105 protein-coding genes, 2 tRNA genes, 5 pseudogenes and 1 riboswitch (2 of these 113 running past the window's edge) are annotated in these 113,904 nt (G+C 62.5%); of the genes and pseudogenes, 63 read left to right on the forward strand and 49 right to left on the reverse strand.

The genetic code is table 11. The annotated features are described in order from the left end of the window. Both EKO19_RS07255 and EKO19_RS07260 read left to right on the forward strand, forming a co-directional pair. Nucleotides 1-120: the end of a BON domain-containing protein gene (locus tag EKO19_RS07255; protein WP_129775668.1), read on the forward strand. It extends 273 nt beyond the left edge of the window; the window shows 120 of its 393 coding nt (coding positions 274-393); its start codon lies beyond the left edge, outside the window; it ends in the stop codon at nt 118-120. 44 nt (nt 121-164) lie between these two features. Next, nucleotides 165-677, forward strand: a pseudogene (locus EKO19_RS07260) (DUF3341 domain-containing protein); the annotation flags it as partial. Nucleotides 678-932: 255 nt separating this feature from the next. Here the strand turns inward: EKO19_RS07260 and EKO19_RS39765 are convergent. Continuing rightward, a pseudogene (locus EKO19_RS39765) lies at nt 933-1,077 on the reverse strand (BON domain-containing protein); the annotation flags it as partial. Nucleotides 1,078-1,273: 196 nt separating this feature from the next. On the opposite strand from EKO19_RS39765, the gene EKO19_RS07270 reads away from it, so the two are divergent. Then, nucleotides 1,274-2,332 carry a fatty acid desaturase gene (locus EKO19_RS07270; RefSeq protein WP_129775669.1) on the forward strand — a complete coding sequence of 353 codons (1,059 nt, stop codon included), beginning with the start codon at nt 1,274-1,276 and terminating at the stop codon, nt 2,330-2,332. A gap of 1 nt (nt 2,333) precedes the next feature. Here the strand turns inward: EKO19_RS07270 and EKO19_RS07275 are convergent, their stop codons facing one another. From EKO19_RS07275 to EKO19_RS07290, 4 genes and pseudogenes are all read right to left on the reverse strand, one after another. Beyond that, nucleotides 2,334-3,056, reverse strand: coding sequence for a Crp/Fnr family transcriptional regulator (locus EKO19_RS07275; protein WP_129775670.1), 723 nt, complete (start codon nt 3,054-3,056; stop codon nt 2,334-2,336). Nucleotides 3,057-3,179: 123 nt separating this feature from the next. Further along, nucleotides 3,180-3,728, reverse strand: coding sequence for a hypothetical protein (locus EKO19_RS07280; RefSeq protein ID WP_129775671.1), 549 nt, complete (start codon nt 3,726-3,728; stop codon nt 3,180-3,182). A gap of 157 nt (nt 3,729-3,885) precedes the next feature. Further along, a pseudogene (locus EKO19_RS39770) lies at nt 3,886-4,083 on the reverse strand (Na+/H+ antiporter NhaA); the annotation flags it as partial. A gap of 192 nt (nt 4,084-4,275) precedes the next feature. Next, nucleotides 4,276-5,055, reverse strand: coding sequence for a Crp/Fnr family transcriptional regulator (locus EKO19_RS07290; RefSeq protein ID WP_129775672.1), 780 nt, complete (start codon nt 5,053-5,055; stop codon nt 4,276-4,278). A 337-nt stretch (nt 5,056-5,392) separates the two neighbouring features. Between EKO19_RS07290 and EKO19_RS38190 the strand changes: the two genes are divergently transcribed. The 8 genes and pseudogenes from EKO19_RS38190 to EKO19_RS07330 all read left to right on the forward strand — a co-directional run bounded on the left by EKO19_RS38190 (nt 5,393) and on the right by EKO19_RS07330 (nt 10,632). Further along, entirely contained in the window at nt 5,393-5,743 is a 351-nt protein-coding gene (locus EKO19_RS38190; RefSeq protein WP_157995154.1) for a DUF4398 domain-containing protein, read from the forward strand. Nucleotides 5,744-5,776: 33 nt separating this feature from the next. Continuing rightward, complete coding sequence (locus EKO19_RS07300; RefSeq protein WP_157995155.1) at nt 5,777-6,589, forward strand: OmpA family protein; 813 nt, start codon at nt 5,777-5,779, stop codon at nt 6,587-6,589. Between the two features lie 66 nt (nt 6,590-6,655). Then, the gene (locus tag EKO19_RS07305; RefSeq protein WP_175596977.1) at nt 6,656-7,978 is read left to right on the forward strand and encodes a sensor histidine kinase; all 1,323 of its coding nucleotides are present in this window, start codon (nt 6,656-6,658) and stop codon (nt 7,976-7,978) included. 41 nt (nt 7,979-8,019) lie between these two features. Then, nucleotides 8,020-8,328 (forward strand): annotated as a pseudogene (locus EKO19_RS07310) (SDR family NAD(P)-dependent oxidoreductase); the annotation flags it as partial. Between the two features lie 14 nt (nt 8,329-8,342). Then, a pseudogene (locus EKO19_RS07315) lies at nt 8,343-8,621 on the forward strand (class I SAM-dependent methyltransferase); the annotation flags it as partial. 125 nt (nt 8,622-8,746) lie between these two features. Then, on the forward strand, nt 8,747-9,505 hold the full coding sequence (locus EKO19_RS07320; RefSeq protein ID WP_157995156.1) for a HipA domain-containing protein: 759 nt from the start codon (nt 8,747-8,749) through the stop codon (nt 9,503-9,505). 313 nt (nt 9,506-9,818) lie between these two features. Next, a complete protein-coding gene (locus EKO19_RS07325) occupies nt 9,819-10,193 on the forward strand; it encodes a site-specific integrase (protein ID WP_129775676.1) in 375 nt (124 codons plus the stop codon). Nucleotides 10,194-10,410: 217 nt separating this feature from the next. After that, the gene (locus EKO19_RS07330; protein WP_129775677.1) at nt 10,411-10,632 is read left to right on the forward strand and encodes a hypothetical protein; all 222 of its coding nucleotides are present in this window, start codon (nt 10,411-10,413) and stop codon (nt 10,630-10,632) included. Nucleotides 10,633-10,884: 252 nt separating this feature from the next. Here EKO19_RS07330 and EKO19_RS07335 read toward each other — a convergent pair. The 4 genes from EKO19_RS07335 to EKO19_RS07350 form a co-directional block, all read right to left on the reverse strand. Then, a tRNA-Gln gene (locus EKO19_RS07335) sits at nt 10,885-10,959 on the reverse strand. Nucleotides 10,960-10,997: 38 nt separating this feature from the next. Next, entirely contained in the window at nt 10,998-11,873 is an 876-nt protein-coding gene (ispE, locus tag EKO19_RS07340; RefSeq protein WP_129775678.1) for a 4-(cytidine 5'-diphospho)-2-C-methyl-D-erythritol kinase, read from the reverse strand. Between the two features lie 124 nt (nt 11,874-11,997). Beyond that, on the reverse strand, nt 11,998-12,669 hold the full coding sequence (lolB, locus tag EKO19_RS07345; RefSeq protein WP_246038858.1) for a lipoprotein insertase outer membrane protein LolB: 672 nt from the start codon (nt 12,667-12,669) through the stop codon (nt 11,998-12,000). Between the two features lie 2 nt (nt 12,670-12,671). Then, entirely contained in the window at nt 12,672-14,312 is a 1,641-nt protein-coding gene (locus EKO19_RS07350) for a tetratricopeptide repeat protein (protein ID WP_175596978.1), read from the reverse strand. A gap of 162 nt (nt 14,313-14,474) precedes the next feature. Here EKO19_RS07350 and hemA point away from each other — a divergent pair, with 162 nt between their 5' ends. The 4 genes from hemA to EKO19_RS07370 are packed head-to-tail and all read left to right on the forward strand — an operon-like array spanning nt 14,475 to nt 18,624. After that, nucleotides 14,475-15,800, forward strand: coding sequence for a glutamyl-tRNA reductase (gene hemA, locus EKO19_RS07355; protein WP_129775681.1), 1,326 nt, complete (start codon nt 14,475-14,477; stop codon nt 15,798-15,800). Further along, nucleotides 15,800-16,882: a peptide chain release factor 1 gene (gene prfA / locus EKO19_RS07360; RefSeq protein WP_129775682.1), complete on the forward strand. Its 1,083-nt coding sequence runs from the start codon at nt 15,800-15,802 to the stop codon at nt 16,880-16,882. Before hemA ends, prfA begins: the two co-directional genes overlap by 1 nt. Before the next feature lie 18 nt (nt 16,883-16,900). Next, nucleotides 16,901-17,635: an RDD family protein gene (locus EKO19_RS07365; protein WP_129775683.1), complete on the forward strand. Its 735-nt coding sequence runs from the start codon at nt 16,901-16,903 to the stop codon at nt 17,633-17,635. Further along, nucleotides 17,632-18,624, forward strand: coding sequence for a stage II sporulation protein M (locus tag EKO19_RS07370; protein WP_129775684.1), 993 nt, complete (start codon nt 17,632-17,634; stop codon nt 18,622-18,624). The genes EKO19_RS07365 and EKO19_RS07370 overlap by 4 nt, the downstream gene beginning before the upstream one ends. Here EKO19_RS07370 and EKO19_RS07375 read toward each other — a convergent pair. From EKO19_RS07375 to EKO19_RS07395, 5 genes are read right to left on the reverse strand one after another with little or no spacing between them, the layout of a single operon-like run. Further along, nucleotides 18,602-19,900, reverse strand: a complete 1,299-nt coding sequence (locus EKO19_RS07375; RefSeq protein WP_129775685.1) for a DUF58 domain-containing protein — start codon at nt 19,898-19,900, stop codon at nt 18,602-18,604. The genes EKO19_RS07370 and EKO19_RS07375 overlap by 23 nt on opposite strands. A gap of 3 nt (nt 19,901-19,903) precedes the next feature. Then, a complete protein-coding gene (locus tag EKO19_RS07380) occupies nt 19,904-20,842 on the reverse strand; it encodes an AAA family ATPase (RefSeq protein ID WP_129775686.1) in 939 nt (312 codons plus the stop codon). Nucleotides 20,843-20,850: 8 nt separating this feature from the next. After that, nucleotides 20,851-22,167: a DUF4350 domain-containing protein gene (locus EKO19_RS07385; protein WP_129775687.1), complete on the reverse strand. Its 1,317-nt coding sequence runs from the start codon at nt 22,165-22,167 to the stop codon at nt 20,851-20,853. Continuing rightward, nucleotides 22,164-23,081, reverse strand: a complete 918-nt coding sequence (locus EKO19_RS07390) for a DUF4129 domain-containing protein (RefSeq protein WP_129775688.1) — start codon at nt 23,079-23,081, stop codon at nt 22,164-22,166. The genes EKO19_RS07385 and EKO19_RS07390 overlap by 4 nt, the downstream gene beginning before the upstream one ends. Before the next feature lie 3 nt (nt 23,082-23,084). Next, the gene (locus EKO19_RS07395; RefSeq protein ID WP_129775689.1) at nt 23,085-23,888 is read right to left on the reverse strand and encodes a hypothetical protein; all 804 of its coding nucleotides are present in this window, start codon (nt 23,886-23,888) and stop codon (nt 23,085-23,087) included. 218 nt (nt 23,889-24,106) lie between these two features. Here EKO19_RS07395 and EKO19_RS07400 point away from each other — a divergent pair, with 218 nt between their 5' ends. Together EKO19_RS07400 and EKO19_RS07405 are read left to right on the forward strand one after the other, a co-directional pair. Beyond that, on the forward strand, nt 24,107-24,970 hold the full coding sequence (locus EKO19_RS07400) for an SPFH domain-containing protein (protein WP_129775690.1): 864 nt from the start codon (nt 24,107-24,109) through the stop codon (nt 24,968-24,970). Between the two features lie 9 nt (nt 24,971-24,979). Beyond that, nucleotides 24,980-25,180: a type II toxin-antitoxin system antitoxin gene (locus EKO19_RS07405; RefSeq protein ID WP_129775691.1), complete on the forward strand. Its 201-nt coding sequence runs from the start codon at nt 24,980-24,982 to the stop codon at nt 25,178-25,180. Here EKO19_RS07405 and EKO19_RS07410 read toward each other — a convergent pair. Then, nucleotides 25,177-26,340, reverse strand: a complete 1,164-nt coding sequence (locus tag EKO19_RS07410) for a trans-sulfuration enzyme family protein (RefSeq protein WP_129775692.1) — start codon at nt 26,338-26,340, stop codon at nt 25,177-25,179. The two genes, EKO19_RS07405 and EKO19_RS07410, sit on opposite strands and share 4 nt — an antisense overlap. 18 nt (nt 26,341-26,358) lie before the next feature. Continuing rightward, complete coding sequence (locus EKO19_RS07415) at nt 26,359-27,723, reverse strand: pyridoxal-phosphate dependent enzyme (RefSeq protein ID WP_129775693.1); 1,365 nt, start codon at nt 27,721-27,723, stop codon at nt 26,359-26,361. Nucleotides 27,724-27,780: 57 nt separating this feature from the next. Between EKO19_RS07415 and prmC the strand changes: the two genes are divergently transcribed. Then, nucleotides 27,781-28,653: a peptide chain release factor N(5)-glutamine methyltransferase gene (gene prmC / locus EKO19_RS07420; RefSeq protein ID WP_129775694.1), complete on the forward strand. Its 873-nt coding sequence runs from the start codon at nt 27,781-27,783 to the stop codon at nt 28,651-28,653. Nucleotides 28,654-28,659: 6 nt separating this feature from the next. Beyond that, entirely contained in the window at nt 28,660-29,157 is a 498-nt protein-coding gene (locus tag EKO19_RS07425) for a peptidylprolyl isomerase (RefSeq protein ID WP_129775695.1), read from the forward strand. A gap of 139 nt (nt 29,158-29,296) precedes the next feature. Here the strand turns inward: EKO19_RS07425 and EKO19_RS07430 are convergent, their stop codons facing one another. Continuing rightward, entirely contained in the window at nt 29,297-30,061 is a 765-nt protein-coding gene (locus EKO19_RS07430) for an outer membrane beta-barrel protein (RefSeq protein WP_129775696.1), read from the reverse strand. A gap of 193 nt (nt 30,062-30,254) precedes the next feature. Here EKO19_RS07430 and mtgA point away from each other — a divergent pair, with 193 nt between their 5' ends. Next, complete coding sequence (gene mtgA, locus EKO19_RS07435; RefSeq protein WP_129775697.1) at nt 30,255-30,947, forward strand: monofunctional biosynthetic peptidoglycan transglycosylase; 693 nt, start codon at nt 30,255-30,257, stop codon at nt 30,945-30,947. A 3-nt stretch (nt 30,948-30,950) separates the two neighbouring features. Here mtgA and EKO19_RS07440 read toward each other — a convergent pair whose 3' ends face one another. Genes EKO19_RS07440 through hppD form a run of 3 tightly spaced genes read right to left on the reverse strand, consistent with a single transcriptional unit; the run spans nt 30,951 to nt 34,190 of the window. Next, nucleotides 30,951-31,934: a fumarylacetoacetate hydrolase family protein gene (locus tag EKO19_RS07440; protein ID WP_129775698.1), complete on the reverse strand. Its 984-nt coding sequence runs from the start codon at nt 31,932-31,934 to the stop codon at nt 30,951-30,953. A gap of 48 nt (nt 31,935-31,982) precedes the next feature. Next, nucleotides 31,983-33,110: a homogentisate 1,2-dioxygenase gene (locus EKO19_RS07445; protein WP_129775699.1), complete on the reverse strand. Its 1,128-nt coding sequence runs from the start codon at nt 33,108-33,110 to the stop codon at nt 31,983-31,985. A gap of 18 nt (nt 33,111-33,128) precedes the next feature. After that, nucleotides 33,129-34,190 carry a 4-hydroxyphenylpyruvate dioxygenase gene (hppD, locus tag EKO19_RS07450; RefSeq protein ID WP_129775700.1) on the reverse strand — a complete coding sequence of 354 codons (1,062 nt, stop codon included), beginning with the start codon at nt 34,188-34,190 and terminating at the stop codon, nt 33,129-33,131. 80 nt (nt 34,191-34,270) lie between these two features. On the opposite strand from hppD, the gene EKO19_RS07455 reads away from it, so the two are divergent. The 15 genes from EKO19_RS07455 (at nt 34,271) to EKO19_RS07525 (ending at nt 54,353) form a co-directional block, all read left to right on the forward strand. Then, nucleotides 34,271-34,774 (forward strand): MarR family winged helix-turn-helix transcriptional regulator, encoded by a 504-nt coding sequence (locus tag EKO19_RS07455; protein ID WP_129775701.1) that lies wholly within the window; start codon nt 34,271-34,273, stop codon nt 34,772-34,774. A 133-nt stretch (nt 34,775-34,907) separates the two neighbouring features. Then, nucleotides 34,908-35,993 carry a pyruvate dehydrogenase (acetyl-transferring) E1 component subunit alpha gene (gene pdhA / locus EKO19_RS07460; RefSeq protein WP_129775702.1) on the forward strand — a complete coding sequence of 362 codons (1,086 nt, stop codon included), beginning with the start codon at nt 34,908-34,910 and terminating at the stop codon, nt 35,991-35,993. Between the two features lie 9 nt (nt 35,994-36,002). Then, entirely contained in the window at nt 36,003-36,980 is a 978-nt protein-coding gene (locus tag EKO19_RS07465; protein WP_129775703.1) for an alpha-ketoacid dehydrogenase subunit beta, read from the forward strand. A gap of 11 nt (nt 36,981-36,991) precedes the next feature. After that, nucleotides 36,992-38,254 carry a dihydrolipoamide acetyltransferase family protein gene (locus EKO19_RS07470; RefSeq protein ID WP_129775704.1) on the forward strand — a complete coding sequence of 421 codons (1,263 nt, stop codon included), beginning with the start codon at nt 36,992-36,994 and terminating at the stop codon, nt 38,252-38,254. 148 nt (nt 38,255-38,402) lie between these two features. Further along, on the forward strand, nt 38,403-43,235 hold the full coding sequence (locus EKO19_RS07475) for an NAD-glutamate dehydrogenase (RefSeq protein ID WP_129775705.1): 4,833 nt from the start codon (nt 38,403-38,405) through the stop codon (nt 43,233-43,235). A gap of 195 nt (nt 43,236-43,430) precedes the next feature. Further along, complete coding sequence (gene gpmA / locus EKO19_RS07480) at nt 43,431-44,192, forward strand: 2,3-diphosphoglycerate-dependent phosphoglycerate mutase (RefSeq protein WP_129775706.1); 762 nt, start codon at nt 43,431-43,433, stop codon at nt 44,190-44,192. A gap of 501 nt (nt 44,193-44,693) precedes the next feature. Beyond that, a complete protein-coding gene (locus EKO19_RS07485) occupies nt 44,694-45,041 on the forward strand; it encodes a hypothetical protein (RefSeq protein WP_129775707.1) in 348 nt (115 codons plus the stop codon). Nucleotides 45,042-45,076: 35 nt separating this feature from the next. Then, a complete protein-coding gene (locus EKO19_RS07490; RefSeq protein ID WP_129775708.1) occupies nt 45,077-46,510 on the forward strand; it encodes an undecaprenyl-phosphate glucose phosphotransferase in 1,434 nt (477 codons plus the stop codon). Next, the gene (gene epsE, locus EKO19_RS07495) at nt 46,500-47,312 is read left to right on the forward strand and encodes a polysaccharide export protein EpsE (protein ID WP_217705168.1); all 813 of its coding nucleotides are present in this window, start codon (nt 46,500-46,502) and stop codon (nt 47,310-47,312) included. The genes EKO19_RS07490 and epsE overlap by 11 nt, the downstream gene beginning before the upstream one ends. A gap of 37 nt (nt 47,313-47,349) precedes the next feature. Beyond that, nucleotides 47,350-48,777, forward strand: a complete 1,428-nt coding sequence (gene epsF, locus EKO19_RS07500; RefSeq protein ID WP_281281043.1) for a chain length determinant protein EpsF — start codon at nt 47,350-47,352, stop codon at nt 48,775-48,777. Nucleotides 48,778-48,802: 25 nt separating this feature from the next. After that, nucleotides 48,803-49,678, forward strand: a complete 876-nt coding sequence (locus tag EKO19_RS07505) for a polysaccharide biosynthesis tyrosine autokinase (protein ID WP_129775710.1) — start codon at nt 48,803-48,805, stop codon at nt 49,676-49,678. Next, complete coding sequence (locus tag EKO19_RS07510) at nt 49,671-50,951, forward strand: hypothetical protein (protein WP_129775711.1); 1,281 nt, start codon at nt 49,671-49,673, stop codon at nt 50,949-50,951. Before EKO19_RS07505 ends, EKO19_RS07510 begins: the two co-directional genes overlap by 8 nt. A gap of 9 nt (nt 50,952-50,960) precedes the next feature. After that, nucleotides 50,961-52,121: a glycosyltransferase gene (locus EKO19_RS07515; RefSeq protein WP_157995158.1), complete on the forward strand. Its 1,161-nt coding sequence runs from the start codon at nt 50,961-50,963 to the stop codon at nt 52,119-52,121. Nucleotides 52,122-52,156: 35 nt separating this feature from the next. After that, on the forward strand, nt 52,157-53,359 hold the full coding sequence (locus EKO19_RS07520) for a glycosyltransferase (protein WP_175596979.1): 1,203 nt from the start codon (nt 52,157-52,159) through the stop codon (nt 53,357-53,359). Between the two features lie 13 nt (nt 53,360-53,372). Beyond that, nucleotides 53,373-54,353: a phosphoribosyltransferase family protein gene (locus tag EKO19_RS07525; protein ID WP_129775714.1), complete on the forward strand. Its 981-nt coding sequence runs from the start codon at nt 53,373-53,375 to the stop codon at nt 54,351-54,353. Between the two features lie 81 nt (nt 54,354-54,434). On the opposite strand, the gene EKO19_RS07530 is transcribed toward EKO19_RS07525, so the two are convergent. After that, on the reverse strand, nt 54,435-55,346 hold the full coding sequence (locus EKO19_RS07530) for a glycoside hydrolase family 16 protein (protein WP_129775715.1): 912 nt from the start codon (nt 55,344-55,346) through the stop codon (nt 54,435-54,437). A 68-nt stretch (nt 55,347-55,414) separates the two neighbouring features. Between EKO19_RS07530 and EKO19_RS07535 the strand changes: the two genes are divergently transcribed. From EKO19_RS07535 to EKO19_RS07565, 7 genes are all read left to right on the forward strand, one after another. Next, nucleotides 55,415-56,278: a glycosyltransferase family protein gene (locus EKO19_RS07535; RefSeq protein ID WP_129775716.1), complete on the forward strand. Its 864-nt coding sequence runs from the start codon at nt 55,415-55,417 to the stop codon at nt 56,276-56,278. A gap of 3 nt (nt 56,279-56,281) precedes the next feature. Further along, entirely contained in the window at nt 56,282-57,190 is a 909-nt protein-coding gene (locus EKO19_RS07540; protein WP_129775717.1) for a glycosyltransferase family 2 protein, read from the forward strand. Continuing rightward, nucleotides 57,190-57,942 carry a GDSL-type esterase/lipase family protein gene (locus EKO19_RS07545; RefSeq protein WP_129775718.1) on the forward strand — a complete coding sequence of 251 codons (753 nt, stop codon included), beginning with the start codon at nt 57,190-57,192 and terminating at the stop codon, nt 57,940-57,942. Before EKO19_RS07540 ends, EKO19_RS07545 begins: the two co-directional genes overlap by 1 nt. 2 nt (nt 57,943-57,944) lie before the next feature. After that, nucleotides 57,945-59,153, forward strand: coding sequence for an acyltransferase family protein (locus EKO19_RS07550; RefSeq protein WP_129775719.1), 1,209 nt, complete (start codon nt 57,945-57,947; stop codon nt 59,151-59,153). Further along, entirely contained in the window at nt 59,153-60,592 is a 1,440-nt protein-coding gene (locus EKO19_RS07555) for a lipopolysaccharide biosynthesis protein (protein WP_129775720.1), read from the forward strand. Before EKO19_RS07550 ends, EKO19_RS07555 begins: the two co-directional genes overlap by 1 nt. 118 nt (nt 60,593-60,710) lie before the next feature. Next, the gene (locus EKO19_RS07560; RefSeq protein ID WP_129775721.1) at nt 60,711-61,949 is read left to right on the forward strand and encodes an outer membrane beta-barrel protein; all 1,239 of its coding nucleotides are present in this window, start codon (nt 60,711-60,713) and stop codon (nt 61,947-61,949) included. A 124-nt stretch (nt 61,950-62,073) separates the two neighbouring features. Beyond that, nucleotides 62,074-63,675, forward strand: coding sequence for a M81 family metallopeptidase (locus tag EKO19_RS07565; protein WP_129775722.1), 1,602 nt, complete (start codon nt 62,074-62,076; stop codon nt 63,673-63,675). Between the two features lie 2 nt (nt 63,676-63,677). Here the strand turns inward: EKO19_RS07565 and EKO19_RS07570 are convergent, their stop codons facing one another. After that, nucleotides 63,678-64,196: a lipocalin/fatty acid-binding family protein gene (locus tag EKO19_RS07570; protein WP_129775723.1), complete on the reverse strand. Its 519-nt coding sequence runs from the start codon at nt 64,194-64,196 to the stop codon at nt 63,678-63,680. 81 nt (nt 64,197-64,277) lie between these two features. Continuing rightward, a complete protein-coding gene (locus EKO19_RS07575) occupies nt 64,278-64,730 on the reverse strand; it encodes a cupin domain-containing protein (protein ID WP_129775724.1) in 453 nt (150 codons plus the stop codon). 87 nt (nt 64,731-64,817) lie between these two features. Here EKO19_RS07575 and EKO19_RS07580 point away from each other — a divergent pair, with 87 nt between their 5' ends. From EKO19_RS07580 to EKO19_RS07590, 3 genes are all read left to right on the forward strand, one after another. Then, entirely contained in the window at nt 64,818-65,225 is a 408-nt protein-coding gene (locus EKO19_RS07580) for a GFA family protein (RefSeq protein ID WP_129775725.1), read from the forward strand. Between the two features lie 73 nt (nt 65,226-65,298). Then, nucleotides 65,299-65,949 carry a glutathione S-transferase family protein gene (locus EKO19_RS07585; protein WP_129775726.1) on the forward strand — a complete coding sequence of 217 codons (651 nt, stop codon included), beginning with the start codon at nt 65,299-65,301 and terminating at the stop codon, nt 65,947-65,949. Between the two features lies 1 nt (nt 65,950). Next, nucleotides 65,951-66,595, forward strand: a complete 645-nt coding sequence (locus tag EKO19_RS07590; protein ID WP_129775727.1) for a glutathione S-transferase family protein — start codon at nt 65,951-65,953, stop codon at nt 66,593-66,595. Between the two features lie 145 nt (nt 66,596-66,740). Here EKO19_RS07590 and EKO19_RS07595 read toward each other — a convergent pair whose 3' ends face one another. Continuing rightward, nucleotides 66,741-67,103 (reverse strand): hypothetical protein, encoded by a 363-nt coding sequence (locus EKO19_RS07595; RefSeq protein ID WP_129775728.1) that lies wholly within the window; start codon nt 67,101-67,103, stop codon nt 66,741-66,743. A 115-nt stretch (nt 67,104-67,218) separates the two neighbouring features. Further along, nucleotides 67,219-67,866, reverse strand: coding sequence for a YdeI/OmpD-associated family protein (locus tag EKO19_RS07600; RefSeq protein WP_129775729.1), 648 nt, complete (start codon nt 67,864-67,866; stop codon nt 67,219-67,221). A gap of 84 nt (nt 67,867-67,950) precedes the next feature. Between EKO19_RS07600 and EKO19_RS07605 the strand changes: the two genes are divergently transcribed. After that, entirely contained in the window at nt 67,951-68,625 is a 675-nt protein-coding gene (locus tag EKO19_RS07605; protein ID WP_129775730.1) for a cyclase family protein, read from the forward strand. On the opposite strand, the gene EKO19_RS07610 is transcribed toward EKO19_RS07605, so the two are convergent. From EKO19_RS07610 to EKO19_RS07620, 3 genes are all read right to left on the reverse strand, one after another. Continuing rightward, a complete protein-coding gene (locus EKO19_RS07610) occupies nt 68,618-69,526 on the reverse strand; it encodes a hypothetical protein (protein ID WP_129775731.1) in 909 nt (302 codons plus the stop codon). The two genes, EKO19_RS07605 and EKO19_RS07610, sit on opposite strands and share 8 nt — an antisense overlap. A gap of 68 nt (nt 69,527-69,594) precedes the next feature. Further along, on the reverse strand, nt 69,595-70,314 hold the full coding sequence (locus tag EKO19_RS07615) for a prolyl hydroxylase family protein (protein ID WP_217705169.1): 720 nt from the start codon (nt 70,312-70,314) through the stop codon (nt 69,595-69,597). A gap of 33 nt (nt 70,315-70,347) precedes the next feature. Beyond that, a complete protein-coding gene (locus EKO19_RS07620) occupies nt 70,348-71,076 on the reverse strand; it encodes a DUF3025 domain-containing protein (protein WP_129775732.1) in 729 nt (242 codons plus the stop codon). 106 nt (nt 71,077-71,182) lie between these two features. On the opposite strand from EKO19_RS07620, the gene EKO19_RS07625 reads away from it, so the two are divergent. Then, on the forward strand, nt 71,183-71,332 hold the full coding sequence (locus tag EKO19_RS07625) for a hypothetical protein (RefSeq protein WP_129775733.1): 150 nt from the start codon (nt 71,183-71,185) through the stop codon (nt 71,330-71,332). A 206-nt stretch (nt 71,333-71,538) separates the two neighbouring features. Continuing rightward, nucleotides 71,539-73,125, forward strand: coding sequence for an HDOD domain-containing protein (locus EKO19_RS07630; RefSeq protein WP_129775734.1), 1,587 nt, complete (start codon nt 71,539-71,541; stop codon nt 73,123-73,125). 2 nt (nt 73,126-73,127) lie between these two features. Here the strand turns inward: EKO19_RS07630 and EKO19_RS07635 are convergent, their stop codons facing one another. From EKO19_RS07635 to EKO19_RS07650, 4 genes are read right to left on the reverse strand one after another with little or no spacing between them, the layout of a single operon-like run. Continuing rightward, complete coding sequence (locus EKO19_RS07635) at nt 73,128-73,940, reverse strand: phosphotransferase (RefSeq protein ID WP_129775735.1); 813 nt, start codon at nt 73,938-73,940, stop codon at nt 73,128-73,130. Nucleotides 73,941-73,946: 6 nt separating this feature from the next. After that, the gene (pnuC, locus tag EKO19_RS07640; RefSeq protein ID WP_129775736.1) at nt 73,947-74,597 is read right to left on the reverse strand and encodes a nicotinamide riboside transporter PnuC; all 651 of its coding nucleotides are present in this window, start codon (nt 74,595-74,597) and stop codon (nt 73,947-73,949) included. A 17-nt stretch (nt 74,598-74,614) separates the two neighbouring features. Further along, nucleotides 74,615-74,869: a YkoF family thiamine/hydroxymethylpyrimidine-binding protein gene (locus EKO19_RS07645; protein ID WP_217705170.1), complete on the reverse strand. Its 255-nt coding sequence runs from the start codon at nt 74,867-74,869 to the stop codon at nt 74,615-74,617. Then, nucleotides 74,866-77,034: a TonB-dependent receptor gene (locus tag EKO19_RS07650; RefSeq protein ID WP_129775737.1), complete on the reverse strand. Its 2,169-nt coding sequence runs from the start codon at nt 77,032-77,034 to the stop codon at nt 74,866-74,868. The genes EKO19_RS07645 and EKO19_RS07650 overlap by 4 nt, the downstream gene beginning before the upstream one ends. Before the next feature lie 70 nt (nt 77,035-77,104). After that, nucleotides 77,105-77,232, reverse strand: a riboswitch (TPP riboswitch). A 97-nt stretch (nt 77,233-77,329) separates the two neighbouring features. Here EKO19_RS07650 and EKO19_RS07655 point away from each other — a divergent pair. Further along, nucleotides 77,330-78,235: a PhzF family phenazine biosynthesis isomerase gene (locus EKO19_RS07655; RefSeq protein ID WP_157995159.1), complete on the forward strand. Its 906-nt coding sequence runs from the start codon at nt 77,330-77,332 to the stop codon at nt 78,233-78,235. A 316-nt stretch (nt 78,236-78,551) separates the two neighbouring features. After that, complete coding sequence (fusA, locus tag EKO19_RS07660; protein ID WP_129775739.1) at nt 78,552-80,708, forward strand: elongation factor G; 2,157 nt, start codon at nt 78,552-78,554, stop codon at nt 80,706-80,708. 165 nt (nt 80,709-80,873) lie between these two features. Here the strand turns inward: fusA and EKO19_RS07665 are convergent, their stop codons facing one another. The 3 genes from EKO19_RS07665 to EKO19_RS07675 all read right to left on the reverse strand — a co-directional run bounded on the left by EKO19_RS07665 (nt 80,874) and on the right by EKO19_RS07675 (nt 84,510). Next, entirely contained in the window at nt 80,874-81,896 is a 1,023-nt protein-coding gene (locus tag EKO19_RS07665) for a serine hydrolase domain-containing protein (protein ID WP_157995160.1), read from the reverse strand. A 149-nt stretch (nt 81,897-82,045) separates the two neighbouring features. Beyond that, nucleotides 82,046-83,686, reverse strand: a complete 1,641-nt coding sequence (locus EKO19_RS07670; protein ID WP_129775741.1) for an ATP-binding cassette domain-containing protein — start codon at nt 83,684-83,686, stop codon at nt 82,046-82,048. After that, nucleotides 83,650-84,510: an MBL fold metallo-hydrolase gene (locus EKO19_RS07675; RefSeq protein WP_129775742.1), complete on the reverse strand. Its 861-nt coding sequence runs from the start codon at nt 84,508-84,510 to the stop codon at nt 83,650-83,652. The genes EKO19_RS07670 and EKO19_RS07675 overlap by 37 nt, the downstream gene beginning before the upstream one ends. 144 nt (nt 84,511-84,654) lie before the next feature. Here EKO19_RS07675 and EKO19_RS07680 point away from each other — a divergent pair, with 144 nt between their 5' ends. Continuing rightward, nucleotides 84,655-84,906, forward strand: coding sequence for a hypothetical protein (locus EKO19_RS07680; protein WP_129775743.1), 252 nt, complete (start codon nt 84,655-84,657; stop codon nt 84,904-84,906). Beyond that, nucleotides 84,884-85,375, forward strand: a complete 492-nt coding sequence (locus EKO19_RS07685; RefSeq protein ID WP_129775744.1) for a PIN domain-containing protein — start codon at nt 84,884-84,886, stop codon at nt 85,373-85,375. Before EKO19_RS07680 ends, EKO19_RS07685 begins: the two co-directional genes overlap by 23 nt. On the opposite strand, the gene EKO19_RS07690 is transcribed toward EKO19_RS07685, so the two are convergent. From EKO19_RS07690 to EKO19_RS07700, 3 genes are read right to left on the reverse strand one after another with little or no spacing between them, the layout of a single operon-like run. After that, entirely contained in the window at nt 85,281-86,207 is a 927-nt protein-coding gene (locus tag EKO19_RS07690; RefSeq protein WP_129775745.1) for a transglutaminase family protein, read from the reverse strand. The genes EKO19_RS07685 and EKO19_RS07690 overlap by 95 nt on opposite strands. Further along, on the reverse strand, nt 86,204-88,621 hold the full coding sequence (locus EKO19_RS07695) for a circularly permuted type 2 ATP-grasp protein (RefSeq protein WP_129775746.1): 2,418 nt from the start codon (nt 88,619-88,621) through the stop codon (nt 86,204-86,206). Before EKO19_RS07695 ends, EKO19_RS07690 begins: the two co-directional genes overlap by 4 nt. Before the next feature lie 29 nt (nt 88,622-88,650). Further along, complete coding sequence (locus EKO19_RS07700) at nt 88,651-92,028, reverse strand: transglutaminase family protein (RefSeq protein WP_129775747.1); 3,378 nt, start codon at nt 92,026-92,028, stop codon at nt 88,651-88,653. A gap of 179 nt (nt 92,029-92,207) precedes the next feature. Between EKO19_RS07700 and EKO19_RS07705 the strand changes: the two genes are divergently transcribed. The 7 genes from EKO19_RS07705 to EKO19_RS07730 all read left to right on the forward strand — a co-directional run bounded on the left by EKO19_RS07705 (nt 92,208) and on the right by EKO19_RS07730 (nt 99,972). Beyond that, nucleotides 92,208-93,284, forward strand: a complete 1,077-nt coding sequence (locus EKO19_RS07705; RefSeq protein ID WP_157995161.1) for an HDOD domain-containing protein — start codon at nt 92,208-92,210, stop codon at nt 93,282-93,284. Nucleotides 93,285-93,348: 64 nt separating this feature from the next. Next, a complete protein-coding gene (locus tag EKO19_RS38195; protein ID WP_157995162.1) occupies nt 93,349-93,510 on the forward strand; it encodes a hypothetical protein in 162 nt (53 codons plus the stop codon). 25 nt (nt 93,511-93,535) lie between these two features. Further along, nucleotides 93,536-93,889, forward strand: a complete 354-nt coding sequence (locus EKO19_RS07710; protein WP_129775749.1) for a DUF1840 domain-containing protein — start codon at nt 93,536-93,538, stop codon at nt 93,887-93,889. Nucleotides 93,890-93,954: 65 nt separating this feature from the next. Beyond that, complete coding sequence (locus tag EKO19_RS07715; protein ID WP_129775750.1) at nt 93,955-94,677, forward strand: YebC/PmpR family DNA-binding transcriptional regulator; 723 nt, start codon at nt 93,955-93,957, stop codon at nt 94,675-94,677. 222 nt (nt 94,678-94,899) lie between these two features. Then, nucleotides 94,900-98,061: a DEAD/DEAH box helicase gene (locus tag EKO19_RS07720; RefSeq protein ID WP_175596980.1), complete on the forward strand. Its 3,162-nt coding sequence runs from the start codon at nt 94,900-94,902 to the stop codon at nt 98,059-98,061. After that, nucleotides 98,058-99,299 carry a hypothetical protein gene (locus EKO19_RS07725; RefSeq protein WP_129775752.1) on the forward strand — a complete coding sequence of 414 codons (1,242 nt, stop codon included), beginning with the start codon at nt 98,058-98,060 and terminating at the stop codon, nt 99,297-99,299. Before EKO19_RS07720 ends, EKO19_RS07725 begins: the two co-directional genes overlap by 4 nt. Nucleotides 99,300-99,459: 160 nt before the next feature. Next, nucleotides 99,460-99,972 carry a hypothetical protein gene (locus EKO19_RS07730; RefSeq protein WP_407676641.1) on the forward strand — a complete coding sequence of 171 codons (513 nt, stop codon included), beginning with the start codon at nt 99,460-99,462 and terminating at the stop codon, nt 99,970-99,972. 9 nt (nt 99,973-99,981) lie between these two features. On the opposite strand, the gene EKO19_RS07735 is transcribed toward EKO19_RS07730, so the two are convergent. Next, nucleotides 99,982-101,826 (reverse strand): serine/threonine-protein kinase, encoded by a 1,845-nt coding sequence (locus EKO19_RS07735; RefSeq protein WP_129775754.1) that lies wholly within the window; start codon nt 101,824-101,826, stop codon nt 99,982-99,984. Nucleotides 101,827-101,981: 155 nt separating this feature from the next. Here EKO19_RS07735 and EKO19_RS07740 point away from each other — a divergent pair, with 155 nt between their 5' ends. Beyond that, entirely contained in the window at nt 101,982-102,524 is a 543-nt protein-coding gene (locus EKO19_RS07740; RefSeq protein WP_129775755.1) for a hypothetical protein, read from the forward strand. 51 nt (nt 102,525-102,575) lie between these two features. On the opposite strand, the gene EKO19_RS07745 is transcribed toward EKO19_RS07740, so the two are convergent. From EKO19_RS07745 to EKO19_RS07760, 4 genes are all read right to left on the reverse strand, one after another. Continuing rightward, a complete protein-coding gene (locus tag EKO19_RS07745; RefSeq protein WP_129775756.1) occupies nt 102,576-103,028 on the reverse strand; it encodes a hypothetical protein in 453 nt (150 codons plus the stop codon). Continuing rightward, nucleotides 102,964-103,626, reverse strand: a complete 663-nt coding sequence (locus EKO19_RS07750) for a MarR family transcriptional regulator (RefSeq protein ID WP_129775757.1) — start codon at nt 103,624-103,626, stop codon at nt 102,964-102,966. Before EKO19_RS07750 ends, EKO19_RS07745 begins: the two co-directional genes overlap by 65 nt. Nucleotides 103,627-103,804: 178 nt before the next feature. After that, nucleotides 103,805-103,881: transfer RNA gene (locus EKO19_RS07755), tRNA-Arg, on the reverse strand. A 56-nt stretch (nt 103,882-103,937) separates the two neighbouring features. Beyond that, entirely contained in the window at nt 103,938-104,489 is a 552-nt protein-coding gene (locus EKO19_RS07760; protein ID WP_129775758.1) for a 3'-5' exonuclease family protein, read from the reverse strand. Nucleotides 104,490-104,596: 107 nt separating this feature from the next. Here EKO19_RS07760 and EKO19_RS07765 point away from each other — a divergent pair, with 107 nt between their 5' ends. Continuing rightward, nucleotides 104,597-106,831, forward strand: a complete 2,235-nt coding sequence (locus tag EKO19_RS07765; RefSeq protein WP_129775759.1) for a DUF5916 domain-containing protein — start codon at nt 104,597-104,599, stop codon at nt 106,829-106,831. A 6-nt stretch (nt 106,832-106,837) separates the two neighbouring features. On the opposite strand, the gene EKO19_RS07770 is transcribed toward EKO19_RS07765, so the two are convergent. The 6 genes from EKO19_RS07770 to EKO19_RS07795 form a co-directional block, all read right to left on the reverse strand. Continuing rightward, on the reverse strand, nt 106,838-108,487 hold the full coding sequence (locus tag EKO19_RS07770; RefSeq protein ID WP_217705214.1) for an L-lactate permease: 1,650 nt from the start codon (nt 108,485-108,487) through the stop codon (nt 106,838-106,840). A gap of 14 nt (nt 108,488-108,501) precedes the next feature. Then, the gene (locus tag EKO19_RS07775; protein WP_129775761.1) at nt 108,502-109,365 is read right to left on the reverse strand and encodes a phosphatase PAP2 family protein; all 864 of its coding nucleotides are present in this window, start codon (nt 109,363-109,365) and stop codon (nt 108,502-108,504) included. 68 nt (nt 109,366-109,433) lie between these two features. Next, nucleotides 109,434-110,072, reverse strand: a complete 639-nt coding sequence (locus EKO19_RS07780) for a DUF2799 domain-containing protein (RefSeq protein ID WP_129775762.1) — start codon at nt 110,070-110,072, stop codon at nt 109,434-109,436. Nucleotides 110,073-110,209: 137 nt separating this feature from the next. After that, nucleotides 110,210-110,653, reverse strand: a complete 444-nt coding sequence (locus EKO19_RS07785; RefSeq protein WP_129775763.1) for an SRPBCC family protein — start codon at nt 110,651-110,653, stop codon at nt 110,210-110,212. A gap of 105 nt (nt 110,654-110,758) precedes the next feature. Next, nucleotides 110,759-112,066: a M56 family metallopeptidase gene (locus EKO19_RS07790; RefSeq protein WP_129775764.1), complete on the reverse strand. Its 1,308-nt coding sequence runs from the start codon at nt 112,064-112,066 to the stop codon at nt 110,759-110,761. Beyond that, nucleotides 112,063-112,449 carry a BlaI/MecI/CopY family transcriptional regulator gene (locus EKO19_RS07795; RefSeq protein ID WP_129775765.1) on the reverse strand — a complete coding sequence of 129 codons (387 nt, stop codon included), beginning with the start codon at nt 112,447-112,449 and terminating at the stop codon, nt 112,063-112,065. The genes EKO19_RS07790 and EKO19_RS07795 overlap by 4 nt, the downstream gene beginning before the upstream one ends. A 130-nt stretch (nt 112,450-112,579) precedes the next feature. On the opposite strand from EKO19_RS07795, the gene EKO19_RS07800 reads away from it, so the two are divergent. After that, nucleotides 112,580-113,326 (forward strand): MotA/TolQ/ExbB proton channel family protein, encoded by a 747-nt coding sequence (locus EKO19_RS07800; RefSeq protein WP_217705171.1) that lies wholly within the window; start codon nt 112,580-112,582, stop codon nt 113,324-113,326. 42 nt (nt 113,327-113,368) lie between these two features. Then, nucleotides 113,369-113,904 carry the 5' portion of a hypothetical protein gene (locus tag EKO19_RS07805; RefSeq protein WP_129775766.1) on the forward strand. 58 nt of this gene lie beyond the right edge of the window, so 536 of the gene's 594 nt are visible here — the first part of the coding sequence; it begins with the start codon at nt 113,369-113,371; the stop codon falls past the right edge of the window.

A 113,904-nucleotide genomic window follows, 5' to 3' on the forward strand; every position in this document is an offset into this window, starting at 1 on the left:
GATGTCGTAACGCTGCGCGGCCCGGTGGAAAGCGCCGACGAGAAGAAGCGCGTCGAGGCGCTGGCGGTGAAAGTAGCGACAGGCAAGCAGGTGCGCAACGAAATTTCCGTTGCTCGCTGAGCCGAAGCTGCCACCTGAATTTTCTCAATTATCGAGGATCATGTATGAAGAACGCAGTCTATGGCATTGCCAACACCCCGCAGCAGGCCGAATCCATTGTCACCCGGCTTCAGTCGCTGGGTATTCAGACTTCCGACGTCTCGGTTCTTTTCCCGGACAAAGCAGGCACGCGAGACTTTGCCCATGAAAAGAACACCAAAGCTCCCGAAGGCGCGACCACCGGCGGACTCGCCGGCATGGGCGTCGGCGGTGCCTTGGGCCTGCTCGCGGGCATCGGCGCGCTAGCCATTCCCGGCGTCGGTCCTCTGATAGCGGCCGGTCCCATCATGGCAGCCCTCAGCGGCGCAGCCGTTGGCGGAGCAACGGGCGGCCTCATCGGCGCCCTGGTCGGACTGGGCATTCCGGAATTGGAGGCCAAGCAATACGAAGGGAAGGTTCGAGCAGGCAACATTCTGATTTCGGTGCACACGGAGAATAGCGAGCAGCGTTCGCGCGTCAGGCAGGCGCTCGAGGAAGCCGGTGCTACGGACGTAAGCTCCACAAGTGAAGCCAGCGTCCCCAAGGACTCGAGCAAAAAATCGCGCGTCTCTGAAAGAGTCGTCAAGCCGGAGTTCAAAGGCGAGGTGACGCGGGGAGCCAGCGACACGAGCGATATCCGTGCTGACGAAGTGGATGGCGCGCGCGAGCCTGCAACTGGCGACCGCTCGGCTATTCCGACGAGCCCGACTCGACGCCCGCTGTAACACAGCAGCGTAACCAGGTCGGAGCGCCAGCGGCGGCGCTCCGACTGCAAGTTAAAATGGATGTTCCGATTACTTGAGTTGCATGCCGTTCTTGACGGAGGTCACGCCGTTGACGTTGCGCCACTTTGATTGCTGCGTCCATATCCTCGCGTGAGCTCACGAAGCCGCTCAGTTGCACCACACCCTTGAACGTTTCGACGTTGATCTCGGCAACGCGCTGATCACCAAACCAATGCCGCTATCGAGGCTGTACGAGGTACTGGCAGCGTATTTCAACGCGCAGCGTACGCAGTGAGAGCCATTTCAGCGTCGGGTGCTTGAACAATCCGGCATATGTGCGCCACCGCACCGAGGCAGCGGGGGCATCGGCCCATCCTCGATAGCGACGCAACCAACGTTGACCTATCTGTATGGGATCTCTGCGAGAGCCGCCAGTATCCACCGCCGACTTGAAAGACGTGCTCGTGGCACATCAGAACGCCTCCACGAAGCGCGCGCTATGGCAGGTCGCGAACACCTTCCTGCCGTACTTTCTTTTGTGGCTGGCGATGTACTGGGCACTGGAGGTGTCGCTGTGGCTTACCGTGCCGCTCGCCGTCCTCTCCGGTGTGTTGCTGGTGCGCATTTTCATCATTTTCCATGACTGCACACACGGTTCCTACTTTCGTTCCCGGCGCGCGAACGACATTGTCGGTTTCATCGCCGGCGCCTTGACCTTCAGTCCGTACCAGCACTGGCGCTGGGAGCATTCCATACATCACGGCAGTTCCGGGAATCTCGACCGGCGCGGGACCGGCGACATCTGGACCATGACGGTCGAGGAGTATCTGGGCGCGTCGCGTCAGCAACGTATTCTGTATGGGCTGGCGCGCAATCCACTGGTGCTGTTCGTATTCGCGCCGCTGTTCGTCTTCGTGATCAAGCAGCGCTTTGCGTCCGGGAATGCGCAACGGCGACAACGCCACTCGGTGTGGTGGCTGAACGTGACGCTGCTGATCAGCACAACACTACTCAGCTCGATATTCGGCCTGGCCGGGTACCTGCTCATTCAATCGATCGCCATGACGGTGGCGGGCGCGACCGGCCTGTGGCTCTTCTATGTCCAGCATCAGTTCCAAGGCGTCTACTGGGAACGCAACGATAAGTGGGACTACACGGCGGCCGCGCTGCGCGGCAGCTCCTACTACAAGCTGCCGAAGGTGCTGCAATGGATCTCCGGGAACATCGGCTTTCATCATATCCACCATCTCAGTCCGCGCATTCCCAATTACAACTTGCAGAAGTGTCATGAGAGCGACCCGCGATTCGCAGCGGTCACGTCGCTGTCGCTGCTGTCGAGCCTGCAGTCGCTGAAATTCCGCTTTTGGGACGAGCAGACGAAGGAGCTCGTCGGCTATGCGCACATTCGCAAGCTGCAAGCAGACCGGCGCGCGGACGGCCAGCCGGGCGACGCACGTCCAGCCACTTGAATCAATAATACTGAGTAATGGCCGGCAGCAGCCGGTCGAATTCCTTCTTGACCACGGCATAGCATTCGCAGGTCCGTGCCTCCAGGCCCGCGCGATCGAGCACCTTGATACGGCCACGGCTGTATTTGATCAGTCCGGCGCTTTGCAGATGACCTGCTGCCTCCGTCACGCCTTCACGACGCACGCCCAACATATTGGCGATCAATTCCTGGGTCATCACCAGCTCGTTGCCGACCAGACGATCCAGGCTCAGCAACAGCCAGCGGCACAGTTGCTGGTCGACCGAGTGATGTCGATTGCACACCGCGGTTTGCGCCATTTGTGTCAGCAGCGCCTGCGTGTACCTCAGCAGCACATGCTGCATGGGTCCACCGAGTGTGAATTCTTCCTTGAGAAACTTGCCTTGCCATCGATAGGCGTAGCCGGCACTCTGCACCACCGCCCGGCTCGGAGTGGTTTCGCCGCCCATGAAGAGCGACACGCCGATGATCCCTTCGTTGCCGACCACGGCAATTTCCACTGAGGAACCGTCCGCCAACGTATAAAGGAGCGAAACGATCGCAGTGGTGGGAAAGTACACGGCCCGCTGATGGCTGCCGGATTCATACAAGGCTTCTCCCAGCGGCAACTCCACCAGTTTCAGCCTTTTGCTCACGCGCTCCAGATCCTCCGCCGGCAACGCAGCCAGAAGATAATTCTGACGAGGATCGTGAGCTGCCGTCATCGAGAGGGCCCGAGCATAGTTGAGTTCCGCGCCACCCGTTTATGTTCGGTATCGTACACAACTTCACGTCGGCGCAGCAGCGAATTGCGAGGCGAGGCGTAAGTTGCAACTTACAAGTGCAATTTATGTTGGCGCGCTCGCCACATAGCTGAATCCCTGCACTCGCCCGTCTCGAAGCACCACCGGCTCGATGTCGAAAGTTCCCCAGTACGGGCTTGCTCCGTCAGGCCGGCGTCGCCAGGCTTGCCGCGCGATGCGGCCATCGATCACCGCCGCACGCAAATCGCGATAGGGTTGTCGTCTTGCAACTTCCTCGGAGACGTAGAACAGGGACATATGGCGATCCACGACTTCCTCGGAGGCGTAATCGCGTCCATTCGGGCTGCCGTACCAGCACACCACGATTCCCGTCTCGTCCAGCATGGCCAGCGAGCTCGATTGCGCACGCGCGGTCATCGCCGTGTGCAGCCGTGCGCCGCGTTTCAACAACGCTCGTCGTCGCCACAATCGAATCCTCTCGGAGCGGCGGTCAGCGGGCCTGGCCAGATCCCACTTCGATATCGACAACGATGACCAACCCGCCTGCGAGTCACCGTTGCCCTCCGCACGGGCCGACATCAGATCGGGCTGCACATCTGTAGCGATTGGGACAATGTCCCGATTGAATTTCATATGCTCCTCCTGCCGCGTACTGTGCGCTGGCGACCTCTCTCGATCAGTGCGCTGGCGAACATTGCACATTGACGGCCCGGTTGCGGTACATGCTGTGCTCAGCATCGCGAATGATGAACGTCTTGCGATTCCCGTGCGAACCGCCAGCCAACAAAAGGTCAGCATCCGGATGGGCGATCACCTGATCGAGTATCGCGTACAGCCGCTCATCGCTCACCCATCTGCGGGCGGGTGTCAGTAGCCCGAGAATGACTCCCGCAATCGTGGCATGAATGCCCGAGGCATCGATGGCGAGCCACAGGAGCATACCATCGCAAAATATGCCGAGGCCGCTTCGCTCATTGAGTTCCCTCAGAACCTCATCGAAGCGCTCGAACGGCACTACGCCGGCCAACTCCTGCGGCACGATCGCCAAGCACGCATCACCCGAGTCGATGTCCAAGTCGGTGGATGCATCCGACGTCGATCCGCCGAACTTGAGAAAATGAAGGCGGCGGTCTCGGCACTCATCCGGACATGGGCCGCCAGGTCCGCACGGTCGCACGCCTCAGCCGGTAAGCTTATGCGCCGTCCGCCGTGTCGAGGCCTGGTCGAGGCGACGAGGCCTCGACACGGCCAATGGGCCCAAAGCGAGCTCATACATGTCGTTTGATCCTCGATAACATGCGCACGATGCCAGCTCGAGCGCAGGCCCGTCCAGGATAGTGATGGCGCCACGTCGGTAGTCGATCAAACCTTCCTCTCGCAGCGAGTTTGCGGCATTCGTAACCCCCACCCGCCGCACGCCGAGCATGTGTGCCAGGAACTCCTGCGTGACATGAAACTGATTGCCGCGCACCTGATCGCGGTTCAGCAGCAACCGCCGCGCCAGACGAGCTCGCACTTGGTGATAGTGCGAACAGGCCGTCGTCTGTGCCAATTGTCCCATCAACACGTACACGTAGCAGTTCAGCAACCGGCGCAAGGCGATGTTCCTCCGCAAATGCCGCTGAAACACGGCGGCACCGAGCCGCCACGCCGTCCCGGACCGCTGGACTATCGCATGCTGCGCGGAAGTATTGACGCCCAGGATGAGCGACGAGCCCAGCATGCCCTCGTGACCGACACTACCGACTTCCAGGCGCGATCCATCACGCAGCGTGGTTACCAAGGAGATGATGCCGTCGGTCGGGAAATACACATGCGTCATCAACTCGCCCGACCCGCAGATCGCCTCGGCTGAACGCAGCTCGACCCGCTCGAAGTCCGCGACCAAGCGCTGCCGGTCCGGCCCGGCCAATGTCGCCAGCAGACGGTTCTCGCCCGCATTTTGTTTCAAAGAAACCAATGAACTCTCGCGACAGGGCAAGAAGATGTTTCAGCCTCGCGCCGAGGCTACGCGCACCGAAGCCATCGCGATGTACGTTAGCGCACACTCGATGGATTGTTCCACGCCCGCTCGGCGATGCGCCATCGCGCGTATCCACCTATGTGCGCCAACGCACCGAGATCCCAAGAGCGGCGGCGCAATCTCACCGGCAGTAGATGAGCTGCCGACTCGGCAGGCCTCGACCACAACGGAGATAATCTCAATGCGCCTCTCCTCGGCTGCTGTAGCAAATGTTTACTCGCGATTGGTTGTTGCAACACATGTCCACCGAAAGAGTGCAGCGCTGGCCCTTGGCGTGAGCCTGCTCGCGACGCTCGGGGCGTGCACCAACACGTCGGCGCTCACGAAGGAGCGAGTTGCCCAAAGCGACGCATCGGTGCAGCAGGCACAACAGACCGTGGGCCGGTCGGAAGCCGGCGCGATAGAACTGCAGCAGGCCAGAGACAAACTGAGCGTAGCCCAGGCTGCGCTCGCCAAAGACCAGCCGCAGGAGGCGGAGCACTCGGCCGCGCAGGCGCACCTGTACGCCGAGCTTGCGATAGCGAAATCGCAGAGCGCCAGCGCGCGCAAGGCCGCTGACGAAGTGCTCGCCAGCGTCGAGATCTTGCGCACCGAAGCCGAGCGCACCTCGCCGACGCAACGCTGATCCATCCCCAATCATATGCATGAGGTTACGGACATGAAGTTCAACAAGCGCATCGTGCTGAGCATCGCGGTAGCCGCCATACTGAGCGCGTGCAGCGCCACCCCCGAGCACAACGAAACGCTGGAACGAGCGCGGACGCTGGTGCCGGAAATCGAACGATCGCCGCGCGCGGGAGTAGCGGCAGCCGATATCGCCAACGCCCGGGCTTCACTGGATGCGGCGAATCGTCTCGCCGAATCCAAGAGCAGAAAAAACGATATGGAGTTCGAAGCCACGAACGCCGTGCTCAGCTCACAAATCGCCAACGAGAAGATTCTGACCGCGCAGGCCAACGAGCAAGTCGCCGCTGGCACCGCTCAGCGCCAGGCGGTTCTGACTCAGGCGCGCGAACGCGACGCGCAGCGCAGTGCCGATCATGCCAAGTCTCTCGAGGCGGAGCTGGCGGATATGAAACTGCAGAGGACCGACAGAGGCCTGGTCCTGACTCTTGGCGATGTGCTGTTCGACACCGCGCAAGCGACGTTGAAGCCGAGCGCCGACGCGCCTCTCGATCGGCTTGCCACGGCCTTGAAAGAGCAACCCGATCGCAAAGTGCTCATCGAAGGCCACACCGACAACGTGGGCTCGGACCAGAACAACATGGGCCTGTCGGAACGTCGAGCTCAGTCCGTGCAGATGGGCCTGACTCAGCGCGGCGTGGATCGCAGTCAGATCACTGCGATAGGCAAAGGTGAGAACTTCCCCATCGCCAGCAATGACAGCGCCGCAGGCCGCCAGTCGAACCGTCGGGTCGAACTGATTTTCACCGACGGCGCCGCGCATGTCGCTGCGGAATCAGGCCGGTGACCGCCCTGCTGGCAGGAGGACGCTGCCGCCTTCGCAATGGACTGTTCGCACGCCGGAGCACTATCCATGATCGACACGAGCACTACGAAACGATGGAGTCGACACCCCGACTATTACATCCCGGCACATACGTTACCGCAGCGGACGTCCCCTCCGAATCTGCGCGCCGAGGCCGCGGCGATCTGCGAGTTGTCGCAAGCCCTTGCCGAAGACCCAAGCGCAGCCGTCCGATACCTGCTGGACTGCGCGCAAGATCTTTGCGGCGCAGGCAGCGCCGGGTTGAGCCTCGTCCATCTGAGTCAAACCGGTGAGGCAACCATACGCTGGGAAGCCGTCAGTGGCGTGTTATCCGCGCACGAGACTACCGCCCTGCCACGAGACAGCAGTCCTTGCGGCCTCTGTTTGGATATTGGAATCGCCATTGTTGTCTCACGGCCTCAGCGCATGTTCGACCAGCTGGCCGATAGCCCACCGCCCATTGCCGAAGTCCTGACCATTCCACTGTACGACGGCGCACGAAAGCCGCTGGGCACGCTCTGGGTGGCACATCACGACAGCCAGGCGCACTTCGACCGCGACAACGTGCGTATCGCAGAACAACTGGCGGCACAACTGGCACTGGCACTGAAGCTGCAGGAGCAAGCCAGCGACCACGCCAACGCGCTGGCCGTGTTCGAGTCGCACCAACGGGCTCAGCAAAATATGCTCACCTACGATCTGTATGAAGAGCGCTCGCTATTCGAGCAGGCGGAAGTCGAGAATCGGCAAACACTGAGGTTCAAAGACGCGCTGATCGCGGAAGTGCATCACCGCGCCAAGAACACGCTGCAGATAGCTTCCAACCTGCTGACCATGCAGGCACGAGCAAGCTCATCGACGCAGGTGCGCGACGCTTTGCTGGATAGCGCAGCCCGCCTGCATGTCCTGGCAAAGGTTCACGAGTTGCTGTACGCGAGCGCCAACAGCACGCAGCGCGTACTCATGCCACAGCTCTTGCAGTCACTCGGGAGCGCGTTTCGGGAATCGTTCGGTCGCGCGCACCCGCACGTGACGTTGGACATCGAATGCGATCGAATGGAGCTGTCCGCCCAGATCGCGGTCCCGCTGGCACTGCTCGTGAACGAAGCTGTAACCAACGCATACAAACATGCGTTTACAGACGAATCCCCGGGCATGATTGCCGTGGCGCTACACCGCACGCGCGAGAACGCCTTGTCGCTTCGCATCGAAGACACTGGCAACGGCTTTACTTCGCCCAAAAACGGCGATGAAGGCCTGGGACTGACGCTGATCCGAACCTTCGCGACTCAACTGTGCGGAACGCTCGTTGTGACACATAGAGACGCCGGCACGGGCACGCTGGTCGCGCTCACGATCGGCGATCACTGACGATCACTCGTCGCGGCTCAGCTTGAAATCGCCTGACGATTGGATTTCCGGGTTACAGCGTGTATGCGGCGAGCAAGGCGACGTTGCACGCATTCGCACGCGGGTGGCTCAACGAGCTCAAGGGCAGGAACATCCGGGTGAACGTGCTGCACCCAGGGCCGATCGCCACACCGATGCAGGACCAGGTTCTCACCGAGGAGGCAAGGCAGATGTTCGAATCGCTGATCCCGCGGGGAAAGATGGGTCGTCCCGAGGAAATTGCGGCGGCCGCGCTGTTTCTTGCTTCAGACGATTCGAGCTTCGTGAATGGAGTGGAGTTGTCGGTCGACGGCGGCTTCTCGGCCATCTGATGCAGGAGGGTCCGATGTACGACTCCACCAGGCTTGTTGAGTTGAGCCGATTCGCACGAGTTCATGCGGGCTCGACTGTGATGGATGTATGGCCTGGCAGTGGCGACTGGACCCGCCTGTTTTCCGACATCGTCGCTCCCGAGGGACGCGTCTACAGCTTCGTGCCGGCCGAGCTCGCCCATTTCAAGAGCGATCCGGTCGGCCAGATGCGGGCGCTGGCAAAGGAGCCGGAGCGAGCGAATGTGCAGGTTGTTTCAGCGGACCTCGTGGCGCTGCCGGAGAGTTTGCAAACGCCCGCAGAGCTGCGACACCTCTCGGCATCGGGACTTTCTGCTTGCAACGGAGCATCTGAGAACAGTACTTCCTACGCGAAGGTCAGCTGTACCACCCGGTTGGCAACACGCCCTCGACCTGGCTTTTGAAGCCAGATCATGAGGACAAAGACAACTGGCCGAGTTCGGTCGCCAATGAATACTTCACGATGCGGCTCGCCGCGCATCTGGGGCTGCCCGTGCCCGAAGTTGCGATCCGCTTCGTTCCCGATCCCGTGTATCTCATCCAACGATTCGATCGAGTCCACGACACCGAGCCGGTACAGCGCCTGCACGCCATCGATGCCTGTCAACTGCTAGGCCTCGACCGCCAATTCAAATATCAGCAGGCGGGCGTCGATGCGCTCATCGCCTGCGTCGACCAGTGTGGGAATCCGGCCCGTAGCCGTATCAACATCTTGCAGTGGGCGCTCTTCAACCTGCTCACCGGGAATGCCGATGCGCACCTGAAGAATCTGTCCTTCCTTGTGAGACCCTCCGGGATTGAGCTGGCACCATTCTACGATCTCGTATCCACCGAGAGCTATCGCACCTCCGCCGACAACGATCCACGTTGGCCCCATCGCGAACTCACCATGCGCATCGGCAACGCCTCAACCTTTGCCGAGGTGAGTGCCGAGAACTTCTTCACATTCGCAGATCAGCTCCGCGTGAATCGACGCGCCAGTACGAGACTGCTCGATGACTTCACCCGCACTATCGACGGGGCTGCCACCGAGCTCTACCGGGCGCATGAAGCTCTGCCAGTACCGCAGAATCAGCGCGCAGGTCAGCTTCGCGCACTGCGAACGATCCACATCGTAGTCATTCGAGAGATGATCGATCGATTGCGGCCAAAGCTGTGAGTAGTGCCGCCGGTCAGCAGGTTGGCATGCGTAGCAAGTGGTTCACTGGCGGAGTCGTTGCGGCGCCTCGCGGCAGAATCCAATTCGATTTTGTTCTGGACGGCATCCGCTACCGTCGATCAAACGGCCGCCCTCGGAAACCAACCTTCGACGAGCACCTCGTCCAATGCGAAGCACGTCTGGGGCGAGGCGCAGGGAAACTACGATGAGTTTCGGTTCTTCACGGGACTGCGGCACTCGGAGGAAATTGCCCTCGTGCTCTCCGATGTCGACCTCGTCAACGGTGTTATCAGCGTCAACCAGGCTCGAGTCCATGGCATCGATCGATGCCAGACCAAGACCGGCGAAGATCGACGCGTCGAACTCTGCCCCCCGAGCGCTTGCTGTTTTGACAAGACAGCTTCGCCTGCGAGCCGCTAGGCAGATCGCCCACGACCATGTCTTCTTCCAGGATTGCGGTGAGCCCATTCGCGATCTGCTCTGTCCCGCCATCCGGTCGCGCAAGAGCCTGCGCTCGCTGAAGCTGCGTCATCGCCGGCCCGACGTGGCACGCCACACGTCCGTGAGCTGGCACCTCATGCTCGGCAAGAATCTTCTGTGGGTGGCCAGGCAGCATGGGCACAGTATCGTGACGACACTGCGCAACTACTCGGGTCTTTCGCAAGCGTTTCTTCAAATCCGTAATTGATTTTGATGAGAACCGGGCCGTTATAATTATTTTTAGGCCATAATAATCGAACTTGTCGCCCTCCAGGGGATTCCCATGGCGTCCAATTCGATCGGATACGGATGGCTCGTCGACCGCTATGGCTTGAGCGTTACGCAACCATGCCTGGCGTTATCCCGATCTCACACGGCAGGTTACGTTTATTTCGAGCTCGCTCGAAGAAACGATCGAACGTGAAATGTACGCCGAAGCCTTGTATCTGCAGCAGCACGGACGGGCACGTGCGCGCCTGAAGACAATCATCGAGGGGCCGGACGGCACACTCGAGCGCATCATCCGATCCATTCGAGAATCTCGGGGAACGGTCAGCGGGAAATTGCGCGCCGAATATCCGATCCTCCAGCGCGAAGAGATCGCTCAGGATGTCGTTACCGCGATTCGCGAGGAGTTTCCGTGGTAGACGGATTGAGCGCCGCTTGCGGCAGAACTGCGAAATGACGGCCATAGCTCCAGCCTGCAAGGTGAACTCCGCAACCGTTCGACCGACCGCCCTTCTACGAACGAAACCGCATCGACATCCCAAGATCTGGCAGTGATTCAGCCAGTACCGATAACGATAAAGGGGCCGGAGGAGCTGTCCTTCGCGATCGACGACGCGAGGATACGAATCCCAAGTGTTGGTTCGATTAGGGGAAGTCGACTTCGGGAAGGTTGGCTGGGGTGGAAGGATTCGAACCTCCGGATGGCGGGATCAAAACCCGCTGCCTTACCACTTGGCGACACCCCAACAGCTGTAAACCTGACTCGATCTCGAGTCGGCGGGATTCAGGCCGATTCGTGCGCCAGCCGGTCCAGCAGCGGCGAACGGTTCAGGCCACGGACAACATAACCGGTCCAGCGCGCAGGTACGCGCGCCAATACGCTCCGCGCCGTCGCCTCGTCAGGCATCGCGACGAACACGCAGGCGCCCGTCCCGGTCAGCCTTGCCTCCCCAAAATCATCAAGCCAATCAAGCGCTTCGGCGATCTCACCACTGCGCTTGCGGACCACCGGGGCACAGTCGTTGTGACCACCGCCCGCAAAGAAGGCGCGTATTGTCGTGACGGGGGAATTACGTGTCAATTCAGGGTCCTGAAAGACCGCCGCCGTGCTCACTCCCGTCTGGGGTTTGAGCACCAGAAATACCTGCTCCGGGAAGTCGCAGGGCGTGAGTCGTTCGCCGACACCCTCGGCCCAGGCCGAATGGCCGCGCACGAAAATGGGCACGTCGGCGCCCAGCTCCAGGCCCAGCGCCGCCAGCTGTTCGATCTTCAAATCCAGGCGCCACAGGTCGTTGAGCGCGACCAGCACGGTAGCCGCATCCGAGCTGCCGCCGCCCAGGCCGCCCTGGACGGGAATGCGTTTTTTGATTTCGATGCCCACGCCGTCGAAGACTTCGTATCTGGTTGCCAGCAGACGGGCCGCGCGCACGACAAGGTCTTCTTCGGCGGGGATGTCCGCGTTATCGCCGACGCGTTCGATGACGCCCGCCGGGCGCCGATAGAACTGCAGCTCGTCGCACAGATCGATGAGTTGCATGGCGCTTTGTAACAAGTGATAGCCGTCGTCGCGCTGGCCGACGATGTGCAGGCACAGGTTGAGTTTGGCCGGTGCCGGCCAGGGCTCCGGCAGCCCCAAGAATTCATCGCGAGCCGTAGTCATGTCTTTGTCTTTATCCGGCCGGGTGAGATCTTCGGCACTAGCGCGGCCGCCATGTTACAGCACGCGTTGTGCTCGCAGGGACGCGTCGGCGCGAGGCCGTCATGGCCGCGGCATACGCCGCTTGTCATCGTCCCAATTGCCAGCGATCTACGACGATGCGCACGCGCGCATCGCCGCTGGTGGCGGTGATACGCATGGGGACCCGGGCGCCGGGTTCGGTGGAAAAACGCTGATAGTCGATGCGCCAGCCGGCCTGTTCGAGCGTGGTCACGCCGTTCTGGTTTTCTTCGTGCCATTGATGCTCGCCGGGCGCGGCGATGCCGAGCATCCAGTAACGCAGGTTGCCGGCGGGGACGGAGGTGCCGAGGCGGTTCTGGAGCTCGTCCCAGGCGGCGTCGGATTCCAATTTGAGTCCGTCGCTGGTTTGCAGAACCAGATTGGGATTGCCACCGGCGCCGCGCATTTCCAGATGCACGCCGCCGATGCCGATCGGGCCCCGGATGTCGACGTTGGAAACATCGCCGCGCTGGCTCCATTCGAAGCTGCCCGAGCCGCCGTTGTCCGGACCGGAGACGCCGAGCCTTCCTCGTGCTTGCCAACGATCCAAGTCTTTCAGGTCAGCGGGAATCGCCGTGCCCGGAGCGGGCCCTGTGGGCGTGGTGGCACAACCAGCAGCGAGTAAAAAAATGGCGGCCAACGCTGGCCAGGAAAAGTGGCGAAGGCGAATAACGCTGGCCTCAGCGGGTTGCCGCCGCGAAGCGGCGGCGAAAGAAAAGAGCCGCGGCATCGTCGCCACGCTCAATTCAGCTTCTGCAGCCGCTGTTTGATCTCGTTATTTTCCGGGTAACGCTCGCTGGCGCGCTTCCACACATCGCGGGCATCGTCCTTGCGATCCAGGGCGAGCAACACTTCGCCGAGGTGCAGATCCACTTCGGGGTCGTTGATCCGGCGCTTGGCGTGTTCGAGGTAACCGAGCGCGTCCTGGGAGCGGCCGACCCGGTGCAGGGCCCAGCCCATGCTGTCGAGGACCGCGCCGCTGTCCGGCGTCTCGGTGAGCGCCTGTTCGATCAGATCCAGGCCTTCCTTGTGATGACGCGTGCGATCGACCAGCGTGTAGCCGAGCGCATTGGTCGCGGACGGATCGTTCGGGCGGTCGGCCACGAGGTGGCGCAGATCCGCGATCGCTTCATCCACCTTGTCCGCCGATTCGAGCTGGAAGATGCGCGCGAAGCGCAGCTCCACCGCATCGGGATAAGCCTTCAGCGCCGTATCCAGCAAGGCGAGTGCGCCAGCGCTATCGCCGTTGGCACTCAACAGAGAAGCACGAGCGGTAATCGTCTCGATCCGGTACTGCGGGCGCGTGGCGCCGAACTCTTCGAGGTGCTTCAAGCCGGCATCCAGGCCTTCCTGCTTCACCTTGAGACGGGCCAGACGCGTCTGCGCGGCCATCGCGAATTCACCGCCGGTGACGCGTGCGTAGATCTGAGCGGCGTCATCCCAGGCTTCGCGCCCTTCGGCGATGGCGCCGAGATAGAACAGCGACTCGTAAACGAACCGGCCGCTCGACACCAGATTGCTGAAACGTTGCGCGGCCGAGTCGCGGTTGCCGAGCTGGAAGTCGATATCGGCGAGTGCGCGTTCCACGACGGTGCCGGTGGATTCGCTGTTGGCGAGCGCGCTCAATTCCTTGCGCCCCTGCTCTTCCTTGCCCGCCTGCATCAGCATCAGCGCATATTCGAGCCGGTTCGAGTCCTGATTGTCCTGATCGATGACCTGCTTGGCGGTGGCGAGCGCGCCATCGGCATCGCCAGTCAACATTTGCAGCCGGGCCAGCAACAGACCGGCCGGCGACCAGTACGGCCCCAACTCGCGGGCCTTGCGCGCGTGTTCCATGGCCAGCGCCAGGTTGTCCGACTGGGACGCCGCCTGCGCCAGCGCGTAATGCGCTTCTGTCACATCGGGATACTTCACGACCAGCTGGCGAAGCACGGCGGTGGCGCCGCTCGGCGTGCCCTCGTCCGCCAGTTGAGGCAGCAGCGCCAGGAAACCGGCCTGCGGATTGATGAACGCGGTGTCGAGCAGGATGCCCAGGTGCTCGGCGGCCGTGTTGATCCTATATAGATGTAGGGCGGCGAACGCGGCGAAGCGCCGGGCCTCCTCGTTGGTGTGGTTCAGCTCCAGCCAGCGCTCGGCGGAAGCCTGTACCACGGTCCATTGGCGATGCTCATGGGCGACGCGCGTGGCCTGTTCAGCCAGCTCCTCGTCATTGGAAGCCTGGGCGGCGCGGAGATACGCCTTGGAGGCTTCCAGGTATTGCCCCCGTTGCAAGGCCATTTCGGCGCCCAATACCAGTGCATTGGGATCCGCCGGCAAATTCTCGGCAGCCGCCTCGCGCTGGGTGGCGGGGGTGGTGCAGGCTGCCAGCACGGCAGTGACCATTAACGCCGCGAGACGCGGGGCCAAGCCTAATGGACGAGGAAGTGGGCTCATTGTCGGATGACTATATCAGCTGGTTCAAAACTCGGGTTCGGGCTTACCGCCTCGCTTGTCATTAGTGGGCCCTTCCCCGACAATCCGCACCCGTCGCGACTGCGCCCCGGCATGCCACTCGTCGTCATAGGAATCAATCACCGCACCGCGCCCGTCGAAATCCGCGAGAAGATGGTCTTTGCGGGCGAGGAGCTGCCCGAGGCCTTGCGGGAACTGGCGGGCCAGCCGGGCGTGCGCGAAGCGTTGATCGTGTCCACCTGTAACCGTACCGAACTCTATTGTTTCGCGGACGGCGCGACCGGCGGGGAATCCACCGACCCTGGGCCTAACGGGCCAGCACACGTGTCGGATCCATCGCTGCCCCTCTCCAACTGGCTCGCGCACTGGCACGACCTGGCCACGCATCGTCTGGACATCAATCAGACCCTGTATCGCAAGCACGGCACGGCGGCAGTCCAGCACTTGTTCGCGGTCGCCTGCGGCCTGGATTCCCTGGTGATCGGCGAGCCGCAGATTCTGGGTCAGCTCAAGGACGCCTATCGGGCCGCGCTTGACCAGAAAGTCACCGGTCCCTATTTGAACCGGGTGATGCAGACGGCGTTCTCGGTCGCCAAGCGGGTGCGCACGCAGACTCGTATCGGCGCCAATGCGGTCTCGGTCGCGTATGCCGCGGTCTCGCTCGCGCGCACCGTGTTCGAAAAATTCTCCGGCCACACCGCCTTGCTGGTCGGAGCCGGCGAGACGATCGCGCTGGCCGCGCGTCACCTGCACGCGAACGGCCTGGGCCGGATGATCGTTGCCAATCGCAGTGTCGGCCGCGCCCAGGAACTGGCCGCCGAGTTCAAAGGCTTCGCGATCGGCATCGACGACATCGCGAGCCACCTGCCCGAAGCGGACATCGTGATCACCTCGACCGCCAGCCCGACGCCCGTGATCACGTATCAAGCGGTGCAAGCGGCGGTCAAAGCGCGCAAGCGCAAGCCGATCTTCATGGTCGACATCGCCGTGCCGCGCGACATCGAAGCCGAGGTGTCGAAGATCGAGGACGTGTATCTGTTCACCATCGACGATCTGCAGAACGTGGTGAACGAAAACCTGGCGTCGCGCCGGGAAGCGGCGCGCGATGCGAGTGAAATGCTGGCAACCGAAGTCTCGATGTTCGAGCAGCAGCTCAAGACGTTGAGTGCGGTGCCGACCATCCGGCAACTGCGCGACGATGCCGAAGCGATGCGCTCGCAGACCGCCGAACAGGCGCGGCGTATGCTGGCGGCCGGGCGCGATCCCAAGGAAGTGGTGGATTTCCTGGCCTCGACGCTCACCAATCGCCTGTTGCATGGCCCGAGCCAGCGGCTGCGAGAAGCCGCCGAACGAGGCGAAGTGGAGTTGCTGGAGGCCGCGCGCATTCTGTTTGCCGCCGACTCTCCCGATCAAACGTGATGAAAGATTCGATACGCATCAAGCTGGAAAGACTGGCCGAGCGCCACGAGGAAGTCAGCGGCCTGCTGGCCGACCCGGGCGTGATCGGCGATACCAACAAGTTTCGCGATCTGTCGGTGGAATATTCCAAGCTCGACCCGGTGGTCGCGCGTTACAAGGCCTATCTCGGCACGCTTGCCGAGCGTGCCTCGGCGCGCGAGATGGCCGAAGGCAATGACCCCGAGATGCGCGAGCTCGGCCAGGAAGAGCTGGCCAGCCTCAATGCGCGCATCGAGCTCGAGGAGGAAGCGCTCGCCAGGGAGCTCATTCCCAAGGACGAGCGCGACGAAAGCAACATCTATCTCGAAGTGCGCGCCGGCACCGGCGGCGACGAGGCCGCGATCTTCGCCGGCGACTTGTTTCGTATGTATTCGCGCTACGCCAGCCAGCACGGCTGGAATGTCGAAGTGCTGTCGGAGAGTGCCGGCGAGCACGGCGGCTACAAGGAAGTCATCAGTCGCGTGGTCGGCCGCGGCGCATTCTCACATTTGAAATTCGAGTCCGGCACCCATCGCGTGCAGCGCGTGCCGGCCACCGAAGCTCAGGGACGCATTCATACATCGGCGGTTACGGTCGCCATCCTGCCGGAGCTGGATGATATCGAGCCCATCGAGCTCAACCCGGCGGAGCTGCGCATCGACACCTTCCGCGCCTCGGGCGCCGGCGGTCAGCACGTCAACAAGACCGACTCCGCGATTCGCGTCACGCACCTGCCCTCCGGCATCGTGGTGGAATGTCAGGATGAACGCTCGCAGCACAAGAACCGCTCGCGCGCGCTGTCCTTGCTCAAGGCCAAGCTCAAGGCCGCCGAGCAGGAGAAGCGCGATCAGGCGGAGGCCAGCTCACGCAAGTTGCAGGTGGGCTCGGGCGATCGTTCCGAACGGATCCGGACTTATAACTTTCCCCAGGGCCGCGTGACCGACCATCGCATCAACCTGACGCTGTACAAGCTCGCCGACGTCATCAACGGCGATCTGGGCGGATTGATCCAGCCCTTGCAGCAGGAATATCAGGCCGAGCAGCTGGCGCGTATCGTGGAGTAACGGGAACAAGGAACAGCCATGGCCGCGCCTCAGGTCACCCTGCAGAGCATTACCGGCGTCGATATCGAGCTGCGCATCGCCGGCGTCGGCAGCCGCAGCTATGCCTTCGTGATCGACTGGCACATCCGCGCGATGCTCGCGTTCTCCTGGTGGGCGGTAGGCACCGCGCTGTCCTTCGGCGGGTTCACATCGCTGTTCAACGATGACGCCGCGCCCTCCAGCTACTATCTCTGGGTGGTCATGCCGACCGCCGTCATTTATTTCTTTTATCACCCGGTCCTCGAAGTGCTCATGCGCGGCAGCACGCCGGGCAAGCGCATGGCCGGCGTGCGCATCGTCACGCGCACCGGCGACATTCCCAACGCCGGCGCTTTGATGATCCGGAATCTGTTTCGTCTGATCGATGCGTTGCCCTTCGCGTATCTGGTCGGGCTGATCGCAACCATGTTCACCGCGCAGCACGTGCGCATCGGCGACATCGCCGCCGGCACGCTGCTGATCCTCGACGGCAAGGAACACGATGTTTCGTTGGCTCGGCTCGCGCCGGCGAACAGCTCGCTCGATCCCCGCGCCGCGGACTTGATTCACGAACTGCTGGAACGCTGGTGGGAGCTCGAATACCCGACGCGCCGCGAGCTGGCGCGCTCGCTGGTTGCTCGCACCGATAAATCGCTGTCGCCCGAGCAGGTCGGCCAGCTCGATGCCAATGAGCTGAGGGCTCGACTGGAAGCGCTGGTGAACCCGACCTCATGAGTGCCGAGGCCGGCATGCAGGCGTGGCTCGCGTCGCGCGTCGAGACCTGGCGGCAACTCGCGCCCCAGCTCGAAGCGCTCGAAAAGAGTCGCAATCACTCCGCCGCCGAAGCGCAGCAGGCCATCGAGTTGTATCGCGCGCTCGGCCGGGATCTGTCGATCGCCCGTCGCATCCTGCCAGCGAGCCGCGTGACCAAGGCGCTGGAACACAGCTACGCCAAACTTCACTCCATCATCTATCGCAAGCCGCACGACTGGCGGGCCCGCCTGCTCAGCTTGTTCCGGGACGAGATTCCCGAAGTCGTACACGAGCTGCGCGGCGCGATTCTCTGGGTGACGCTGCTGTTCGCGCTCAGCGCCGGCGCGGGCTGGTGGCTGGTCTCCGCGCATCCGGAGTTGATCTCGCTGCTCGCCGACGAAGAGACCATCAACAACGTGGAGCGCGGCAAGCTGTGGACCGAGGGCATTCTCAATGTCACGCCCTCTTCCGTGCTGTCGATCGGCATCCTGTCCAACAACATCGCCGTGACGCTGATGGCGTTCTGCGTCGGCATCTTCTTCGGGCTCGGCACGTTTTATCTGATCGCCACCAACGGGCTGATGCTCGGCGCCATGTTCGCCTTCACTCATCAGCATGGCCTGGCCGGCGAGCTGTTGAAGTTCGTCACCGCGCATGGCGTGGTCGAACTGTCGGTGATCTGCGTTGCCGGCGCGGCCGGCACGATGCTCGGTGAATCCTTGATCCGTCCGACGCATCCGACGCGTCGCGAATCGTTTCAGCACGCGGCCACCAAAGTCTCGCGATTGCTGGTGCTGTGCGCGCTGCTATTGGTGGGCTGCGGATTCATCGAGGGCTATCTGTCGCCCGATCCGCAGTTCCCCATGATCAGCCGCGTCATCGTCGGCTTCGGCTACGGCGTCGTGATGGTCGCGGCGATGACCGGTCACTTGTTCGGCCGCAAGCGCGTCAGACCCGACGTCGATGCCTGAACTCGAGGTACGCGTCGAACACGGCGCGTTCCATGTGTTCGGGACGCGTGACCAGGGCCGGCGCTCCCAGCGCGCGCAGCGCTCGAACGTTGCGCTCCAGTCGCGATAGATATTCCTGAGCGGCCAGCGCCTCATAAGGATCGAGCCAGGAACGCGCCGGCGCATCGCGCATCGCCTCCGCTTCGGGGCTGGAGATACCGGCGATCAGCGGCAAATGTTTCGGTAACAACAGGCGCGCCGCCGATGCGAGCTGGCCGGCCACGGTGGCATCGTCCACATCGGTCAACATCACGATCAGACTGCGATGGCGCACGAGCGTGCGGATGCGCAGCGCCGCGTTCAACGGATTCGACTCGGCCAGCTTCGGCGTCGCCGCCGCCAGCATCTGACGAATGCGCAATACGCTGCCGATGCCACGGCCCGGCGCGAGCGTGGCGAGCGGTTGATCGGCGAACAACATGACGCCGACCCTGTCGTCCTGCGCGACCGCATGCTCGGCGAAGCGGGCAGCGAGATTGATGTAATGACCGAGACGATCCAGGTCCCCGGCGCGCAATGCGCTGGTCCGTCCCGCGTCGATGGCGATGACGATATCGAGGTGCTGATCTTCGGTGTAGTCGCGACTGATCAACCGGCCTCGTCGCGCCGTCGCCTTCCAGTCGATGGCGTTCTGCGGATCGCCGACGCGATACTCGCGAAGCTGCAGAATCTCCGCGCCCGCGCCTTGATTGAAGTGAGCCCGCATGCCGCCGCCGAGGGCACTGATGCGTCCGGCCGAATCACGCAACAGCTCCGGCATCACTTTGAACGAATATTCCGGCTCGAGCCGACGCGACCACCACGCCAGTCCCAGCGGACCGCCGATGCGAGCTTGCATCCCCGGCCACACGTTTTGGCCGAGACGTCGAGGCGTTGCGCGCAACTCTATTGCTGCCGCCTCGCCGGAGGGCACGGACAGCATTTGAATCTCGTTGTTGATCTCGACTGCTTCGGGCGCAGCCGGCGCGACCTGGACTTCCAGCGCGCGTCCGAGTGCGTGACGAAACAACAGCTGCAGCGGCATCGAGCGACCCAATATTCCCTGGACCGGCGCGTCGACCGTCACGTTGGTTCGCGCACGCGTGACCATCAAACCTTCGTAGGCCAGCCCGAGCAGCAACAGCGCGAGCGGCAGCAGCCACAGCCGCTGCAGATCCGCCGCACCGCTCCACATGCCAAGAATGGCCACGAGCGCGGTGAGCACCGCGAACACGAGGCCATTGAGACGAAGATGCATGACTCAGCGAGGGACCGGCGTGCGATCCAGCAACTGCTGCGTGATGGTCTGCTCGGTCACGCCTTCGAGCAGCGCTTCGGGCGCCAGCATCAGGCGATGGGGAATAACGAGCGGCGCGACTTGTTTCACATCATCCGGCGTCACGAACTCCGCACCACGCATGCCCGCAGCGATTCGCGCCGCACGCACCAGTGCCAATACACCGCGAGTGGACAGACCAAGACTGACATGAGCATGCGAACGCGAAGCCGACGCCAGATCGATCACGTAACCCGACAACTCCGGCGCAACGTGGACTTGCTCGACGGCCTGACGAACCGCGGTCAGATCGATCGGCGGCAACTGTTGCGCCTCGACGCGAGCATGCGCGTCCGTGCTGCCGTAGCGAGCGATGATCGCCAACTCGTCTTCGCGAGATGGATAAGTGAGATCGACCCGTAGCATGAAACGATCGAGCTGCGATTCGGGCAGCGGAAACGTGCCTTCGAACTCGCGCGGATTCTGAGTCGCAACGACCAGGAAATTGTCCGGCAGCGGATAATTCTGGCGATCCACGGTCACCTGCCGCTCCTCCATCGCTTCGAGCAGCGCCGACTGAGTCTTCGGGCCGGCGCGATTGATCTCATCGACCAGCAGCACATCGGCGAACACCGGGCCGGGACGGAACACGAACTGCCGCTGCTCGGCGTCGAACGCGTGCACACCGGTGATATCGGCGGGCATCAGATCGGATGTGCCTTGCACTCGCTTGAACACGCCACGCAACGAGCCGGCCAGCGATTTGCTAAGCAATGTCTTACCCAGACCGGGCGCGCCCTGCAACAGCACGTGGCCGCGAGCGACGACAGCAATCGCCAGCGCCTGAATGACCGGCTGCAAGCCGAGCACCACCGCGCCCAATTCCTGTTGCAAACGTTGTTCGAAATCCACGAGGGCGTTCATTCTGTTCCCTATTCTAGAGCTGTCCGCAATCGTATCAGCAGGTTATGCAACTGAGACAGATTGACGCGCTTGCCTTGCTCGACCTTGGCGTGCAGAGCTTGCAGACGTTCGACGTCCCGCTCCGACACCATCGTCTGCGCACCCAGCCAGTCCCACATCGGCGCCGTGCCCGCGGGCAGACCGTGGCGTTTACGCGCATCGTTGAAGAAATTCGAGATCATTTGCTGAGCGACGGTGGCGGGCCGCATCACGCGCGCCATGAATCCGCCCGTGGCGCGCACGAATCCCGTGATATCCACCGGATTCCAGCTGGACTGCGACGGACGCAGGCGCTGCGAACCGAGCACGAACAGCAACCACAGGCCCAGCAGCCACCACAAGGTCGCATGCAGCCGCGAGTCGCCGAAGAAAGCATCGGGATCGTAGAAAGCCACCAGGCCTTGATGGGCATCGTCGAGGATGACTTTGCCAGCGCCACGCAACGACCACCGCACGATGTTTGCAACCAGATGCGCGTTGTCGCTCTCGCCCAGCAATCTGTTGCCGAGAATGCTGCCATAGGCACTGACGATGATCTGCCCCCTGCCCTCGGACAGCAGCCACAGCACCGGCACGCCCGACTCCGGATCGTGCGCCAGCTCCAGCACACTGGTGCCTTTCGCCCAACCTTCCCATTTCGCGGTGGGAAAATCGGACAGCGCGCTCACCTTGTTCACCCCTTCGAGCAGCGGATGCGTGCCCGCGGGAAGCATCTGCAGAGGCAGCGGCTCGGCAAGTTTGGTTTGCGCGGCGATCATTTGCATCGGCGTCGGCTGCTTCTCCTCGCTTTCCTCGTCATCTTCGCTTTCTTCGTCGCTGGCCTCATCACCCTCGTGCTTCTGTCCGAAGTACAGGCGAGTGATCGACTGCAGATTCAACAGAAACTGACTGTCGCCGCGAGGATCCATAGACCAGTCCGGTGTATCGGACAGACCGGCGACGATCAGCAGCGTATTGCCCCGCTGCACCCAGCGACGCAACGGCGGCATTTCGGAATCGCGCAGCGGATACAGATGCGGCATGGCGGTGATCAGTAGATTGCCGGTGTGCGATTCCAGCCCGGCGAGATCGCTCAGCTTGGTGAAGCGGTCGCGCAGCGACAGCACCGGCACACGTTCCGACTCCAGCCAGCGCGTGAGACCGAGATAGCCGTTCGGGCCAGCTTCGATGCTGATCGGACGCGTTGCCTGTTGCTCCTGCGGACCGGACGGCTTCGGCGCCATCACCACATAGAACGCGACGAACGCGCCGATGGCGAGCGCCAATGTGAGCAAGCGATCTCTCATGTCGCCGCCGCCTTCAATTGCGCGTCCAGGCTGTGGCCGACGCGCAGCGCTTCATCCAGGTCATCGCTCGCGACCTCCCGGCCGCCAAAGACTTCGCGCTCGGCGAGCTGCGCGATCTTTTGGAAAGACTCACGCTGCGTGGAATCGTCGAAGCGCGCGCGTTTCGTCAACTCGCGATGAGTCAGACTCTGCGCGCCATTCAAACGTCCGGTCTTGACCAGCGTTGCAATCAACATTCTCAGCAACGCGGACGGTCGCTCGCCACTGAGCGCCAGATCCAATCTGGCGGCGCCCGCCGCGCCCGGAAGATCGGCCGCAGCCGCTTCCGCTGCGCCCCTGCGGCCGCGGACCGCCAGACGCACCTCATTGATGACAATCCCCAGCGTGAGCAATACCACCAGAGTGATCGAGCCGTAGACCACGATCCATATCACCACTTCCGGCAACGGATGCTCGTCCAGCCAGCGACTCAGCCAGGACTCGGTATTGGCGTCGGGTTGGATCTGTTTCTTTTCGAAGAGCTGGTGCAGCCATCGCTTGAGCCGCTCGTACCAGGACAGCGACTGCTCCGCCACCGGCGGCTGACGCAACGATTCGAGCAGCGGATCGAGACTCTCGGTGCCGATGGCTTCGCGCTCGGGCTCGTTCTCATAGCGACTGACGAGCGCGCGCAAGCTATCCAGGCCATCGCGATTCAACACACTGAGCTGATTCTCGGACACCAGATCCGTGAGCCCGAGTTCTTCGAGCGCCACCCGGAGGTCGGGGCAGGTCTCCTCGATGTCCTCCAGACCGATGACGTCAGGTTCGAGCGAACGAACGCATTCCTCGAGCACTTGCCGAGCCGGACCCTCGCTTTGCGCGAAGGCCGCCGGCACGGCAAGCAACCACAGGACGAGAAACGCCAGGCGCACGAATCAGGCAGCGCTCAATGCATTCACGCGCGCGGCGAGATCGCCGCCTTCTTTGCGCAACTTCAGATCCCAGTAGAGCGCGATCATCACCGCGCTGGTGAATGGAGAAATCAGCACGTTGACGACTGCATTCAACACCAGCTGCACGACCATCCCGGCCACCAGCGAGTCCGCGGCCATGCCGGCGAACGGCGTGATGATCGCGACGACGAAGCCCACCGCGATGAAGAGCACGACCAGCAGGATCGCGGTCACCGTGAAGACGGCACAGGTGCGCCACCAGTTGCCCCACACCAGTTTGTGACTGCCGATCACCGCCTCGATGGGGCCTTTGGTTTCGAACACCACCAGCGCCATGTACATGATCAAGCTCAGCATCAGGATCAGGCCGGGCACGATCAGCAGAATGGAGCCTACGGTGATCGCGATACCGTACACGATGGTCGCGCCGATCAGCGGCAGCAGGCGAAGCAACGCCACGCGAAACGCCTCGCCGGTGCTCATCGGCTCATCGCTGCCGATCGAGCGCTGCTTCAACAACATCGCGCTCGCCCCCCACATCGAGGGCACGACGGAGATCACCACCATCACGACCATGGTGCGGAAGAAAGAAAAATCGCCCGCGGCGATCGCCTGCGGGTCCAGGGTCGACATGCCGACGAACAGAAAATACAGCCCCGGCAGCAGGCTCATGACCGCGATCAGCAGCGAGATGGGCCACACCGCGCCGAGCGACTCTTTGTACAACTGGAACGCCGTGTCCAGAACGCCGCCGATGCCCTGCGGCTGGGTGGGCTGAATGGCCATTGCACAAATCTCCCTGGTGTTGGTCTCGATGGATCGCGAGATACGGCGCCCGCTGAGGCGCATCGGCGGCGCAGATCATCGCGGCGCCCCGGGCCAATGGCAAATATCCCTTTCGCAAAACCAGGGGCTTAGCCTCATCGGCCGGGCCATTCTGGCACAGTGATATCAGTTTGATATCTACCCATGGTAGGGTCTCTCTGAAAAATCAGGAGAAGGCCATGAAAGAGCGACAAGTATTGACCCTGCCCGGCGTGCCCATGGTGTTGATCCTCTTGGTGTTATTGGCGGTCTGCGGCTGGTGGCTGTGGCACTCGGTGAGCGCCTTCGTCTCGCCCGTGCCGCCGATGGTGGGTGGGGCTCTGGTGGCCTTTTGCGGGATGGGGTTCTTCATCGTCCAGCCCAATCAGGCGGCGGTGATGCAGTTCTTTGGCAAGTACGTCGGCTCGGAGCGTGCCAGCGGCCTGCGCTGGGCCAATCCGTTCTATTCCAAGAAGACCGTGACTCTGCGCGTGCGCAATTTCGAGTCCAGCAAGTTGAAGGTCAACGATCTGGAAGGCTCGCCGATCGAGATCGCCGCGGTAGTGGTCTGGCAGGTGCACGATGCCGCCGAGGCCGTGTTCAACGTCGACGATTACGAAAACTTCGTGCAGGTGCAGAGCGAGGCGGCGCTGCGCCAGATGGCGACCTCGTATCCCTACGATCTGCACGAGGAGCACAAGGTCGCGCTTCGTTCGCACGCCACCGAAATCAACGAACATCTGCGCAACGAAATCCAGGATCGGCTGGCGCAAGCGGGACTGACGGTAATCGAGGCTCGCGTCAGCCATCTCGCCTACGCACCCGAAATCGCGCAGGCCATGCTTCAGCGTCAGCAGGCCGCCGCGATCATCGCCGCTCGGACGCGCATCGTCGAAGGCGCGGTGACCATGGTGCACATGGCGCTCGAACAGCTGGCGAGGAAAGATGTGGTCCACCTCGACGAAGAGCGCAAGGCGGCCATGGTGTCGAACCTGCTGGTGGTGTTATGCGGTGAGCGCGGCACGCAGCCCGTGGTCAACGCCGGCACGTTGTATAACGGCTGAGCCAATCCGTTGGCCGAGAAAAAAGCTTATCCGCTGCGCATCAGCAGCGACGTACTCGACGCCGTGCAACGCTGGGCGGCGGATGAGCTGCGCAGCGTGAACGCGCAGATCGAGTACGTCCTGCGCGATGCGCTTCGCAAGGCGGGACGAATCAATTCCTCCTCGCCCCCGCCGCCCGTCGAGGGCGGCCAGGACACGGAAGGCTCTTAACTGGCGAGCGCCTGCTCCAGATCCGCGAGCAGATCTTCGACATCTTCGATCCCCACCGACAGCCGGATCAACGAGTCGTCGATGCCGAGCTCGCGACGCTTCTCGACTGGAATCGAGGCATGGGTCATCAGGCCGGGATGATCGACCAGGCTTTCCACGCCGCCCAGACTTTCCGCGATCGTGAAGACCCGGCAGCGCTCCAGGAAATGTTTGGCCTCGCCCAGCCCGCCCTTGACGAAGAACGTGACGATGCCGCTGAAACCATTCTGCATCTGACGTTTGGCCAGCTCATGCTGAGGATGGCTGGCCAGCCCCGGATACAACACCTTCGCGACGTGCGAATGTTTCTCCAGCCAGCCGGCGATTCGTAACGCGCTCTCGCTCGACTGGCGCATGCGCAGCGCCAATGTTTTCAACCCTCGCAACGCGAGGAAACTGTCGAACGGCCCGCTGACCGCACCGACGGCGTTCTGCAGGAACCCGATCTTCTCCGCGAGCTCGTTGTTGCCAGTGACCGCGACGCCGCCGATCATGTCGGAGTGGCCGTTCAGATATTTGGTCGCCGAATGCATGGTGATGTCGGCGCCCAGCTCGATCGGCCGCTGCACCCAGGGGCTCGCGAAGGTGTTGTCGACGACGGTCAGAATGTTCCGCTTGCGCGCGAACTCGGCGACCTGCGCGATATCGACCAGGCGCAGGGTCGGATTGGTCGGCGTTTCGATCCAGATCATCCTGGTCGTCGGACGCACGGCCGCTTCCAGCGCCTTCTGGCTGGTCAGATCCGCGAACGTGATGTCGAGGCCGGCCGAGCGTTTACGCACACGTTCGAACAAACGGAACGTGCCGCCATACAGATCGTCCATCGCGACGATGTGACTGCCGGAGTCGAGCAGCTCCAGCAGCGTGCCGGTCGTCGCCATGCCGGAGGCGAACGCGAACCCGCGCACGCCACCTTCGAGATCGGCGATGCATTTTTCCCAGGCACTGCGAGTGGGATTGGACGTGCGCGAGTAGTCGTACCCCTTGTGCACGCCGGGACTGCTTTGAGCATAAGTCGAGGTGGCGTAGATCGGCGGCATCACCGCGCCCGTGCTCGGGTCGGGCGCCTGACCGGCGTGGATGCAGCGAGTGCCGAAACGCAACGAACGGGAGTCAGTCATGGTGTCCTCGGGAGCGGATTATTTGACCTGGCGGCGCAGATAGTTGAGCACGTCGGAACGTGTCACGAGGCCGAGGAATTTGTCGCCATCCATCACCGCCGCCGATGACAGCACCTCGAGCATGGCCACCAGATTGTTCAGCGTCTGGCCTTTGTCGACGCGCAGGAACGTGCTGGTCATGGCCTTGTTCACCGGCTCGTTGAACCGTTCCGGATGACCGAACGCAAACCTGAGGATGTCGTCTTCGGTAACGATACCGATGAGCTTCTCCCCATCCATCACCGGCAACTGCGAAAAACCTGCGTTGCGTAGACGATTGTGTGCCGTGGTGAGCACGTCGTTCGGCCCGACCGTGATCGTGGCGCGCTCGCCGTGCGGACGGCCGATCAAGTCGCGCAGGTCGCCGTACGTCTCACGCTGGATGAAGCCTTGATCCTCCATCCAGAAATCGTTGTACAGCTTCGACAAATACCGCGCGCCCGTGTCGCACGCCAACGTCACGACGCGCTTCGGTGTCTTCTGCTCGCGGCAATAACGCAACGCTGAAGCGAGCAACGTGCCGGTGGACGAACCCGCGAGCACGCCCTCTTTCTGTAACAACTCTCGCGCCACCGAGAACGACTCGGCGTCCGAGATGCTGTACGCACGCTTGGTCATGGAGAAGTCGGCGATCTCGGGAATGAAATCCTCGCCGATGCCTTCCACCAGCCAGCCGGTCTTCTGAGTCATCTTGCCGGTGGTGATGAACTCCGCGAGGATGGAGCCGACCGGATCGGCCAGCACCAGCTCCACATGCGGCGCATGTTTCTTGAAGAACGCCGCGAGGCCCGCAATCGTGCCGCTCGAACCCACGCCGATCACCACCGCATCCAGCTTCTGCCCCATCTGTTCCCAGATTTCCGGCGCGGTGGTGCGCTCGTGCGCCTTGGGATTGTCGGGATTGGCGAACTGGTTGATGAAGTACGCGTTGTTGCGCTTGGCGATGGCCGCGCCCAGGTCCTGGTAGTACTCGGGATGGCCCTTGCCCACATCCGAGCGCGTCAACACCACTTCGGCGCCGAGCGCGCGCAGGTTGAAGATTTTTTCCTGGCTCATTTTGTCCGGTAACACCAAAATGAGCCGGTAGCCCTTTTGCGCGGCGACCAGCGCGAGGCCCAGGCCGGTGTTACCGGCGGTGGCTTCGACGATGACGCCGCCGGGCTTCAGATCGCCTCGGCGTTCGGCTTCCTCGATCATGGACAGACCGATGCGATCCTTGATGGAGCCGCCAGGATTCATGTACTCGAGCTTCAGGAACAGCTCGCAGGGCCCCGTATCGAGTCGATGCAGCTGCAACATGGGAGTGCGGCCAATCATCTCGATCGCGTTCTGATAAACGTGCATGGAAGACTCCGTCAGCAATCCAAGTCAGTAGCCAAGTGTGTTAGTCCAACGTCATTCATGCCCGCCGTCAAATCCTCGCAAACCGTATCCGATGCTCTGCATACCGCAACGATGCTGTTGTCGCGGTCCTCGCCCTCCGCGCGCCTCGACGCCGAGTTGCTGCTGGAGTACGTAACCGGGCTGTCACGGACCAATTTCCGCGCCAACCCGGAGCGCGAGCTGCCGGCCAATGCCGGCTGGTCGTTTCAGCAACTGGTCAAGCGTCGTTCGCTGGGCGAGCCGGTTGCATACATCCGCCAGCAGCAGGAGTTCTGGTCGCTGCTGCTCGAGGTGAGCTCGGCGGTGCTGATTCCGCGCCCGGAGACCGAGTTGGTAGTCGAGCGCATGCTGGCTCACATAAAGAAGGAAGACCCGGTCCGAGTTGCCGACCTGGGCACCGGAAGTGGCGCCATTGCGGTCGCGCTCGCGCATGAGCTGCGCCAGGCGCGGGTCACCGCGATCGATGCGTCGAAGGATGCGCTGGAACTGGCCAGTCGCAATATCGGGCGACTGCAGCTGACCAACGTCTCGCTATTACACGGCAGCTGGTTCGCGCCCGTGACCGGGCAGAAATTCCATGCGATCGCGTCCAATCCCCCCTACATCGCGCAGGACGATCCCGACCTCGCGCCCGACGTGCGCAAGTTCGAGCCTGTCATGGCGCTGATCTCGGGGCGGGCTGGATTCGAAGCGCTCGACAGCATCATCCGCGATGCGCCGACACACCTGGAACCTGAAGGCTGGCTGGTGCTGGAGCACGGCTGGAAGCAGGCGGAGGGGGTCCGTCAGCGGCTTGTGCGCCAAGGCTTCGTTCACGTAACCTCGCACGCCGATCTGGCCGGCCACGAACGCGTCACCGAAGGCCAATGGCCCGGCCCTCAACGAGGATAAGCGCCCATGCTCGAATTCAAGACCACCAAAGGTACTTTCACCGTCCAGCTGTTCGACAAGCAGGCGCCGATCACGGTGGAGAACTTTTATCGCTATGCCGACGAAGGCTTTTTCGACGGTACCATTTTCCATCGCGTGATCCCGAACTTCATGGTTCAGGGCGGCGGCCTGACCGAAGACCTGAAGAACAAGAAAGGTCATGAGCCGATCCAGAACGAAGCCACCAACGGCCTGAAGAACAAGCGCGGCACCTTGTCGATGGCCCGCACCAACGACATCAACAGCGCCACCTCGCAGTTCTTCATCAACGTGGTCGACAACGACTTCCTGGACCACAAGGGCGCCAGCAACTACGGCTATGCCGTGTTCGGTCGCATCGATTCGGGCATGGAAGTGGTCGACGCCATCGTCGGCGTGAAGACCGGCAGCCGCGGCGGCCATCAGGACGTGCCGGTGGAGCCCATCATCATCGAGTCGGTCAAGCGGATCGAACCGAAGGCCTGACTAACAAAATCGAGCTTTCGAGTACCCGCCCGGGTACATGGATGTACCCCGCCGCTGCAAGCGGCGGGCGAGCGGCAAAAGTCACGCCTTTTGCCGCCTCGCCAGGAGGGTCGTGGCAGGGATGCCCGATCCCGACTTTTTATTTGAACAGCACGCCGACGTTGATCACGTCGATGTCCTGCTCGTAAGCCTTGTCGTCGTCGCCCACGTCGAAGAACTTCTGATATTCCACGCGGATCGCCAGGTTCGGCGTCGCATTCCAGGTGGCACCGATGCCGGCGAACAGCTCGGTCTGACTGGCGTCGATGCGCTCGTGGTAGAAATTTTCCTTGAACTCGACGTCGGTGATCCGGATCGTCTGGCGCGTATCGGCCAGGAAGATGCCGGCCTTGCCATTGAATTCGAAGTGCTGGCCCACCGGCACGAACGCCACGACCGACGCGGTCGGGCCGGCGCTGCTGAAGCGATAGCCCATGGCGTAATCGATGTTCTCGTTCACAGTGAGCAGATTGCTGTTGAGCACGCCGTCGAAGTCGTATTTCACTTCGCCCAGGTTCACGTAACCGATTTCCATGCCGACCCACTTGTTGAAGCGGTAGCCGACCAGCGCGCCCCACACGCTCGTGGTGTCATCCAGTGAGGAAGGATCGCGACCGAGGTCGGTCAAGGTCCAGGTGCCGGGGTTGGTCGGATTGTCGTTGTAGTCGTCCGCGATGTTGTCGAGGATGCCCTGCACCCAGTTGGTATCGAAGGTGGCATCGATATCGCCGCGCGAAGGCATGTCGGTCATGCCGCCGCCGCCCCAGACGCTGAAGTAAAAGCCGCTATATTCCTCGGCGAGTGCCGGAGCCGACAGCACACAGCCCAGTGCCAGCCCAGCCAGCAAGCGAGTCTTATTGATCATGTCCCATCTCTCCGTAAGTTCCGTGACATCATTTGTGGGGATAGCCAATCCCAAGATTTTGGGCGGGGATGGTAGACGATTATGTGCAATCAAACAGCGACTGGATCACACTTGACCGGCGCGTGAGCCGCTTTCGTGACTCATGTCCGCTTCGGTTTCCGCTATAACCCCCGCAAATCATCGCCTACCCCGAATGTTTCGTTTCCTCGCCTGGCTGCTGGTCCTGCTGCTTTTGCTGAGCGTCGGCCCGGTAGTTTTACTGAGATGGGTGGACCCGCCGACCAGCGCTTTCATGCTGCGGGAAGCCGGCCCGGTCCGCTACCGGTGGGTGGATTGGGAGCGGATCTCGCCCCACGTCAAAGTGGCGGTGATTGCTTCGGAGGATCAGAAGTTTCCGGAGCACCACGGTTTCGATTTCGATTCCATCAATGACGCCCTGGAGGATCGCGAGCGCGGCCGCCGGGTGCGCGGCGCCAGCACGCTGTCGCAACAGGTCGCGAAGAACCTGTTTCTCTGGCCCGGGCAGAACTGGATCCGCAAGGGCCTGGAAGCCTACTTCACGGTGTTGATCGAGACGCTGTGGCCGAAGAAGCGCATTCTCGAGGTATACGTGAACATCGCGGAATTCGGCAGCGGGGTGTTCGGCGTGGGCGCCGCGTCCGAGGTATTTTTCAGGAAGCCGGCCGCGCGACTCAGCGCACCGGATGCGGCCTTGCTGGCGGCCGTGCTACCGAACCCAAAGCGGATGAAAGTTGGCGCGCCGTCCGTTTACGTCCGCTCGCGCCAGCTATGGATTCTCGGGCAGATGCGGGGGCTGGGTGGCGTCAGCTTGTTACAAACGATCGACCCGCCGCCCCCCAAGCCATCGAAGAAGAAAGCGGCCTGAGGCTCAGCCCGCGCGCACGACTTTCTGATCGATCGCGCCGAAGATGCTGCGGCCGTGGCCATCGAACATCTCGATGCGCACCGAGTCGCCGAACTTCATGAACGACGTCACCGGCTTGCCCTGCTCGATCTGTTCCAGCGTGCGACGCTCGGCGATGCACGCCGATCCCAGCGAACGGTCGTAATTTGAAATCGTCCCCGAGCCGAGCACCGTGCCGGCGCGGGCGTTGCGCGTCTTGGCGACGTGCTCGATCAGGCGCGCGAAGTCGAACGTCATATCGACACCGCAGTTCGGCCGACCGAAGGGCTTGCCGTTCACATGCACGACCAGCGGCAGATGAAGCTTCGCTTCCGACCAGGCCGCGCCCAATTCATCCGGGGTGACCGCCACCGGCGAGAACGCCGTCGCCGGCTTGGATTGATAGAACCCGAAGCCCTTGGCCAGCTCGTTCGGAATCAGATTGCGCAACGACCAGTCGTTCACCAGCATCACCAGCTTGATGCGATCGAACGCGCCCTCACGCTTCGTGCCCATCGGCACGTCGTCGGTGATCACGGCGACCTCGCCTTCCAGGTCGATGCCGAACTCCTCGCTCGGCACCGGCACGTCGTCGCGAGCGCCGAGGAAATCATCCGAGCCGCCCTGATACACCAGCGGATCGGTCCAGAAAGTCGCCGGCATCTCCGCGCCGCGCGCCTTGCGCACCAGCTCGACGTGATTGACGTAAGCGGAACCGTCCACCCAATGATAGGCACGAGGCAGCGGCGCCATCGCGCGCGCCGGATCGAAGGCGAACGAGTCTTTCACATCGCCCTTCTCCAGCGCGGCCGCGACCTCGGCCAACTTCGGCGATACATTCGACCAGTCATCGAGCGCGGCCTGCATCGTCGGCGCGATGTGGCCGACCGCGACCGCCTTGCTCAGATCGCGACTGACGACGACCAACTGACCGTCGCGACCGGAACTCTTCAGGGTAGCTAGCTTCATAGTTCAATACAGCTCGACATCAAAGCGGGCACTGGAGCGGGCCGCCAGTTACTTCTGTTTCCAACTATCGACGTAACCGGTCCACTCGACGGCCGCGGCGGACTCGGTGATCTCCAACGCATCGCGCGTATCGATCATCACCGCGTACTCGTCGGTCGCCGGCTTCGACTGCACCAGCATGTTCTTCAGCGCCTTCGGATGCGGGCCGTGCGTGAAGCCGCAAGGATGCAGCGTCATCATTCCCGGCTTGATGTTGTCGCGCGAGAAGAAATCGCCCGCGTGATAGAACAACACCTCATCGTAGTCGTCGTTGTTGTGGAAGAACGGCACCTTCAACGCACCGGCATCGGTTTCGAACGGCCGCGGCACGAACGTGCAGATCACGAACCGGTTGCCGACGAACGTGGTGTGCGCCGACGGCGGCAAGTGATAGCGATGGCTCATCACCGGCCGGAGGTCCTTGACGTTGATACGCACCACCGAAAGATCGCCATGCCAACCGGTCGCATCGAGCGGGTTGAATGGATACGTGACTTTCGAAATCGCATTGTTGCGCTTGACGCGCACCTGCCAGCTGCGATCGTCGCTTTGCTGAGCCACGAACGCCGCATCCATCCTCGGCACATCCAGCATCGCCGGATCGAAGATCGCATGGTTGCCCAGCAACCCCTTGTCCGGCAGCGCGTAGCTCGAGTTCGTCGCTTCGATCAACAGCGCGAACATCGGCTCCTTCAGCTCGATACGCCACATCGTGCCGCGAGGGATCACGACGTAGTCGCCGGCCACCACCGTCAGATGGCCGTAGTCACAGTGAAACTCACCCGTGCCCCGATGCACGAAGATCAACTCGTCGCCGTCGGCATTGCGCGCCAGGTGATCCATGGACTCATTGGCATTCCACACCCGCACACTGACGTGCGCGTTGCGCAGAATCTCCTTCGCTTGCCACGGCGATGGTTGCTCCTGCTCCAGCCTGGTCAGATCGAACGCATGCGGGCGCAGCGGTCCTTCGAACTCCACCCAGCCGGTCGGCGGATGGCGATGATGAAAGAATGCCGCCGGGCCGAAGAAGCCTTCCTTGCTGATCTCGCGCTCGAACGTGCCCGCCGGCATATCGGCATGCGCCTGCCGCGAAGCCGTGCCTTCGACGTGAGAGGGGGTGATGGGTCGCTTCATGGAAGCACCTGCTTGCAGTTAAATCACGCCCCGGCGCATCTGGTCGAGCTCGATCGACTCGAACAGGGCTTTGAAATTGCCTTCGCCGAAGCCGTCGTTGCCCTTGCGCTGGATGATTTCGAAAAAGATCGGGCCGATCACGTTCTGGGTGAAGATCTGCAACAGCAGGCCTTCGTTCTTGGCCGGATTGCCGTCGATCAGAATGCGACGCTTGCGCAGCTCGTCCAGATTCTCGCGATGCCCCTCGACGCGCGCGTCGACACCTTCATAGTAAGTGTCCGGCGTGTCTTGGAACGCCACGCCCTGCTCACGCAACACATCGACGGTGTGCACGATGTCCGCGGTGCCAAGCGCGATGTGCTGAATGCCCTCGCCCTTGTACTCGCGCAGGTACTCTTCGATCTGCGACTTGTCGTCCTGCGATTCGTTGATCGGGATGCGGATCTTGCCGCACGGGCTGGTCATGGCGCGGCTGAACAGGCCGGTCTTCTTGCCTTCGATGTCGAAGTAACGGATCTCGCGGAAGTTGAACAGCTTCTCGTAGAAGCCGGCCCACTTGTTCATGTTGCCGCGGGCCACGTTGTGCGTCAGATGATCGATGTAGGTCAGTCCCGCCTTGCGGCTCAGCGCCGCGCCTTGCACCGGCACGAAGTCGACGTCATAAATCGTGTTCTCGCCGTAGCGATCGACCAGATAGACCAGGCTGCCGCCGATGCCTTCGATGGCCGGAATGTTCAGCTCCATCGGGCCGACTCGCGTCTCGACCGGCTTGGCGCCGAGCTCGACACAACGCTTGAACGCGTACGCCGCGTCCTTCACGCGGAACGCCATGGCACACGCCGACGGGCCATGCTCGCGCGCGAAGCGCTGACCGAAGCTGTCCGGCTCGGCGTTGATGATGAAATTGATGTCGCCCTGCCGGTGCAACGTGACATTCTTGCTGCGATGGCGGGCAGTGGCCGGAAAGCCGAGCCGCTCGAACAAAGTCCGCAACAGCTCGGGATCCTCGGCGGTGTATTCGACGAACTCGAAGCCGTCGGTGCCGAGCGGGTTGTGACTGTCGTGGGCGGCGCTGCTCATACTCATTCCTCGGTTCCGGAACCAATGGTTACAATTGAAACTATATCGCCACGCGTCGTCAAGGGCCCTACTCGCAAGCCATGAACGGGACTAAAGAAAAAGCTGCCGACTTGCCGCCGGCAGGGCTGCCGCCGGCAGGACCGCCGTTGCAGCTCGATCGTTTCATTCCCTACCGGCTGTCGGTGCTGACCAACACGGTCAGCATGGTGATCGCCAGCGCCTATGAGCGGGAATTCGGCCTGAGCATCCCGCAATGGCGGGTGATGGCGGTGCTGGCCCAGTCGCCGGAACTGTCGGCCATCGAAGTCGCTGAACGCACGGCCATGGACAAAGTTGCGGTCAGCCGGGCGCTGCAGGGGCTGATCGATTCGAAGCGGGTGCTGCGCGCCTTCGACAAGGGCGACCGGCGCCGCTCCATCCTGCGGCTGTCCGCCGCTGGACAGGCCGTCTACACGCGGGTCGCGCCCATGGCTCTGCGCTACGAAGCTGAGCTGCTCGGCGCATTGAGTCCGGAAGATCAGCGTACGCTCGATGACTTGCTGACGCGTCTGATGGAGCAAGCGAAATCCATGCAAACACGTTAACGAGGGATCGGGGTACATCCATGTACCCTGGCAGTACTCGATAGCGTTGGGAAAATCTTCGCTATAATTCGCGCCGCTTGCATAGCTGCCCTGTTCGTTGGTCAAAAATGGGCAGCTGAAGGAGCGGCGACGAGTGAGAACAGTGGCGGAGTTTCGGATCGAGTATCTGCGGCAGCTGAGCCCGCAGGGCCGACCGCTCGATGAGCTGCCGGCGTTCGCGGCCGACAACGAGGAGTTGTTGAAGATGTTCGCGGCCATGCTGCGAGCCCGGACCTTCGACGCCAAGGCCATCAATCTGCAACGCACAGGCAAGCTCGGCACCTACGCACCCTGCCTCGGTCAGGAAGCCGCTCATGTCGGCGTCGGCGCGGCGATGCGTCCCGAGGATTGCCTGGCCATCGTCTATCGCGAGATCGGCACCCTGTTCTGGCGCGGCGTGAGCATGACCGAAGTGCTGCTGTACTGGGGCGGCGACGAGCGCGGCAACAACTTCGCCGTGCCTCGCCACGATTTCCCCTGGTGCGTGCCCATCGCGACTCAGACGCTGCACGCGGCCGGCGCCGCCATGGCCTTCAAGATTCGCAAAGAGCCTCGTTGCGCCGTTGCGTATATCGGCGACGGCGGCACCTCCGAAGGCACGTTCTACGAAGCGATGAACCTGGCCGGCGCGCGCCAGCTGCCGATCGTGTTCGTCATCGTCAACAACAAGTGGGCGATCTCCGTGCCCATCGAACAGCAGACCGCGTGCGAAACCCTGGCGCAGAAGGGCATCGCCGCCGGCATCCCGGGCGTTCAGGTCGATGGCAACGACGTGATCGCGGTTCGCGATTGCATGGCCCGCGCGCTGGAAAAAGCCCGCACTGGCGGCGGCCCGACCGTCGTCGAAGCGCTCAGCTATCGCTTGAGCGATCACACCACCGCCGACGATGCCAGCCGCTACCGCGACGAAGCTGAAGTCGCCGAAGCCTGGAAAACCGAGCCGATGATCCGGCTGCGCAAGCTGCTCGAATCCCGTGGCGTGCTCGACGCAGCGCGCGAGCAGGCGATGAAGGCGCAATTCACACGCGAGGTCGACGCCGCCGTTCAGGAATATCTGAACACGCCGCGCCAATCCAGCGACGCTATGTTCGAGCATCTGTACGCCAATCCGCCTCCGTACCTGGAGGAGCAGAAGGAACTCGCGCGTCGTTACGCCGGCACCGGCCGGCCTTCTCACTGAAGTCCTCGCATGCCCAAAGTCACAATGGTCGAAGCCATCGCGATGGCGCAGGCGTGGGAACTGGCGAACGATCCCAGCGTGGTCGTGCTCGGTGAAGACGTCGGCAAGAGCGGCGGCGTGTTTCGCGCCACCTCGGGATTGTTCGAACGCTTCGGTGCCGATCGCGTTCAGGACACGCCGCTGGCCGAGAACATGATTGCCGGCATGTGTGTCGGCATGGCGGCTCAAGGCATGCGGCCGGTCGCCGAGATTCAGTTCATGGGCTTTCTGTATCCGGCCATCGATCAGATCGTCAATCACATGAGCCGGCTGCGTCATCGCACGCGCGGGCGCTTGTCGTGCCCGGTGGTCATTCGCACGCCGCACGGCGGCGGCATTCACGCGCCGGAACATCATTCGGAATCCGTCGAGTCGATGATCGCGCACGTGCCCGGTATTCGCGTGGTCTGCCCTTCTTCGCCGGCCCGCGCCTATGGATTGTTGCTCGCGTCGATCCGCGATCCGGATCCGGTGCTGTTCCTCGAGCCGACCCGCATCTATCGACTGGCGAAACAGGAAGTGGCGGACGACGGCGTCGCCGCGCCACTCGATGTTTGTTACATCCTGCGTGAAGGCGAGGACGTGACCCTCGTGACCTGGGGCGCGATTGCGACCGACGTTTTGCAGGCGGCCGAGCAACTGGCGGCGCAAGGCATCAGTGCTGAAGTCATCGACCTGGCGACCGTGAGCCCGATCGACTCGGAGACGATCCTCGACTCCGTGGCCAAGACTGGCCGGCTGGTAATCGTGCACGAAGCCGCGCGCAATTGTGGTGTTGGCGCGGAGATCGCGGCCATCGTCGCCGAGCATGGTCTCTACGATTTGCTGGCGCCGATTCAACGCGTCACCGGTTTCGATACCGTCGTGCCGCTGTACCGACTCGAGAACGATTACATCCCCAGCGTGGCCCGCATCGTCGATGCGGCGAAAGCGACCCTGGCCGGCTAGGAACAAGACTCATGAGCGTAACGTTCAACCTCCCGGACCTCGGCGAAGGCCTGCCCGAAGCGGAAATCGTGTCGTGGCACGTCCAGGAGGGCCAGCGCGTCGAAGTCGATCAACCGTTGTTGTCGGTTGAAACCGCCAAGGCCGTTGTCGATGTGCCGAGCCCGTACTCGGGCAACGTCGTTCGCTTGCATGCCAAGGCCGGCGATACCGTTCAAACCGGTCGGCCGCTCGTGGATTTCGATCTGCCCTCGCAAGCCGCCGCCAGCGCGAGCTCATCGCCGTCGCATGCTCGAGCACCATCGAATCAGGGCACGGCGACCGGGCGAGCGACACCGCCGAATCAGAGCAACGTCGCCGGACAAGCGGCACCGTCCAATCAAGGCATGGTCGTCGGCCACATGGCGACTCGTAACGAAGAGCTGGTCGATCACGCCATCGTCGGTCGCGGCCGTCGCGCCTTTCGAGATCGCGAGCGGGTGCGTGCGGCGCCGGCCGTTCGCATGCTGGCCAAACGATTGGGCGTCGAGCTGTCCGCGTGCCAGGCGACCGGCCGGCATGGACTGGTAAGCGTCGACGACGTGCTCGCCAGGGCAACTCTCAGCAAGTCGTCACAACGGGCACCCGCCGTGCCCGGGCTCACCGATGCCGACAAGCTGCGCGGTCCTCGGAAGGCCATGGCTCAAAGCATGGCGCTGTCTCGTGATGAGATCGCAATGTGCACAATCTTCGACGACGCCGACATCGACGTCTGGAAGGATCGTGGCGACATCAGCATTCGACTGGTCCGAGCAATCGTCGCTGGCGTCAAGGCGGAACCGGCACTCAACGCGTTGTTCGATCCCGCCGGCCCGTCGCGCAAGCTGATGGAACAAGTGCATCTGGCCATCGCGGTGGATACCAGCGAGGGTTTGATCGTCCCGGTGCTGCGCGATGTCGCTTCGCAATCGGCCACACAGTTGCGTGCCCAACTGGACGACATCAAGCAACGTACGCGCGCGCGTACCATCACGCCGGACGAAATGCGTGATTACACGTTCACACTTTCCAACTTTGGTACGGTCGCGGGCCGGTATGCAACGCCTCTGGTGGTACCGCCGACGGTTGCAATCCTGGCCGCGGGCAAGTTGCAAAGAGACGTGGTTGCCGGCGTAAAAACCGCGGAAATCCACGTTCGTCTGCCGCTGTCATTGACGTTCGACCACCGCTGCGTGACCGGTGGCGAAGCCTTGCGTTTTCTGGCTGCCGTGATCGCGGATCTGCAATTGCCGAGCTAACTGCCGAGCCGCGGTCCACGCTCTGACCCGTCAAACTAACCAGCAAGCAGTTTAAACGTTCGTCGTTATTCCATTTTGGTGCATCCGGCGCCACGGCGCTCTATTACCCTATGCACCGTCATAGTTCATCTCTCGTTAGTTGCGCATCATGACGACAACCATTCCCGCCGCTCGACAAAAACTGATCGAACGTATCGCACAGTCCGCCCGTGCCTTGAAAAAGCGGGGCGATCCGCTGGATGTGCAGGAGTTCGTCCGCCAGTACTACCGCGGCGTCGGTGAAGAGGATCTCGCTGAATACAAGAGCGAAGTACTGGCCGCGCTGGCGCTGGCACATCTGCGCAGCTCGACCGTGCGCAAGCCCAATCGTCCGCAGGTGCGCGTGTTCAATACGGACGAAGCACGCGATGGCTGGAGCAGTACGCACACCATCGTGGAAGTTACTACCGAGGACATGCCGTTCCTGGTGGATTCGCTCGGCATGGTGCTGACGCAGGCTGGCCTCACCATTCATATGATGGTTCATCCGGTGCTGCCGATCCGTCGCGACCGCGCCGGCAAGCTCGAACAGCTCGGCGAGAACGGCGACGGGCGGAAGTTCCTGCACGAGTCCTGGCAGCACATCGAGATCGATCGCATCGGCGCGCCGGAGCGGCTGCAGGAGATCGAGCAGAAGCTGTTACGCACCCTCGAAGACGTGCGCCTCGCCGTCGGCGACTGGAATGCGATGCGCCAGCGCGCCACCGAGCTCGCCAACGAGATCGAGCGCGAGAATCCCGGCGTGCAACCCAGCGAAGCGCGTGAAGCCAAAGCGCTGCTCGACTGGATGGCCGCCAATCATTTCACTTTCCTCGGCTATCGCCAGTACGAATTGAAACGGGGCCGCAGCGAAGACCTGCTGGTGCCCATGCCGGAAACCGGCCTCGGCATTCTGCGCACTCGCAAAGGTTATCGCGCCGAGCCGACCGTGCTCACCGGCGAAATCCGCGAGCATGCCCGTCAGCCCGAGCTGATGCAGATCACCAAAGCGAACTCGGTCTCCACCGTGCATCGCTCGACGTATCTCGACTACGTCGGCGTGAAGACGGTCGACTCGCAAGGTCGAGTCACGGGCGAGAAACGTTTTCTCGGTCTGTTCACATCGGCGGTTTACAACCGCAGCCCGCGTGAGATTCCGGTGCTTCGTCACAAGATCGAGCGGGTGGTCGGCCACTTCGGTCTCGATCCGACCAGCCATGACGGCAAGGCCGTCGTGCACGTCCTGGAAACGTATCCGCGCGACGAGCTCTTTCAGGCCAGCATCAACGATTTGATCCGCAACGTCCGCGGCATCGTCAATCTGTACGAGCGCCAGCGCGTCCGCGTGTTCCTGCGCCGGGACACGTTCGGTCGCTTCTATTCCGCCCTGATCTTCGTGCCGCGCGACCGCTACAACACGCAGGTCCGCCAGAAGATGGAAGCGGTGATCAACGACAAGCTCAAGGCGACCGCCATCGAATCGCAGATCCAGCTGTCCGAATCGGCGCTGGCCCGCGTGCACATGATCATTCGCCTGCCGGCCGGCGGCGGCCCGCGCATCGATGCCGAAGAGCTGGAGACGCTGATCGCCGAAACCGTGCGCACCTGGAACGACAAGCTCCGCGACGCGCTGATCGAAAAGCACGGCGAACTGGATGGCCGCCTGCTGGTGGAGAAATTCCGTAACGCCTTCCCGGCGGCGTACGAAGAAGACACCACCGCCGCCGTCGCGCTCGACGACATCCGTCAGCTCAACGAAGTCATTGCCGACGCCGACCGGATCGTCATGCGCCTGGCCAGCGGTGAAGGCAAGACGGTTCATCTGCGCCTGTTCCGGACCGCCTCGCCGATCGCGCTGTCGCAAGCGTTGCCCATCCTGGAAAACATGGGTTTCATGATCGTCAGCGAGCGCCCGTATCGCATCGCCGTGGCCGGCGGCCGGCCGATCTGGCTGCAGGATTTCGAGATGCAGCGTCGCGACGGCGGCAGCATCGATCCGGCGACTCTGGGCGAGCGCTTCACCGAAACTTTCTCGGCGGTGTGGACCGGTCGCGCCGAGAACGACGGCTTCAATCAACTCATCGTGGTCACCGATCTCACCTGGCGTCAGGCCAGCGTGTTGCGCGCTTACTGTCGTTACGCCATTCAGACCGGCGCCAGCCTCAGCCAGGCCTACATGGAGCAGGTGCTGACCTCGAACTCGAAGATCGCGACCCTCCTGTCGCAGTTGTTCGAGGCGCAGTTCGACCCGACCCATAAGACGGCCAGACGCAGCGCCGACGTGGAGCGCCTGAAACAGGAGCTGGCCGGCCTGCTCGACTCGGTGCGCAGCCTCGATGAGGACCGCATCCTCCGCCGCTTCGCGCACGCCATCCAGGCCACCTTGCGCACCAACTATTTCCAGACCGACGCGAGCGGCGCGCCCAAGCAGTGGCTGTCGTTCAAGCTCGACTCACGCAGCATTCCTGAAGTCCCGCACCCGCGGCCGGCGTTCGAGATCTTCGTTTACTCGCCGCGCGTCGAAGGGGTTCACCTGCGCATGGGCCAGGTCGCCCGCGGCGGCCTGCGCTGGTCCGATCGTCGCGAGGACTTTCGTACCGAGGTTCTGGGCCTGATGAAGGCGCAGAACGTGAAGAACACGCTGATCGTGCCGGTCGGATCGAAAGGCGGTTTCGTGCCCAAGCGCATGCCCGCCGGTGCCAGCCGCGAGGACGTGCAGCGTGAAGGCGTCGAGTGCTATCGCACCTTCATCTCGGCCTTGCTCGACATCACCGACAACATCGTCGAAGGCAAGATCGTCCCGCCGGCCCAGGTGGTTCGTCGCGATGGTGACGATCCTTACCTGGTGGTCGCGGCCGACAAGGGCACGGCGACGTTCTCCGATATCGCCAATCGCCTCGCCGCCGACTACAACTTCTGGCTCGGCGACGCGTTTGCCTCGGGCGGTTCGGCCGGTTACGACCACAAGAAGATGGGCATCACCGCGCGCGGCGGTTGGGAGTGCGTGAAGCGCCACTTCCGCGAAATGGGCGTCGACACCCAGTCGCAGGACTTCACCGCGATCGGCATCGGCGACATGGCGGGCGACGTGTTCGGTAACGGCATGCTCCAGTCGCCGCACACCCGCCTGCTGGCGGCGTTCAATCATCAGCACATCTTCCTGGATCCGGAGCCGGACGCGGCCGCTTCTTATAAAGAGCGTCAGCGCATGTTCAATCTGCCCCGCTCCACCTGGGAGGACTACAACAAGAAGCTGATCTCCAAAGGCGGCGGCATCTACGCGCGCAACGTCAAATCGATCAAAGTGTCGCCGCAAGTGCAGGCCATGCTCGGCATCAAGCGCGACTCGTTCACGCCGATCGAGCTGATCCGCGCGATCCTGTGCATGCCGGTCGACCTGCTGTGGAACGGCGGCATCGGCACGTACGTAAAAGCCACCGACGAAACTCATATCGACGTGGGCGATCGCGCCAACGACGCCCTGCGCGTCAACGGCCGCGACCTGCGCTGTAAAGTCATCGGCGAAGGCGGCAACCTCGGTTTGTCGCAACGCGGTCGCGTTGAATACGCACTCGCCGGCGGACGCATCAACACCGACTTCGTCGACAACTCCGGTGGCGTCGATTGCTCGGATCACGAAGTCAATATCAAGATCCTGCTCAACAACCTGCCCAAGCGCGCCGGCCTCACACTCGAAAAACGTAACGAGCTGCTGGTCGACATGACCGACGAGGTCGCATCCTTGGTCCTGCGCGACAACTATCTGCAGAGCCAGGCGCTGTCGATGCTCGAAGCCCGCGCCAGCAAGGATCTGCTGGAGCATGCGCATTCGATCCGTCGTCTCGAAGTATCCGGGCTGCTGGATCGCGGCCTGGAATTCCTGCCGGCCAGCGAAGAAATCACCGAACGTCATCAGGCCGGCAAGGGCCTGACGCGGCCCGAGCTCGCCATTCTGCTGGCTTACGCCAAGATGGCGCTGTACTCCAAGCTCATCGATTCGGATGTGCCCGAAGACCCTTACCTGGGTCATGAGCTGGAACGTTACTTCCCGGCCCTGATGCAGAAACGCTTCAGCAAATATCTGCCCGAGCATCGGCTGCGGCGGGAGATCATCGCGACCGCGACCACCAACAGCATCGTCAATCGCATGGGCCCGACGTTTGCTCGCCGGGTTCAGGAAGACACCGGCGCCAATGCCAGCTCGGTGGCCCGCGCCTATGCCATCGCTCGCGAGTTCGTCGCCATGCGCGATACGTGGGCCGACATCGAAGCGCTCGATACCAGGATCGCGGCGTCGGTTCAGTACGAAATGATGTTCGAGACCACGCGGCTGCTGCGCTTCTGCACCTACTGGCTGATCCATCGTCAGAGTGGCCAGCTCGACATCGAACGTCAGGTGTCGCGCTTCCGTAGTGGCATGAAGGAGCTGGATGCTCTGTTGCCGAAGGTGCTGAGTGGCGACGATCTCTCGGTATTTAACACTCGGCATGCCCGTTACAGCGCCGCGTCCGTGCCCGACAAACTGGCCAAGCGCATGGCCAGCCTGGCGGCGCTGCGCTCCGGGCCGGATCTGATCGAGATCTCCGAAGGCAGCAATCTGTCGCTCGACCGGACCGCCGCGCTCTACTTCGGCGTCGGCACGGCGCTGTCGCTGGACTGGATCCGGGAGCAAGTCGAAGTGCTCGGCGTGGAGGGTCATTGGCAAGCCGTGGCCCGCACGACTCTGCGCGACAACGTCTACAACCTGCAGCGAGTCCTGTGCCTGCAGGTCATCGCGGAGTCGAAACGCTCCAACAAGGATGGCAAGGTCGCGCCCGCCGAATTGCTCGAGGGTTGGATCGCTCGCCATCGGGCCGCGGTCGATTATTTGCGCCAGACGGTGGCCGACATGCGCGCGTTGCCCGCGATGGACTTTGCAACGCTGTCGGTGGCCCTGCAGGCGGTGCGCCGAATGACGGAGTAAGCAACACCGAACGACGGATTCGTTAACAGATGACGAATCCGTTAACACGAGGAGTCGGGATTTCTGCCGAAAAGTGACGGCAACTGGCGACAGCGATTGCTGCTCGCCAGGACAAAATGAATGAACGCGGCGACACCTGCGGCTTAGGGGCGATGTCTGCTATAAAGTGCGCCGTCGTTCTGCCTGACTTTAGTTATGCCCGGCCAACTCGTACTTCTGCGCCACGGACAAAGCACCTGGAATCTCGAAAACCTGTTCACCGGCTGGGTGGACGTCGACCTCACCGAACAGGGCCGCAACGAAGCGCGCGCTGCCGGCCGGTTGCTCAAGCAGGAGGGTTTCGAGTTTCAGCAAGTGTTCACGTCGGTGCTGAAACGCGCCATCCGCACCCTGTGGATCGCGCTCGACGAAATGGACCGCATGTGGCTGCCGGTGGAACGCAGCTGGCGCCTGAATGAGCGTCACTACGGCGCCCTGCAGGGCCTGAACAAATCCGAGACTGTCGAAAAGTATGGCGCCGACCAGGTGAAGATCTGGCGCCGTAGCTACGACATTCCACCGCCGGCTCTGTCGCTGGACGACGCACGCCATCCGCGCTTCGACCTGCGCTACGGGTCTTTGCAGCCCGCAGAGCTGCCGACCACCGAATCGTTGAAAACCACGCTCGATCGAGTGCTGCCGTACTGGAACAACCGCGTCGCTCCGGAGTTAAACGCCGGACGAAATGTATTAGTCGTCGCACACGGCAATAGTTTGCGTGCCCTTGTAAAGATGCTCGACGGAATGTCCGATTCAGACATCGTCGAATTCAACATCCCCACTGGTGTGCCTATTCACTACCAGCTGGACAAGGCGCTCAAGCCGACCTCGCGTCGCTTCCTGGGCGATCCCGAGGCCATCAAAGCCGCAGCTGAAGCCGTCGCGCGACAGACAGAGAAAAACAGCGGTCAGAACTGACGATCGGTTATGCAGACATGAATTGAATCTGTGCTGTCGCCATTAGCGAACAGCGCAGCGGTGAGCTATCGACTTCGTGCTCGACGCAACAGATGTTTATAAACACTGTTGCAGTGTCAGCAGAGGTGCAACGGATGGCAATTTAACACTTGAAAACAAGGTTCCATATTGATGCACAGCTGCATCGGAACTGTTCGGGTGTGGAGCATGTCATCTGCTCGTCGTGTTTGAATGTTGTACTTGCGCAGCAAACGAGATTGGTCTATTAGCCTTGCAAAGGTTTTGTTTGATGCATTTCGGTGCGCGCAGTGTGATGTTTCGCCGTTCAGCGACGGCAAGAATTACATTGGAATAAAACTTGCTTCGCAGATAAGCAAGAGATGATGGGGCGAGACGAAAGTCTTGCGATGTTTTTTGCGAGCCGTGGGGACGGGGGCGCAAACGCACACACGATATGCGAGGAAGCCTGTCCGCGTGTGCGTCATTGATGAGGAGTGATGCATGCGTCTGATCAAACTCGCGTGGGCCCTGGTAGCCCTCGGTGTTAGTGGAGCTGTGAGTGCGAACCCGGCAATCAACAGCAATGTAACCGGCTCGATCGCGGGACCCGCTGTGGCCACCACCCAAATGGTGGCAGGTCAGGCCCAGGTGCGCCTCGACGGCACTGGCCTGGGTGGCAGCCCCCTGAGCGGCAAGGAAACCCGCCTGGCTCCCGAATCATCCAGCGGCAGCATGGACGACTCGATGTCGCGAGGCTGGCTCATGGCCCTGGTCACGGTCCTGCTGATCGGCCACCAGCTGCGCCGGAAACATCGTTTCCTCCGCCCGCATCGCTTCAGCGATCTGTAAGTGCTGAACGGCTTCCGCACGGAGCGGGAGGGGCGATGATCAATCAACGTCAACCTTTGAGGTCGTACGATCGATCGGCCGGCGTGAGCGCGTCGGAACCGACCTCGCTGTTCGTCATGAAATCGCTGCTGTATCCAGTGATGCCGGTGCTCACCCTGGGCCTGTGCATGCTGGTGTGGCGCGAGAGCCTGCTGCAGGGACCCTACTTCCTGATGGCGGTGCTGGCCTTCTTCGGTGCGGCCGACGTGCTCGATGCCCTGCCGATGGCGCCGCCGCGTCATCGCTCGATGGCCATCGCCTCGCTGCTCGACATCATCTTCCGCTGGTCCCTGGTGATCGCCTTCATCTGGGCCCTGATGGAAATCGCGGGCATCGCCAATCAGCTGCGCTGGGAAGTGCTGGTCAGCTGGGCGATCTCGACGCCGCTGGTGCTGTGGGTCGGCCGGCTCTACAGCCCGCATCTGTTCGTCCGGGCCAGCAACAACGGCGCGCCTCGCAAGGTCGTGATCGCCGGCGCCAATCGCCTGGGCGCGAAGCTGGCCGGCAAGCTGGGCGAGTCGCCCTGGTTGAACATGGAAGTGCTGGGCTATTTCGACGATCGCGATTCGGGCCGGCTGCCCGAGGAGTGCTCGGGTCGGGTGCTGGGCAAATTGAACTGGATGCGCGACTACATCGCCCGCAACTCGATCGACGTGGTCTACATAACGCTGCCGATGACGCGTCACCCGCGCATCACCGAGCTGTTGCAGTCCCTGAAGGACTCGACCGCTTCGGTGTATTTCGTGCCGGACCTGACCATGTGCGATCTGGTCCAGCCGCGCTTCGATCTGGTTAACGGCGTGCCGGTGGTGGCGGTGTGCGAGTCGCCGTTCTACGGCGGCCGGGGTATCGCCAAGCGGCTCAGCGATATTGCGATCTCGTCGGTCGCCATCGCCCTGCTGTCGCCGGTAATGTTGCTGGTCGCGGCCGCCATCCGGATCACCTCGGCCGGCCCGGTCATCTTCCGTCAAAAGCGCTATGGCTTGGACGGCAAGGAGATCGTGGTCTACAAGTTCCGCTCGATGACCGTCACCGAGGATGGCAATAAGAGTTATACGCAGGTCACCCGCAACGACGCGCGAGTGACTTCTGTCGGCGCGTTCATCCGCGCAACGTCGCTGGATGAACTGCCGCAGCTATTTAATGTCTTGGAAGGAACCATGAGTATCGTCGGCCCGCGCCCGCACGCGGTGGCGGTCAACGAGCAGTACCGGCGGCTGATCCCCGGCTACATGCTCCGACACAAAGTGAAGCCGGGCATCACCGGCTGGGCGCAGGTCAACGGTTTTCGTGGTGGCGATGACATCGGCTCGATGCGAGCGCGCATCGAACATGACCTGGAATACCTCCAGCACTGGTCGCTGACGCTCGACCTGATGATCATCCTCAAGACAGCCATGGTGGTTTGGAACGACAGACATGCTTATTAGTCCGATGGCGCGCCGTTGGGTCTCGATGCTGAGTGCGGTGTTGCTGGTGTGTTGCTCGATGCTGAGCAAGGTGAGCTTCGCGGCCGATTCGGACTATCGCCTGGGACCGGGCGACCTGCTGCGGGTCAACGTGTTCGGCTCGCCGGAGTTGTCCGGGGAAGTGCGGGTGAGCGAGACCGGCAACATCACCTATCCGTTGATCGGACAGGTGCCGGTGGCCGGCAAGTCGCCGGCGCAGGTCGAGGCGCAGCTGGTGAGCGCCTTCACCGATGGCGGCTTCCTGAAGCAGGCCCAGGTGACGGTGCTGGTGCTGGAGTACCGCAGTCAGAAGGTGTCGGTGATGGGTCATGTCACCAAGCCGGGGCAGTATTCGCTGCAATCGAGCAGCCGGGTGCTGGACGTGCTCGCCGAGGCCGGTGGCCCCATCAATGAAGAGGCCGCCGACGTGGCGACCCTGATGCGCAAGGACGGCAGCAAGGCACCGATCGATTTGAACGCGTTGTTCGCCGGCGACCCCGAGCAGAACCACGTGGTCGGCGGCGGCGACACGGTCTATGTGCCGCGCGCCTCGCAGTTTTATGTGTATGGCGAAGTGCAGAAGCCCGGCATGTACAAGCTGGAGCGCGGCATGACGGTGTCACGGGCGATCTCGAAGGGCGGCGGCCTGACCACGCGCGGCTCGGAGCGTCGGGTGGTGATCAAGCGCAAGGACAAGGACGGTAAGGAACAACACTACTCGGCGAAGGGTTCCGACTTGCTGCAAGCCGACGACGTGTTGATGGTCAAGGAAGGCCTGTTCTGATTTCTATGGCGACGGTTTTCGGGAACACAGCACTATGATGGGCCTGGCTCAAATGTTGAGAGTTCTGCGTGGACGGGCGTTCCTGTTCACGTGCATCGTCCTGGCCGTCGTGACCGGCGTGGCCGTGATCAGCCTGCTGTCCCCGAAGAAATATGTCTCGGAGCTGGCCCTGGTGGTCGCCCTGCAGGGCAACGACCCGATGAAGGAAGCGCCGATCGCGCCGTCGCTGGTGCCGACCTTCCTGGCCACTCAGACCGAAATCATCAAGAGCCGCAACGTGGCGCTGAAGGTGATCGAGAAGACCGGCCTGGCCAACAATCCCGAAGTGGTCGCGGCGTTCCATGACAGCGGCGCCGATACCGATCTGAATTCCTGGCTGGTCGAGAACCTGCTGCGTAACGTCGACGCCAAGACCGGCCGGACCAGCAACATCATTCGTATCGGCTACGCCAGCCGCGATCCGTACGAAGCCGCGGCCCTGGCCAATGCCTTCGCCGATGCATATATCCAGACCAGCCTGGAGCTGCAGGTCGATCCGGCCCGCCGCCAGGTCACCTGGTACGAACAGCAGGTGTCACAGCTGCGCGACGAGCTGGTCGCCGCTCAGGGCCGGCTTTCCAAGTATCAAGCCGATCACGGCGTGCTCGGCGTCGATGCCGCCCGCATGGACGTGGAAAACGCCCGTCTGCAGGAGATCTCGAATCAGCTGGTCGCCGTGCAGGCGCAGATGTTCGACGCCAACGCACGCACCAAGCAGATCACGTCCAGCGAGCAGCTCGACTCGCTGCCGGATCTGATGAAGAACCCGACCATTCAGAGCCTGAAGCAGGAACTGGCGCGCGCCGAGTCCAAGCTCGCCGAAGTCAGCGAGCGCTATGGCGTGAATCATCCGCAATACATCGCTTCGAACGCCGAAGTGGCCTCGCTCAAGTCCAAGCTCAACGTCGAAATCGGCGTGACCCGCGGCTCGCTGGTACAGAGCGCGGAAATGGCCCGTCGCCAGGTCGGCGATGTGCAGAGGGCGTTGGAAGAACAGAAGGACCGCATCATCGCGCTGAAGCGTCAGCAGGACGAGCTGTCGGTGCTGACCCGCGATATCGAAAGCGCCCGCACCGCTTATGACGCAGCCTTGCAGCAGGCCAATCAGACCAAGCTGGAAAGCCGCGTCGATCGCACCAACGTCGCCATCCTGAATCAGGCCATGCCGCCGTTGCTGCCGGACTCGCCCAAGATTCTGCTCAACCTGGTCGTCGGTCTGTTCGCGGGCATCGCGCTCGCCATCGGCCTGATCCTCACCCTGGAAGTCTGCAACCGCCGGTTGCGCTCCGCCGAGGACCTCGCCGACTTCACCGACTTGCCCGTGCTCGCGGAGCTGCCGGCGCTGCCGGCCGCTGCCCGTCGTCATCGCCGCCGCGAAGTGCAGCGTGCGCTGAAGCTCCAACCCAACGTCGCCCAAGCAAACTGAGATCGAGTCATTGAGGACGCCCGTTATGGACGCCGCTGTTGCTCCCAGAGCCCGCCTTCCCAGGGTCACTCGCCCGCGCATCCGCATTGGCGAGATCCTGCTGAACATGGGCGCGATCTCGGAAGCCGATCTGCAGAAGGTGCTGGCCGCGCATCTGGATCGCGGCGAGCCGTTCGGCAAAGTGGCCGTGGCCATGAAGCTGATCACCGAAGGCGAGCTGCGCGCGGCGCTGGCCCAGCAGTTCACTTATCCGATCGCTCGCATCGGCGAGTCGGCACTGTCGCCGTTGCTGGCCGCTGCTTACGAACCTTTCGGTCAGTACGCCGAAGGCCTGCGCACACTGCGCAGTCAGTTGTTGATGCGCTGGATGGGCGAGCATGACTGCACGCTCGCTGTTTGCTCCGCCCGCAGTGGCGAAGGCTGCAGCGTTCTCGCGGCCAATCTCGCCATCGTGTTCGCTCAGCTCGGCGAGCGTACGCTGCTGATCGACGCGAATCTGCGTCGCCCGGTTCAGCATCATCTGTTCGGCCTCGGCGAATGCGACGGCCTCACCGATCTGATCAAAGGCGCGACCCGTACCGAAAAGGCGCTCCGCAAGATCGCGCAGTTCGACAGCTTGAATGTGATGACCGCCGGCACGCCGCCGCCGAATCCGCAGGAGCTGCTGAGCCGCCTGCCGTTCGCCCAATTGCTGGATGAAATGGCCGGCCGTTACGACGTGATCATCATCGACACGCCGCCGCTGCTCGAGTTCGCCGACGGTCAGATCGTCGCGGCCCGCGCTCGCGGCTGCTTGCTCGGCACGCGCAGGGACAGCACGCGCCTGATCGACATCGCCCGCATGAAGGCGCAGCTCGATCCCAACCTGACCCACGTGTTGGGCACTGTGATCAGTGGCTGAAACGACGGCAATCGGCACCATTGGCGGCGCTCACGTCGCGCCGCGAGCACAACAGCACAGCGATTTCGTGCCCCTGCTCCTGCTGTGCACGCCGATCGCGTGCGCCAGCCTGTTGTCGAAGTTCGGCATTCCCGGGTACACGACGCTGGGTATCGGCATCGCGCTGCCCTTGATGATGCTGATGCTCGGGTTCGGCATGATCAACGACGCCGTGCGCATCGAACCGCGTCGCCTGGGTTTCTACGGCATCACGCTGGCGGTGCTCATCCTGCCGCAGCTGTTGCGAGCCGGCACGTTCTCGCTGAACTCGCTGATGATGCTGGCGCTGCTGCATCTTCCCTATGTGCTGGTCGTGAAGCGCGGCGATGAGCTCGCGCCGAAGGCGCTCACTTTCTTTCTGTATATCGCCCGCCTGCTGGCGGTGCTGGCGATCGCGCAATACTTCTTGCAAGGCTTCGTGGACAAGGCGTTTCTGTATCCGATCGACAACCTGATCCCGCCGGAGTTCATCGTGCAGGGCTTCAACGCCCAGGGCACGATCAGTTACGGCTCGACCCAGGTCCGCGCCACCGGCATGTTCATGCTGGAGCCGTCGTTCCTCACTCAGTTCCTGGCCGTGGCCATCGTGGCCGAATCGTGCACGACGCGTCGCCTGTGGCCGCTCGGCCTGTATATCTTCGGCATCATGATGGCGCACGCCGGCACCGGCATCCTGGTGCTGCTGATCTGCATGCCGTTCGTGGTGCTCATCCATCGCCGCTGGGATCTGGCGCTGCTCGGCGTGCTCGCCATCGTCGCGGTGCTCGGCTTCGGCGAGGTACTGGGCATCGACTTCCTCACCAGCCGCACCAACGAGTTCAACGATCCGAACTCCAGCGGCTTCGCGCGCTTCGTCGGCGGCTTCTATATGTTCGAGCAGATGCTGTGGCCCGACCTGTCGCGCGCGCTGTTCGGTTACGGCGCCGGCGCGTTCATGGACTACGTGCATCTGTTCCAGATCGAAGTGGCCGACATGCCCATGACCAAGATGCTGTTCGAATTCGGCCTGGTCGGCGCGTTCACTTATTTCATGTTTATCGCCAGCAGCCTGTTCTCTTCGCCGCTGCCGCGCATGCTGAGCGTGGCGATCGGGCTCACGTTCCTGCTCAACGGCATGTATGTGCCGTTCTCGCACGGACTGGCGCTCGGGCTGCTGGTGCTGACTTCCACACGGAAGATGCAGACCGTCACGCCGACGGTGCCGCTGAAGACCACGCGAGTCGCGCGGGTCTGAGGAATGATGATGTCACTGGAAATCGTCCTGCTGGTACTGGCGGTGATCTGCCTGGGTTTGGCCCAGCATCCCTTCGTCACGTACCCGATGTCGCTCACGCTGATGAAGAAGCTGTGGCCGCATCGGGCCAGGCCGCTGCCGCCCGCCAAACCCATCGACTTCACCATCTGCATGTGCGCCTACAACGAAGAAGGCGTGATCCGCGAGAAGCTGCAGAACCTGCTGGCCCTCAAGCAGCGCGAGCCGGGCCTGGAGATTCTGATTTATGTGGACGCGGCCAGCGATCAGACCGCCAAGCGCCTGCGTGCCTATGCTCCGCACATCAGCTTCCACGTGTCGCCGGCCCGTCATGGCAAGACGTATGGCATGAACCTGCTGGCGAGCCGTGCCACCGGCGACGTGATCCTGTTCACGGACGCGAACGTCATGCTGGACATGGAAGTGCTCGACAAACTGCGCGCTTCGTTCGCCGATCCCGAGATCGGCTGCGTGTGCGGCAATCTGATCTATACGAACGAAGGAGAGTCGGTCACGGCGTCGACCGGCTCGCTGTACTGGCGCCTGGAAGAAGGCATCAAGCGTCTGGAGCAGGAAACCGGCTCGGTGATGGGCGCCGACGGATCGCTCTTTGCCGTGCGCCGCTCGCTCCACAAGGCGCCACCGGATCACATCATCGACGACATGTTCGTATCGTTCTGGGTGTTGATCCAAGGCTATCGTATCGTGCAATCCAAGGATGCACGCGCTTATGAAGAATCGGCGAGCAACGCCACCGACGAGTTCGGCCGCAAAGCCCGCATCGCCTGCCAGGCGTTCAACGTGCACCGGCTGATCTGGCCGCACATCCGCAAGCTGAACTTCGTGACCGTCTATAAATATGTGTCCCACAAGCTGCTGCGCTGGCTGTGCATCTACTTCCTGGCGTTGAGCGGCATCCTGGTCGTCGCGGCACTGGCCGTCGCCGGCTACACGTGGGCCGCGGTCGTGCTGGTGGCCGCCTCGTTCATTGGTTTCATTCTCGGTGCCCGTTACGCGATCAAGCCGTTCTCGCAGATCGTCGACATCGTCAGCAGCATGGCGGGCGCCGGTCTGGGGGTTTGGAAATCGGTACGTGGCGAGCGGTTCCAGACCTGGACGCCCGTCGCTTCGCTACGCAAGGTCGCCGAATGAGATGTTTGTGGATCAGCCGGCACGTCCCCTACCCCATGAACGAGGGGTTGAAGGTGTACTCGGCAAAACTGTCCGAAGCGCTGGCACAGGCCGGTGCGTTCGTGCGCGTGCTCGGTTTTGGCGGCACTGAAGCCACCCCGAAGCAGCGGGCACGCATGGAATGGGTGTCGGTGCCCGGCGAGCGTCGCGGAACTGCGCTCGCTTTGTTGAACCGTTTCCCGCTGACCGCCGCTGTTGATTCGACGAGCGCATATCGTGCGCTCCTCGAAGAGCAGCTGCGTGAGCCGTGGGACGCGATCGTCTTCGACAGCTACGGCACCGGTTGGGCGCTCGACCGCTGCAAGGCGTATCGCGCTACCAAGCCCGGCGCCAAGGCCGTCCTGGTCCATGTTTCTCACAATCACGAAGAAGTGTTGTGGCATGCCATGGCCAGACAGGCCGAGGCCGGCTTGCCGAAGCGCCTGGCGCTCTGGCAAAACTACTATAAGGTTCGCGGGCTGGAACGCCGGTTGCTGCGTGAGGTCGATCTGGTGTCGGCCATCACGATCGAAGATGAGCAGGCCTTGCGCGCTCATCGCAGCGACAACAACACGCTCACGTTGACGCCGGGCTATGACGGCTCCGTCGCTCCCGAGCGCGTGATCGATGCCTCCGTGCCGCGCCGTGCCGTGATCGTCGGCTCGTTCCAATGGGTGGTGAAGCGCGAGAACCTCGCCCGCTTCGTCGAGCATGCCGACGCTAAGTTCGCCGCGAACGGCATCGAGCTGGTCGTCGCCGGCGATGTGCCCGACGATCTGAAACAAACATTGATCGCCAGCAGCCGTGCGACCCGCTTCGAAGGCTTCGTCAAGGACCTGGCGCCGTTCCTGGCTCAGGCGCGCATTGCCATCGTTCCGGAGCTGATCGGTGGCGGCTTCAAACTGAAGTTTCTGGATTACATCTTCGGCCGCGTTCCGGTCGCGACTGTCGACGCCGCGGCCGCGGGCCTGCCCACGAAACTGCGCGAGGATTTGATCACCAGCACCGATTTCGCGGCTCTCACGTCCGCCATCATCGAGCACATCGACCGCCTGGAGCATTTGAATCGCTTGCAGACAGCGGCGTTCGAGCAGGCGCGCACCCTGTATCGATGGGAAGACCGCGGGCTGCAGTTACAGCAGCGCATCGCAGAATTGCAACAGGCGCGTGCGAGCTCCCTTGCACGTTCGTCGGCCACGGCCGCCGCCGCCAGCGCCTGAGCAGGAGCGCCGAATGTTTGGTTACGTTTCATTTGCCCAGCTTGCCAACGCCATCCGGTCGCAACTGTATGCGATTCCGGCAGACGTCGATCTGATCGTCGGCATCCCGCGCAGTGGCATGGTGCCCGCCTATCAGATCGGGCTGTTCCTGAATCGCCTGGTCTGCGACATCGACAACTTCATCGCCGACGGCACCATCGGCCATGGCCACACGCGCAAGCTCGCTATCGAGCTGACCTCGCTGCGGCAGGCCCAGCACATCCTGCTCGTGGACGACAGCATCGCCACCGGCGGCTCCATGCAGAAGGCACTGGCCCGCATCCAGGACGCCGGTTACACGGGGCGCATCTCGACGTGTGCCGCGATTGTCGCGCCGTCTCACAAGAGCAGCGTGGATGTTTCCTTCATCACCATGCCGCAGCCCCGGCTGTTCGAATGGAATGCGTTTCATCACGCCTGCGTCGAGACCGCCTGCTTCGACATGGACGGCGTGCTATGCGTCGACCCGACCGCTTACGAGAACGACGACGGTCCGCGCTACGAGAAATTTCTGGCCAGCGCCCGGCCGCTGTTCCGCCCGACCTTGAAGATCGGTCACATCGTGACCGCCCGCCTCGAGAAATATCGCAACCTCACCGAGGACTGGCTGGCAGCCAACAATATTTCCTACGGGCAGCTGCATCTGGTCGACTTGCCGAGCCGCGCCGAACGCATCCGGCAAGGCGCCCACTGCTCCCACAAGATCCGCGTGTATCGCGAGACGGGGGCGACGCTGTTCTATGAAAGCGAGATCGGGCAGGCGCACGAGATCGCCACCGGCTCGGGCAAGCCGGTGCTATGCATCGATGCGATGACCATGGTGATGCCGGGCGCTTCGCACATCGCGGCGACGGCCAAGAGCGCACTCTGGAGGCTCCGCTCGCCTCTGGGACGAGCGAAAGGCTGGGTCAAGCAACACATCCGTTCTTCCCGTACGCCCGTGAGGGGCGCGTGAGGCGAAATGCAGCACGCCCACCTCAACCACTGCCGGAGCGACCATCACCGGCGCCATGAACTTCGACCGAGGGAAGCGGAGTCAGGGCTTCCGTCGCCAGACACGGATGTAATCGATCACGTAGTTCCACTGCGACTCGTCGGCTTTCATCGCCGACACATCGACGCCCTTGAGCACCATGCCCAGCTGGTTGGTGACCAGAAGGTGCGCGGGCACGGGCTTGCTCCACACGTAATGAGTCTGCTTGATCGGCTCGCCGTCGAGCAGCCAGATCGGCTGATCCTTGACCCAGTCGAGCGAGAACACGTGGAAGTCCTTGGAGAAATCGAAGCCGGGGATGTATTCGTTCTTCTTGAATTTGGTCCAGAGATCCTTGGGATTGCCGTAACGCTCGGGCTTGCCGTGCGTCTGGATGTAGCCCGTCATCACCCGCGTTTCGGGACGGCCCTGCCAGTTGAAGAATTCGAAGATGTCGATTTCCGGCGGCCACGGCAGCTCGGAGAATTTGCCGTCGGGATATTGCACGCCCGGGTTCAGCCAGAACGCCGGCCATGCGCCAATGCCCGTCGGCAGCTTCGCTCGCATCTCGATGTACATGCCGTCGGTGACCGGCAACTTGCCACGCAACATGCCCGACTCCAGGCCCCGCGGCTTCAAGCCGCCGCCCGGAGGAATGCGGCCCTTCAATGTGAGCGTGCAGTCGTCGAACACGTGCAGCGAGCGAGCATCGCCGTCCGGGTAGTCGCGATGGTACGACCAGTACGTCTTCAGGCCGTCGAGCTTGCCGTTCTCGTAGATGTACCGGTAGAAAAATTCCTGATCGAGTTTGGCACGCGTGTCCACCGTTGCATCCGGGCGATGGCGACCGAACGTGTAGTCCTTGACCAGCTCGAACTCACCGGTTTGTTTGTAAGGGCGCGCGGGATCGATGGGCTGGCCCAGCAGCGCCGTGCAAGTGGCGGCCGCGGCTGCAGCCAGAGCAATCAGGCTCATCGTCACCTCTCGGGTTGTTCCCGGTCATCTTCACGATCTGGCCTTCGGCTGGCAATAGGAGCTTGCGCTTGAGCAGGGAAATCATCATCACGGGCGGCGACGCTCATTTCTTTCCCTGGATCATTGCGGCGATCAGCTCTTTGCGCGCGCACGCCGCGACCAGAGCGCTCGACATGGGCATCATCGATCAAGGCCTGACCGAAGAACAGCGCGCTCAGCTGAATGCGTTCGGCTGCAAGATCGTTCAGCCGCAGTGGACGTTGCCCGTGCCGCAGGAGGCACGCTCGTTGCGAAATATCGGCCTGGTGGCGCGCACGGCGCTGCGTGACTACTTCACCGGCTACGAAGTCTATTTGTGGTTCGATGCCGATGCATGGATGCAGACGCCGGAGTTCGTCACTGCATATGCGGAAGGCGCGCGCGCACGCGGCGCCGCCGTCGTGACCGAAAACGGCCCCGGCTATCGCAAAACATTGACCGACTGGAAGTGGTGGGCAGGGAACATGGTGGCCTCGTTCGGCGTTATCGACGGGCTGCGCTGCTCGTTTGCCACCAGTATCAATATCGGCGTGCTGTGCCTGAAAGACACGGCTCCACATTGGCAACAGTGGCAGCGCTACTACACGAAAGCACTGGAGCGCACCGGCAAGGTGAACATGGATCAGCACGCGTTGTTCGCGGCGATTCATCTCGAAAACCTGCCGACCGCGTTTCTGCCCGCGCGTTTCAACTGGCTGCCGCATTTGAGCTGCCCGGTGTGGAATGCCGAACAGAAATTGCTGTGCGAGCCGACGGCGCCGCATCGGCCGCTGTCCGTCATTCACCTGGCAGGCCCGCGCAAAGATCGGCCCTATGAAGTGGCGCGTCTGAGCGGCGGATCGTTCGCCACATCGCTGACGTATCCAGCGATGCAGCAGCACCTGGCGACCTGAACCATGAGCTTCAACATTCTTAGAACCGTGTCGGTCGTGATTCCCGCGTACAACGCGAGCAACACGATTCAACAAGCCATCGCCACCGCTCGGGGACAGACGCTGCGCCCCATTCAGATCGTCGTGGTCGACGACTGCTCCAAGGACGACACGATTCAAAAGGCGGAAGCGGTCGCCGGCCCCGATCTGCTGGTCGTGCGCAGCCCGAAGAACGGCGGCGGCGGTGCCGCCCGCAATCGTGGCATCGACCATTCGACCGGCGACGTGGTCGCGTTCCTCGACGCCGACGATCTGTGGGCGCCGAACAAGCTCGCGAATCAAATGGCGCTGTTGCGCACGCAGACGCGCGACTCGTTCTGTTTCAGCTCGGTCGAGCAGGTCAACGAGTACGACGAGAAGCACATCCTGCCCAAGCGCGAACCGTTCCCCGGTGAAGACCTGGCGGATTACATGCTCAAGTCCGGCAACATCATGCAGACCAGCACGCTGCTGGTGCCGCGACATCTGCTGGAGAATTGCCGCTTCAATGAAAAGCTGCGGCGCTTTCAGGATCTGGACTTCGTACTCACTCTGGGTGAAGCCGGGATCGCCGCGGTGTTTTGTCCGGAGCCGCTGGTCGAGTGGCGCAACGTCGGCAATCCGAAGCGCGTCAGCTCCAATCCCGATCCGTCGATCATGCAGACGTTTCTGGACGCGCACCCCCGCCTCACGCGGGCGCAGAAGCTCGGGCTCGAGATTCGCAGCGTCGGCCCGACGCCCGGCGCGGTTGGCGCACTCCGCTGGTCGTGGCGCCTGGCTCAGTCTGTGTTCTCAGGCGCGTTGCCACCGCCGAATGCGGTGAGCATGTTGCTCAAACATAGTCTCGGCATGCGCAATTACGGCGCGCTACGCGCGCGCCTCGGAGCCAAATAGTGAAACACGCCGCGCGCATCGCAACGTTCGCGAGCGCCCTGGCGCTGTTCGCTGGCACTCACGCGATGAGTGACTCGCCAGCGACACAGTCCGGACCGACGCCCTATCCGACCAGCAACGATGCCTGGCCCGGCACCGGCGTCATTCGCACCTTCGGCTGGATGAAAGACAACCGCAACTTCTTCTGGACCGAACGCACCAAGAAACAGGGCGCCGTGGTGTTCGCCGGCGACTCGCTCACCGCCAACTGGAAATCGCTCGGCGCCGATTTCTCCGGCACGCTGGTGGCCAATCGCGGCATCGGCGGCGATGTGAGCCGTGGCCTGTTGTTCCGCTTTCAGGAAGATGTGCTCGATCTGCATCCCAAAGCCATCGTGATCCTGATCGGCATCAACGACCTCACCGCCCGACAGCCGGCCAGCGCGACCGTGGAAAACATCCGCTCCATGCTCTCGCTCAAGCAAGCACAGCAACCGCACGTGCCGGTGTTCCTGTGCACCGTGCCGCCGAGTGCAAATCCCAAGGCGCCCGTCGATGAGCGGCAGCGCCGGCAATTGAATCAGGGACTGCGCCAGATCGCGAAAGACACGAAGCTGGTCACCTTGGTGGATCTGTACGCCGCCACCGTCACGACCAGCGGCACGCCCGAGCTCCGCTATTTCAACGACGATCAGTTACATCTATCCGCCGACGGCCGCGCACGCTGGAAAGAAGTGTTGCAACCGGCCATGCAGCGCGCAGGAGTGTTGTAATCATGAGCCCTCCCATCAGCAAAGCGGCTGACGGTCATGCCATGAGCGACATGGCATCGACCTACCTGGATGCTCTGCGCGCCGCCGGCGCCAATCTGGTCATCGCCGCGCATCTGTTTCCGCTGTACTTCGGCATCGAGGATCAATATCGGCTGGGCAATCTGGGCGTGGCGCTGTTCTTCCTGCTGTCCGGTTTTTTGATCATGCAGTCCATGTTGAACTGGCTGAACAAGCCCGAGCCACGGTTCGCCGGCTTCTTCGCCGACCGTGTCGCCCGCATCATGACGCCGTATGTGCCGGCGCTGATCGTGATCGCCATCCTCAACGCGATCCTCATCAGCAGCCGTCACGGGCTGGAGGGCGCGAACGCCGGCGTGCTGGCGTTCCTGGGCAATCTGCTGATGCTGCAGGATCACGCGATCTTCCAGGCGCTCGAGCTCGCGGGCATGGACGTGTCGTGGCGCATCCGTCCGTACAACACCGCCGAGCCGTTCTGGACCGTCGCCATCGAGATGTGGATCTACGTGACCATGGGCTTGTTTGTTTTCTGCGTGCTGAAGCGTGAGCGCATCGAGCGCTGGCTCGGTCTGCTGCTGGTGGCCGTCGCGGTGCCCGTGTTCATCTGGAACGCCGCGGCGGGCGGCGGCAAGTCGCTCAGCCTGATCTGGCTGCTGGGCGCGATTGCCGGCTATTTGTTTCATGTCTGGCGGGCCAACGGGTATGCCCGCATGCTCAGCGTCGCCTCGGCAGTGACTGTGTTCGCCACCGTCGCGCTGGTCGGACATTGCGGCAAGGCCGGCTTCCATCCTTACGATTTCCAGACCGCGACCCTGCTGGCGATGATCATGTTCGGCGTGCTGGCGCTGCTGATGTGCGTCAAGCGCACGCCGGGCGTGCTGCGCGGGTCGGTGAATTTCCTGGCGTCATATAGCTACAGTTTGTATTTGATCCACAACACCGTCCTAATCCTCGTGCTGGAATACGTGCACACCGAGCACAGGTGGACTCATGTAGCCATCGCAGTGGTCGCGGCTCATGGCTGCGCCTATCTGCTGTATGTGACATTCGAACGTCACTACCGGATCGTGGGGCGCTGGCTGCGCCCGATGTTCGAGCGCGCCCTGGCACCGCGAAGCGCCGTGCAGACCGCCCCGGTCGCGGCCGAGCTGGTTGCGAGCACTACCGCCACCACCCGTCCGCAGGAGCGCTGATGTCCGCTGTTCGTAATGTTCGCTGGGTCGGCATGATCCAGGTGACGCGGATCAGCGTGCAGCTGTTGGGTCTGCTGGTGCTGTCGCGCTTGCTGACGCCGGCCGATTTCGGTCTGGTCGCGATCGTGTTCGCCATCACCAATTTCGCGATGCTGCTGCGGGATATGGGCATGGCGTCGGCGATCATTCAGCGCGACACGCTCGACGAGCCGACCGTGCTGACGGCGCATTGGACCAATTGTTTCATTGGCCTGGGGCTGACGGCATTCCTGCTCATCTTCTCGTTCTTCGCGGATCACATATTCAAGGCGCCGGGGCTCATGCCGCTCGTGCAGTTGAGCGCGCTGTCGTTCCCATTTCTCAGCGGCTCGACCGTGCATCAGGCGTTGCTGGAACGCGGTTCCAAGTTCTCCACCGTGGCCCGGATCGAAATCGTCGCGCTGCTGACGGGATTCACGGTTGCCGTGGTTTCCGCTTATCTGGGCGCGGGTCCGTACAGCCTGGTGCTGCAGACGTTGACGGTCGCGGTGCTGTCGGCGATTCAGTTCTGGATCGCCTCCGACACCAGGATGAAATGGACCTGGAGCCATGAGCACGCCAAAGGCTTGTGGGGCTACAGCGGCAACTTGTTCGCGTTCAACCTGGTGAATTATTTCTCGCGCAATGCCGACACGATGATCATCGGACGCATGCTCGGCCCGGCCTCGCTCGGCCCCTATTCGCTCGCGTATCGGGTGATGCTGTTCCCGCTGCAGAACCTCACGTTCGTCGCGACGCGCGCGCTGTTCCCGATGATGAGCCGTCACCAGCATTCGCCGCAGGAGCTGGGCGCCATGCACCTGCGCCTGCTGTCGGTGATCTCGTTCTTCACCGCGCCGATGATGGCCGGCCTGTTCGTCCTGCGTGAGCCGTTCGTCGATGTGGCGTTGGGCGATTCGTGGGGCATGGTCGCCGCGCTGATCATGTGGCTGGCGCCGATCGGCTTCATTCAATCGCTGGTCAGTGCGGGCGGCGTGGTGTTCCAGGCGTTGGGACGCACCGATCTGCTGCTGCGCCTCGGCATCGTCAGCAGCATCATGCACGTCACCGCTTTCATCACCGGCGTGCAGTGGGGCCTGCTCGGTCTGGCGGCCGCGTATTTCATCGTCACGCTGATCAACGCCGTGATCTCGCTGGGCGTCCTGCTGCACTTGATGCAACAGACCGTGGCTCGCCTGCTGAGCGCCATCGTGCCCGCCATCGCGAAGGCGCTGATCATGGCGACCCTGCTCTATTTCGCCGACATCGAACTGCGGGCCATGGGGTATCCGGCGCTGGTCCGCCTGCTGGGCCTCAGCGCCGGCGGCGGCATCATTTTCCTGGCACTCACGCGCATCCACCTGATGCCCGCCGATCGTGACGTGCTCCGACTTTTTATGAAGAGTAAGACAGCAGGGTGAAAGCCGAACCGGTCGACTACCCTGACCGCAATGAACCCGATGGTCGCAAGACCATGTCGATCGGAGATTCTTTGCCAGACATCAAGACTTGGTTTGTATTGAATGAGGAGGGGAACTCATGACTATGAAGGGAACCAGACTTCGTCGAAACACTGTGTGCCTGGCCGCCGTCGGTACGGTGCTGTGTAACGCCGCGCTCGCCGCGCAAACGGACGAGAAGAAAGAGGAACACCTCTATCTCTCCGAGCAATACCTGTACGACGACAACCTGTTCCGCAAGGCCGACAGCACCGACGTCGGCGTCGTCGGCGAGCGCGAACCCTCGCGCGAAGACTACGTGAACAAGCTCACGCTCGGCCTGGGCAACGACTTTCACATGGGTCAGCAAACATTGCGGCTCAAAGGTCGCGTGTACGACGCCCGCTATCAGGACAACGACTATCTCAACTACACCGGCGGCGACGCCTCGGCGTCGTTCGACTTTCACGCGCTGACCGCGCTGACCGGCCGTCTGTCCGCCTCCTACGACCGCACGCTGGCGGACTTCGCGAACACGCTGGGCACCCAGCGCGACATCATCGAAGGCACCAACTATTCGGCCATGGTGCGTTGGGCCATCGGCCCGCGCTGGTCGGTCAGCGCCAGCGGCGGCCGCATCGAGACCGAGCACGATCTGGAGATTCGCCAGACCGACAATCTCGAGGCCAACATGGGCCGCGTCAGCATCGACTACGCGACGCCCTCGTTTCATTCGTTTGGCGTCGAGTACCGCTACATCGACGCGAAGTTTCCGAACGCAATCGTCGCCCCGGGCGCCAGCGAATCCGAGAGCGATTACGAAGAAAACGCCGCCCTCGCCCGCTTCACGTACACCGCGACCGTGCGCACTCAATTCCGTGTGAGCGCCGGCTACGTCGAGCGCGAACGCCCCGCCAATCCGGAAGGCCGGTACTCGGGCGACACCTGGCGCGCCGAGATCGATTGGAAGCCGCGCGAGAAGTTCTCGATGTTGCTGGCGGCGTGGAGTGAGCTGAAAGCCTATACGGACGTTGAATCGGATTACTTCATCTCCGACGGCTACAGCCTCTCGCCAACCTGGAGCCCGACCGAGAAGCTGAGCTTCGCGCTCACTGCCTCGTACGAAGATCAGGAATATCTGAACACGCGCGATCTGGAATTGGTCGACGGCAGGCGCAACGACGATGTGCTGACCGGCTTGTTTACGTTCACCTATAAGCCGCGCGATCAGCTGGCCATCGAGCTGAGCTATCGCGGCAGCGATCGCGACAGCAACCGCATCGCCCGCCGTTACGACGCCCAGGTCGCCGGCATCGCGCTGCGCTGGAGCGTGTTCTAAGGCGACGTTATCGATAGACGCGGCGCTGTATGACCTGAGGTTATGCACGCCGCTGTTCTATTCATGGGCTCGCCGGGTCGCGGGGCTTAAGGTTGCAGCTGGTCCTGTCAGCTCAAGGTCCCGCATGAAGCTCTCACGCCGCGCCCTCCTGTCGCTTTGGAGTGCATTCTTTCTTGCGATTTGCGCCAGCGTAGCGCACGCCCAGAAGGCCGCTGCCAACACGAAGCCGATCCGCATCGCCGCGATCTACTTCATGCACGAGACCGTGACGTTCCTGCCCTTCGATACCCAGCTGTCGGACTTCATCTATGAAGGCTCGCCGGCACGTGGCGAAGCGCTGCTGGGCTCGGATCCGGACGGCTACATGGGCGGCTTTGTGAAAGTCGCGCGGGAGCACGCCAACGTCGAGGTCGTGGGCATCGAGTCCCCGCTGTTTCCGAAAACCGGCACGGGCTCGGGATGGATCGACAAGACCACCTACGATCACTTCGTCAACAAGATGATCTCGGAGTTGAAGACACTGGGACCTTTCGACGGTGTCTATCTGGCGGTTCACGGCGCGATGGGCGTGCGCAACGTCGCCAAGCCCGAAGCGGAGCTCGCACGGCGCGTGCGCCAGGTGGTCGGTCCGAAGGCTTTCATCGTCGGCACCTTCGACCCTCATGGCAACGAAGACGCCGACTTCCTGCGTTATGCGAATCTCGCCTTCTGCACGAAGTATTACCCTCATTACGACACCCATCTGCAGGGTGAGCGCGCGGCGCGCACGCTGATTCGTTCGATCCGCGGCGACTACAAGCCCGCGACTGCTACGCGCAAGCCCCCGATCCTCACGCCTTCAGTGCTGCAGTGGACGGGGCGTTCACCGTGGATGGATCTCGTGCAACGCGCCCTGGTCTGGGAAGCGCGCGAGACCGATGTCTACGTGAATTTCTATTACGGTTTCGCATTCATGGATTCGAATGAGGCGGGCATGGCGTTTCAAGTCATGACGAATGGCGATCCCGAACTCGCCAATCACATCGCCGACGACATGGCGAACACCGCATGGCGTCTGCGTGAGCAGCTCTACTACGGCACCAAGGTCTACTCCATGAAGGAAGGCGTGACGCTGGCCAAGGAGTCGATCGCCAAGAAACAGACGCCAGTCGTGCTCGCCGACCACAGCGACCGCTCCGGCGCCGCTACCTGGCTGCTCAAGGAAGTGATCGATCAGAAACTCAGCAACACCTTGATCGGCACGGTCGCCGACAAGGACGCCATCGAAGCGCTGCGCAAGAAAGGCGTCCGGCCCGGCGACAAGTTCGACATGATGGTCGGCGGCAGAGTGGACGAATCCGCCGGCGAGCCGGTGCGAGTGGTTGGAACGGTGAACACGGTCAGCGGCGGCATGTCACGCTTCGGCGGTGGCGGCGGCGCGCAGCTGTGGGTGAGTGTGAAATTCGGCGATGGCAACGAGCTGGTCATCAGCCCGTACCTGCACCAGAACACCGATCCGGCCGCGTTCTCCGAGATCGGCATCAACGCCGCGGATTTCAAAGTCATCGCGATCAAGTCGCGCGTCCACTTCCGTCGCGGCTATTACGACAGCGGCTGGGCCAGGAACATTCTGCTGGTCGAGCCGGATCAACCGTTCGTCGGCACGGTGCGCCTGGAAGCGCTCGACTACAAACATCTCAAACTGGAAAACTTCTATCCGTTCGGCAAGAACGTGAAGTATCCCTGACGCTACGACGCCGCCGGTCGGTACATCAGCGTGTACTTGACCGGCCGCGGCAACTGCGGACTCGAGACTTCCACTTCCAGATGTAACGAGCCACTCGCGTCCCGGGAGAACGAATTCACGCGAGCCCCGTCCGCCGCTTTGTACGTCTGGACCAGCTTGCCGCCCTCGAGCTTCGCCGACACGTCGAAGACCTCGCCGTCGGCCCGCTTCCACTTGATCGGCTCACCGCCGAGCGGCATCCGGATCGGCGCCTGAGTGTCGTAGGTGATCTCGGCGTCGCTCGCGGTCAGCTCGATTCGAATCTGCTGATAAGGGAAATTGGTCTTGCTCAGGCGGCCGCGCGCGATCGGCCGCTTGATGAAGTTCATTTTCTCGATCGCCAGTTCGATCGCCTGTGAAATATCGGCGCTCTGCTCGGGCGCATGCTTGTACTTCCCGGACAGACCGGACACCTCGTCCCCCCAGGCGCCGAACGCCGCGAGACTGCCGACGAGAACCACGCAAAAAGTGCGTCTGAGCATGTTGCCTCCGGTCGATGAGGTGCGCCGACCCATCGTAGCGCATACTTTGTCAGTATTCAGCCCAGACCGGGTCGAGCGACGTCAGTACGGCGTCCCATCCTTGTGCACGAACCGGCCGTCGGCGTTCGAGCTCATCATGTCGATATCGGAGCAGGTGGTGAGATCTTCCCTCTGGCGCGAGCCGACTTCGAGATAGACGGCGACGCTGGACGAGCGGTTGATCATGTGATGGCCGTTGCCGGTACCCTTTGGAAACGTGGCGCAGTCGCCCTGCCGCAAAATCGTCTCGCCGCCATCCTCGATGAGTGTCAGCTCACCCTCCAGGATGTAGACGAACTCGTCCTCGTGGCTATGCCAGTGACGCTGACTCGACCAGTTGCCGGGCGGCAAAGTCATCAGATTCACGCCGAAGTCGCGCAACCCGCCGGCGTCACCCAAGCGACGACGGACTCGTTCGGCGCAAGGCACGTCGAACGGCGAGGGATAGGGGCAGCCTTTGCGTGCTGTCACCGTGGAGATGTCGATCTTCGGCATGGCGATTGGCTCCTCGCCACCAGTATCGCCGGGGGCCGGCATCCTGACTATCATTCGCGACCTTCTTACGGTCTCCAGATCCGACGAATGAGCAACAGACACCAAGGCTCCTGTCTCTGCGGCGAGATCCGCTTCGAAATCGACGGGGATTTCGAACGGTTCTTTCTTTGTCATTGCGAGCATTGTCGCAAGGACACCGGCTCGGCCCACGCGGCCAACCTGTTCTCTTCATCCGCAAAGCTGCAATGGACCGCGGGAGAGGACAAGATCACGCAGTTCACCTTGCCGGGAACCCGGCACGCCCGGAGCTTCTGCCGGATTTGCGGATCGGCGGTGCCGATGGTCCAGATGGGCGGAGCATTGCTGGTGGTCCCGGCAGGGAGTTTGAACAGCGCAGTCGACCTGAGACCCGATGCGCACATCTTCGTGTCGAGCCGGGCGGGCTGGGATCGAGCGCTGGAGAAGCTCCCGGCCTTCGAGAAGTTTCCTTCCTGAAAAGCGGGCGCCCCTGTCGGCGCCGGCCCCGCCCGTTCGTCCTTGAGGCAAGTACCCACCCAGGAGCGCTCCCATGACCCCGATCATTACCGGTTTTGCACGATCCCCGGATCGCGGCCAGGGGCTGGCGCGGGACATGCGAGTTCGCTGGGCGCTGGAAGAAGTGGGTCAGCCTTACGAGATGAGGCTGGTTTCGTTCGCTGAAATGAAGGAACCGGCCCATCGCAAGCTGCATCCCTTCGGCCAGATTCCGACCTATGAAGAAGGCGACCTCGCCCTGTTCGAGTCGGGCGCGATCATATTTCATATCGCCGAGCGCCACCCGGGGCTCCTGCCGAAGGATGCCAATGCCCGAGCCCGCGCGATCGCATGGATGTTTGCCGCGCTCAACACCGTCGAGCCACCGATCGTCGAGCTCTCGATGGCCAGGATCGTGGAGAGCAACAAGAGCTGGTATGAGGAACGCCGGCTCATGCTCGAGGAACGCGTCCGTGCACGACTCACCGAGCTCGCCAATCGGTTGGGCGATGCCGACTGGCTCGACGGCGCATTCAGCGTCGGTGACCTGATGATGGTGACTGTGCTGCGCCGGTTGAACAGCTCGGGGCTGCTGGAGAAATATCCGAAGCTCCTCGCCTACATCGCGCGTGGCGAAGCGCGGCCTGCATACCAGCGCGCCTTCGCCGATCAGCTGGCCGTGTTCAAGTCGAGCCAGGGAGGCTGAGATGATTACCGTCTTCGGCGAAGGCAGAGGGGTCCGGGTGGTCTGGCTGCTGGAGGAGATGGGGCTCGCGTATCGGTTGCGGCCGGTGGATATGTTCGCCGGCGTCGAGAACGACACGGAGTTCATGGCCATCAATCCCGCCGGATTCATTCCTGCGATCCAGGACGGCGATGTCACCATGGTCGAGTCGATTGCGATCATGGAATATCTGATGAGCCGCTACGGACCGACCCCGCTCGCGCCGGACCCGCACGATCCTGCCTTCCCCATGTATCAACAGTTTCTTCATTTGGGCGAAGCCGGCCTCGCGGCCTCGACCTTCTTCGTCGTCGTCACCCGCATACTCGCGCCCGAGGCCGAACAACAAAACTGGACCGCCGACAAGGCGCAGAAAACTTTCGAGAGCCGGCGGAAATTGGTGGCACGGCAGCTCGCCCGCTCACCCTATATGGCGGGCGATAGATTCACTGCTGCCGATATCTCGGTGACTTACGCCCTGCAGTTCGCACAACGAACTGGGACGACTTCACTCGACGACGCAGAGCGAGCCTACGTCGCCCGCACTACCGAACGCGAGGGCTATCGGCGAGCCATGGGAACATGTCACGCCACGAGGGAATGGGCCGCTCAGCTGGGCGAGTCCTGACGAAGACATTCTCAGTCATCGTGGCGCCTGCTATCGAATATAACTTCAGATGTCGGATCGGCGTCATCGCCGGCGCTCGCTGGTTTGTCGCCGGCCGCAATACCAGCGCGACGATTACTCCCGTCGCCGCGATCAATATGGTGTTCTACGCCCGCCGGTCGACAGCCCAGGCGTTCCTCATCTGCGGAATGCCCATGGCCGAGAGCTCGTCGTCGCTGGTACCTTGGGCCAGCGCCGCCAGCTCTCTGAAGACACGCGCCACTTCGGGATCGTTGGTCACATTCAACGCCGTGAGCTGAGCCGCGACATGCTCCGCCGCGCTCATCGTAGGCTGTCGACGCATTTCATCCATGAGCTGTGGCGCGAGCGAAGCGGCGCCGAACTTCGTGACAATGATTTGCTTCGCGTGCTCCCACAGTTCGCCGATCGTGCGCCGGGTGGTTTCCTCCAGCGCCTGGTTGCCGAATGCCCCAGCCACCGCCACGATGATCGACAGCAACGGTTCCATTCCGTGTCCCTCCCCTGTCGTTATATATGAATCGCGCAAGCCTGCGCGATCCTGCCGGCGAACAGGACCCCGTGTCTACTACGGATGCCTCGTAGCTGCGGCGCACGAACGCCGGTCAACTCCGCTTCTTCTTTGCCCGTTTCACCGCCGGCTTCTGCTCCAGCCGCTGAGGCACGATCGTCTCGCCCTTGGCCAGCATTGCCACTAGTGTCTCGATCTTCTTCGCTCTGCCCGCCGGCGTTTTCATATTGTTGGTCCGGAACGTCAGCGCGAACAGGTTCTGCCGGTTGAGCGTTTCGAACGTCTTGCGGGCGCGAGCGTTGGCATCGATGGCGGCACGGAGATCCTTGGGAACCGTGTCGACGGAGGAACTGCGAATCGGCGCGTAGGCCGCGTCCCAACGACCGTCGGCTTTGGCGGCATCGATGTGCTTCTGACCGTGCGACGTCATGCGCCCCGCGGTGGTCAGCCGCGCGACGTGCTCGCGATTGATGTGACTCCAGATGCTCTTGGGCTTGCGCGGTGAGTAACGTTGCAGGAAGGAGATCTCGTCGTACGACTTGCGAATCCCATCGATCCAGCCCCAGCACAGCACCGCATCCAGCACCTCGGCATAAGTCACCGTCGGCTTGCCGGAGTCTTTCTTGAAGAACCGCAGCCACAGCTCATCCTGGCGGTCGTGATGCTTGCTCAGCCAGGTTTCGAACTCGGCCGCCGAGCGGAAACTCTTGATCTTTTTCGGATCCACCCTCACCTGGGCCATTCCGGGTCGCTCCGTGTCCGACAACGGCTTGCAGTCTAACCCAGGCGTGCTTCAATGCTCATCCGATAGCGGGAGGACCAAACCATGGCGGCGTTCATCGATCTGAGCCATACCATCGAAGACGGCATGATCACATACAAGGGACTGCCGGCACCGCTCATCTGCGATCATCTCAGTCGGGAGCAGTCTCGCAGTGTGTATGCGCCGGGGACGGAGTTTCAGATCGGCAAAATCACGATGTGCTCCAACACCAGCACCTACATCGACAGCCCGTTTCACCGTTTCGCCGACGGCACGGACATCGCGGGCCTGACACTGGAGACGCTGGTCGGATTGGATGCGGTGGTCCTGCACACGGACGGCATGTCGGGTCGCGAGATTCCGGCCGAGGCCTTCGGCGCCATCGATGTTCGCGGCAAAGCCGTGCTCATTCACACCAACTGGTCGCGTCATTGGCGCACGGATCAATATTTCGAGGGTCATCCGTTCCTGACGGCCGCGGCGGCCGAATATTTGAAGAACGAAGGCGCGAAGCTGGTCGGCATCGATTCTTATAACATCGACGACACCGACGGCGGCCATCGGCCCGTTCATACCATGCTGCTGGGAGCAGGCATCCCCATCGTCGAGCACATGCGCGGACTGGAGCTGGTGCCGGCAACCGGCGCAACCTTCACCGCCGTGCCGCCGAAGGTCAAAGGAATGGGAACATTTCCAGTGCGCGCGTTCGCGACACTGCCGGGTCAGCGCGTCACCTAGACGCCACTGACTTCCGGTCGTGCAACGGCTCGAACGCCACGGCCGGTTCGGTGGGATGCACATACTCTCCCTTGCCGACCTGGCTGCAGACATGAGTCACACCTTTGACCTTGGCCCAGGCCCGCGCATCGTCGGGACCGGAAGCAACGACCAGTACGCGCCGGTGCCCTAGATCGCCAAACGACTCGCCCGCTTGTTTCTCATGCCACTTCGATCCCAGCTTGGGATGCTCGAGCATGATGCCGTCCACATAGCGCTCGCCAGCCTGGCCGCGCGAATCGCCGCGATCCCACGGGCCGTTGGAAACGATGAGAAAGTCCGGGTTGATCGCGCGCCGCTTCTCATCGAGCCGTCGCACCAGATCGATGGCGCCGTCGGTCCACTCGTCTTTCTCTTTCTGCGGCCACAGCTCCCACATCGCCTGCTTGTTCCACGGCCGCGCACCGAGCGCATCCAGAAACACGCCATCCACCTTGCCATCGCGCATCAACTGCGTGACGTAGTCGACGACGTGCAGAATCCAGGGCGAGCCGGGACGCATGTCGGTCATGTGAGTCTTGGGATAACTCACTCGCTCGCCCTCGTGCGGATAGGGCCACAGCGGCACGCGCGACAGCTCGTTCATGTAGAACTCGTTATCGAGCGCACACACGCGAGTATCGGGACGCTCCGCCGGGGCGATATAGAGAAGGACTTCCGCGCCCTTGTGGCGCGCATCCGCGAACGCAGGATCGTTCCGGTTGCAGCGCCCGGCGATGAGCATGCCGCCCGGCTGGCCGTAAAGAGCAACGTTCGTCGTGTCCTTGAAAGCGATACCCAGGGGATTCGCAGCTCCAGCCCGCGGCGCACCCAGCGCCAGGACGACCGCACACGCGAACATGGAATGACGGAAGATATTCATGGGCCACCACCCGCATCACCGGCTCGAGCGACGCCAAGGGTGAGGCACTGCGCTTGAGAAAAAGTTCGCTAGGGAATCCCGGCCTCCACTCCCCGGCCCTTGCCCAAACGCGGCGGTTGCGCGATCTGTTTCGGCCAGTGGCGGTGATATTCGTCCATCCACATCTGATTGATCTCGTCCAGCGCGGGCATGCCGGCAACGCGCATCCACGTGACGATGGTGTAGCGATGCCCCGAAGTCACCGGGCGCACCCCGTGAATGTAGTTGTGATCGGAGGGAAAACACACCAGCGTGCCGGCTTCGGGCTCGATGACCAGATCGAGCGAGGGAAAGAACAATTCGCCGCCGGCGAAGTCGTCGTTGATGAAGTAGACCACCGACAGGTCGCGGTCCAGGGTCTTTTCCCAAAGCTCCAGGCCGTGGTCATCCTTGTAGAGCGTTTCCGCGTCGACGTGCGGAATGTAATGACCGCCGACGCCGTAATGAAGAATCTGTAATGGCTCGCGGTCGCGCACTTCGACCTGGTAAAACGGATTGACGATCGACTCGACGCAGGCGTCATCGATCGCGGCCAGTTTCTTCTCGATGGCCTTGGTGAGTTTCACATGCTGGGTGTCGCGGATCTTTTTATTGATCACCCACTCGACCCGATCTTCCGCGACGTCGTCCTCGAAGTTCGAGACCGGCGAGTCCGCCATGGCGGCGCGTCGTAAAAAAAGAGCCAGCTCCGCGAGATCCTCCGATCCCACGGCATTTCGCCGCACCATCACACCATCACGCAGGTTCATGGCGGACAGGCTATACGGAATGCTGGGCTCGCATCAACGTGGACGCCGGAAAACATCGGCATCGTCATAGAAGGAGGGACGTTCGTTCGCGGACCACCAGTCGGGCACGCCGAGCACAGGCAACGGCAGAAAGTCCTTTGTAGCCAGTCTCGACAACGTCAAGCTCGCGGCAATCGCATCGTCGCTGAGCTCGTCGACCAGCCAGACGTGGGCAGTGATGGCCTTGCGTGGCTGCATCAGTTTCTCGAGCAGCGCGTGACCGAACAGCGCCAGATGCGCCGACGCCCATTGCGCACGGCGCTCGACAAAGAGCGCGTGCCAATTGCGAGAACGTAACGCGTCGACGAATACCGAGGGTGCTTGCAATATCGCGGCGTTCTCATCAAACAGCGTCATGGCATCCCGCAACGGACCGCGTGCGCCGGCCACACTGCCTCGCGCCATGATCTCTCCTGCATGCAACAGGTTCAAGCGTCGCTTGGTCTTTGGGTAGCTCAGCCACACCAGCCCATTGAACAGATCGTGCAGGTTGTCGCGAGTGGGAACGCATCCCGTGCGAGCGATGAAAGATTCGTACGCCTCGCCCTCGGGCAACGCAGCCTGCTCGACGAAGCGAATGTCGTCGCCCGAAGCGGCGTTCAATGCGTCGGCTACGGAATCCGACCGCGCTGCCAGCACAGCTCGCGCAGCCGGCACGTATGGCGTCAGCCACGGAGCCGGTGTGTTCAAAGCCTCAGCCAGCGAGGCCAATGCAAACGTCATAGCGGATCGATGCGTCCCAATCGCCAGGCGCCCTATTCTACGGGCGGAACCCACAGCGACGGCGGGCGATTCCGTTGGCAGGCCTCCTGATGAACGAGAGTCCGCCATGATTCGCAAGCTCGCCTCGGGCGAATATCGCCTCTACTCCAGGAAAACCGACCCGCGCACCGGCAAACGCCGCAACCTCGGCACGTTCAGAACTCGCTCCGCAGCGGAGAAGCACGAGCGCGAGGTGCAGTACTTCAAGCGTCACTGACAGCGCGGCGGCAGGGAATCGGCCGACACCGACTCGCCGATGAGATGCGACACGCGTCTCACTAGGCTCCAAGTCAGTGCGCGCCACGTGTCTTCCACACTCAAGGAAACCCTTAGTGGGTCGATGCACGGAGGTACATCGGGAAAACAGCAGGATCGATAGCGCGTGCCGAGGACGCTCAGGGGCCGCGATGACATCACAGCCTCATGACGAGCACGCCGACGCGAACCGACGATCATCGACCTGCGGGACTGGAAGCAATCCTGCGCCGGTTGCGTAGTGCCTCGGGCTTCCCGACACTGTCGACGACCATCGCCGACATCAATCGGGTGGTCGGCTCGGAGACTCACAGCAACCGCCAGCTCACTCAAGTCATCCTGAGCGACGCCTCGCTCACCACCAAGCTGCTGCAGGTGGTGAACTCGGCGATCTATGGCCAGTACCACGGCCGCATCCGCACCATCTCCAAAGCCGTGATGATTCTGGGCTGCGATGAGGTGAGCAACACCGCGACCGCACTGGCGATGCTGCAGTTCTCGAAAGGCCGGCCGCAGGAAAAGTCGCTGCAGGACGAGCTCATCGGCGCGTTCTTCGCGGGCGTCGTCTCGAAGAAGCTCGGTCAGCGACTCGGCATCGCGAACAGCGAAGAAGCGGTGATGTGCGCCATGTTCCAGAGCCTCGGACGGCTGCTGGTGACGTTCTTTCTATATGAAGAACGTCAACAGATCCGCGCGCTCATGGACAAAGACTTGCCGGAAGACGCTGCAGCCGAACGCGTGCTCGGCATCTCCTATCGCGATCTCGGTGTGGGCCTGGCCCGTGAGTGGAATTTCCCCGGTCGGCTGATCGAAGGCATGGAAACCTTGTCGTCGCGCGAGATCGCCCCGCCCGACTCCGAGCTTCAGCGTATGAAGATCGCCGCCAACTACGCCAACGATTTGTACAACATCGCGCTACGCACACCCGCGGCGAGCAAGTCCGCCGCCCTGCTCGCGCTCAGCAAACGCTATGCCCCCGCCGTCAAGCTGGATGCGAAAGACCTGACCGACATCGTCGATCAGGGTCTCAAGGAGATGGCGGAGCGTTCCGCCACCCTCGATCTGCCCGCCGCGAACAGCCCCACGCTGAAGGCCATTCGTGCATGGAACGGCAGCGCCGCGAACGATGCGGAAGTCACGCCAGAGGAAGCCGAGTCGCCAGCCGATCCGTTGACACAACACGTCGACGCGATCGATCAACGGCAAGGCGCCGAAGCGGCTGTGCCCGAGACTCCGCAACAGGCGTTGTCCGCCGGTATTCGCGACGTGACCGAAGCGCTCACCGCGGACTGCTCGTTGAACGACCTGCTGCACATGGTCCTGGAAACCATGTATCGCGGCATGGACTTCACTCGCACCATGATCTTCATCCGGGACGCGCGCATGAACTCGATGCGTGCCCGCTTCGGCTTCGGCGCGGACATCGAAAGCGTCATTCCTCAGTGCAGCTTTCCTCTGGCGTTCGCGCCAGATGCATTTCATGTCTCGATCGAGAAAGGCGCCGACATCGTCATCGAGAATGCGCACGCCGAGAACATCGCCCAGCGCATTCCGGAATGGCATCGCAAGGCGACTCGCGCCAGGAGTTTCATCCTGTTACCGGTGATGCTGAAAGGACAAGCCATCGGCCTGCTGTACGCCGACTCCGAGAAGCCCGACGGCCTCGAGATCGATGCCGAACAACTCGGCTTGCTACGAACGCTGCGCGGTCAGGTCACGCTGGCATTCAAACATTGCGCACCCGGCCGCGGCTGAGATCAGCCGCCGCTCTCGCGTACTGCCATCCAAAGATCGCGCACGTAGTCGAACAACCAGCACGCCAGCTCCAGGCGATGCCAGGTCGTCAATTCGGTGAGTGAGGTATACGAGCTCAGCAACTGCTCGCGCTGCAGCTTGTCGTATTTGTGATAAACGCACACCGACGCCAGGTCGAACAAGCGTTGCCCGACGCCCGCATATTCCCAATCGATGAGCCGCAGCGTGCCATCATCGGTGACGTTCAAGTGATGCACGTCGTTGTGACACAGCGTCGCGGCGGAGTTCTCACGCAACTTCAGCGCGACCTGCAGCGCCCGTTCACGCAAAGACTTGGTCGTCAGCGCCGGCTGAATGCCGCGCTCTTGAAGGGTCCGGAAATAGCCTTCGAGCGTATCGTTCAGTTCCACGCGCCGGACGCCGGTGGGTGGCGCCACCCGATGCAGGCGACGAAACAACTGCCCCAGCCGCTGGATGTTTTCTTCCTGGACGGCATCGGCCTCGACCCAGGTGTCGCCGAGATAGCGAGTGACCAGCGCTCGCTGCGACGGCTCGCACAGAAGCACATCGGGCCCGATGCCCGCTTCGCTCACCGCCGCGAGCACCAGAGCTTCGCTCTGACGATCGATCTGCAAGGCTGCATCGGCGGTGTTACTGAGGCGCACCACGATGTCGTCCTGCCTGGTGCGCACCAGCCAGCTTTCATTGGTGAGCCCGTGCTTGATGGGCTCGCAGGACAGCACCGCATCGGTCGCGATGCCGAGCACCCGCGCGGCGATTTCCAGGGCGCCGGCTCCGTTGCCAGCGGCCGTCATGTCAGCTCAAGTCGAGGGTGCGGCGACCACCGACTTACTCTGCAACTGCTGTTCCCGCCGCCAGACAAAATATCCACGCACCACGATCCCGAGATAGATGATGAACAACACCGTGGTGGCGAGCAGCCCCTGGCTGAAGTACAGCCAGGCAGCGACGCCGTCGACCACGATCCAGTACAACCAGTTCTCGATTATGCGTCGCGCGACCATCCAAGTGGTAACAATGCTGCCCCAGGTGACGAAAGAATCGAGGTACGGCGCCGGCGAGTCGGTCCAGCGCGACAGGGCCCAGCCATTCAGCGCGCTGGCGATTATGACAAGCACGGCGACCGTCACGTGCTGGTTCACAGTCCACGATTCGATTCGCACGTCCCCCGACTCGCTGCGTCCTCGCCGCCACTCGACGAACCCGTACACCGCCATCACCAGGTAAAACACCTGCAGCAGCGACTGCATGTACAGCGACGCCTGCGCGAACAGCACCAGATAGATCGTCGTGCTCAAAAATGCACACAACCAGCACAGCAGGTTGCGGCGGACCGCGAGCAACAGATACGCCAGACCGATCAGCGACGCCGCCGCTTCCCAGGGCGAGGTCGCCAGGAACTGATCGACGATGACCTGCGTCAGCGATGCCGGGGCAATGGCTTCTTGCATGGACGCGCCCGTGCCGCTCAGGCGTCGGGCACAGTGCCGCCGAGCACCTTCATCACGAACACTTTGCGGCCGTGCTCAGCGAAGCTGAGCGCCGTCTCCTTGCCGAGGATTTCGAACAAGCGTGCATGCTCGCCCGCGATCTGCGTGCTCATGGCGTTGGTCGTGACGTGCAGCTCGGGGTATTTGTTCAACCGATCGATGAAATCCTTGATCGGCGGAATGTAGTCGGCATCGAGCGGATACAGACTGATTTCGATGGCGGTACGCATCATTTGAACTCCCAACGGAAAGTGACACCGAACTGCCGCGGCTCGCCGAGTTGCGTGTAGCGCTTGTTGGCGAAATCGGGCGGCTCGTTGCCGAAGTAGAACCCGCGCGTGTAGTAATCCTTGTCGAACACGTTACGACCCCACGCATAGATGGCCCAGGTCTCGGCTTCGTAGCCGGCTTTGAGATGCGCGAGTGTGTACGCGTTCGAGCGATAGCTGTCTTTCTCTGGGTCGAGGTCAGGCACGTCGAAGTAATAGGAATCCGTCGCCGTCACATCGACACGCGCCATCCAGCCCAGCGGATGACGCCACGTGGCATTCACCGACCCTTGATAGCGAGGCGCATACGCCTGATCGCGATCGCTCAAGTCCGTGACACCGTCGGGACGAAAGCCCGAGTAGCGAGTACGCAGCAGACCCAGCGCCGCACCCAACTCCAACTGTTGGGTCGCACGCCAGCGAACACTGCTCTCGACACCGAAGTTACGGCCGCCTGACGCATTGTCGGTATAGAGCAGATAGCTGCTCGGATCGCCGGGATTGAGCTGCGTGCTGATCGCCACCTGCATATCGGTGCGTTTCATATAAAAGGCGGTGACGTCCGCGTACAACCGGCCATCGAGCCACTGACCTTTCATGCCGACGTCGAGGCCGATCAGATACTCGGGCAGGAACTGCGGCAGCACTTGCGCGGCTTCACCCAGATTGAAACCGCCGGCCTTGTAGCCGCGCGACAGCGTCGCGAACCAGCGCAGATGATCGCGAGGATCGAAATAGATCGTCGCCTGCCCGCCCCACATGTTGTCCTTCGCGGCTGCATCGATGCCGGTCAGATCGCCTTCGCCGGTGCGGCGATCGTTGTAATCGGCATCACGCTGCTCGCCGCGCAATCCGAAGGACCAGCCCCAGCGTTCGCTGAACGGCGCTTCGACCTGCGCATACACCGCGAGATTCTGCGCGTTGTAATCGCTGTTCAGGGTCTTGTCGGTGGAGCCTGAATATTCCGGGAAGAACGGATCGATGTAGACGCCCTGGGACGTGTAGTCGAGCTGCTCGTCCACATCCAACCCATACACGCCCGCGACCCACGTCAATCCGTGCGTCGACGCCGCTTCTTCGGACGTGATGCGCGCTTCGAAACTGCGGCTACGACGGTCGCGCTGCTGGCGATCGAAATAATCGTAGGTGTACGGCGCCCAGCTCTGCGCGTTGCCCCAGTCGGCGTCGAAGCTATAGTCGGTCTTGCTATCGGACAGCGTTGCCGTCAGCGTCAACCGTCCGAGCCTGCCGGCCGATGTATCGACACGGAGCGCCGCGCCGTCGGACTGCTGCGCATCCTTGCCCGGACGATCGGCGAGCGACACTCGTGAGTTATCGATCGACCATGCGTCGTAACCGTTGTTCAGATCCGCATGCAGCCAGGTCAGATCGACCGTCGTGCTCTCGCTCGGACGCCACCGCCACTTGGCGCGCGCCGTGAGCTCGTCGCGATCCATCGTGTCGTCGCGGCCGAGATAGGAATCCTTGCGAAAACCGTCGGAGCGATATTCCTGAACCGCCACGCGCCACGCCGAGTTCAACGACTCGACCGGGCCGGTGGCCACCGCGCCGAGCGACTGACTGTTGTACTCGCCGACCGACGCCTCGGTGGCAAAACCAAATTGTTCTTCCGGATCGCGACCGCGCATGACGATGAGTCCGCCGAGCGCATTGGCGCCGTAGTGCAAACCCTGCGGTCCGCGCAGCACTTCGATGCGATCGACATCGAACGTCGTCGCCGGCATGCCCATGCCGCTGAAATCGATGTCGTCGATCAGGAAGCCGACGGAAGGATTCGGCGCGCCCTGCCACTCCTCGCGCTCGCCGATACCGCGGATCTGGAAGAAACGCGGGCGCGACGTGCCGCTCGCATACGTCAGGTTCGGCACCGACGAGAGCACATCTTCGAAATGCTGGCGCCCGGCGTCGCGCAAGGTCTGCGTGTCGAGCACGGTCACGCTGACCGGCGCCTCGACCAAGGATTGCTGACGGAGTGTCGCGGTGACGACCACTTCCTCGAGCACGTCTCGTTCGGCCCCCGCCGCCAGGCTGGCGGTCATCGCCAGGGAAACGGAAACGACCGCCGCCCGGGTACGTCGCCCGGCACTGTTTTGTTTATCGATGAGCATGGCCAGATCCTCTGCAGTGAAGATCCGGCGCGGGCGGAGTGAGAGCGGGGGAAATGCACGGGCACAGTGACTGTGGCCGACTACCTGCTCCCTACGCCGGTACTAACCGGATCAGGTTCAACGGGTTTGCCAATGAGCCGGCAGGTGCAGGCGGGTTGGCATCTCGGGCCCCAGTCAGGGCCACCCCTAAGGCGGGCGCGATTGTAACAAAGAGCCCCCATCACCTACAAAGCACTGTGCACCAATCGGTTCTAGCGCTATAAGGAGCGCTTTCGTCTCGCCAATGGCTGCAACCATGCCCCACCGACATTGCCGGCTGTTTCACGTCGACGCGTTCACCCGCCAACGCTTTACCGGCAATCCGGCCATCGTGGTGCTCGATGCGGACCATCTCTCCGATGAGCAGATGCAGACCATCGCCACCGAAGTGAACGGCGAAACCGCGTTCGTGCTGGAAGCCGAATCGAGCGATCACGACATGCAGGTGAGATTCTTCACGCCGCGGCATGAAGTGCCGTTCGTCGGCCACGCCACCATCGCCGCCCAATACGTGCGCGCGAAGAAAGACGGCAAGCCCGGCGGCAAGGTCCGGCAGCGCACCGGCGCCGGCATCGTCGAAATCGAGGTCACCGAGATCGACGGCGACCTGCGCATCGCCATCACCCAGAACCCGCCGTCGCTCGGTCCTGTCATTCCGGAGCATCATCGCCGCCAGGTGTTGAACGCCCTCGGCATTTCCAGCCCCAGCCTGCACGTCGACTGTCCGCTGCAAGTCCTCACCAAGGGCGGCTCGCGGCTGCTGGTGGGTTTGAAATCCAACGACCTGCTCGGCTCCATCAAGCCGGATTTCGAGGAGCTCGCCCGCCTCACCTCGCATGTGGGCGCCGAGGGTTATTTCGTGTTTGCTCTGGTCGAGAACGACGGCGCCGTGGGCACCGAGTCGCGAATGTTTGTTCCGGCGCTGGGCATCCGCGAAGACGCCGTCAGCGGCAACGCGCACGGCATGCTCGGGGTCTATCTCGTCAACCACGGCCTGGTGACCCCGAAGGAGGGACGGGTCGTGTTCCAGGGCCGCCAGGGCATGTGGATGCGCCGCCCCGGCCTGGTGGAAGTCGAAATCGAATCCTCGGGCAAGGTCGCCCAGTCGGTCCGGATCGTCGGCGACGCCGTGATCGTGTACGAGGCCGATATTCAGGCCTGACCCGGCCGGTCAATACCGCCTCCCCGAGCCCGCCCGCGCCCCAAAATCGCCTACCCGGCGCCACTTATCCGGCGCCCTGAGGCCGCTGTACGCCCGTGCCTGAACCGGGCGCCGTCAATTTCCCGGCAGCGGCTGAAAATTTTCGTTTTCTTACAACAACTTCGGCCGATTTTTCAGGTAGAATGCGCGCCCTTCGCCTGGGCGCCCCGGTTTGGGCCGCCTGGGTCATCGTATTGGCGTGGTTTTTTAGTAGAATCCGCGCCCGCTAAACGATCCACAACCTAGCTGCGCACAGACCTTGTAACGGAAATCTGACATGCCCCGTACTACAGCCCTTGCCGATATTAGAAACATCGGCATCATCGCCCACGTCGACGCCGGTAAGACCACGACCACCGAACGCATCCTGTATTACACGGGCCGCAAGCACACCATCGTCGACGTTCACGACACCAAGGATCTGAAGTCCTCGACCACGACGGACTACATGGAGCAGGAACAGAAGCGCGGCATCACGATTCAGTCGGCCGCCGTCTCGACGTTCTGGCGCAAGAAGAAGATCAACGTCATCGACACTCCGGGTCACGTCGACTTCACCATCGAAGTGAACCGCTCCCTGCGCGTGCTCGACGGCGCGGTCGTCGTGTTCGACGGCGTCGCCGGCGTGGAGCCGCAGTCTGAAACGAACTGGCGTCTCGCCGACAACTACGGCGTGCCGCGCATTTGCTACGTGAACAAGATGGACCGCAGCGGCGCCAACTTCCTGCGCTGCGTGGACATGATCAAGAAGCGCCTCGGCGCCCGTCCGCTGCCGGTGCAACTGCCGATCGGCTCTGAAGACAACTTCAAGGGCATGGTCGACCTGGTCGAAATGAAGGCCCTGGTGTGGGATTCGGACGATCGCGACGCCAAGCCGGTCGAGCACGAAATCACCGCCGATATCGCCGACAAGCTCGGCATCAGCGTGCCGAGCGATCGCAAGATCCTGGCCGACATCGCCAAGTTCCGCACCGACCTGATCGACACCTGCCTGGAGCAGGACGACGCGGCCATGGAAAAGTACCTGGAAGACGGCGTCGAGCCGTCGGCCGACGTGCTGCGCAAGTGCCTGCGCAAAGGCACGATCACCGCAGCCTTCAACCCGGTACTGTGCGGCTCCTCGTACAAGAACAAGGGCGTGACCCAGATGCTCGACGCCGTCGTCGACTATCTGCCAGCCCCGACCGACGTCGAAGCCATCAAGACCGTGGACCAGGACGGCAACCCGAATGGCGAGCGCAAGAGCTCGGACGACGAGCCGTTCTCAGGCCTGGCGTTCAAGGTGCTCAACGATGCGTACGGCGCACTCACCTTCGTGCGTGTGTACTCGGGCGTGCTGACCAAGGGCATGTCGGTGATGAACTCCACTCGCGGCAAGCGCGAGAAGATCGGCCGCATGGTTGAAATGTACGCCAAGGAAGCGAACCCGATCGAAGAAGCCCGCGCCGGCGACATCATCGCGCTGGTCTCGCTCGCCGAAACCGAAACCGGCGACACGCTGTGTGCGTCCGAAAGCCCGGTGATCCTGGAGCGCATGCGCTTCCCGGACCCCGTCATCAGCGTCTCGGTGAAGCCGAAGAACAAGACCGAGCAGGAGAAATTCGGCGCCGCCCTGGGCAAGATGGTCCGCGCCGATCCTTCGCTGAAGCTCGAGACCGATCGCGAAACCGGCCAGACGATTCTGCGCGGCATGGGCGAGTTGCACCTCGAAGTGACGCTCGACCGTATCCGCACGGAGTACAACGTCGAAGGCGTCATGGGTCAGCCGCAAGTGGCGTACCGCGAAGCCTTCACCAAGACGATCTCCGAGCAGTACGTCCACAAGAAACAGACCGGCGGTTCCGGTCAGTTCGCCGAAGTGTGGATCACCTTCGAGCCGCTGGAGCGTGGTGCCGGCTTCGAGTTCGTCGACGAAACCGTCGGTGGCTCGGTGCCGCGTGAATACGTGCCGTCGGTGGAAAAAGGTCTGCGCATGCAGATGGAACAGGGTGTGCTCGCGCAGTACCCGACGGTGGACTTCCGTGCCCGCCTCACGGACGGCAGCTACCACGACGTCGACTCGAACGCGCTGACGTTCGAAATCGCCGCCAAGGCCTGCTTCCGCGAAGCCATCCGCAAGGCCGGCCCGATCCTGCTCGAGCCGGTGATGAAGGTCGAGACCGTGACCCCGTCCGACTACCTGGGCGACGTGATCGGCGACATGAACCGTCGTCGCGGCATGATCCAGGAACAGCTGGAGCGTGGCACCAACATCGCCGTCGTGGCCACCGTGCCGCTGTCGGAAATGTTCGGTTACATCGGCCATCTGCGTGGCATGACCTCGGGTCGCGCCTCGTACACGATGGAGTTCTCGCACTACGATCCAGTGCCGAAGAACGTCGCCGACGTGGTCATCGAGGAAGCCGCCAAGGCGCGCTCGGCGCCGAAGGCTTAGGCGATAAACGTGTAGCCGGACGCATCGACTACCCTAAGCGAGACGATCTCGATGGTCGCAAGACCAACTAAATCGAGGTCTCTCGGCTGAGGGTAAAGACTCCGGTACTTAGTTCCCTCGAAGCTCGGCATGAGCAAAGGGCGGTGTCTTCGGACACCGCCCTTTTTATTTGCCCATGGCCGGAAGCAAACGATCTCTGAGCCAGAACATCGGCTCGAGCATGTCCGGCTTGTTGAAGCGCGTCGCCGTCACGACCACCACGCTGCGCAGCTCGGGCATCACGATCAGGAAGCTGCCGCCATTGCCCTGCGCCCACAACAGCCTGGTCTGCGGCAGCTGCGGATCCTTGGTGTGATCCAGCCACCATAGATAGCCGTAGCGCTGATTGGCGTTGGGAATATTGGTGCGCTCCTGAGTCATCGCATCGATCCAGGCTTCGGAGACGATCCGCGTTTGTTGGTACATGCCCCGGTTCAGCACGAGCTGACCGATCTTCAGCAGGTCATCCGGATCCAATCGCAAGTGGCCGCCGGTATCGACGCCGCGCTTGCCGTCGTAGTACTTCCACTCGGCGCGACGCGCTTCGATGGGGATGAACAGATTCTTCAACGCGAACGCATCGGCGGACATGCTCACTGCCGCCGACAGAATCTCGCCCAGCGCCACGACATTGCCGGTGCAATAAGAAAATTCCTTGCCCGGATCGGTGCGCATCTTCTGCTCGCTCCAGAAGGCGACCCAGTCCTGCTCCTGGTACATCTTGTCCTCGTGGCCCGGGGACTTCGGATCCCAATCGTTGCAATCCAGACCGCTGCGCATGGTGAGCAGATCTTCGAGCGTCATCGCCGCCTTGCGCGGATCCTTCTCGAAAACCTGTCGTCGCATCGGGAGCAGGTCCATGACCTTCGATTGCACCGACGGGATGGCGCCCTTGTCGATGGCGATACCGATCAGCAGCGCGGTGATGGATTTGGTGGCGGAGCGAAGATCCGGCGGCCGCCGCTCCAGCGTGTCCGCGACTGCACGACCGACGATGTTGCCGTCGACCTGCATGATGAATGACTCGACGCCGGCATGCTGACCGGACGCAACCTCAGCCGCGATCTGTTCAGCTGGCGCGAGCGTGGCGTCGGCGTGCGCGACGCCGATGCTGAGTGAAAGTAGCAAGCCACCGATTGTTTTGAGCACCGCAAGCCTCGTCGATCGATCCATTACGCACGCCCGCCAGCGATCTTGCATCGGCCAGAGCCGGACTCGCGCCCGGCAATATCGACGGCGAGCGGTGGCAAAGCTACAGCTGATGCAGCACTACCTCCGAGTCGTGGCGGGCGTCGATGCTAGTCGATGTCGACGAGCTGCACCTTGCCGCCGCGGTTGATTCGCAACACATGCCTCACGGCCGGCACGATGTCTTCCGGATCGTGCACGGCCATCACGATCTGTGTTCCTTGTTCAGCCAGTTGCTCGATGAAACCCAGCACGCTCGCTCGCACATCGCCGTCGAGCCCCGTGCAGGGCTCGTCCAGTAACAACAGCTCCGGATCGTTCATCATGGCGCGCGCGAACAACGCCAACCGCATCTGCCCGTACGACACTTGTCTCGGGCCGCGAGCGCTCAGATGTTCGATGTTGAAAAACTTCAGCCAGCGAGCGGCGGCCTTGCGATCCGCTTTGGTCGGCGCGTCGTTCAGGCCGACGCTGGAATAGCGACCGGAGATGACGATCTCCTCGATGGACCTGGCCAGGAAATGATCGGCCTGCAGCTCCGGCGACACCCAACCGAGTCGACGTTTCCAAGCTTCGATGTGCGTGCCCTTCGGCGCGCCGTCCCGCTCGATCGTGCCGCCCAGCGCGGGATGCAGATCGCCGTAGATCATATTCAGCAGCGAGCTCTTGCCCGAGCCGTTCGCACCGAGGATGGCCCAGTTCTGACCGCGCCCCAGCGTCCAGTCGAATTTACGAATGACCGGGCGGTAGTCGCGATAAATCTCGGCGTTGCGAATGACGAACAGCGGCGCGGCGCTCTTCTGCTTGCGCGAATTACCCGAAGCCACCGTCGCATCACGAGCCGTAACGGCCGCGGCCGATCTCGGCCGCGCCGTAGAGAGTCGCCCAGCTCGCGCGTGCCCGGAAGCAACGTGGGCTCGTACCTGCGACGTCGGCACTTTGGCCAAGCGTCCAGCGGCGCCACTCCATCTCCTATCGTCCGCGGCGGCGCCATGCGCCTTCTTATCGCTCGCGGCGGCGGTACGAGACGGCTCGTCGTCGCGAACTACTGTCTGTTCATGCCCGATCGGCCCGGCTGAAACGATACGTCCCTGCTGGATGTAGGCCACATGCGTCACATTCTTCGGCAACTCCTTCGGCCGATGCGACGTGATCACCCAGTCATGCCCGCCTCTGGGCTGCTCGAGCGCCTTCTTCAACTTCTCCTTGGCTCTCACATCCAATCCATTGAACACTTCATCGAGCAACAACACCGCCGCGGGCCCAGCAAACAAGCGCGCGACCAGAACCAGGCGCCGCTGGCCGTACGACAAACTGAGAATGCGCCGCTGTCTCAACCCCCACAGCCCGAAGCGCCGTAGAACTCGCGCGACGCGCTCTCGCTGAGCGGAAGTCGGCTGATTCAACGGAATGTCCTCGTCGAACACCCCCGTCGTCACCACCTGAGTGACCGTGAGATTCCAGTCGTAACGAACGTATTTATCCTGCCGCTCCGGCCCGACGTAAGCGATCTGCTCTTTCATGAGCGAAGACGTGCGCCGCTGACGCCCGGTGGGCGTCGGCCACACGTCGCCACGAAGCATCTTGAGCAGCATGGTCTTGCCGGAGCCGTTGGCGCCGATCAGCGCCCAGCGCTCGCCTTCACGCAAGCTGAAGTCGATCTCCTCGAGCGCCTGATGCGCCTCGAAGATCAACGAACAATTGACGAGCTCGATCAGCGGGACGGAGGAGGAGAGTTTTGCAGCGACCACAGGGCGTTGATTGCCGGCGAGTCGCGCACGACCCGGCCGTCTTCTTCAAGTTTCAGCAGATGAGCCAGCAGCGAGCCTTTCGCCACCGGATGTAAGCGGGAATCGACGTCGTCATACACGCTGACGACCAATGTATCCATATCGGCGGCACCGATGCGGCCGAGACGTTCTACGACCTTGGCCTCGCGCTGCAGGCGATGCGCGATGATGCGCACGATCTCGGCCTGCGCGTCTTCGATCGTCAGGCCATGGCCGGGCGCGATGCGAGTCGCCGGCTCCTTCTGCAAACGCGCGAGCGAGCGCAGATAGTCGCCCATGCTGCCATCCGGCGGCCCGATGACCACCGTCGATCCTTGCATCAGATGATCGCCAGTGAACAACAGGCCCGTGCCTTCGAGCAGATAACAAAGATGATTCGACGCATGCCCCGGCGTATGCAGGGCCTGCAGCGTGAGCGATCCGATCGTCACCCGATCGCCATCGTTCAACAGCTTGCTCGGGGTGAAGCCAGCATCCTGACGCCCATGCTCCGGCGCCGGCTTGCCCATCACGGTGGCCCCCGTCGCATCGGCAAGGGCCTTGGCCGCGGGCGAATGATCCGGATGCGTGTGAGTCGCGAGCACCGCGTCGATGCGCCCGCCCGTTTCTCGCAGGATGCGCTCGACATGCACCGCATCCTCCGGCCCCGGATCGATCACCAGGTAACGATCGTGACCGATCAGATACGTGTTCGTGCCCGGCCCCGTCATGAACCCGGGATTGCGCGCCACCAGCCGGCGCACGCCGGGAGCGATTGGGTCGAGTTGTCCGGAGCTGAGCGACATGCCGCAAGCCTATCACCACTGCCGCCCACCCCGCTCACCGGCACGCGTCAGCGGCTACCGGGTTTCCGACACCGCTCGCGCCGCAAGATTGACCCACCGCGAGCCTTCACGTATTTTGCGTGAACCGAGTCAGGACCCGCGACAATGGCCGAAAAACAGAACATCACCGTGGCAATCGAGCCCGCGCTGCTCAAGCAGGCGCGTGCTATCGCCGCTCGCCGCGGCACGAGCATCAGCGCCCTGCTCGCGGAAGAATTGCGCGGCCTGGTGGCCGAGGACCGCGCCTACGAAACCGCGCACCGGAGGGCCAAGGCTCTGATGCAAGCGGGACTCGACCTCGGGGGCGCCCGCATGGAAAACCGGGACGAGATCCATGACCGAAGTCGTTTTCGTTGATACAAACATTCTGGTCTACGCGCACGACGCGACGGCCGGTGAGAAACACAATCGAGCGGTCCGGGCGCTGGAGCGCTTGTGGGATGCACAGACGGGACGCATCTCCGTGCAGGTACTCCAGGAATTCTATGTGACGGTGACCAAGAAGCGGGCCACCGCTCGCACCACGGCACGTGAGATCGTTCAAGCCTACACGCCCTGGGTTCAGTATCCGACCACGCCCGAAACCATTCTCCGCGCCAGCGACCTGTCCGAATCGGCACAGATCTCCTTCTGGGATGCGATGATCGTCGCCTCCGCCGAAGAGGTCGGGGCCTCGCTGCTCTACACGGAAGATCTCAACGACGGCCAGCTCATTGGCGGCGTGAGAATCATCAATCCGCTGACTCAGTACGACCTGCCGCCGACGACGTCATATTCTGTACATGAACCCGCACCGCCAGCGTATGGGAGCCGCCGCCGAGGATGACGCCGCGGAGCGGGGAAACGTCGCCGAAGTCGCGTCCCCAGGCGATGGCGATGTGATCCAGGCCGGCGCGGACGCCGTTGGTGGGATCGAACTCGACCCAGCCGAGCGGTGGGCAGAAGGCGGCGACCCAAGCGTGCGAAGCGTCGGCGCCGACGAGCTGGGACTCGCCGGGGCGAGGATTGGTGCGCAGATAGCCACTGACATAGCGAGCCGCCAGTCCGCGAGCGCGCAGGCACGCAATCATCAGATGAGCGTAGTCCTGACACACGCCGCGCTTCTCTTCCAACACCTGGAGCAAGGGCGTCGAAATGTCTGTCACGCCCGGCGTGTACTTCATCTCGCGATATAACTTCATCATCAACGCATCCGCGGCCGCCAGGAGCGGGCGACCGGTGACAAAACAATCCGCGCCGTACTCCGTGAATGCCTGCTTGATACGAACGTAGGGCGACTCGACGCGATAGCGAATCGCATCGAGCTGTTCATTGCCAGGCGGTCGCGCCGTATAGAGCAACCGATTGCGCGCGCGTTCCCAAGACTCCGTCGGAGCATCGGTCGCACGCCGCTCGCGCACCTCCACCTTCATCTCGCTGGTGACGGACAGCTCCTGATGCGGCCGACTGAATTCCAAGCGTCGCAGGGGATTGCCAAAGGCATCGATGGCATCGAGGCTGCCGGAGGGCTCCGGCGTGATTTGAATCGACTGCTCGCTGCAGGCCTGATGAGCCATCGCGCGCGGCACTAGATGAAGCAGATGATGGGCGTGCACGACCTCGGCGCTGTACTTGTACAACGTCTCGTGCTTCACCCGATAAGTCACCGCCGCGCTCATGCGGTCACCGCGTGACGGTCCAGTTCGGTATGAGAGAAATGGCGCATGGACAGCCGATCGGACAGCAACGACGCCGCATCCACCATCCTATTCAGCGCCCGAGCAAAGCCTTGCCTGGCCAGCTCGGCGCTATAGCCCAGGCCTTCCAGCGCGCCATAGTCCGCTTCAACCGTTTCAGTCACGGCCTGCTGAAAGAAATCCACCGCCAGCTCGCCCGCCGATTCACTCAGTTGCTGAGTGATCGCGCAGATCTCCAGGCCGAGAAACGCCAGCGAGCGCGGATTCTTCGCGTCTCGCACCAGCAGCTGTAATAGAGGCGCCAGCCGGGGGCGATCGAAATATCGAGTGCGATAGGCAATCGTGCCGCTGGCGATATCCAGAATCCACTCCAGCTCGCCCCGTGTGGGCGCGGCCTCGCTCAGTCGACGCGACAGGAGCATGGCCAGGAATGAAATCCGCTCGACCCGCCGGCCCAGCATCATCAGCCGCCACGCGTCGTCCTGAGTCATGTCGTCATGCGCGAATCCCGACAGCGCCGCGCACGACAGCGTCAATCGATCGAGCGTTTCGCGCACGTCGCTGCTGCTGGAAGAAGCATCGTGATATTGACGCTGCACGACGCCGATAGCTCGCCAGTGCTCCGCCGACAGCCGACCGCGCGCCTGCGTCGCCGACCATTGCAGCCGCTGCAAGTCCGCGGCGATACCGAGCTGATGCTGAGTATCGAACAAGCTCGCCGCCGGATCGGAATCCATCGGCGTGACACCGAGATGCCGGCATGTATCAACCGCACGCGGCCACACTTCGGAGCGACGCTCCAAGGCCAGCGTTCCTCGCAGCAACCGGATCTTGTCCTCACAGCGTGTCGCGTACCGACCGAGCCAGTAAAGATTCTCGCCAACGCGCGACGGCAAGCTTTCATTGCGAAGCCGGCTGCGCGGCGCGATCTCAGTGATCTGAGAGCCCTCCTCGCCCTGGCCCAGCACCCACACGTCTTTACTGCCGCCACCGCGCTGAGTCGAAACCACGTCGGCATAGACATCCGACGCAATTCGAGCCATGCCACCAGGAATCACTTGATATCCATCGGGCCCGGCAATCGCATACACACGCAAAGACAGCGCGCGCCCCGTCAACCCCGTGCCCCGCCACACCGGCGTTTGCGACAACGCCAGACGCTCTTGAGCGACATAGGCATACGGCCGCGCCCGCAAGCGACGTATCAATCGAGCGCGAGCATCGCGAGTGAGATCTCGGCCAAACACGGCTTCGAAGCGCTGATTCGGGAAGGTTGGTTTGATGACCAGACGATCCAGCCCTTCCAGCACTTCTTCGAGCGCCGGCCGCTCGCCGCACCACCAAGTCGCGACCGACGGCAGTTGCAGCGGCTCGCCGAGCAGCCATTCGCAAATCGATGGCAGAAAACCCAGCCACGCGGCGGACTCGATCACGCCGCTGCCGAGCGCATTTCCCAACACGACGCGCCCCGCCCGCACCACCTTCAACAATCCCGGGACGCCCAGCGCCGAATCGGCGCGCAGTTCCGCTGGATCGCAAAAGTCATCGTCGAGCCGGCGTAGCACCGCGTGCACACGCTTCAGGCCGCTGAGCGTCTTCAGATACAACGTGTCATCGCGCACCGTGAGGTCGGAGCCCTCGACCAGCGAGAAGCCCAGCTGTCGCGCCAGATACGCGTGTTCGAAATAGGTTTCGTTGAACGGTCCGGGCGTGAGCACGACCGCGAGTGGCATCTCGCTGTCCTCGACGTTCGCCAGCAATCCATCCCGCAGCGATGCGAACGCACCGCTCAACGGACGCACATTGAGATCGTCGAGCGTATCGGACAGCACGCGCGACACGATGCGTCGATTCTCCAGCGCATAGCCAGGACCGGAAGGGGTCTGGGTGCGATCGCTGAGCACCCACCAGCGCCCATCGGGCGAACGCGCCAAGTCGGCGGCGTACATATAGAGCCAGCGACCGCCTCGCGGGACGGCGCCATGGCACGGCCACAGATAATTCGGATGACCGAAAGCAATCTCCGCCGGCACCGTGCCTTCCTGGAGCAGCCGCTGCGGACCATACAAATCCGCGAGCACCGAATCGAACAGCCGGGCACGCTGAATCACGCCGCGTTCGATGCTTTGCCACTCCTCCGCCGACATGATCACCGGCAGCATGTCGAGCGTCCACAATCGATCGCGCCCCTGCGGATCGGCGTAAACGTTGTAAGTGACGCCGTTCTCGACGATCAACCGTCGGGCGAGATCGGCGCTGCGCCGGACAGCATCCGGCCCGGCCTGCTCCAATCGCTCCACCAGCGCGCGCCAGTGCGGACGGATGCTGCCATCGGGGGACAACAGCTCGTCGTAGCGCTGCAGATCGGGCGTATAGGTTTGAAGCGAAGCGGACATTCGAGCCTGAGATACGGACGCAAGAATACTCACGTCCTTCTGAGATCCAGCGTAAACGCAAACTCCGGCGCCGTCGATGCAGGCGGCACTTCGACCCGGCCGGGGGTATGCCCCAACCGGAAGAAGCGCGCCAGCCGCCGGCTCTCCGCCTCGAAGGCGTTCACCGGGAACGTCGCGTAATTGCGGCCGCCCGGATGTGCCACGTGATACTGGCAGCCGCCCAGCGAGCGATTCATCCAGGTGTCGATCAGATCGAACGTCAACGGCGAATGCACCCCGATCGTCGGATGCAATGCCGACGCCGGCTGCCAGGCGCGATAACGCACACCGGCCACGAACTCACCGACTGCACCAGTTGGGCGCAGCGGCATCGCATGGCCATTGCACGCGATCACATAACGATCCGGCGCGAGGCCAGTGACCTTCACCTGTAACCGCTCGACCGACGAATCCACATAACGAACCGTGCCGCCAATCGTTCCCTCCTCGCCCATGACATGCCACGGCTCGAGCGCTTGCCGGATCTCCATGTCGACGCCGCGGGTCGCGAAGTCGCCAACCTTGGGGAAACGAAATTCCAGATGCGGCGCGAACCATTCCGGCTGCAAGGAATAGCCGTCGGCGCGCAGCTCGGTGAGCACGTCGCGCAGATCCTGCTCGATGAAATACGGCAGCATGAAACGGTCGTGCAGCTCGGTTCCCCAGCGCGCCAACCTCGCCGGCTCGTAGGGACGACTCCAGAACTTCGCGATCAACGAGCGCAACAGCAGCTGTTGCGTCAGACTCATGCGAGCATGCGGCGGCATCTCGAACGCGCGCATCTCCAGCAATCCCAATCGGCCAGTGGTGCCGTCGGGCGAGAACAGTTTATCGATACAGAACTCGGCACGATGCGTATTGCCGGCGACGTCGATGAGCAGATTGCGGAGCAGACGGTCGATCAACCACGGCGGCGACGTTTGCTCGGCCGCCGGAAAGTGCTTGAACGCAAGCTCCAACTCATACAACGAATCGTTACGCGCTTCGTCCACGCGCGGCGCCTGGCTGGTCGGCCCGATGAACAGACCCGAGAACAAATACGACAACGCCGGATGATTGTGCCAATACGCGATCAGGCTTCGTAGCAAGTCGGGACGCCGCAGGAACGGCGAGTCGTTGGGCGTCGCCCCGCCGAGCACGAAGTGATTGCCACCGCCGGTGCCGGTGTGACGCCCATCGAGCATGAACTTCTCGGTACTGAGCCTGGACTCGCGCGCGGATTCATACAAATGCGTGGTGCGCTCGACCATCTCATCCCAGCTGGCGGCCGGATGGATATTGACTTCAATCACGCCCGGATCCGGCGTGACCCGGAAATGGTTCAGACGCGAATCGGATGGCGGCTCATATCCCTCCAGCACGACGGGCTGCGATTGGCTGCGCGCCACGGCTTCGACGGCCTGAACGATCTCCAGATAATCATCGAGCCGACGCATCGGTGGCATGAAGATATACAACACGCCATTGCGAGCCTGCGCGCACATGGCCGTGCGCGTAATCCAATGCGCGGACTCACCCTTTCCGGGTGCATCAGGATGCAGCTCGTGATGGCCGCCACGACCGGTCGATTGCGAACCAGTCGTCCCATCGATGCCACGCCACGCCTGCCGCCGCAGCTCCGCCTGCAGCGGCAATGGTTGACGCTGTTCGATCCAATCCGACGGTTGTCGTCGAATCTGTGCGTAGCGCGCCAACGGCGGCAATTCCTCGCTCGGATCGACCTGATACAAATACGGATACTCGCCCTCGGTCACCCACGGCTGCGAATCCAGTGGCAATCGATATCCGATCGGCGAATCGCCAGGAATCAGATAACAGCGCTCGCTCCGCAGGAACCACGAGCCCGTTTCCCAACCGGACGCGTTGCGCGCGATCGGCAGCACATGACCGATGATGCTATCCAAGCCAGCGCTGAACACGCGCGCCAATCGCGCTCGCTCCAACGGATCCTCCAGCTTCGCATCGAAGGGATCGACATTGGTCGGCAAGCGTCGCTCGCGCCACAAGTAATAGAACGCGTCCTCGTAGGTCGGAAACACGAACTGCGGCGTGAGTCCGAGCTGTCTTGCCACCGCAGTGAGGAACTCACCGGCGTGCTTTTCACTGGCCCCGTAGTTGGTCGACTCATTGGCATACAGCGACGGCTCGCTCCAGATCGGCTCGCCATCCCCGCGCCAGAAACAATTGAACGACCAGCGGGGCAACTGCTCGCCGGGATACCACTTGCCCTGGCCGAAGTGCGCCAATCCGTGCGGCGCGTATTGCTCCTTCAAGCGATGAAACAACTCAGCCGCGCGTGCCCGCTTGGTCGGCCCGAGCGCGGCGGTGTTCCATTCGGCGCCATCCGGATCGTCGACGGCGACAAACGTCGGCTCGCCGCCCATCGTGAGACGCACGTCCTCCGCTTCCAGATCCGCATCCACAGCCCGGCCGAGCGCAACGATCTCCGACCACTGCGCTTCCGTGTAGGGCTTGGTGACGCGCGGCGCTTCCCAGATCCGCTCCACCTTCATGTGATGGGAGAACTCGACCTCCGACTCATCGACCGCGCCCGACACCGGCGCCGCGCTCGACGGCTCGGGTGTGCACGCCAGCGGGATGTGACCTTCGCCGGCCAGCAATCCCGACGTGGGATCGAGACCGATCCAGCCCGCGCCCGGCAGATACACCTCGCACCAGGCATGCAGATCGGTGAAGTCGGCCGGCGGACCGGACGGGCCGTCGAGCGCTTTGACGTCGGCGGCCAGTTGAATCAGATAGCCCGACACGAAGCGCGCCGCCAGGCCCAGATGCCGCAACAGTTGCACCAGCAACCAGCCCGAATCGCGGCACGAGCCGGACGCATTGCAGAGTGTTTGCTCCGGCGTCTGCACGCCGGGCTCCATCCGGATCAGATAACGGATATCCTTGGCGAGCCGCTGATTGAGGCTGACCAGAAAATCGATCGTGCGCACCCGCTGGCGCGACAGGCCGGCCAGATACTCGCCGAAGCGAGGCGTGGGCGCATGAGTGACCAGATAAGGCGCGAGCTCACGACGCTCGGCCGGCTGATAGTCGAAGGGAAAATGCCCGGCGTAATCGTCCAAAAAGAAATCGAACGGATTGAGCACCGCCATCTCGGCCGTGAGGTCGATCTCGATGCGCAGCTCGGTGGTCGGCTCCGGCACCACCACGCGCGCCAGGTAGTTCGCTTCCGGGTCCTGTTGCCAGTTGATGAAATGTTCGGCCGGCGTGATGCGTTGGGAGTACGACAGGATGCGGGTCCGGCTGTGCGGCGCCGGGCGCAGCCGGATCAGCTGCGGGCCGAGCGAGACCCGCCGGTCATATCGATAATGAGTGACATGATTCAGCGCGACGTGGATCGACAAGCATTGTTCCTTGCGGCCCGAGGGGCCGAGCTCCGGCTCGGGTTCAGGCAATGCAAGTCTCACTCCAGCCACATCGGTGCGCCGACGCCGCGAACGCCGGCATCCGCGCACCGGAGCGGTGCGCCGACGAGGTATCATCGCACCGGCACAGAGCTTCCAGAATAGGAGCAAGGGCGAGCGTGACCCTCACCATCATTCTGATCGCAGCCATGGTCGGCGTGGCCGTGTTCATGTTCGGCATGCGCGGCGCGTCGAATCGTTCCCCGGTTCCCGACGCGCCTCGCGGCGAGCCCCAGGCCATTGCCGGTCCCCGCGCCGGCGACGGTCCGCCCTTCGAAACCGAGGCGACCGCGAGCGCCTTTGCCGAATGTTACAAGCTGGCTTTCACGGTGCCCGGCTTCGACTACGCGATCTCGGGTCAGCACGAAGCGGTGCTGGAGAAGGTCAACCACAACGCCGCGGCGGCGGTTCATCAGCGTGAATATTTCCCTCGTCGTCCGATGCTGCTGCCGAAGCTCATGCAGGCACTGAACGACGACGAGAGCACTCGCCGGGAACTGGTGAGGCTGATTCTCGAGGATCCCGCGCTGGCGGGCAGCACTCTGCAACGGGCCAACAGCGCCGCGTATCGCTATTCACCCGAGCCCGTGGACAGCCTCGATCGTGCCGTCGTCGTGCTCGGCACCGATGGACTGCGCAGCCTGCTGGCCACGGCCATTCTGCAGCCGGTGTTTCGCCAGCCCAAAGGTCACTTCGACAACTTCGCCGCCGTGACCTGGGAACATGCGCAACGCACGGCCGCCGCGTCCGAGATGTGCGCGAGGGTGCTCGGTAACGCCGATCCCTTCATCGCGCAGCTGATCGGCCTGCTCGGCCCGCTGGCGCGCATCGTGCTGTTTCGACTGACGATGGAAACATATCGCGAGTTTCCGGACATTCAGCCGCGCGCCGAAGTATTCATTCGCGCCATGCAGTCGCAGGCGCCGAATGTCGCGGGGTTCATCGCGTCGACCTGGGAGCTGTCCGACCCTTCCATTCGCGCCTTGCAGGAACAGACGGACAAGATTCCGCCGGACACGATGAGCCCGCTCGGTCAGGCCATCTACTTCGGCGAGCTCTGTGGCGCACTGACGCTGCTGGTCAAGCGTGGCACCTATTCCGAGGAAGGCGCGCAGGCACTGCTGATGGAGCAAGGCCTGAGCCGCAAGGTCACCCAGGAAATCTGGCAAGCCGCGAACCGCGCCGTGCAGGAATAGCGGTCCGGAACCGGGCCGCGACTGCAGTCGTTCACTAAGCATCTAAGTGAACGAGCGAGGCCCCATGGCTAATGTGCCTGCAAACATGCCCAAGCGTCCGCCCGGCCTGCACCGGATGCTGGATTACGGACGACAGAAGGGTAAAGTAGGTTGGATCCTGCTGTGGCTGCTGGGCATTCCCATCCCAGTGCTGTTCGTGCTGTTTCTGGTAAGAGGCTGCACTTAACTCAACCTCTGGAGCAACGTCGCTCATGCTGGTCACCTTTCGCTCCACCGCGACTGAATCCATCACCATGTTCGAGGACGTTGCTGTCCAGCTGCTGAAGCTGATGGGCGCGACCGGGCGTATCCCCGGCGCGCTCGGCCCGGACGACGTGCCCGCGGCCTTGAGTCAACTCGAGCGAGCCACCGAGCGGATCAAGGCCGGGACGCATGCCACCCCGGCCCGCCCGGCGGACAACGAAGACTCCAGGAACGAGGATGAGGACGACGAGGACAATGAGGCGCCAGTGGACCTGGCGACCCGGGCCGTCCCGCTGCTGAGCATTCTCAAGCGGGCTGCGGCCGCCAAGGCCGAGCTGGTCTGGGAAGCCAAGGGCAAGTAACCCCGTCCAACCGCCCGTCGGGCGCGGTGGTAAACTGGTTCGCTTGGAGTTCCGGGGAGCCAGTCATGGGCCGCATTTTCGAAGTCAGAAAGCACGCGATGTTCGCGCGCTGGAACCGCATGGCGAAGCAATTCGCCCGCATCGGTAAAGACATCACCATCGCCGTCAAGAACGGCGGCCCCGACCCCCACTCCAACCCGGCCCTGCGACGCGTGATCCAGAACTCGCGCGCCGTCAACATGCCCAAGGACAAGGTCGAAGCGGCGATCAAGCGCGCCTCGGGCAAGGACGCGGCCAACTTCACCGAAATCCTGTACGAAGGCTACGCCCCCCATGGCGTCGCCGTGCTGGTCGAAACCGCCACCGACAATCCGACCCGCACCGTCGCCAACGTGCGCAGCATCTTCACCAAGCACGAGGGCAACCTGGGCACCGCCAACAGCGTCAGCTTTCAGTTCAAGAAAATGGGCGTGTTCCGCTTGAACCCCGAAGGCATCGACCAGGACGACCTGGAGCTGTACCTGATCGACCACGGCCTGGAAGAGATGGGCGAGAGCACCGGCGAAAAGGGTGAGCCGCAGATCGTGGCCCGCTGCAACTTCCCCGAGTTCGGCCAGATGCAAAAGGCCCTGGAAGACCGTGGCATCAACCCGTTGTCCGCCGAGCATGAATACATCTGCCTGACGCCGACCGAGCTGCCCGAAGAGCAAGCCACCGAAGTCCTGGAAATGATCGACAAGCTCGAACAGGACGAGGACGTGCAGAAGGTGTATCACACCTTAGCCTGAAGCCGATGTTCAAGATGATGTATCGGCCGGCGCCCTGGGTACATGGATGTACCCCGCCGCCGCAGGCGGCGGCGAGAGGCAAAAGTCGCGCCTTTTGCCGACTCGCATGAGGGTCGTGGCAGGGCTCGACGGTGCTTTAAGCGAAGCACGGCTTCGCTCCGTCGAGCGGGTATCCATGGATGTATACCCCGGGCTTACGCGGAGCAGGGACTGCACAGCGTAATGCCCGATCCCGATTTGAATATGCCCCGGTTGCAGGTCGCCTTTGGCGACGACCTGTTCTCGGCCGCACAGCACTTGGTCCGCGGCGGCTCGGTCAGCGAGCTGCGCGTTCTGCAATCTGGTCTGGTCGTGACAGGTGTGGTCGCCGACGAAAGTGCGGCGGCCAAACGGCAGCGTGTTTACATCCGGCACACGGCTGCGAACGACCCGACGATTGCGGAAGCCGAATGCAGCTGCGGTAAACCCAGCCCGTGCGTGCACATCGCCGCCGTGTCGATCGCGGCTGTGAGCAACGCGCCTGGCGTCGCCACGCCTCCGCGCGCCACGTCATCGCTGCAACGTGCGACCTCCGCATCTGCCGGGCCGCAGTTACAACAGCGGCTCTACTATCTGTTGCAATCGACGTCGGCGGGCGAACTGCAACTGTCGACCTGGATTGGCCAATCCGCCCCTGGATCGGCTCGCCTCGCGCGCGGCGGCTCCAGCATCTTCGTGCCTCGAGGCAACGACTTCCCTCGCTATGTCGATTCGGAAGATCGACAGATCCTGCACTTGTTACTTTCGCAGCGGACCGATGGTCCGTGGCTGTTACGCGATACCGACGGCACAACCGTCCTGAATCTCGTGATCGCAACTGGCCGTGCGCGCTGGCAGACCCTCGACACTCCGTCGCTCAAAGCAGGCAAGCTGCGACAGACCAAGCTGTCGTGGCAGCAGCTGGAGAATGGCGAGCAGTATCTGCAATGCGAAGTCAGCGAGCGCGGCGACGATGCAGTCGCCACGTTCTTCGACCTGGACGTCGCGACCTACGTCGATCCGTCGAGCAAGGAGGTCGGTGCGCTCGCTCTGCCCTGCCCCATCGAAGACTTCCGTCGGTTCTGGAACTCGCCACCGGTTGCGCCCGAAGAAGTCGCGGCATTGAATGCAGAGATCGCGCAGAGCTGCGCCGCTCTACCGAAGCTGCGCGAACTCAAAGCGGTACGGAAGGCACGCAAGAGCGTCGGCGCGCAGCTGTATCTCTCCGAAGATCCCATCGCCACGCTGTACTTCGTCTACAACGGCCTGCCCGTGTACAGCCGTTCACTGCGCGATGACATGACTCACGTCCGCATCGTCGCGGATAGCAAGCTGCATGAGATCCCGCGAGATCGGAAAGCCGAGCACACTATTCAGCAGCGCTTCTCCTCGGCCCTGGCCAATAGCTCGCAAGGTCGCGATTTCTGGCTGGCGTTCGTGATGGATGGCATTCCCAAACTGCGCACCGAAGGCTGGGACGTCGTCGTCAACGACGACTTCCCCTATCGCCTCGCCTCGGCGGGCGAATGGTATGTGGACGCCGACAGTGGCCGCGATCGCGAATGGTTCGATTTGAAGCTCGGCCTGGTCGTCGACGGCGTCCAGGTGAATCTGCTGCCGGCACTCGTCGACTATCTGCAGGGCGCGCTCGGTAATGGCGAGGCTGGCGTACATCGCATCGGCGATCAGCTGTTCGTGCAGCTGCCCGACAAGCGCTATCTGCCGGTGCCGATCGAACGAATCAAGCGCATCGCCGACACGCTCGTCGAGCTGTTCGATCACGACGCGCTGAACAAGCAGCAATCGCTGTCGCTGCCAGCGTCCCAAGCAAGCCGTCTCGCTCAGCTCACCTCAGAGCCCGAGGCGCCGGTGCTGCGCTCGAAGAGTACGGCGCTGCTGGAATCCGTCGCCGAGCTGAAGAACTTCTCTGCGATCAAGCCGCTGCAACCGCCGGCACGCTTCAACGCGACACTGCGCCCGTATCAGCAAGAAGGTCTGGGCTGGCTGCAGTTCCTGCGACGCTGCCACCTCGGCGGCATCCTCGCGGACGACATGGGCCTGGGCAAGACCGTGCAGACGCTGGCCCATCTGGCGCTGGAAAAGGAAGAAGGCCGGCTGACCAAGCCGTCGCTGATCGTCGCGCCGGTGAGCGTCATCGGCAACTGGCAACGCGAGATCCAGCAGTTCGCGCCGCATTTGAAACAACTGACATTGCATGGCTCGCGGCGCAAGGAACTGTTCTCGTCGATTCGCAACGTCGATGTCGTGATCACCGCGTATCCGCTGTTGCAACTGGATAGCGAAGTGCTGACGGCGCAGGAGTTCTATTTGATCGTCATGGATGAGGCGCAGGTAATCAAGAATCCTCGCGCCAAGGTTTCTCAAGCCGCGCGCGCCCTCAATGGCGAGCATCGGCTGTGTCTCACCGGCACACCGATGGAAAATCATCTCGGCGAGCTGTGGTCGCTCATCGACTTCCTGCAGCCCGGCATGCTGGGCGACGAGCGCGACTTCCAACGCCAATACCGGACCGCGATCGAAAAGAACAACGATCGTGACCGTGCGCTGTCGCTCAGCCGGCGCCTCGCTCCGTTCATGCTGCGACGGACGAAAGATGCCGTCGCGCCGGAGTTGCCGGAGAAGACACAGATCATCGAAACCATCGCGCTGGACGAAAAGCAGCGCGACTTCTACGACGGCGTCCGACTCGCCTCGCATCGGCGCGTGCGCGAAACCATCGAGGAAAAAGGTCTCGCGCGCAGTCAGATCACCGTGCTCGACGCCTTGCTCAAGCTGCGCCAGGCCTGTTGCGATCCGCGGCTGGTCACCTCGGCGGAGCAGCCTGAAGAAGCCGTGCCGTCGGCCAAGATGGACTGGCTCAGCAACGCCTTGCCGGAAATGATCGAGGAAGGCCGGCGCATTCTGCTGTTCTCGCAGTTCACCTCCATGCTGTCCCTGATCGAAGAGCAGATGCAGGAGCTGGGCATTCCTTATCTGCTGCTGACCGGCGATACCAAGGACCGCATGCCGCTGATCGAGAAATTCCAGAGCGGTTCGGTGCCGCTGTTCCTGATCAGTTTGAAAGCCGGTGGCACGGGCTTGAATCTCACGGCCGCGGACACCGTCATTCACTATGACCCTTGGTGGAATCCCGCGGTCGAAGCACAGGCCACGGATCGCGCGCATCGCATCGGGCAACACAAGCCGGTGTTCGTGTATAAGCTGATCGCGCAAGGCACGGTCGAAGAACGCATCGTGCGGCTGCAGGAACAGAAACATCAGCTGGCCAGCCAGCTGTACACCGAAAAGAACGCCGCGCCGTTGCAACTGGATGCGGCCGATCTCGAAATGTTGTTCGCTCCATGATCAAAATCGACAGCTCCCTGCAGAAGCAGGTGGACGATCAATTGCTGGAACAGGGCGCGTTCACGGTCCTGGAGCTGTTGCTCGCCACCGGGCGCCTGGCTTACAGCGACTACGAGAGCTGGCGTCGTCAGGAAATCGAATTCCTCGACGGCGTGTTGATGGGCAGCCCGGAGAAGATCCGCGCGCAGATCGAACAGTCGGTGAACTACGCTCGTAGCATCGGGCTGGTCGAGCAGCCGCAGGAGTTCACGGCCTGGCACACGGACACGCCGGCCGCCAACAAGCCGCTGCGTATCAGCACTCAGACCGACGTGCATCGTCTCATCGCCGGACGTTTCATTCCGGCGAAGCTGGCGCCACAGATGGATTTGTTCTTCGACAATCCGGTGGCCACGCTCACCAACGGCATCGGTCGCGCCCTGGCCGCGATGAATGCGGCCGACGCACAACGACAGCTCGATCGTCTGTATGAAATCGCGCCGAATCATTCCGACCTGGCCGGATATGATCGGTTGGTCGGGGCGCTCTCGCGTCTGGGCCACCCGAGTGCCGATGTGCGTGAAGAGCTGGCGTTTCTGCAGGACACGGCGCCGACCGCCAAACGACTGCTCGGTTCGCAATGGCGCGAATTACTGACGCCGCTGTGGCGACAGTTGGCCGACTCGCTGACCGATCAGCCGTTCTCCGCCGACGAACCACAGCTCCATCGCAGCTTCGCTTTGACTCAAGCGCAGGATTGGGCCGGTGTCAGCGCCTGTGTTCTGCAGGATCCCGAATGGTGGCGACAGCCCGCGCTGTGCATCGCCGTCGCGCAGAGTGGCGCATTTCAACATCGACGCGTCGAATCGCTGACCGGCTGGTTTGCTCTGTGCTGGCATTCACCCGCGGTCGCGTCGGAAGCTTTGAGCAAGCCCCAGCAGCCCGATGCCGGCGTCGGCAAGGCATGGCAGGAGTTTTTGGCAACGGAAGACGATCTGGTCGATGACGACTCGGACGATTCAGCACTCAGCCCCTGTGACTTCCCCGCGTGGATGCTGTTACACGAGCCCGGGCTTGCCAGACAGATGGCCATCGATCTGGCGCAAACGGACAGTACCGGCGAAGAGCACTATCGCTGCGTGCATCGCTGGCTCGAAGCGCGGCGTGCGCAAAAGAAAGACGACGAGCTCGCTCAGCGCAAAGCCCTGCAAGCGGCACATCCGCTGTTGTTTCGTTATTTGAAAAGCGTGGTCGGCTAAGAATTGTCGCGTCGCGGCGCCGTGCGACGGCGCACGCTACGTATTCTCGCGTCGGCGCGACGGCGTATCCTCACTCGTGCCAATTCCGACCACGAAGGGGAGCGTCATGAACAGATTCCTCGCGCAGTTATCGCCGGCCGTGCTCGCAATCGCCGTGAGCATGCATGCAACCGCGGATACAAACGCCAAGGCCGCGCCCACCGATACGGACCTCGTCAAGAGCGCCATGACCGCCGCGCCGGCCAAGGTGTCGCAGCACGCCACGATCGTCACGATGGATGACAGCGGCAAGATGCGTACGGTGCGCAAAGGAACGAACGGTTTCACCTGCATGCCGGACAACCCGGAAACGCCGGGACCCGATCCGATGTGCATGGATCAGAACGCGATGGAATGGGTGCACGCCTGGATCGCTCACACGACACCGACGCACGGCAAGGTCGGCTTCATGTACATGCTCTCTGGCGGCACCGACGCCAGCAACACCGATCCGTATGCGACCAAACCCAGCTCGGAGAATCACTGGGTAAAGACCGGCCCGCACGTAATGATCGTCGGCGCCGATTCGAGTTTCTACGACACCTACCCCAAAGGCGCCGATCCCGATACGGCCGTTCCATACATCATGTGGGCGGGAACGCCGTATCAGCACTTGATGGTGCCGGTGAAGTAGCCGCTCGCGTTACTCGCAGGACTGACGACAATCCCGCAGATCGTCCAGGCAGAGCTGGTCGGACTGGCGGGCATTGTCATCGCAATCCTGGCGACGTTGAGTGACGGTACCGCCGAGCACATCGACGCAGGCTTTGTATCTCATGGTCATGCGCGCCAGACAGGCTTCGCGGTTGAATGCGTTGTCACAGCGTGACTGCCCGAAGTAGGCACAACTCGTTGCGGCCGGATTCGTCGTCGTGATGCGTCCCGGGGTCGCACCGAACGCCACCGCTCGCATGCACTCCTGCTTGCCACGACGGCTCAGACTGCCGCACTCGCCATTGTCGCGTTCACATTGAGCGATACATTGTTTGCGTCGAGCGTCGATGCCGCCGCCAGCGGAAGATGATGGCGCACTCTCGGAGGGCGTCGCCTTCGCCACTCGCTGAGGCGCAGGAGACGACGCCGGTGCAGCCGGCAGCGGCGTCGCGCTGATCGCGTCGGCTGCCGATTGCACGGGCGCTTCGGTCGGTTTTTCAGGTTCCGGCTCGGGCGACGCTGCGGCGACCGATGCCGTTTCTTCGGGCGGCGGCTCGGCGGGCGTTGTTCCATCCGTCCCTGCGGCACCCGACGATTGCGTCGTTCCTGCGGCTGGCGCCGGCGTCGATTTGGCCGGCTGAGCGGTAGCGACCGTCTCCGGCTTTGGCGCGCGACCTTGATTGGTCACAATCACGAACGCACCAGCGGCGGCCGCCGCGAGCCCCGCGCCGATCAACAACAGACTGCCATAACGAAACTTCTTCGGCGGCGGCGCTTCGATCTCGGCCAGCAATTCGTTCAGCGACTGGAAACGATCTTCCGGCATCACCGCCATGGCACGCATCAGTGCGGCGGCATATCGCTTCGGCAAGTCACGACGGATATTCTCGATCGGCTGCACGGCGCCGGTCGGCAGCGTGCCCGCGAACAATTCATACAACACCACGCCGAGCGCATATTGATCGGTGCGCCAGTCGACTTCCTTCGAACCGATACGTTGCTCCGGCGACATGTAATACGCCGTGCCGAGCGCCATGCCCGTCTGCGTGAGCTGCGAATTGGCGAAGGCGCGCGCGATGCCGAAGTCCATCAGCTTGACCGTGCCGTCTTCCGCCAGCCAGATGTTTTCCGGCTTGATGTCACGATGCACGATGTAACGATGCGCATAGCGAAGCGCGTCGATCAGCTGGCGCGCGATGTCCGTGACTTCGGCGACGCTGAACACGCGATTGTTTTGACGATACTGCTCCATCCGCTGCCGAAGGGTGTGACCTTTCAGCCGCTCCATGGAGAAGTAATACAGCCCGCCGCTGATGCCTACGTCGTGCACGCGCACGATGTTCGGATGAGACAGACTGCAGGAAACTTTGGCCTCGGCCAGGAAACGATCCTTGGCGGCGATACTGAACTGCAAATCCTGACGCAGCACCTTGATCGCCACGTCTTCCTGTTTCAGACGATCGCGGGCGGCGTACACGTTGCCCATGCCGCCCTGACCGAGCAGATGACCGATCTCCAGGCGGTCGGCGATGACCGCGCCCGGCTCCATCCGAACAAACGTGTCGCCCGAGGGCGCGGGCGTCAGCGTCGTGGCCGAACGCATGGCCGTCGCGTTCGGGTCGGGATTCGTGTAACGGCCGGAGGCGGTGATGAACTCATACGCCTCGCTCAGCTCGGCGAGCTTGGCGCCTTGCGTATTGCGTTCGACATCGGTCTGCGCCGAGACCAGCCGCTCCTGCACGGCGGCCAGACGCTCGCCGTAGACCCTCGCCACGGTGGCGTGATCCTCGTTTCCCTGCAACCCCAGGCTTGCCAGCGCCGCTTCTTTGTTCATGGCCGGATTGTATGCCCGACCGGTCTTATCCGTGCCGACCCCGCCCTTAAGGGAGGGTCGCAGAGTGATCGAGTCCACATTCCAGTGGACGAAGCGCCCGGCGGATGCGGTAAATTGGCGGTTCGAAGCCCTTTTTCTTCAGTCGAGTGCAGTTCGTGCGATTCAGCCTGTTCGTGATCTCCGTTGTTTTCACCGGCACCGCCCTGGTTGCCGACGCGGCCCCCGCCGCCGATTTTCGCGTCCTGGATTTCGGCGCACCCTGCGACCGGATCGCCGCGCTCGAAGCCGCCCGCGGCTCCGCCTCGTTCGAAGGCAAACTGCCTTCAGGCTATCAGTTCGCCTTCCGGATTCAGGAGTTCGATCGTGACGGGCTGGCCGTCTATTCCTGCGACGGTGGCAAACTATTCCGCGGCGGCTACATCTTCGACGCCAAGGACGAAGCCGACGCCGCAGCCCTCTATGCGACGATCAAGAAACGCGTGACCCGCGAACGCGGCACCCCGTCCTATGACTTCGCCTCAGCGGCTCACCGCAAGAAAATGGGCGACGCCGGCGCCACGCTCTCCCGCGTCGACACCCTGGTCGCCTTCTGGAGCGGCCCCACCTCCGAAGCCCATGCCTCCGTCGCCGAGCCCTCCAAGGACCGCGGCTGGCGAGTGAGCCTGAGCTACACGGCGAATAGCCACGTCAAGGAATGAACCGATCGTGCAACGGCATCCCTCCGCTGCAGAGGTAGGGCCGGGACGGAGTCACTCCGACTCGAGCGCGGGGAAGAGGTGGAGCACATCATCGAGAAGAGCTTGCGCATCGGCTATGGTCGTTTCGACCTGAGCTTCTGACACGTCGATGATATCTCCGTAGTCGAAGTGGTTGCGCAGTCTGTGAATGTCATCGAGGCGACGCCATCGATTGGCTTCCCACTCGACGGTGTGCGCCAGGCACTGAAACACCATCGTTCGGTGCCCCTCCGAGCCTGCAAGGCGGTAGCCGGCGGCTTCGACGGACACCCGCGCAAGCCAGAATGCCGCGCCGTACGCTGCCGAAAAGCGCGTTGCGAGCGTATTGGTTTTTCGCCGTGCATCCACGAGAGCTTTGGACGGCCTGTCCGTCAGCCCTCGCAGCATGTCCCAATTGGGCTCAGCGGCGTGCAGCGCGGGTTTCGCTCCTTTTGTTAGATTGTCGAGGTTTGCCTTTCTTACCATCGCGTTCTTCCGCTGAGGTGAGCATCGCCAGTTTCGCCTCATCACCGAGCACGAACACTTTCGGGCCAGCCAGGACCGCGCGCATGGACGACTTCATCAATGAAGCGCGATCAGTTGACGAATCCCGGTCGAAATACAAGGTTTGCACCCTTCTGCCAAGGCGCTCTTCGATCGAGTAGATGCGCTCCGTTATAACAGAGTAGCCAACCGTGCCAATGACGAACAAATCGAGGTCGCTGTCTGCGCGTTCAGCTCCTTTGGCGACGGAACCGAAGATCAATGCAACATCAATCTTATCTTCCAACCCTTGCAAGGCATCGCGGATATATGTCGGTGCGCCGGAAACCTTCGCGATGAAATTCCTCAGCTCCGCGAATACCGGCGAGGAAGTTCCCGCGGAGAGGAATCGTTGATGACCTTCTCGTTGTTCGACGACGAGCCCGGCGGCGGTCAGGGTGGCAAGCTCGCGGGAGACCGCACCAGGCCCGGACTTCAGACGGCGCACCAGCTCATTGAACGACAACCGGCGATCCGGGTTCGTGTAAAGCTCTCGCAGCACAGCGGCGCGCGTCTTGCCGAAAAGGACCTCATCGAGCATGGTGCTCCCCACCTGGGATTGATCGCTCCCAATATAGGAGCGAAATTCCAGTCGTCAAGCGGATCGCTCCCTGACTGGGATCGATTACACCCAAATTGGGAGCGATGGAACAGCCCGAGGACTGCGCTGAGCTGGACGGACTCGACCGGCCACAAGACGACTGGCGGGAGAGAGGAAGTGGCGCGCCCGGAGAGATTCGAACTCCCGACCAACCGGTTCGAAGCCGGTTACTCTATCCAGCTGAGCTACGGGCGCAGAACGGGCATTGTAACGTGAGTCCGGGGCGCTGGCGATAGCCGCGCTGCGGCCGCTTACGACCGGCTCTGCCTGAGCATGTTACAAAACAGCGCGCCCTGCTCGATCGCGTCGTCGAGTGCGACGTGGGTGTGCGGCAGTTTGTCGAACCAGTGCTTCGGCATGTTCCTTTTGGTGGCCGCTCGAAACCCGGTTTTCAGCACCGCCATCGCGAACGACTTCATGTCCAGCGCCGAGTGACTGAAAGGACTCTCGCCGACGAACCTGATCAGGTACCAATACACGAACAGAAAATCGAACCCCGCCGGATACGCCACGAACACCGGCTTGCCGTCCAGCGATTTGATCCAGCTCACGTAGCGCGCCATCGCCTGCTCGGGCGACTCCAGGCCCTTGCGACAGGCCGCCCAGGCGTCGGGTTGCGTGGCCCACCACTCGGCCGTCTTCGGATGCGCCTGCGCGCCAGGCAGCGTTTCCAGATTCGCGGAGAAAGTGGCGACGAGCACTTTGTCGGCGGTGTAAGCGGCCGAGCCGATGCTGAGCATGGAGTGCGGGCCGGGAATCGGCCCGTCGGTTTCGACGTCGGTGCTGATGTAGATCTCGTTCATCGTCGCAGTTCACCAGAATCCCGCCACGCTTGTCACTCCCGTCGCCTTAAACCTTTTCAGCCACTGCCGCGTCCCACGCATATCGCACTCATTCGTGGACCGACGCCATGTTCGCAAAGGGCGCTCGCTGCCTGGGATTGCTGCTGGCCCTGCTCGCCGCTCGAGCGTTCGCCGTCGACATCGACGGCAAGCTCGGCGCCGACGAATGGCGTGAGGCCCGGCACATCACCGACTTCCGTAAGACCCTGCCGTTGAACGGCGAACCAGCATCGCTCGCCACCGAAGCCTGGATTCTGGCGACCCCGGACGGTCTGGCGGTGGCGTTTCGAAATTTCCAGCCGCCGTCCGTGCCCCGCGTCCAGCAACGCGTGCAGCGGGACTTCAAGGATCTGGTCGATCGTGTCGACTTGATGATCGATTTCGACGGCGATCACCGCACCGGTTACAACTTCAAAGTGAGCTCCACCGCGGGCGTGTATGACGCCATTCTCACTAACGAGACCGAGTTCAATCCGGACTGGGACGGCAACTGGCGCTACGCCGTCGGCAGCGACGATGAGAGCTGGACGGTGGAGCTGTTGATTCCCTGGCACATCGCACCGATGCGCGAGAACACCGGCGACGCGCGAACTATCGGCATCTATCTCGATCGCGTCGTCGCCAGCACCGGCGAGCGCGTCTCCTGGCCGCTGGCCGCGTGGGAACGTCCCCGTTTCCTGTCCGACTTCGCCCCCGTCGAGGTCGCCAGCTTCAAACAATCGTTGCTGGCCATCACGCCGTATGTTTCCAGCCGCTACGACGTGATCGACTCGGACAGCAAGTTCAACGGCGGCGCCGATCTGTTCTGGAAACCGAACGGTCAGCTGCAACTCAGCGCCACCGTGAATCCCGATTTCGGTCAGGTGGAGGCCGATGAGCTGGTGGTCAACTTCGACGCCACCGAAACTTTCATCAGCGACAAACGCCCGTTCTTCACCGAGAACCAGGGCATCTTCGAATTCACCACGCCCTCGGACTTCAGCCAACTGCTCTACACACGCCGAATCGGTGCGCCAGCCGACGACGGCCGAGGAGCAGCGGATATCACAGGCGCATTGAAATTGAACGGCAGCCTCGGCGCCACCAAATACGGCATCTTCGCGGCCGATGAAGCCCACGAGGCCGGCCGTACATTCGGCGCACTACGCCTGGTGCGTGACTTCGAGGATCAAAACCTCGGCTTGCTCGCGACCCGAGTCGAGCGGCCCTACCTGGATCGAACCGCCAGCGTGATCGGTGTCGATCACAATTGGCGACCGACAGCGCGCTGGAATGTCCGCACGCGCCTGATGGGCAGCGAGATCGAACAATCCGGCGACAGCACGACAGGCGACGGCGCCACGATCTGGGCCGACTACGAAATGGACCATGGCTGGCGACAGCAATGGATCGGCATGCATTTCAGTAATGATCTGCAGATCAACGACGCCGGTTACCTGTCACGCAACAGCACCAACTACGCGCACTGGCAACTGAACCGTCGCTTCACCAACCTGCCCGCCGGGTCGCGTTACATGTCCAAGGACTGGCGCTGGCGAATCAGCACCGACTACAACGATGCCGGCCAGCTGATGAATCATCAATTTCGTATCAGTCGCGAAAGCCGGTTGCGCGACGGCAGCTACGAGTACGGGCAGATCAACATCAACAGCGCCGGCGTCGATGACTTGCTGACCCGTGGCCATGGCGTGGTGAACGTGCCGCCCAACTTCAACAGCTATGTCGAGTTCGAACGGCCACGACAGGGCAACTGGGCCTGGCACCTGGAGCTGGAATTCAACAGCGGCGGCCTGGCGGGCAACGACGAGGTGGGTTACAGCGTCAATCTCGAGCCCACGTATTTCATCAGCGATGCGTTGAACGTATATCTCGGCCTGTACGCGAGCCGGACGCCCGACTGGCTGGTGTGGCAGCGGGACAATCTGATCGGCAGCTTCGAGGGCGAGGAATCTCATTTCAACGCCGGCTTCAACTGGATCATGACCAACCGGCACGAGCTGCGACTGAAACTGCAGGCCGTCGCCGTGAATGCCGATATCCGGCAAGGCTACCGAGTCGATCCGTCAGGCACTGCCCTGCCCACCGACGAAGTCGTCAACGACTTCAGCGTCCGCAACCTCGGACTGCAGATCCGCTACCGGTTCGAGATCGCCCCGCTGTCCTACTTGTATGTCGTGTACGGACGTGGCGGCTACGAAGAAGAGGCCGTGGGCGGCGATCGCGGCCGCCTCCTTCGCAACACATTCGACCTGCGCGACGACGATCAGCTGCTGGTCAAGCTCAGCTATCGGTTCGAATCGTGAACCCGACTAGTGAACCAGCGCCGTCAACGGCCACACGTACGCCTGACCGAGCACCAGCAAGCTCACCAGTAACGCCAACGCGATGCTGTGGAAGAACACGTAGCGCAGAATCTCGCTTTCGTGACCATACCAACGCGTCGCGGTGGATGCGACGACGATGCTTTGCGCGTCGATCATCTTGCCCATCACACCGCCCGAGCTGTTGGCCGCTGCCATCAACACCGGATTCAATCCGAGCTGTTCGGACGTGATTCTTTGCAAGCCGCCGAACAACACATTCGACGCCGTATCCGAACCGGTCAGAGCGACGCCAAGCCAGCCGAGCATGGTGCCGAACAACGGATACAGCCAGCCTGTCTGCGCGAACGCCAACCCCATCGTCGCGTCGGCGCCCGAATAGCGAGTGACATAGCCGAGCGCGAGCATGGCCGCAATCGTCAGCAGCGATAAGCGAACGACGACCAGCGTCTGGAAATATTCGCGCACGAACTCTCGCGGCGAGAACTTCATCAACCCGCTGCTGATGATCGAGGCGACCAGAATTCCCGTGCCGGTCATCGACAGCAAGTTGAAGTTGTAAACCGCGGCTTCGGCGGTGGGTTGGGCGACGACCGGCGGCACTTTCTGAACCAGCTCATGCAGCCCGCCGACGGGCAGCTTGAGAATGAACAACGAATCGAGCCAGGTTTTGACTTGGGGAATGCCCCACAGGAACACACACACGCTGAGCACGATCCAGGGCAACCAGGCTTTGAACACCTGCTCCGACGTATAGGTCGTCGCCGCCGGCTCGGTTGCCACGTTCTCTTCAGCCTGGCCGCGCGTCGTCGAGCGCCAGATCGTTTCCGGGCGCCACACACGCAGAAACAACGTCAACGCACCCATTGAGCAGAGCGCGGCGATGATATCGACCAGCCACGGCCCGTGAAAATTGGAAACGAGATATTGAGGAATGGCGAACGACACGCCGGCGACCAGGATCGCCGGCCACACTTGCAGCATGCCGCGCCATCCCGCGAACGCGCAGATCAACCAGAACGGTACGATCACGGAGAAGAACGGCAACTGTCGCCCCACCATGCCACTCAGTTCGTGCAAGTCGAGTCCGGTCACGCTGGCGAGCGCAATGACTGGCGTACCCAACGCGCCGAACGCGACCGGCGCAGTATTCGCGATCAACGACAATCCCGACGCTGCCAGTGGTGAGAAGCCCAGACCGATCAGCATCGCGCCGGTCACTGCCACCGGCGTGCCGAATCCCGCCGCTCCTTCGAAGAACGCGCCAAAGCCAAACGCGATCAGCAGCAGCTGCAACCGTCGATCGGGAGTGATGCCGGCGATGCTGTCCTGAAGAATCCGGAACTGCCCGCGCTGCTCGGTGAGTCGATACAAAAATATGACATTCAGGATGATCCAGCCGATGGGCATGAGACCGTAGGCCGCGCCGAATGCCGCCGCCCGGGTCGCCATGCCGGTGGGCATCCCGAACGCGAGAATGGCGATGGCCAGCGAACTGGCAATGCCGAGCAAGGCGGCCACATGCGCCTTCATCTTCAGCAAACCGATGCAACCCAGCAGCACCACGACCGGCACGGCCGCCATGAACGTGGACACGATGGCGTTGTTGAATGGATCGTACCCTTGTGCCCACATGATCCAGTCCCCTTCCGTTATTGAATGCTCCGCCGCCGGAAGATCTCGAGCCCCGCGATCCACGCCGCTACCCAGGCGGCACCGAACGCGTAACCCCCAAGCACGTCACTGAAGTAATGGACCTGCAACACCACCCTGCTGAACCCCACGCACACGATCAGCAGCATCGCGATCGCAGCCACGGGCAAGTGAAATCTCGGCTTCGAATGAATCACGATCAAATAAGCGAGCAGCCCGTACACGATAAACGAACCTGAGGAATGACCGCTCGGAAAGCTCCAGCCGCTCACCGACGCAAAGCCATGCAGATGTTCCGGTCTAGAGCGTTCGAAGATTGCTTTCAACCCTACATTCGCCAGCGCACCGCCCGCCGTAGCGACGATCCAGGCGGCGGCCAGATACCAGCGGCGGCGGAACAGCATGAACGAGGCGATGACGATTCCCAGGGGCAGGAGAAAGTCTTTGTCGCCCAGATCGGTAACGGCCGCGAAGATACGCAGCTGCGCTTCGGTCGCGTGCCAACTCAGCGCCTCGGTCAGCGCGACATCGAAGCGGCCGAGATCGTCCTCTACCCCGATATCCTCCGCGATCTCGACGAAACCGACGCAGGCCACGACCGCAACCGCCAGACTCACCAGCACCTGAATGCCCAGCCCGCTCGCGATCTGCCAGAGACTTTGCACGGCGCCGGGGATCGGCAGGCGCCTGGCATGGGGACGAACCCGATCGATCACTCCCTGCGCCAGCGCGACCAGGCGACCCCCATACCGCTGCAGGGCATGCCAGAGCAATCCCGCGACCACCAGCATGCCGAGCGTGATGACGAACACTACGGCCCAGAGATGGAAGGCCAGGAACTCTGCAAATTTTTCAGTTGTCATGCACCAGCAACGCCGTCCCGCGTGCTGATCATCCTAGGCCCTTCGCTGGGGCCGCATCAAATTTACGGTCAGGGGATCTGCAGCGTCGCCCGATAATCCTGCAGGTCGCGCTCACAATGCACGCGCTCCGCTTCGAGCTGCTGGATTTCCGATTTGAGCTGGCCGATGCGCTCGCCGAGATGTTTCACATCCACCACGGCCTGTGCACGTTCTTCTTTGGCCGCATCACTGCTGATCGCCCGGGCCGACCGAGTGACGATGTCGGACTCAGCGTCGTGCAACTCGCTGCGCGCCGAGTCGAGGCGATAGGAGACATTCGAGAGTCGCGACTCGAGCGTATAGAGCTGATGGCCGTCCTGAAAGGCATCGGCAAACGCCGGATCGAGATCGGCCGGACAGATGCCGCTGTAGCTGCCGCCCCGCGAGCCCAACCTGAAACCGTTGGACGGTGTGCAGAACTCCCGCAGACCTTCCGCGCGGCCTTCTTGATAAGCGGTGAGATCGGGCGTCACGCCATGTTTCGCACACGCTTTGCGATGCTCCCCGATGCGATCGGCGGAGTGGCCTGCGACGCCATCCTCGAAACCGATGGTCCGCCAGTCCACCGTCAGGCATTCCTCGCGATCCATGGTCGCGCAGCCGCTGATAGCGACCAGGAGGACCGCGACACTGGCTCGCGCAAAGGACGGGTAGTTCGGCGTTCGCATGCAGGTCAAGCCGTCGGGAGAGGCCAAGACCCTAAACTACCGGGGCCGAGGCGATGGCTACGTGAGCTGTGTCACAATCGCCGGCTCATGACCCAGATCGCCTCGGGCCAGGACCGGCCCGAGGCGTTGTGAAACATTCAGCCAGGAATTTCCGGCTCGACCAGCTTGGCCAGTTGCTCCAGCGATTCCTGCCAGCCGAGGTAGCAACCGTCCTCGGGGATCACATCGGGAATACCTTCCTGCACGATGTCGATCGCCACACCGCACGACACCGGTGTGATGACGATGGTCGTCGGCATCTCGCCCGGCAGGTTCGCATCGTCGAAGGTGCTGACGTAACGGATCTTCTGATTCGGCACCAGCTCCGTGTACTTGCCACCGAACGAATGCGCGTTGCCGCTGGTGAAGTTGGTGAACGACGCCTTGTACGTGCCACCCACCTTGGCCTCCAGATGATCCACCTTGCAGGTGAAGCCATAGGGCGGCAGCCATTTCGCGAAGGCCTGGGGATCGAGAAACGCGCGATAGACGCGCTCGGGCTTGGTACGAAGGACGCGATGCAGTCGGACGGTGCCTGGCATGGTTCTCTCCTACGGATTGGTGGGGGTTCGAGCCAAGGACGACCCGATGCGGCCGGTGCCGACATGACCCCGGCAATTATTTGCAGGCACGCAGGGTGCGGTAACTCAGAGGTGAACGCGCCCCGCCACCAGCACGCCCGGCATGAAATCGCATCCCGTATCGCAATCCTTCTTCACATACAGCTGCAAATTCGAATTCGTCTGCAGAATATTCTTCAACAGCTCCCGATACACGCTGCGCTCGCTCGCCTCACTCTCCGAATGCCAGCGCGCATGAATCGTGTAGTAGACGTTCATCAGCTCCGGATCGCCGTTGACATGCGACGCCGGATAGGCCAACGCAATCAAATTTCGTAAAGAGACGTTGTCGAGCGTGAGCTGGCCGGCCGGGTCGAACCTGGCGTCGTGCCACCAGCCCGGATGGGTCGGCGTCAGCGTGATGGCCTCGAACGTGATCTGCCCGCCATCGGATGACTGACGCGCCGCGCCGCTCGCAACGCCTGCCAGCACCGGGCCGTAACAAAGCGCCATCGCCGTCATCAGCAGCAACAGGGCGCGCGGCTGGTCCATGGGTGACGCGCGCTCCGGACTCAGGATCGACGTCATCCGTTGCTTCAAGTCGCCACCGCTCGACGCAGCGACACCGGCGAATCGCGCCGTTACACCCAACCGGCAAACGTGCAGCAGCGACTCGGCGTAAACCACTTGCTCATGCCCGTCCTCGATGACGGACTCATCGCAAGCCGCCTCACGCTCGCGAAGCATGTTCGCACCGATCCACCACACCAGCGGATGGAACCAGAAGATCACTTCGATGAGCTTGTGAATGGCAGCGGTGAGATTGTCACGGCGACGGATGTGACACATTTCATGCGCGAGCACCGCCTGTATCTGCGATGCGCTCAGCTCATGCATGACGGCATGCGGCAATATCAGCACGGGCTTGAACACACCGAACACGCCGGGCGTCAGTCCGGCCGAAGTCACACGGACCGGCACGGGAAAATCCATGGGCAGACCCGGCGCCGACGCGAGCATCGAGTGCATGGCCCGCCATTGCGACCACCACCGCCACAACAGGAACGCCGAGCCCGACACCCAGATCGTCACCGCACCGGCCGCCACGATCGACAACACCGAATGATCCAACCCCCCACCGCCGATGGCGGGAACAAAGATGGCGCTGCCGGTCTCAAATATCGTCGACGCCAGCGTGATCGGTGCGGGCAGGGAGCGCCCGAGATAGTCGCCCAGCTGTTGTAACAAGCTGAACGGCACCAGGAACTTCAACGAGGCGCAGAACCAGATCCAGTAGCGGATCTCGGCCGCATTGCGCCGGCAGATTCGCGTCAACGCCCAGGCCGCGACCAGTACCACAGTCGACTGCCACAGGTGCAACGCGAGCCCGGTCATGCGTTCTCGTCCTTCTTGCCGAGCCCCTTCAGGATTTTCTCGGCCTCCTTGATATCGCCCATGGTCAGCTTGCCCGACTCGATGAGGTGCGCCATCACCGGCTGCGCCCGGCCGCCGAACAGGCCGAGCAATTCATCGATCAGGCGGCGCTCGGCCGCTGCGCGCGTGATGGTGGCCTCGAAGATATGCGCGTTACTGATTTTCTTGGCGCGCCTGAGCATTTCCTTCGCTTCCAGCCGGTACACCATGGTCTGCACCGTGGTGTAAGCGGGCCGGCCCCGCTTGGGAAAGGCATCGTGGATCTCACGGATGGAGCAGACGCCGTTGGTCCACAGCGTTTCCATGATGGTCAATTCCAGCTTGCTGAGTTTCTGCGAAGGCATTCCGGACCTCGGACGATCGACGTGGTCGAGCCTACGCCTGTTGTAGTAGGTGCCGCAAGTCGCTTGCACGCATCTACTACAACTGTCATAGTTACTACGACTTCCGTGGTTAACATTACGAGGCAGACCCATGGCCAGCGCCACCCAAGATGTTCCCAGCCAGTTCGACATGCTCGGCTTTCTGCACGAGGCGGGCGGACTCTCCTACGCCATCCTGATCGTGCTGGTGGCGATGTCGCTGGCCTGCTGGTTCATCACCCTCACCCGGATCTGGGACCAGCGAAAGATCAACAAGGAATATGCGGAGGCGCGCAAGAAATTCTGGACGTCGGGCAATCTGCACGACGGCATCGCCGCGCTCGGCGGCCGTGAGAATGTGTTTCGCATGCTGGCCGAGGACGGCATTCGCGCCAAGCAATATCACCAGGGTCATCTGACCGCGGAGATGCCGCTCAGCGACTGGCTGGCGATTGCTTTGCAACGCTCGATGGAAAGTGTCACTGCACGATTGCAGATGGGCCTGGCCATCCTGGCCACGACGGGATCGGTCTCCCCTTTCATCGGCCTGCTCGGCACGGTGTGGGGCATCTTGAACGCACTGACTCGAATCTCCCTGTCCGGCCAGCCCAGCCTGGATCAGATCGCCGGCCCGATCGGCGAGGCGCTGGTCATGACCGCCATCGGTCTGTTCGTCGCCGTGCCCGCCGTCATGGGCTACAACTGGCTGATCCGACGTAACAAGGCCATCCAGGAACAGATGCGACTGTTCACCGCCGATCTTCACTCCTGCCTCGTCGGCGGCGCGCGCTTCGACACCTCCACGCCCGTGACCCGGACCACCGCGCCTCGCGCAACGTCGATCGCGAAGACCGCTTGACCCGTCCACACGGCTGTCACATTGCTGACATATGCTGGTCGGATGAAACGAACTGCATCGAAACCCGCGCTGCTCGCGCTTCTCATCGCATCCACTCTGACCGGCGCCGTGAGCCTGGCGGATCCGTTACATAAGTACGGGAACGAAGGCGCGTGGTGTCATGTCGATAGCGGCTGGATGTTCCCGGAGAACGTGGGGAATTTTGCGCGGGTTTTGCAGCCGTACAGTATTGACGGCAACAGTGATGCAGCGGGCGCCGAGTATCGGCAGGAGTCGGGGCCGTTGCAGGGCGCGATCGAAGTCGATGTCTATGGCATCGACTCGATGGCGACCGATGCGAAGCTCGATGGAGCAAAGGCGACGGCGGCCCACAAAGTGGGCGAAGGCGCGCAGATTGAATCGGAGCAGCCGTTCAAACTTGGCGCCGCGAAAGACCTGAAGGGCGTGAAGGTCAACTATGCGGCCGGCGCCAACGCGTCGGGACGGACCCATCTCTATTACTTCACGACGGATCGCTGGCACGTGAAAGTGCTGGCGACCGTCACAGGCACGAGCAAGGAGAGCGACGAGGCGCTCGA

It is taken from the genome of Peristeroidobacter soli, assembly GCF_004138485.1.
GTDB lineage: Bacteria > Pseudomonadota > Gammaproteobacteria > Steroidobacterales > Steroidobacteraceae > Steroidobacter > Steroidobacter soli.

Bases quoted from the DNA above. Each gene is read 5' to 3' on its own strand.
- EKO19_RS07270 (WP_129775669.1), top strand. From the start codon at position 1,274: ATGGGATCTCTGCGAGAGCCGCCAGTATCCACCGCCGACTTGAAAGAC.
- EKO19_RS07275 (WP_129775670.1), bottom strand. From the start codon at position 3,056: ATGACGGCAGCTCACGATCCTCGTCAGAATTATCTTCTGGCTGCGTTG.
- EKO19_RS07280 (WP_129775671.1), bottom strand. From the start codon at position 3,728: ATGAAATTCAATCGGGACATTGTCCCAATCGCTACAGATGTGCAGCCC.
- EKO19_RS07300 (WP_157995155.1), top strand. From the start codon at position 5,777: ATGAAGTTCAACAAGCGCATCGTGCTGAGCATCGCGGTAGCCGCCATA.
- EKO19_RS07305 (WP_175596977.1), top strand. From the start codon at position 6,656: ATGATCGACACGAGCACTACGAAACGATGGAGTCGACACCCCGACTAT.
- EKO19_RS07325 (WP_129775676.1), top strand. From the start codon at position 9,819: ATGGCATCGATCGATGCCAGACCAAGACCGGCGAAGATCGACGCGTCG.
- EKO19_RS07330 (WP_129775677.1), top strand. From the start codon at position 10,411: ATGTACGCCGAAGCCTTGTATCTGCAGCAGCACGGACGGGCACGTGCG.
- ispE (WP_129775678.1), bottom strand. From the start codon at position 11,873: ATGACTACGGCTCGCGATGAATTCTTGGGGCTGCCGGAGCCCTGGCCG.
- EKO19_RS07350 (WP_175596978.1), bottom strand. From the start codon at position 14,312: ATGGTCACTGCCGTGCTGGCAGCCTGCACCACCCCCGCCACCCAGCGC.
- hemA (WP_129775681.1), top strand. From the start codon at position 14,475: ATGCCACTCGTCGTCATAGGAATCAATCACCGCACCGCGCCCGTCGAA.
- prfA (WP_129775682.1), top strand. From the start codon at position 15,800: ATGAAAGATTCGATACGCATCAAGCTGGAAAGACTGGCCGAGCGCCAC.
- EKO19_RS07365 (WP_129775683.1), top strand. From the start codon at position 16,901: ATGGCCGCGCCTCAGGTCACCCTGCAGAGCATTACCGGCGTCGATATC.
- EKO19_RS07370 (WP_129775684.1), top strand. From the start codon at position 17,632: ATGAGTGCCGAGGCCGGCATGCAGGCGTGGCTCGCGTCGCGCGTCGAG.
- EKO19_RS07375 (WP_129775685.1), bottom strand. From the start codon at position 19,900: ATGCATCTTCGTCTCAATGGCCTCGTGTTCGCGGTGCTCACCGCGCTC.
- EKO19_RS07380 (WP_129775686.1), bottom strand. From the start codon at position 20,842: ATGAACGCCCTCGTGGATTTCGAACAACGTTTGCAACAGGAATTGGGC.
- EKO19_RS07385 (WP_129775687.1), bottom strand. From the start codon at position 22,167: ATGAGAGATCGCTTGCTCACATTGGCGCTCGCCATCGGCGCGTTCGTC.
- EKO19_RS07395 (WP_129775689.1), bottom strand. From the start codon at position 23,888: ATGGCCATTCAGCCCACCCAGCCGCAGGGCATCGGCGGCGTTCTGGAC.
- EKO19_RS07400 (WP_129775690.1), top strand. From the start codon at position 24,107: ATGAAAGAGCGACAAGTATTGACCCTGCCCGGCGTGCCCATGGTGTTG.
- EKO19_RS07410 (WP_129775692.1), bottom strand. From the start codon at position 26,340: ATGACTGACTCCCGTTCGTTGCGTTTCGGCACTCGCTGCATCCACGCC.
- EKO19_RS07415 (WP_129775693.1), bottom strand. From the start codon at position 27,723: ATGCACGTTTATCAGAACGCGATCGAGATGATTGGCCGCACTCCCATG.
- prmC (WP_129775694.1), top strand. From the start codon at position 27,781: ATGCCCGCCGTCAAATCCTCGCAAACCGTATCCGATGCTCTGCATACC.
- EKO19_RS07425 (WP_129775695.1), top strand. From the start codon at position 28,660: ATGCTCGAATTCAAGACCACCAAAGGTACTTTCACCGTCCAGCTGTTC.
- EKO19_RS07430 (WP_129775696.1), bottom strand. From the start codon at position 30,061: ATGATCAATAAGACTCGCTTGCTGGCTGGGCTGGCACTGGGCTGTGTG.
- mtgA (WP_129775697.1), top strand. From the start codon at position 30,255: ATGTTTCGTTTCCTCGCCTGGCTGCTGGTCCTGCTGCTTTTGCTGAGC.
- EKO19_RS07440 (WP_129775698.1), bottom strand. From the start codon at position 31,934: ATGAAGCTAGCTACCCTGAAGAGTTCCGGTCGCGACGGTCAGTTGGTC.
- EKO19_RS07445 (WP_129775699.1), bottom strand. From the start codon at position 33,110: ATGAAGCGACCCATCACCCCCTCTCACGTCGAAGGCACGGCTTCGCGG.
- hppD (WP_129775700.1), bottom strand. From the start codon at position 34,190: ATGAGCAGCGCCGCCCACGACAGTCACAACCCGCTCGGCACCGACGGC.
- EKO19_RS07455 (WP_129775701.1), top strand. From the start codon at position 34,271: ATGAACGGGACTAAAGAAAAAGCTGCCGACTTGCCGCCGGCAGGGCTG.
- EKO19_RS07465 (WP_129775703.1), top strand. From the start codon at position 36,003: ATGCCCAAAGTCACAATGGTCGAAGCCATCGCGATGGCGCAGGCGTGG.
- EKO19_RS07470 (WP_129775704.1), top strand. From the start codon at position 36,992: ATGAGCGTAACGTTCAACCTCCCGGACCTCGGCGAAGGCCTGCCCGAA.
- EKO19_RS07475 (WP_129775705.1), top strand. From the start codon at position 38,403: ATGACGACAACCATTCCCGCCGCTCGACAAAAACTGATCGAACGTATC.
- gpmA (WP_129775706.1), top strand. From the start codon at position 43,431: ATGCCCGGCCAACTCGTACTTCTGCGCCACGGACAAAGCACCTGGAAT.
- EKO19_RS07485 (WP_129775707.1), top strand. From the start codon at position 44,694: ATGCGTCTGATCAAACTCGCGTGGGCCCTGGTAGCCCTCGGTGTTAGT.
- EKO19_RS07490 (WP_129775708.1), top strand. From the start codon at position 45,077: ATGATCAATCAACGTCAACCTTTGAGGTCGTACGATCGATCGGCCGGC.
- epsE (WP_217705168.1), top strand. From the start codon at position 46,500: ATGCTTATTAGTCCGATGGCGCGCCGTTGGGTCTCGATGCTGAGTGCG.
- epsF (WP_281281043.1), top strand. From the start codon at position 47,350: ATGGGCCTGGCTCAAATGTTGAGAGTTCTGCGTGGACGGGCGTTCCTG.
- EKO19_RS07505 (WP_129775710.1), top strand. From the start codon at position 48,803: ATGGACGCCGCTGTTGCTCCCAGAGCCCGCCTTCCCAGGGTCACTCGC.
- EKO19_RS07515 (WP_157995158.1), top strand. From the start codon at position 50,961: ATGTCACTGGAAATCGTCCTGCTGGTACTGGCGGTGATCTGCCTGGGT.
- EKO19_RS07520 (WP_175596979.1), top strand. From the start codon at position 52,157: ATGAACGAGGGGTTGAAGGTGTACTCGGCAAAACTGTCCGAAGCGCTG.
- EKO19_RS07525 (WP_129775714.1), top strand. From the start codon at position 53,373: ATGTTTGGTTACGTTTCATTTGCCCAGCTTGCCAACGCCATCCGGTCG.
- EKO19_RS07530 (WP_129775715.1), bottom strand. From the start codon at position 55,346: ATGAGCCTGATTGCTCTGGCTGCAGCCGCGGCCGCCACTTGCACGGCG.
- EKO19_RS07540 (WP_129775717.1), top strand. From the start codon at position 56,282: ATGAGCTTCAACATTCTTAGAACCGTGTCGGTCGTGATTCCCGCGTAC.
- EKO19_RS07550 (WP_129775719.1), top strand. From the start codon at position 57,945: ATGAGCCCTCCCATCAGCAAAGCGGCTGACGGTCATGCCATGAGCGAC.
- EKO19_RS07555 (WP_129775720.1), top strand. From the start codon at position 59,153: ATGTCCGCTGTTCGTAATGTTCGCTGGGTCGGCATGATCCAGGTGACG.
- EKO19_RS07560 (WP_129775721.1), top strand. From the start codon at position 60,711: ATGACTATGAAGGGAACCAGACTTCGTCGAAACACTGTGTGCCTGGCC.
- EKO19_RS07565 (WP_129775722.1), top strand. From the start codon at position 62,074: ATGAAGCTCTCACGCCGCGCCCTCCTGTCGCTTTGGAGTGCATTCTTT.
- EKO19_RS07570 (WP_129775723.1), bottom strand. From the start codon at position 64,196: ATGCTCAGACGCACTTTTTGCGTGGTTCTCGTCGGCAGTCTCGCGGCG.
- EKO19_RS07575 (WP_129775724.1), bottom strand. From the start codon at position 64,730: ATGCCGAAGATCGACATCTCCACGGTGACAGCACGCAAAGGCTGCCCC.
- EKO19_RS07580 (WP_129775725.1), top strand. From the start codon at position 64,818: ATGAGCAACAGACACCAAGGCTCCTGTCTCTGCGGCGAGATCCGCTTC.
- EKO19_RS07585 (WP_129775726.1), top strand. From the start codon at position 65,299: ATGACCCCGATCATTACCGGTTTTGCACGATCCCCGGATCGCGGCCAG.
- EKO19_RS07590 (WP_129775727.1), top strand. From the start codon at position 65,951: ATGATTACCGTCTTCGGCGAAGGCAGAGGGGTCCGGGTGGTCTGGCTG.
- EKO19_RS07595 (WP_129775728.1), bottom strand. From the start codon at position 67,103: ATGGAACCGTTGCTGTCGATCATCGTGGCGGTGGCTGGGGCATTCGGC.
- EKO19_RS07600 (WP_129775729.1), bottom strand. From the start codon at position 67,866: ATGGCCCAGGTGAGGGTGGATCCGAAAAAGATCAAGAGTTTCCGCTCG.
- EKO19_RS07605 (WP_129775730.1), top strand. From the start codon at position 67,951: ATGGCGGCGTTCATCGATCTGAGCCATACCATCGAAGACGGCATGATC.
- EKO19_RS07610 (WP_129775731.1), bottom strand. From the start codon at position 69,526: ATGAATATCTTCCGTCATTCCATGTTCGCGTGTGCGGTCGTCCTGGCG.
- EKO19_RS07615 (WP_217705169.1), bottom strand. From the start codon at position 70,314: ATGAACCTGCGTGATGGTGTGATGGTGCGGCGAAATGCCGTGGGATCG.
- EKO19_RS07620 (WP_129775732.1), bottom strand. From the start codon at position 71,076: ATGACGTTTGCATTGGCCTCGCTGGCTGAGGCTTTGAACACACCGGCT.
- EKO19_RS07625 (WP_129775733.1), top strand. From the start codon at position 71,183: ATGATTCGCAAGCTCGCCTCGGGCGAATATCGCCTCTACTCCAGGAAA.
- EKO19_RS07630 (WP_129775734.1), top strand. From the start codon at position 71,539: ATGACGAGCACGCCGACGCGAACCGACGATCATCGACCTGCGGGACTG.
- EKO19_RS07635 (WP_129775735.1), bottom strand. From the start codon at position 73,940: ATGACGGCCGCTGGCAACGGAGCCGGCGCCCTGGAAATCGCCGCGCGG.
- pnuC (WP_129775736.1), bottom strand. From the start codon at position 74,597: ATGCAAGAAGCCATTGCCCCGGCATCGCTGACGCAGGTCATCGTCGAT.
- EKO19_RS07645 (WP_217705170.1), bottom strand. From the start codon at position 74,869: ATGATGCGTACCGCCATCGAAATCAGTCTGTATCCGCTCGATGCCGAC.
- EKO19_RS07650 (WP_129775737.1), bottom strand. From the start codon at position 77,034: ATGCTCATCGATAAACAAAACAGTGCCGGGCGACGTACCCGGGCGGCG.
- EKO19_RS07655 (WP_157995159.1), top strand. From the start codon at position 77,330: ATGCCCCACCGACATTGCCGGCTGTTTCACGTCGACGCGTTCACCCGC.
- fusA (WP_129775739.1), top strand. From the start codon at position 78,552: ATGCCCCGTACTACAGCCCTTGCCGATATTAGAAACATCGGCATCATC.
- EKO19_RS07675 (WP_129775742.1), bottom strand. From the start codon at position 84,510: ATGTCGCTCAGCTCCGGACAACTCGACCCAATCGCTCCCGGCGTGCGC.
- EKO19_RS07680 (WP_129775743.1), top strand. From the start codon at position 84,655: ATGGCCGAAAAACAGAACATCACCGTGGCAATCGAGCCCGCGCTGCTC.
- EKO19_RS07685 (WP_129775744.1), top strand. From the start codon at position 84,884: ATGACCGAAGTCGTTTTCGTTGATACAAACATTCTGGTCTACGCGCAC.
- EKO19_RS07690 (WP_129775745.1), bottom strand. From the start codon at position 86,207: ATGAGCGCGGCGGTGACTTATCGGGTGAAGCACGAGACGTTGTACAAG.
- EKO19_RS07695 (WP_129775746.1), bottom strand. From the start codon at position 88,621: ATGTCCGCTTCGCTTCAAACCTATACGCCCGATCTGCAGCGCTACGAC.
- EKO19_RS38195 (WP_157995162.1), top strand. From the start codon at position 93,349: ATGGCTAATGTGCCTGCAAACATGCCCAAGCGTCCGCCCGGCCTGCAC.
- EKO19_RS07710 (WP_129775749.1), top strand. From the start codon at position 93,536: ATGCTGGTCACCTTTCGCTCCACCGCGACTGAATCCATCACCATGTTC.
- EKO19_RS07715 (WP_129775750.1), top strand. From the start codon at position 93,955: ATGGGCCGCATTTTCGAAGTCAGAAAGCACGCGATGTTCGCGCGCTGG.
- EKO19_RS07720 (WP_175596980.1), top strand. From the start codon at position 94,900: ATGCCCGATCCCGATTTGAATATGCCCCGGTTGCAGGTCGCCTTTGGC.
- EKO19_RS07725 (WP_129775752.1), top strand. From the start codon at position 98,058: ATGATCAAAATCGACAGCTCCCTGCAGAAGCAGGTGGACGATCAATTG.
- EKO19_RS07730 (WP_407676641.1), top strand. From the start codon at position 99,460: ATGCATGCAACCGCGGATACAAACGCCAAGGCCGCGCCCACCGATACG.
- EKO19_RS07735 (WP_129775754.1), bottom strand. From the start codon at position 101,826: ATGAACAAAGAAGCGGCGCTGGCAAGCCTGGGGTTGCAGGGAAACGAG.
- EKO19_RS07745 (WP_129775756.1), bottom strand. From the start codon at position 103,028: ATGGTAAGAAAGGCAAACCTCGACAATCTAACAAAAGGAGCGAAACCC.
- EKO19_RS07750 (WP_129775757.1), bottom strand. From the start codon at position 103,626: ATGCTCGATGAGGTCCTTTTCGGCAAGACGCGCGCCGCTGTGCTGCGA.
- EKO19_RS07760 (WP_129775758.1), bottom strand. From the start codon at position 104,489: ATGAACGAGATCTACATCAGCACCGACGTCGAAACCGACGGGCCGATT.
- EKO19_RS07765 (WP_129775759.1), top strand. From the start codon at position 104,597: ATGTTCGCAAAGGGCGCTCGCTGCCTGGGATTGCTGCTGGCCCTGCTC.
- EKO19_RS07775 (WP_129775761.1), bottom strand. From the start codon at position 109,365: ATGACAACTGAAAAATTTGCAGAGTTCCTGGCCTTCCATCTCTGGGCC.
- EKO19_RS07780 (WP_129775762.1), bottom strand. From the start codon at position 110,072: ATGCGAACGCCGAACTACCCGTCCTTTGCGCGAGCCAGTGTCGCGGTC.
- EKO19_RS07785 (WP_129775763.1), bottom strand. From the start codon at position 110,653: ATGCCAGGCACCGTCCGACTGCATCGCGTCCTTCGTACCAAGCCCGAG.
- EKO19_RS07790 (WP_129775764.1), bottom strand. From the start codon at position 112,066: ATGACCGGGCTCGCGTTGCACCTGTGGCAGTCGACTGTGGTACTGGTC.
- EKO19_RS07795 (WP_129775765.1), bottom strand. From the start codon at position 112,449: ATGCCTTCGCAGAAACTCAGCAAGCTGGAATTGACCATCATGGAAACG.
- EKO19_RS07800 (WP_217705171.1), top strand. From the start codon at position 112,580: ATGGCCAGCGCCACCCAAGATGTTCCCAGCCAGTTCGACATGCTCGGC.